Origin of the sequence: Leclercia sp. 29361 (assembly GCF_011290365.1) — a bacterium.
Lineage (GTDB): Bacteria > Pseudomonadota > Gammaproteobacteria > Enterobacterales > Enterobacteriaceae > Enterobacter > Enterobacter tamurae.
Genome location: NZ_CP049786.1, coordinates 2,978,713 through 3,091,771, shown reverse-complemented (window position 1 = coordinate 3,091,771; position 113,059 = coordinate 2,978,713). Strand labels below are relative to the sequence as shown.

Sequence of the window (113,059 nt, the reverse complement as noted above, 5' to 3'; positions counted from 1 at the left end):
CTGCACTTTCGGTTTACGGCAGTCGCAGTTGTCGGCAGGCAGGTGCGGGCAAATCAGTACCTCATCAAACACCACGCCCTGAGAGGTGAGGATCTGCATCATCAGGTCGTGTGGGCCGTCGAAATCAGCCTGCGGGAAGCTGTCCGTGCCGAGGCCGTCCTGATTGGTGATCATCACCAGCTTAAACCCGGCTTTCTGCAGCTTAAGCAGCACCGGAATGACGTCGGCTTCAAAGGCCAGTTTGTCGAAACGATCGACCTGATAATCACTGGGTGGTTCCGAAATGATAGTGCCGTCACGATCGATAAAGAGGTACTTCTGGCTCATACTTTCTCCGCATTCAGGGCGTCGATAACGCGCTGGCTCTCTTCTCGGGTACCCACGGTAATGCGTAAGCAGCCACTCAAAGAGGGTTGTTTGTTCTGGTCTCGTAAGATAATGCCCTGATCCCACAAAGATTTAAATACTGCACTCGAGGCGGTGAAACGCGCCAGAATATAGTTGGTTTCCGAGTCGAAAACCTGCTCCACGCAGGGGATGGTTTTCAGCTGGCTGACGAGATACGCCCGCTCATCGACGATCTGCGCCACGCGGCTCCGCATGGCCGCAATGCCCTCTGGCGACAGCGCCTGGGCGGCGATATCCGCTACCGGCGTCGAAAGTGGATAAGGCGCAATCACCTTCATCAGCAGGTCGATCACCTCTTTATTCGCCAGCGTAAAGCCGCAGCGCAGCCCGGCGAGGGCAAAGGCTTTTGACAGGGTGCGCAGGATCACCAGGTGCGGATATTCTGCTAACCAGCCGGTCAGCGTCGCCTGCGGGCAAAACTCAATATAGGCTTCATCGGCCACCACCAGGGCTTTGCCGCGGGTCATCTCCAGCAGCGAGCGGATATCCTGAGGGTTAATCAGCTGCCCGGTCGGGTTATTCGGGCTGCAGACAAACACCACCTTCACGCCGTCGAGGTTATCGGCAATAGCCTGCAAATCGAGCTGCCAGTTTTCCAGGGCAGGCACTTTACGCAGTTCAACGTTGAAGGTTTCGGTGCTGACGCTGTACATCCCGTAGGTTGGCGGACAGTAGAGTACCGCGTCTTTGCCTGGCTCGCAGAAGGCGCGGATCAACAGTTCAATGCCTTCATCCGCGCCGCGGCTGACCAGCACCTGCTCCGGTTGGATACCGGCATAGGCGGCATAGTTTTCAATCACCGCTTTCGGCTGACACTCCGGATAGCGGTTCAGCGACTGCTGGGTCAGCTCGAAGCTGACGGCGGTAGGGAATTCATTGGCGTTCAGCCAGACGTCGCCATTACCACCCAGACGACGGGCAGACTGATACGGGGTCAGGGCGCGAACGTTGTCGCGAGCTAACTCTTCAATACTCATGCTTGCTCCTTGAGGGCGGCAACGCGCAGCGTTACGGCATTTTTGTGGGCGGTCAGCCGTTCAGCGGCGGCCAGCGTTTCGATGGTGGCGGCGAGCGACGCAAAACCTTCGCGGGAGAGTTCCTGTACGGTCATGCGCTTCTGGAAATCTGCCAGCCCCAGGCTGGAACAGGTTGAGGTATAGCCGTAGGTCGGCAGCACGTGGTTGGTGCCCGAGGCGTAATCGCCAGCGGACTCCGGCGACCAGTCACCGAGGAACACCGAACCGGCGCTGGTGATGCTGTCAACCAGCTCACGGGCATTGCGGGTCTGAATGATCAGGTGCTCCGGGCCGTAGAGGTTGGAAATGGCGATGCACTGGTCCAGATCCCGGGCCACAATCAGGCGGCTGGCGGAGAGCGCCTGGCGGGCGGTATCGGCCCGCGGCAGATCGGCCAGCTGACGGTCAACCGCTTCGCCGACCCGTTGTGCCATACCGGCATCCGGGGTCAGCAGGATCACCTGCGAATCCGGGCCGTGCTCTGCCTGGGACAGCAGATCGGAGGCCACGAAATCCGGCGTCGCGCCGCTGTCGGCAATCACCAGCACTTCCGACGGGCCAGCCGGCATGTCGATGGCCGCACCGTCCAGACGCTGGCTGACCTGACGTTTGGCTTCGGTCACAAACGCATTGCCCGGGCCAAAGATTTTATCCACCTTCGCGATGGACTCGGTGCCCAGCGCCAGAGCGGCAATCGCCTGCGCACCGCCTACCTTGAAGATCTCCTGCACGCCGCACAGTTGCGCCGCATAAATAATTTCATCGGCAATCGGTGGTGGCGAGCAGAGCACTACCTTACGGCAACCGGCGATACGTGCCGGGGTGGCCAGCATCAGCACCGTGGAGAACAGCGGGGCGGAACCACCCGGAATATACAAACCCACAGAGTCAACCGGGCGGGTCACCTGCTGGCAGCGCACGCCAGGCATGGTCTCAACGTCAATGACCGGCAGTGCTTGCGCGCGGTGGAAGTTGTCGATGTTTTTGACCGCCACCGCCATCGCCTGCTTGATGTCTTCACCCAGGCGGTTACAGGCGTCAGTCATTTCCTGCTCGCTCACCTTCAGCGCACCCACTTCGGTTTTGTCGAATTTTGCGCTGTACTCCCGCAGGGCATCGTCGCCACGGGTTTTCACATTGTCCAGAATCTCCGCCACGGTACGGGTAATGCTTTCCGAGGCCGAGATCGCCGGGCGCATCAGCAGGTCGCGCTGCTGTTCGGTGCTACAGGTGTTCCAGTCGATAACGGTGTTAAAGGTCATGGTTGTTACTCCATCATCTTCTCAATCGGTAACACCAGGATCGAACTGGCGCCCAGCGCTTTCAGTTTTTCCATGGTTTCCCAGAACAGGGTTTCGCTGCTGACCATATGCATCGCCACGCGCTGCTGATCCCCTGCCAGCGGCAGAATGGTTGGACGTTCAGCGCCCGGCAGCAGGGCAATCACTTCATCCAGACGCTCAGTTGGGGCATGCATCATGATGTATTTCGATTCGCGGGCCTGGATAACGCCCTGAATACGGGTCAGCAGGCGGTCAATCAACTGCTGTTTGGCTTCCGGCATTTCGCCGTCGCGTTGGATCAGGCAGGCTTTAGAGCGGTAGATCACTTCCACTTCGCGCAGGCCGTTTGCTTCCAGGGTGGCGCCGGTGGAGACCAGGTCGCAAATCGCATCGGCCAGACCCGCTCGCGGTGCCACTTCGACAGAGCCATTCAGCAGGCAGGATTTAAACTGCACCCCTTTCTGATCGAGGTAACGCTTCAGCAGGTGAGGGTAGGAGGTGGCGATACGCTTGCCGTTCAGCCCGGCCGGGCCGTCCCAGGCTTCGTCAGCCGCGGTTGCCAGCGACAGGCGGCAGCCGCCAAAGTCCAGACGGCGCAGGGTGAAATAGCGCGGGTCTTCGCCCTGCGCACGGCGGGTCAGGAGCTCTTCTTCCAGCACGTTTTCGCCAATGATGCCCAGATCAACTACGCCGTCCATCACCAGACCTGGAATGTCATCGTCACGCACGCGCAGAATATCAATCGGCATATTCTCTGCCAGCGCGATCAGGCGCTGTGTGTGCAGGTTGATTTTAATGCCGCAGCGCGCCAGCAGTTCGCGTGAATCGTCGCTAAGACGACCTGATTTCTGCATAGCTATGCGTAAACGTGAATTATCTAACATTGTCGGTTCCTCATGATCCTGTTGTAACTTGCCTGAACACGGTCCAAAAAAAAGCCCCCGGAAGATGATCTTCCGGGGGCTTTTTCTTGCGTTCATGCACCGCTGGAAGATCTAACTGTCTTCCAGCACACATCGCCTGAAAGACTAGTCAGGATGATGGTGATGATGGTGGTGTTTAAATTGAACGCGTGTCATAAAATTCTCGATGAATGCTTATTCATGTGATGTCGTTTAACCTAAACCACTTGCGCTATATAAAGCAAGGGCTTTTTTTTATCATTAAATGATTTCATATTGGCGCTATCAATTGTCAGTTGCGCATGGCTGGCGTAGCCTTAAAGCAGAGGCGTAAACGTCAGGAGAAAATGCATGAAAAAGGTCGCAATTGTCGGTCTGGGATGGCTTGGAATGCCGCTGGCCATGTCGCTACTGGGGCGGGGCTGGGAGGTCACCGGCAGTAAAACCACCGTGGATGGGGTCGAGGCGGCGCGGATGTGCGGTATCGAAAGCGTTGAATTGCGCCTGGAGCCAGAGCTGGTGTGCGACACCGACGATCTGGATACGCTGATGAGTGATGTGGATGCGCTGGTGATCACCCTGCCAGCGCGTCGCACCGGACCGGGCGAGAGCTATTATCTGCAGGCAGTACAGGAAATTGTCGATAGCGCTCTCGCGTACCATATTCCACGCATTATTTTCACCAGCTCCACCTCGGTATATGGCGATGTGGAAGGCGCCGTAAAAGAGAATATGCCGCGCCAGCCGGTGACCGCCAGCGGGCGGGTATTAAAAGAGCTGGAAGACTGGCTGCATAATTTACCCGGCACCCAGGTCGATATATTACGCCTTGCGGGGCTGGTGGGGCCCGGTCGTCATCCTGGCCGTTTTTTTGCCGGGAAATCAGCGCCTGACGGCCAACATGGCGTCAATCTGGTGCATCTTGAAGACGTGATCGGCGCAATTACCCTGCTATTACAGGCCCCGAAGGGCGGGCACATCTATAATATATGTGCGCCCTCTCATCCAACACGCAGTACATTCTATCCGGTGATGTCGCGTCAGCTTGGCCTGGCAGCGCCGCACTTCCACGATGCCCCCGGAGCGGGGAAGGGCAAATTGATTGATGGGAACCGCATCTGTCATGAACTGGGATTTGAGTATCTCTTTCCCGATCCGCTGGTTATGCCAATGGAGTAACGCCGCTGGCGGAGCGTAAGCGCACCACAAGGGGGTGAGCATGAAACCGCTGCTGGATGTCCTTATTATCCTTGATGCACTGGAAAAAGAGGGGAGCTTTGCTGCGGCGTCGGCAAAGCTGTTCAAGACCCCCTCTGCGCTCAGCTACACCGTTCACAAACTCGAAAGCGATCTGAATATTCAGATCCTGGACCGTTCCGGCCACCGGGCGCGCTTTACCCGCACCGGGCAGATGCTGCTGGAAAAAGGGCGGGACGTGCTGCATTCGGTGCGTGAGCTGGAAAAACAGGCCGTCAAGCTGCATCAGGGCTGGGAAAACGAGCTGGTTATCGGCGTGGATGATACCTTCCCGTTTTCCCTGCTGGCACCGCTCATCGAGGCCTTTTACGCGCGACACAGCGTCACCCGTCTCAAATTTATCAATGGCGTGTTAGCCGGTTCCTGGGAGTCGCTGGTGCAGGGCCGGGCGGATATCGTCGTTGGCGCGCTGCATGAACCGCCCCGGCTTAGCGATTTTGGCTTTGCCTGTCTCGGGCAACTGGAGCAGGTGTTCGTCATCGCCCCACACCATCCGCTGGCCCAGGAGCCGGAGCCGATCAACCGGCGGGTCATCAAAAGTTATCGCGCAATTGTAGTGGGTGATAATTCATTACCGGGCTGTACGGCCTCCTCCCAGCTACTGGACGATCAGGAAGCCATTACCGTATTTGATTTTAAAACCAAGCTGGAGCTGCAAATTAGCGGCTTAGGCTGTGGTTATCTGCCGCGATATTTAGCCCAGCGTTTTATAGAAAGCGGTGCGCTGGTCGAGAAACAGGTCATCGCTCAATCCAGTTATGATTCCGTATGGATAGGCTGGAATGAGCAGACTGCCGGGCTTGCCAGCGCATGGTGGCGGCAAGAAATTTTAGCAAATAGTGCTATCGCTGCCGTTTATGCGCAGGGCGCAGCTGAGAAATCAGCGGATTAATAAAAAATTTAACTTTAGGATGCCTTTCGATCTCTTGCATTTTTACTATCATTTAGGGAAAATGCGCCGCAGCAAACATGGAATAATCGACGATATAAAAGGCGTCGATTATTTTTTTTTGCATGTAAGAAAACCATTAAATCCAAGAGGCCGGGCTTCGTACCGGATAGATATTTACTAAAATCCGACAGTTGTTGTCGCTGAGGAAGAAAGAAATGGGGCAATCATTCGCTTACGTGGCGGTATTCACCGTAAAGGAGAATAACCATGTCGCATAACGCAACTCCAAAAACCTCTCGCGTGGAATTACGTAAAACGCTTACGTTGATTCCGGTTGTTATGATGGGCCTTGCCTATATGCAGCCGATGACGCTGTTCGATACGTTTGGTATCGTTTCAGGCCTCACTGACGGTCACGTAGCAACGGCGTATGCCTTTGCGCTGATCGCGATCCTCTTTACCGCGCTGAGCTACGGCAAGCTGGTTCGCCGCTTCCCGTCCGCAGGTTCTGCGTACACCTATGCACAGAAGTCCATTAGCCCGGCTGTTGGCTTTATGGTGGGCTGGTCATCCCTGCTTGACTACCTGTTCATGCCGATGATCAACATTCTGCTGGCAAAAATTTACTTCGAAGCGCTGGTGCCTTCCGTACCTTCGTGGATCTTTGTTGTGGCGCTGGTGGCCTTTATGACCATCTCTAACCTGCGCAGCATCAAGACCGTGGCCAACTTCAACACCCTGATTGTTATTCTGCAGATGGGTATTGTGGCGGTCATCGTGGGTCTGATCATTTACGGCGTTTCTCACGGTGAAGGCGCAGGTACGCTGACCAGCACCCGTCCGTTCTGGTCTGAAGGCGCGCATGTAGTGCCGATGATCACCGGTGCGACGATCCTGTGCTTCTCGTTCCTCGGCTTTGACGGCATCTCTTCTCTGTCTGAAGAAACCAAAGACGCTGAGCGTGTGATCCCGCGCGCTATCTTCCTGACGGCGTTGCTGGGCGGCATCATCTTTATCGGTGCCTCTTACTTCCTGCAGCTGTATTTCCCGGATATCTCTCGCTTCAAGGATCCGGACGCATCACAGCCAGAAATCATGCTGTATGTAGCAGGCAAAACCTTCCAGTGGGGCGTGCTGATCTTCTCCAGCGTCACCGTTCTGGCATCCGGTATGGCGGCACACGCGGGCGTTTCCCGTCTGATGTACGTGATGGGGCGTGATGGCGTGTTCCCGACTCGCTTCTTCGGTTATGTTCATCCGAAATGGCGTACCCCGGCATGGAACGTGCTGCTGGTGGGTGTGATTGCTCTGATGGCAATTAAATTTGACCTGGTTACTGCTACGGCGCTGATTAACTTCGGTGCGCTGGTTGCCTTTACCTTTGTTAACCTCTCCGTGATCTCTCAGTTCTGGATCCGTGAGAAGCGCAACAAAACGCTGAAAGACCACTTCAACTACCTGCTGATGCCGGTATGTGGCGCGCTGACTGTGGGTGCGCTGTGGATCAACCTGGAAGAGAGCTCAATGGTTCTGGGTCTGATCTGGGGTGGTATCGGTCTGATTTACCTGGCATGCGTAACCAAAAGCTTCCGCAACCCGGTTCCTCAGTACGAAGATGTAGCATAATTAATTGACTGCAAAGCCGTAGGCCCGCGCAAGCGTAGCGCCGCCGGGCAAAAAAAAGCCGGAGACATCGCCTCCGGCTTTTTTGTTTTCTCAGGTTACACAATTTCCTGCGCATACTGATACAGCGCTTTTAACAGCGCCTGCTTTTCAGCATTCCCTTCATACTCACCGTACAGCATCTCCAGCTCCTGGGCGTAAGCCTGCAAATACTCCGGCGTAAACACGTTGCGGCGATGCTGTAACCACCGTTCCTGCTCGGCCTCATCCAGGGTGCCGGGAAAATTACGCGCCCGGTAGTTAAAGATCAGCTTGTTAATGCGCCGATCGGCAAAAGTGATATCCAGGGCGGGCAGGTTACGGGGATCGGTCTGCAACACGATATTCATGGCAGAGCGGTCAGCGTCGCTGAAAAAGCCGTTATAGAGCTGGGCATCGACGTTCTCTGACGGAACGAACGGCTCCGCTTCGGCAAAAATCGCCACTACCTTCTCGCGCACCTGCGGGTTATCCCGCAGCAGTTTCAGGTTGTCGAGGCAGTGCTGACGGTTGATTCCCAGCCGTTCCGCATCGTCCGGGCGCAGGGTGTTGGCGGGAGCCAGCACCGGGCACTTGTTGATATGCACCAGCTTCACCGGCACCGCAGCATCATCGCCCAGCGCCTCTTTTGGGGTGTACAGCCGCTCGCGCAGGGTGTCGCTATCCAGCGTCAGCAGGGGGGTAATATCCCCGGCTAAATCCACCATAATCACCGCGTTGCGGTTGTCCGGGTGCCAGGCCAGCGGGGCCACCCAGCTGGTATTCCCGCGCCAGGCGCCGAACATCCCGGAGATATGCATCAGCGGCTTCATCTGCGGCACGTCAATCAGGGTGGTGAGTTTCTGCTTACTGCGATGGCTGAGCAGGTACTCAAACAGCTTCGGCTGCCGGGTCTTCACCAGCTTCGCCATGGCGATAGTGGCGTAGACATCGGCCATCGCGTCATGAGCGTTGCTGTGTTCAATGCCGTTCGCGCGGGTCAGATGTTCAAGGCGGAAGCTGGGGAGTCCGTCTTCGTTGTCTGGCCAGTTAATCCCTTCAGGACGCAGGGCATAGCAGGCGCGCATCACATCCAGCAGATCCCAGCGCGAGTTCTTGTTTTGCCAGCTCCAGGCGTAGGGATCGTAGAAGTTGCGGTAAAAAATATGCCGGGTCACTTCGTCATCGAAACGCACGTTGTTGTAGCCCACCACGCAGGTGTTAGGCACGGTAAACAGGTCATGAATGCGACGGGCAAACTCTGCCTCATTTACCCCTTTTTCCCTGGCCTCCTGCGGCGTGATGCCGGTGACCATCACCGCGCCGGGCTGGGGCAAATAGTCATCGGCGGGTTTGCAAAAGAACACTTCCGGCTCGCCGATGATATTGAAATCGGCATCGGTGCGGATGGCGGCAAACTGGGAAGGGCGATCCAGCGAGGGGCTGGTGCCAAAGGTTTCGTAGTCGTGAAATAAAAATGTAGGCAGCGCGGCGGAGTCAGACACCAGTAATACCATCCTGTTTATGAGTGACACCACTATGGTAAACCATCCCGCCTGGCACGCCGAAGGAAAAGCGCCGTCAGCCTGCAAATTTGCGAAGCATCGTCCGGAAAAAACCTGCGTGCTGTCACATTTTTTTGCAATTATTCCAGGTATCCAGCGGAAAACTTACGTAAAAAGGGCAACGATTTTAAATGACCTGAGGATATACCGTTGAAACGCCGTCTGTTTATTGCTGTTTCTTTACTCACTTTGAGCATTTCTTCCGCGCTGGCTGCCGACCCGATTAATTATGCGCCGCAGCCGCCAGCTATCCAGGCCGGTTCCTGGGTACTGATGGATTACACGACGGGGCAGATTTTAACGGCGGGCAACGAACATCAGCAGCGCAATCCGGCCAGCCTGACCAAGCTGATGACCGGCTATGTGGTGGATCGCGCCATCGACAGCCATCGCATCACCCCGGACGATATGGTCACGGTTGGTCAGGATGCCTGGGCCAAGGGCAATCCGGTATTTGACGGCTCCTCGCTGATGTTCCTGAAGGCGGGGGAGCAGGTTTCGGTGCGTGACCTCAGCCGGGGCCTGATTGTTGACTCCGGTAACGATGCCTGCGTGGCGCTGGCCGATTACGTGGCGGGTGGGCAGCCGCAGTTCGTCACCATGATGAATGATTACGTCAAAAAGCTGAATCTGCGCGATACCCATTTTGAAACGGTGCACGGTCTGGACGCGCCGGGCCAGCACAGCTCGGCATTCGATCTGGCGGTGCTTTCCCGGGCCATTATCCACGGTGAACCGGCGTTTTATCACATGTACAGCGAGAAGAGCCTGACCTGGAACGGCATCACCCAGCAGAACCGTAACGGCCTGCTGTGGGATAAGTCCCTCAACGTCGATGGCCTGAAAACCGGGCACACCTCCGGTGCCGGTTTTAACCTGATTGCCTCAGCCGTGGACGGTCAGCGCCGACTGATTGCCGTCATCATGGGGGCCGAGAGCCCGAAAGGCCGCGAGGATCAGGCGCGCAAGCTTCTGCACTGGGGACAGCAGAACTTCGATACCGTGCAGATCCTGCGTAACGGTAAGCAGGTCGGCATCGAGCGCATCTGGTATGGCGATAAAGAGCAGATTTCGCTGGGCACCGATCAGGACTTCTGGCTGGCGCTGCCGAAAGCGGAGCTGCCGAACATCAAAGCCAAATATGTGCTGGATAAAAAAGAGCTGGAAGCGCCTATCGCCGCGCATCAGCGGGTGGGTGAGATCGAGCTGTACGACCGCGATAAGGTGGTCGCCCACTGGCCGCTGGTGACCCTGGAAAGCGTCGGTAAAGGCGGGATGTTCTCACGCCTGAGCGACTATCTGCACCACAAAGCCTGACGGCAGAATGAGCAGGCTGGCGACTGTGCGAGCCTGCTCGCATAATAGACAGGTCATCATTGTTAAACCGCTTTTCTCTGCATTAGAGTGTATGTATATACAGTAACCAATCGGAGGTAGCATGGACTACAGCATCAAGCACCAGAATAAACGCAAAATCGCCGGTTTTCATATGGTTGGCCCCTGGGAGCAGACCGTTAAGCAAGGTTTTGAGCAACTGGTGATGTGGGTAGATGGCCGACATATTCAGCCGCTGGAGTGGGTGGCGGTCTATTACGATAATCCTGATGAAGTCCCGGCGGAAAAATTACGCTGCGACACGGTTGTCACCGTGCCGGACGATTTTGTCATCCCCGCCAACAGTGAAGGGGTGATCCTCACCGAAGTGGCCGAGGGCGATTACGCGGTAGCCAGCGCCCGCGTTGAGAATCACGACTTCGCCACGCCGTGGAACCTGTTCTTCGACAGCCTGCTCGAAGATGTCGATTACCAGATCGCGCCGAAACCCTGCTTCGAACGTTACCTGAATGACGGTAACGCCGACGGCTACTGGGATATCGAGATGTTTATTCCGGTCCAAAACCGGGTGGCGTAACGCTGCACGTATGCTTACGCTTCACAGGGTTTTTCTGCCGGATGCCACCGCTCCGGCAGAAAACGCAGTACAATCAGGGTTTGCCGTAATGCTGGAGAGCGTGTGCGCCCCGACAAAACTCTGACGCCCTTTGAAATCCGACTGTATCGCCACTACCGCACCGTGCACGGATGCCGTATCGCGCTGGCGTTTATCCTCACCTTTTTACTGGTGCGTCTGCTGGACGTGCCGGAAGGCACCTGGCCGCTGATTACGCTGGTGGTTATCATGGGGCCCATCTCCTTCTGGGGTAACGTGGTACCACGCGCCTTTGAGCGTATTGGCGGCACCATTCTGGGCTCGGCGCTGGGGCTGATTGCCCTGAAGCTGGAGCTGTTCTCCCTGCCGCTGATGCTGCTGTGGTGCGCAGTAGCGATGTTCCTCTGCGGCTGGCTGGCGCTCGGCAAGCGGCCCTATCAGGCGCTGCTGATTGGTATCACCCTTGCGGTGGTGATTGGCGCGCCGCAAGGGGATATGCACACCGCGCTGTGGCGAAGCGGCGACGTGATTCTCGGTTCCCTGCTGGCAATGCTGTTTACCGGAATCTGGCCGCAGCGGGCATTCCTGCACTGGCGTATCCAGATGGCGAACTACGTCACCGCCTTTAACCGGGTTTATCAGGCGGGCTTTTCTCCCAACCTTGTTGAGCGTCCGCGGCTGGAAAAACATCTGCAAACCATCCTTAACGACGTAGTAAAAATGCGCGGCCTGATTACGCCAGCCAGTAAAGAGACCCATATTCAGAAAGCTATCTTCGAAGCGATCCAGACCGTCAGCCGCAACCTGGTCTGCATGCTGGAGCTACAGATCAACGCCCACTGGGCTTCCCGGGCCAGTCACTTTGTGATGCTGAATGCCCGGACCTTAAAAGAGACGCAGCAGATGACGCAGCAGACGCTGCTCACCATCGCCCACGCGCTCTATGAAGGCAATCCGCAGCCGATCCTGGCCAATACCGAGCGGCTGAACGAAATCGTTGCCGAGCTGCGGCAGCTGATAAACGATCAACGCAGTGAAAACGTGGCGGAAACGCCCATTCATGGCTATGTATGGTTGAGCATGGAACTTGCGCGCCAGCTGGAGCTGTTGTCACATCTTATCTGCCGGGCATTGCGCAAATAAAAAGCGGCTATGCACGGTTGTGATGGCTGCTGCTTCGATTCAGCAGAAATTGAGGTTATGATAGGGACAAAGGAAAAATTATTGTCATCAGCAATCGCTGTCAGTAAGGTTAACGGCATCGCGGTTGTTTAAACGAATCCGAATCTCACATTATCAGGGGTGTAAAAATGGAAACTACCAAGCCTTCGTTCCAGGATGTTCTGGAATTCGTCCGCCTGTTCCGCCGCAAGAACAAACTGCAACGTGAAATCCAGGACGTTGAGAAGAAGATCCGTGACAACCAGAAGCGTGTTCTGCTGCTGGACAACCTGAGCGATTACATCAAGCCAGGCATGAGCGTTGAAGCCATCCAGGGCATCATCGCCAGCATGAAAAGCGACTACGAAGACCGCGTCGACGACTACATCATCAAAAATGCTGAGATCTCTAAAGAACGTCGTGAAATCTCGAAAAAGCTGAAAGTCATGGGCGAGATGAAGCACGCTGAAGCCAAAGGCGAATAAGCGCCGATGAACATGCTAAGCCTTCCGACCTGTCGGAGGGCTTTTTTTTTTTGCTGCGGTTTACCGAATCCGAAAAAGCAAAAAGCCTGCTCGAAAGCAGGCTTCTTAAATGTGGCTCCTCTGACTGGACTCGAACCAGTGACATACGGATTAACAGTCCGCCGTTCTACCGACTGAACTACAGAGGAATCGTTGTGGAGCGTTATCTTAGCGGCGAAAAAACTTTTGTCAAACCTGATCTTACCCGCTTTCGATCAACTGCTGATTCTGTCGTCAGTTTGACGTAATTACCAACATATTTTTGTGGGAAATACTTTGCAGGATCTGCATTTCTCCCTCATCATTTGAAATGGAGTTTCAACTTTTCTCGCTAAGGTCCATTTTGAACGTCACCTCCGCTTTACGCCAGGCCGTGATGCGCACGCCCTGGTATGCCAAACGTAAGAGTTACAAGGTTCTCTTCTGGCGTGAAATCACCCCCCTTGCCGTGCCTATCTTTCTGGAAAACACCTGCGTCCTGCTGATGGGGGTGCTCAGCACCTTCCTGGTCAGCTGGCTCGGCAAAGAAGCAATGGCAGGCGTTGGGCTGGCCGACAGCTTCAACATGGTGATCATTTCGTTCTTTGCGGCCATCGATCTCGGGACCACGGTGGTGGTGGCCTTTAGCCTGGGGAAACGCGATCCCCGACGCGCGCGCGCTGCCGCCCGGCAGTCGCTGGTGATCATGACCCTGTTCTCCATTGTGCTGGCGGCGGTGATCCACTATTTCGGGGAAGAGATCATCAACGTGGTGGCCGGCGAGGCGACCGGCGAGGTGAAAGCTCTGGCGCTGTCGTATCTCGAGATGACGGTGCTCAGCTACCCGGCTGCAGCGATTGCGCTGATTGGCAGCGGGGCGCTGCGCGGGGCAGGGAACACCAAAATTCCGCTGCTGATTAACGGCGGGATGAATATCCTCAACATTATGATCAGTAGCGTGCTGATTTACGGCCTCTTCTCCTGGGACGGGCTCGGCTTTGTCGGGGCCGGCCTCGGGCTGACGATCTCGCGCTATATCGGCGCTGTCGCCATTATCGTGGTGCTGGCGGTCGGTTTTAACCCGTCGCTGCGCATCAGCATCAAGAGCTATTTCAAGCCGCTTAACTTCGCCATTATCTGGGAAGTGATGGGCATCGGCGTGCCCGCCAGTATTGAGTCGGTGCTGTTCAACGGCGGCAAACTCCTGACCCAGATGTTCGTGGCCGGGATGGGCACCGACGTGATTGCCGGGAACTTTATCGCCTTTTCCGTCGCGGCACTGATCAACCTGCCGGGCAACGCCCTCGGTTCCGCCTCCACCATTATCACCGGAAAACGGCTCGGTAAGGGGCAGATCGGCCAGGCGGAACGTCAGCTACGCCACGTATTCTGGCTCTCGACGATTGGCCTGACCGCTATTGCCTGGGGGACCGCGCCCTTCGCCGGGCTGCTGGCGTCATTCTATACCCATGAGCAGGATGTTAAAGACGTGGTAGTGATCCTGCTCTGGCTGAACGCTGCCTTTATGCCGATCTGGGCTGCCTCGTGGGTGTTACCTGCCGGGCTGAAAGGGGCGCGCGATGCCCGTTTCGCGATGTGGGTCTCGATGCTCGGCATGTGGGGCTGCCGTGTGGTCGCGGGCTATACGCTGGGGATCATGCTGGGGATGGGCGTGGTGGGGGTCTGGCTGGGGATGTTCCTCGACTGGGCGGTTCGCGGGGCGCTGTTCTACTGGCGAATGATCAGTGGACGCTGGTTGCAGAAATACCCGCGGCCACAGCGTAATAATGTGGTAGTTGCCGCCTCAGAACGGGTAGTGAATGTGCAAAGTGGGGAATAAATCGGCAAACGATGCAAAATCTGCAATCTGCCTTTGACAACGCCAGGTGGCATCGCTAATATTCGCCCCGTTCACACGATTCCTCTGTAGTTCAGTCGGTAGAACGGCGGACTGTTAATCCGTATGTCACTGGTTCGAGTCCAGTCAGAGGAGCCACATTTAAGAAGCCCGCTTAAGGAAACTTAAGCGGGCTTTTTGCTTTTGTTAGTTCAAACATCACATCAAAACTCGATTCAAGATGGGTTGCTATCTGACCAGCACTTCATTCGCAATAGCAGTCGATATACATACCAGACGCTTATACCCTCAAGGTTTCCTGAGCTTCATACAGCGGATAATGGCCACTTTCTTCGTTCTTACACCATCAGCGAAACGGTAAATCCTGCTGAGCGGGCAAAATTTACTTTGTTCGTAATGAGAATAACAACGAGTACAAGGGCAATTGATGAATGTTGTCGCAATTATCAAATCGCAGCAAGAAAAGGGCTATTGAAGCAGATTCCAGTGAATAAAAATTTCGTAGACAAAACCTCTTTAACATGAAAGGTTTCATACACTGCTCACTTACAGAACGTTATTGCGAAATGTGATAAACATCAATAAGTTGTATAACACATCCTGTAAATGATAAAACATTCTCCCAAGAAAGAAGAAATGCCGTACTATCTCTGATATAAGCAAGAAAACTCAAGCTCAAGTTTCCTTTTTGCTGGAATGCTTGGGCTATTAAACACGAAGAATTTTGTGACGATGAATACAACCTTCTATCTTGAGCGTAATTTTACATACGGTGACAGAACATATACAGAGACAGATTTGCTGGCTGCATCAACCCATATTGTCGTATTAGCCGAACCCGGCGGCGGGAAAACGGAGCTGATGAAGAGCCTTGCTCAGAAATTGAATACTTCTGTCTTAAATGCCAGTGTATTTGCCTATATAGGAGCAGATAAAGAAAATAGCCCGCTGATAATTGACGCCGTTGATGAAGTTGCCAGGATCGATCAATCAGGTATTCATAAACTTCTTGCTCTCGTCAGAACATCAACCCCGACTCGCGTAATCATGTCGAGCAGATCAAGCGAATGGGGACAGGCTTCTACCAGTATTTTTGAAAAATTTCTTGGTTTCTCCCCGATGGTTGTGAGGCTGAGAGAGTTCGATCAAGACGAACAACACGCCATTTTTAAGCACCATGCGCCACAAGAAGACTTCTTTGCGTTCCAGACCGAAGTAACACGGTTTAGTTTAGACATGTTGTTACCAAACCCTCAGTTTCTGAAAATGTTCATCGATGCCTATTTAGAAAGTAACAGGCGATTTGCTGACAAACGTTCAATCTTTGCTTTAGCGGTCGAACGACTGGCTAAGGAAGCCAACCCAAATATCCCGAAAGCCTCTGTATCTCTTTCAGTTGCGCAGAAGATTTCATTTTCCGCCGAGGTTTATGCCAAACTTCTGTTGTCGGGCGCAGAGGGTGTCTGTACCACCGATGCGACTGCAAGCCGGATGTATCCCATGCTGCCAGCATTGTTTAGCGGCAGTACTGCCTGTTACGACATATTGTCAACGCAGCTTTTCAAGCCCGGCGATAAGGAAGACCAGCACCGCCCGGTCCACAAGATCGTTGCTGAATATTGCGCAGCGGATTATCTCATTAAACGAATAGCAGATCCTGTGGATGCCCTCACTTTAGCAAAGTGCTTGCCTGTTATTGCACCGAATGGTATTGCCAGAGATGAGTTGAGAGGTCTGCTCGGATGGATGGCGGCATTAGGCAACCGGTCGGTACAGGAATCCATTATTGAGCTTGATGCCTATGCGGTGCTCGCAAACGGCGATCCATCGCAACTTGAACGCTCATCGAAACGACAGCTCCTTCATCGACTTAAAGAGATTGAAGCCGCAGATCCTTACTTTCGTCGAAGCGATTTCTGGCGTCGGTTCAGCGCGGCTGGTTTTTTCACACAAGACGTTGTTGAAGAAATAAAGCCCCTTTTAACAATGGGCAATAATGGTCATTTACGTGATTTAATTTTAGAACTTCTGGCAGACTCTCCGATTAACAGTCAGTTGGTGTATGAATTGAGCCAGCTTACATTAAACCCAAACGAGTCTGAACATATCCGTACCTTGGCAAGCATATGCTTACTCAATGTAAAAGAATACGATTTCATTGACACTTTAGCCGTTTTGATTTTCGAAGCCAGTCATATTTCACTCAATATTGCAGCGAAAGTCATCGAAGTCACAGGACCAGAAAAATTTAACCACACATATCTCTCTGGATTCTTACGAGTCTGTGCGAATCTCTATCCCGATCACAAAGCACAATTTGAAAGAGTGGTAGGCACTCGTTATTTTATTAAGAAGCTAATCTCCTGTTTTCCACAGCAGACTCTTGAACTTCTTCTGGACGAATTAACCCATAATCTTCATTGCCACTGTGGGAAAAAATCCTATGAGTGTGATTGTCGTAATGGAATAAGCAAGATCGTCGGTTCAATGGTCGATCGCTATTTTGAACTGGCTCAAGCACCATTTGACCCTGTGAGGATCTGGCAATGGATAGGTAATCTCAATTTTCATCGCCAATGCCAACCCGGTCAAAGCAAATCGGTACAGGTGCTTCGGGAAAATGACACATTTCGTCAGGAGATCATTGCTTATGTATTCGGGCCATTAACGGACCGTAAAGAGATATTCAACATAAAAGTAGAGAAATTCGACGGACACCTGCACTCACACTCAGGCCTTCATCTTTGGAGGAATGACTATAAATTTATCCTCAATCTGGCCTTTGAAACAGATAACGTTGACCTGTGGGCGAGTTTTCTTGTCAACCATCAACGTTACAAAAATAGGGAAGAGCAAGGCCCGGATGATTTGCGGGCACAAATGCGTCAGCATACCCTTTCCAAACCCGCATTTATGCGCGAATGGGCCCGATTCAATAATGCGATGAAATTATCCGAACAGCAGCGTCCGGTTTGGAGATTAAGACATAGCCGAAGTATGAAACGTTATGACCGAAAGCAAAGGGAGATCCACGCCAGAAACATACAATTCGTTCATGAAAACAGAGAGATTGTAGAATGTGGCCGTCACTGGGGTTGTCTGGTGCGTTTTGCAGAACTTGTGCTCATGCATCCGGAAAGAATTGAATTAGAATTTGGTGACGAGAAACTAGTTCGGATAGCATTAAGAAATTGTCTGGATTTTATTGCTCCTGTGATTCCCACCCTGCCTGAACTGGCGGCCCTGCAATGTGAATCTAAGCACAGGTATTCTGAGATAGTTTTATATGCAGCCTGTCTGGAGATTTTACGCGCAGAAGGTAATCTAGAATGCGTCAATATTGCGTTGCTTACAGCATTAAGAACTAACATTCATATGGGATACAACTCAGTTTCTACGGAACAACGTAATGCCCTACAGGCGGAAGTTGACCGGCTTATTTTTCCTGACAGCGAAAGCGCTGAAAAGTATCTCCGACAGTACGTTGAACCCCAACTCGCTCAGCCATGCCCTTACCCTGAAATCTGGATGTTAAGTGGAGAAGAGGTATTTCGTCATTCACGCGCTAAACTTTCCATTGAATGGCTTCGTCGTTTTACTGATTTATCCCTTAACTCAATAGATACACTTTTTGAAATTGCTGCTCAATACGGCGATCGTGAGGATTTAAAAGAAATTATTGCAAAGCGTTGCTCGGATATGATGCTAGGCTGGCCTAATCCGACAGAAAATGAGGATATTGAACGCAAGCGAATATTTTGGATGGTACGTGAGTTCTACTTTTTTGAGGATATTACGAATACTTATTGGGCATGGCTAAAATCTGACAAAGATAATTTACTGCATTTTAATGAACGTTCCGGGCGCATGAGCCGAAGTGAGCACCGTGCCTGGCCGGTACTCACCTCAATTAAGGTTGAAGCCATTTTAGATGCTTTTATTGAACAATGGCTGCATGTTGATCTGCCTGATAGCTGGGGTAGTGATAGCCCTAAAGAAGAGAAAGCCTACCGCTTTTTGACTGATTTGATTTGGTCAATTAACTCGGACACTCCCGATGATGCAATACCGGTACTGAACCGTCTTCTTAATAATCCACGTTTCACCAATCTACATAAAGAGTTGCAAAGCATATACGCTGATCAGATAAGAAAAAAAGCACTCAGGGATTTTGAACCACCGAAGCCAGGCGAGATAGTCCAACGTCTAGATTGTGACTCAGTTGTTACTGTTGAGGGCCTGCGTCAGTTAGTTATTCAGGAACTTCATGATTTTCAGAAAGCGATTGCTGGCGGAGAGTTTAACTCGGCAGACCGCTTCTATGAGAAAAATGAACGCCTTGATGAGGTGAGGTCCACTGAGATTATTGCGGAACGCCTGAATTTAAGGCTTCAGCCTCAGAGCATTGCTATTACTCCTGAGCATCAGTTGAAAGGGAAAAACAGAAGTGATTTCACAGCATCTAAATTGATTGGCGGAAAAAGACGACTGCTCGTTACGGAAGTCAAAGGCCAGTGGCACAGAGAACTATATACTGCCGCTTCAGCCCAACTCTATGACCGCTACTCCATTCATCCTGATGCCGAACAGCAGGGTATCTTTCTTGTTATATGGTACGGAGAAAGCGAAACCGTTGCTGGCCGCAAAACACACGGAATTAAAGCCGCTCAGGAACTTAAAGTTAGTATTGAAGCAGTATTACCAGTTGATTTACGTGGTTTAGTTGATGTTTTCGTTTTAGATGTTTCGCGGTACAGTAAACATTAGCAACATTAATCCTACTTTAAATTTAACCTCATATTTCCAAGAATATGGCTAACTTAAAGTTAAATTGAGTATGATTACTCACTTGCTGGCTAAGGCAATGCCAGCAAGTGGAGTTAAATTTGAAAAGCCTGCTTTAAAAGCAGGCTTTCGCTTTTAGACGCAAGGCAAAGGCATCAGCCCCTACTCTCAGTGCACACGCACCGGAGCCGTCGCCGCAACCAGCCATGCACGTGCATCGCTGTTTACATGTGGCGAAAGTACTTCCCGCACCTGCTGGTGATACGCATCCAGCCACTGGATATCCTTTTCGCTGAGCAGATGCAGCTCCACCTGACTCAGGTCGATCGGGGCCAGCGTCAGCGAGGCGAAGCGGCAGAAGCCCGGCTGGCTCTCCACAATCTCCACCTGATTTTCAATGCGGATCCCATACTCATCGGCCAGATAGTAGCCCGGCTCGATGGTGATGATATTGCCTGCCACCAGCGGCCACGGGTTGACCTTCTTCGCGATACGTTGCGGGTTCTCATGGATCAGCAGCTGGTGGCCCACGCCGTGCCCGGTGCCGTGATCAAAATCGAGCCCCAGCTCCCACAGCCCGCGCCGGGCGAAGGCGTCAATCTGATGCCCGCAGGTGCCGGACGGGAACTGCAGGGAGATAAGCGATAAAAAGCCTTTCAGCACCGCGGTGTAGTGCAGACGACACTGGGCGCTCAGGGGGCCGAAGGCCAGGGTACGCGTGGCGTCGGTGGTGCCGTTATGGTACTGACCGCCGGAATCGTTCAGATAAAAATGGGCGCGGGTAATGGCCGCATTGGTCTGCTCGCTGGAGTGGTAATGGCACATCGCCGCATTGCTGGCCGAGGCGGAAATGGTGGCAAAACTCTGCTCGATAAAGCCCGGTCGCTGCTGGCGGAACATCAGCTGCTGCGCCTGCGCTTCCAGCTCGGTGAGCGGATTACCCGCAGCCTCCCGGCGAGGCACCTCGTGCACCAGCCAGGCAAGGAAGTTAACCCACGCCACGCCATCCTGCAGGTGGCTGTCGCGGTAGCCCGCCAGCTCGGTCGGGTTTTTATGCGCTTTCATGGCGGTGATCGGGTCGGCGCGCCAGAGGATCTCTCCCTGCGGCTCAACGGCAAAGCGCAGGGCGACAGGAGCAGAATCGGCATCCACCATCACCCGCTGCCCGGCGCACAGCTGCTGGCTGCGCGGCAGAAAATCGGCTTCAGAGGCCAGCGTCAGGCTCTCCAGCAGTGAGGCGGAAAGCCCCTGCGTTTTCTCAGGGGTGACAAACCACTCCACCGCGCCGTCGCGGCTCAGCAGGGCAAACGAGTTCGGCACCGGGCTCATGGGAATATCGCTCCCGCGCACGTTCAGCAGCCAGGCAATGTTGTCCGGTTGGGTGATAGCCAGATAATCGGCATTGCGCTCTGCCAGGAGAGCAGCCACGCGCTGGCGCTTATCGGCGCTGCTTTCACCGCTGATCTCGACCGGCATCTCGCGGATCGCGCCCACGGGCGGGGCCGGGCGATCCTGCCACAGGCTGTCGAACGGCGAATCCTTCAGGGCGACAAGTTCGCAATGGCTGGCGTTCAGCGCCTCGTACTGAGCGTTGGTCATCAGCAGGGCTTCAAAGGCAATCCTGGAGCCCGCTCCGACATGCCGATCCAGCCAGTCCGCCAGCGGATCGTTGTGCAGATGCAGGATCTCAATCTCCGCCAGGTCAACCTGTTCACGGGCCTGCACCTGATAGCGTCCGTCGACAAACAGCAGAGCGCGATCGCGCAGGATCAGGGCGTGGCCCGCTGAGCCATCAAAGCCGGTCAGCCAGGCGAGAACATCGTCATGCGGGTGGCAGTACTCGCTCTGAAAGGCATCGGTACGCGGGACGATGATGCCGTCCAGCGCCTGGGTTTCCAGCCACTGGCGCAGGGCAGAGAGCGGTGATGTGGTTTGCATAACTTTCCTTTTTTATGATTAGCGGAACGGCGGCTCGTTAAAGGTACGCAGTTTGCGCGAGTGCAGCTTATCCCCCTCGGCACGCAGCAGGTCGATGGCGCGAATGCCAATCTGCAGGTGCTCGGAGATCGCCCCCTCGTAAAAACGGTTCGCCTGGCCAGGGAGCTTAATTTCGCCGTGCAGCGGCTTATCGGAGACGCACAGCAGGGTGCCGTAAGGGACGCGGAAGCGATAACCCTGGGCGGCGATAGTGGCGCTCTCCATATCGATAGCCACCGCGCGGCTTAAGTTGAAGCGCAGCGCCGACGCCGAGTAGCGCAGCTCCCAGTTACGATCGTCGGTGGTGACCACCGTCCCGGTACGCAGACGCTGTTTAACCTCTTCGCCCGGCATGCCGCTCACCTCTTTGGTGGCGTCGTACAGCGCCCGCTGCACTTCGGCAATGCTCGGGATCGGAATGTCCGGCGGCAGCACCGCATCCAGGACGTGATCGTCACGCAGGTAAGCGTGGGCCAGCACGTAATCGCCAATCAGCTGGCTCTCACGCAGCCCGCCGCAGTGGCCAATCATCAGCCAGACGTCCGGACGCAGCACCGCGAGGTGATCGCAGATGGTTTTGGCGTTCGATGGGCCCACACCGATGTTGATCAGAGTGATACCCTGGCCGTCGGCGGTGACCAGGTGCCAGGCTGGCATCTGATGCTTCTTCCACGCCAGATCGGAGATGGCCTGCTCCGGGGCTTCGGTTTCGGCGGTGATCCAGATCCCGCCCGCGCAGGAGAGGGCGATGTACGGGCTGTCCGGATCGAGGATCTGGCTGCAACCCCAGCGCACAAACTCATCCACATAGCGGGTGTAGTTGGTGAACAGTACGAACGGCTGGAAATGTTCCGCCGGAGTGCCGGTGTAGTGACGCAGGCGCGCCAGCGAAAAATCAACCCGGCGGGCGTCAAAGTGCGACAGCGGGGAAAACTCCGCCGGATGGTAGATCCCGTCTGCGGTCTCATCCCCAATCTGCGACAGTTCGGTGGTCGGGAAGTGGCGCGTCAGGCCCGCGCTCATGGAGCGGTCCAGCGTCAGTTCGGAACCGTCGATAACATACGGATAGGGGATCTCATGCCGCGACGGCTCGACGGTGATGTGGGCGCCGTAATCCTGATACAGCAGCGTCAGCTGCTCTTCCAGATACGGGCGAAACAGCGTCGGCCGGGTAATGGTGGTGGAGTAGCAGCCAGCGTGGGTGAATCGCGCATAGGCGCGGGTCTTCGGCGTATTGGTGGCGCTACCATCCCAGGTCACGGAAAGCGAAGGATAAACAAAGAGGCCATTCATTCTGGCCTCTGCATCCGGGAGCGTTCCGTCTTTAATATACTCGCTGATGGCGCTGCGTAAGGCGTTGACCGCCTGGTCGTACAGCGCATCCAGCGTTTCCAGTGCCTGAGCCGGGGTCAGGCTGGAGCCCTTATTATTCATCTCTGTCTCCTTGTTCCACAGGTGTACGGCGTTCACCGATAGTATGTCACCTGGATGTGAAACTAAAGTATCAGGATGAAGCCGGTTTCATCAGCAGAGCCGTGGCGGCAGAGAGCAAACATCCGGCCAGCAGATAGATGGCCACGCTGTGCCAGTCCCCGCCGGAAAAGGTCACCAGCGCAGCGGCAATAAACGGCGTAAACCCGCCGCCCACCACGCTCGCCACCTGGTAGCCCACACCCGCGCCGCTGTAGCGGTAGCTCGCGCCAAACATTTCGGTAAACATCGGCTGCTGAACGCACACCACCATGTCATGGGCGATATTCGCCAGCAGGATAGCGAACACCACAATCCAGAACACCGACTGGGCTTCAAGCGCCATAAAGAACGGGAAGGTGCTAAGGGCCCCGGTTAGCGCGCCGGTGATATAGACACGACGGCGACCAAAGCGGTCTGCCAGCCACGCAAAGCAGGGAATGGTCAGGCAGCTGATACCGCCCACCAGCAGGCCAATATTGAGAAACAGCTCGCGGGGCAGGCCGAGGTTCTGGGTGGAGTAGCTCAGAGCAAAAGCCGTGACGATGTACATCGTCAGCAGTTCGCACAGGCGCAGGGCGATGATTTTCAGAAACGCCCCCGGATGGCGGATCAACGCATCCATCACCGGCAGACGGCGTTTTTCGGCGGGTTGCTGACGCTGCTGCTCGAATTCGGCGGACTCATCCATCCCTTTACGCACCCACAGGGCCGCCAGCACCAGCACGATGCTGAACAGGAATGGGATTCGCCAGCCCCAGCTCAGGAACTGCTCGTCGGTGGTAAGCGTGCTGATCAGCGAGACCAGCCCGGTGGAGAGCAGCAGGCCAACGCCATAACCCACCTGGACCCCGCTGCTGTAGAAGGCTTTTTTACGCGCCGGGGCGCTCTCTACCGACAGTAGCGCCGCGCCTCCCCATTCGCCGCCGACGGCGAAGCCCTGAACGGCGCGCAGGGTAACCAGCAGCACCGGTGCCCACCAGCCAATCGCGGTAAAGGAGGGCAGAATACCAATCAGCGCGGTGGCGATGCCCATCATCCACACCGTCAGCATCAGCATCCGTTTGCGGCCCAGTTTGTCACCAAAGTGGCCGAAGATCACCCCGCCGAGCGGGCGGAACAGAAAGCCGACGCCAAAGGTGGCAAAGGCGGCGAGCGTGCCCATCGCCGGGCTTATCTGCGGAAAAAATTCGCGGTTAAAGACCAGCGCGGCGGTAATGCCGTACAGCAGAAAATCGTACCAGTCGACAACCGCACCGGCAAAACTGCCGAGGGCCGCGCGGCGCGCGCGATGAAGCGATGGTGCTGTCCCATCGGGGGACGGGGATGCGAGGGTGGTGTCCATAGTGGTCCTGTCTGACGTTATTTTCTTATAGGTATAGGGAGAAGATCACTCACATTGCGGCCGCCTGAAAATAGCGACGGGTATGAGACTACCCCGACAGCAGGCAGGTGAAAACGTTTTTATCCTGGCGTGAGCTAAACGGGTGATATTTATCGACATGATGCGTGGTTATCTGGCGATAAACGCAGCAACAAGGCTATGCTTATCTGATACGTGGAGCGACAGAGGAAGGGAATGATGCGCCGTAGTACTATTTTGGGCTGTTATGCCGCATTACTGGTCAGTCAGAGTGCGCTGGCGGTGAGTTACCCGTTGCCGCCGGAAGGAAGTCGTCTGGTGGGGAGCCCCCAGGTGATCACCGTTCCGGCTGACAATAAGTTGCCGCTCGAGGCCTTTGCGGCGCAGTACGGGCAGGGGCTGAGCAATATGCTGGAGGCCAACCCGGGAGCCGATCCGTTTTTACCTAAATCTGGCTCGCAGCTGGTGGTGCCCCAGCAGCTTATCTTACCGCCCACGGTGCGGGAGGGGATTGTGGTGAACGTGGCGGAAATGCGTCTGTACTATTATCCGCCGGGAAGCAACACCGTGGAGATCTTCCCTATCGGCATTGGTGAAGCCGGACGGGAGACGCCGCGTAATTGGGTGACCGCTGTCGAGCGCAAGCAGGACGGGCCAACCTGGTCACCAACGCCAAACACCCGTCGCGCCTACGCCAAAGAGGGCAAAACCCTGCCCGCGTTTGTTCCCGCTGGTCCGGACAACCCGATGGGGCTGTATGCCCTCTATATTGGCAGGCTGTACGCCATTCACGGCACCAACGCTAACTTTGGTATCGGGCTGCGCGTCAGCCAGGGCTGTATACGTCTGCGTAACGACGATATTAAGTACCTGTTCGATAATGTCCCGGTGGGGACGCGGGTGCAGCTGATCGATCAGCCGGTGAAAGTCACCACCGAGCCGGACGGCAGCCGCTGGGTGGAAGTCCACGAACCGCTGTCGCGTAATCGCGCGGAGTTTGAATCCACCAATAAAGTGCCGCTGCCAATGACGCCTGCGCTACGCGCGCAGCTTAACGGGGCGGATGTGGATGCCGTACGGGTGAGCGGGGCGCTAGAGCGTCGGTCGGGGATGCCGGTGAATATCGGCTTCGGGGCGCAAAGCACGCCGCTGATGATGACCTCCAGCCAGTAAGCCAGACAGTTAAAGCACAAAGCCCGCAGAAGGAGACTTCAGCGGGCTTTGTGCTTTTCAGGCAGGTAAAGCATCCGTTAGCGTAAAATTACGCTGAGCTTGAATTGTTGGTTTTAATAAAAAGATAAATACTCTGCCGACTTATTAATCAGCTTATTAAAACCACCGATGTTTATGAAACATTTCAGGAGTGCCTTTCTTCCAGGTTTGCTGGCGCTATTTTACGTATCGTCAGTCTATGCGGGCGTGAATATCGGCGGAACGCGCGTGATTTACGACGGCGGGAAAAAGGAAGCGGCCATAGGCGTGTCTAATCCGGATAACGTTCCTTATCTTATTCAGTCATGGTTTGATAACCTGGACAATAGCCCCGGGAAAATCCCCTTTATTATTACACCGCCTTTGTACCGGCTGGATCGCGGTCAGGAGAATGTGATGCGGATAGTTCGGGCGGGGAATGTGCCGGACAATAAAGAATCCATGTACTGGTTAAATATCAAGGCCATTCCTGCGGCAGAAAAAAAGGCCAACTCACTGCAGATTGCGGTGAAAACGCGCATCAAATTAATTTATCGCCCAGCTTCATTAAAAAGAAAAGATCCTGAGGACTTTGCTCAGCAACTGCTATGGAAAATATCCGCGAATCATATTTCAGTGAGTAATCCGGGAAATTACTACATGAATTTTAATGAGATTACCGTTGCGGGAAAAAAGGTGCCTGAGCCGACCTATGTTGCGCCGGGGGCATCGGCCACATTTTCACTGCCGACTGGGGTCAGTTCCGGGCCTGTCACATTCAAACTGATTAATGACTTTGGTGGCGTCGGAGCGACCCATCACGTCACTATTTAACGCGTTTATCCTCCAGGGGCTGTAGATAAAAACTCATCATGCGCACGATATTATACTCCTGGTTATCACCCACGCGTCTGGCGGTTTTGATTGCACTGGCGTTGCCCTGTGTCATTCGAAGCGCCTGCGCCGGGGAGTATTTTAATCCGGCTCTGCTGGAGGTGGATAATCCCGCCATGAAAGGCGTTGATCTCTCATCCTTTGCTCGCGGTGCGCAGGTGCCGGGTCGATATCGCGTTGAGGTCGTTGTGAACGATCAACCGGTGGATACCCGGGAAATTGAATTCACATCGGTTGTCACGACGCAGGGCGACAAGAGCCTCCAGCCTTGCCTGTCGACAGGGTTGCTGCAAAGTTATGGTGTCAAAACCGATCGCTTTCCCGATCTCGATAAAGACCACGAATGCGTTAATTTGGCCGCTATTCCTCAGGCGGCTGCTGATTTTATCTTTGGGGCGCAAAAACTGTTGTTGAGTTTTCCGCAGGCGGCGCTTACTTCGCAGGCCCGCGGCTATGTTGCGCCAGACATGTGGGACGAAGGGATTAACGCCTTGCTGCTGAACTACAGCATCAGCGGGGATAATACCTGGGGCATAAATAGCACGACGAATAACAGCCAGAGCCAGTACGCTAACCTGCGACCGGGGATCAATATCGGTCCCTGGCGCCTGCGTAATTACACCACCTGGCGCCGCGATACCGACGGCAACGCGCAGTGGGATTCGGTTTACACCTATGCCCAGCGCAACATTGTCCCTCTGAAAAGCCAGCTGACGCTCGGTGACAGTTCATCGCCTTCCGACGTCTTTGACAGTATCCCTTTTCGTGGGGGGCAGTTAGCCTCCGATGATGAGATGCTGCCCGATAGCCAGAAAGGCTATGCGCCCGTGGTTCGCGGCATTGCGCGCACCAGTGCCCAGGTGGTTATCCGCCAGAATGGCTACATCATCTACCAGAGCTATGTTGCGCCGGGCGCATTTGAAATTACCGATATGTATCCGACCGGGGGAGCCGGTGATTTAAGCGTTTCCGTTAAAGAAGCGGACGGCAGCGTGCATGATTTTGTCGTGCCCTACGCCTCTGTGCCCGTTCTGCAGCGAGAAGGACGACTGAAATACAGCCTGACGGGCGGTCAGTATCGTCCCAGTGACAGCCAGGTTGAAAAGCGCCCGCTGATGCAGGGAACCGCCATTTATGGTCTGCCGAAGGGCTTCACCCTGTATGGGGGAATACAGGCGTCCAGCCCGTATCAGTCATATGCGATCGGCGTGGGTAAGAATATGGGGGAGTTCGGCGCGTTATCTGTGGATGCCACCCAAGCGTGGTCTCGTCCTGAGATGACGAGCCAAACGAGCGGGCAGGCCTGGCGCGTACGTTATAGCAAAAATTTTACCGATACCGGGACCAATTTCTCGGCGACCAGCTATCGCTACTCTACCGCAGGTTACTACGGTATGCAGGAAGTGCTGGACGCCGACAGCGAGAGCCAGTCGTTACAGGATCATCGGCGTAATCGCGCTGAAATGATGCTGAGTCAGACGCTCGGCCCTGCCTTCGGCTCGCTCACCGGCAGCGCCATCCGGGAGGCGTACTGGAATGCTGACAAGACGATGAGCTCGTACAGCGTCAGCTATAACAACGCATGGAACGGTATCACCTGGGGGCTGAGTTATACCTACAGCAATAATGCGAGCGGCGGGGACAAGACTTACGATAAAGATCAGATCCTGGCGTTAAATATCAGTATTCCTTTAGATCGATTCCTGAGTAATACCTGGGCCAGCTACAGTCTCAATACCAGTAGGAAAGGCGATACCACCCATACGCTGGGTCTGAGCGGCACGGCGCTGCAGGAAAATGCCCTGAGCTGGAATGTGCAGCAAGGATATGGCAATGACGGCACAGGCCATACCGGCAATCTTAGCGCTGATTATCACGGTACCTATGGCGAAGTCACCGGTGGCTACAGCGCCGACGAAAATATGCAGCGCATGAACTACGGCCTAAATGGTGGGATTCTGGTTCATGCCAACGGTGTGACGCTGGCGCAACCCTTTGGTGAAACCATCGCCCTGATTAAAGCCCCGGGGGCATCGGGCGTGGGGGTAACGGGCCAGACCGGTGTGAAAACTGATTTCCGGGGGTATACCGTCGCCAGCAATGTGTCGCCGTATTGCAAGAATAGCTTGAGTCTGGACACGGAAACGCTACCTGATGATGTGGAACTGCACTTAACGACCCAGACTGTCATTCCCACTCGCGGGGCAGTGGTCAGCGCGAAATACATCGCCAACGTGGGAAACCGCGTCTTAATGACCCTGACCCGGGGAAATGGGCAACCCGTCCCCTTCGGGGCCACCGTGACTCTCGCTACGAACAACGACTCTGGCGGATTTATTGTGGGGGATGAGGGCCAGGTCTACCTTACCGGCCTCGAAAACCGCGGTGAGCTGCTTGCACGTTGGGGTCTGGAAGCGAATGAACAGTGCCGAATTAATTATGTGCTTCATGACTCTGAAGCGGATACCGGAGTGGTGTTAAGCAATGAAATATGCAAATAAAATTATCGGCGCTAAAACCTTTGGCGCATTTCTGCTCATGGTATTTTGGTGTGCCAGCTTTAATGTGTTTGCTGACTGCGTATTTGCCGACGGGCAAGGCCCCCAGACCCTGAACTTTTCGCCCAACACTGTTATTGCCCAAAAAGATTTGCCCGTTGGCGCAGTGATATATTCAGGTTCAACCGGGTTGGGGCAAAAGCTGCTGGAATGTGACGGTAGTACTAACACTAACTATTATAAAATGACCTATCTTGGTGGCGTAATGACAGCCATTACCCATGCCTATGCAACCAATATTCCTGGGGTGGCTATTGCGGTAAATCTTTCGTGGGGATATCTGGACAACCCGCCGTCCACCGATAATACGGGAACAGGCGCCGTGCACATCCCTCCAATTAGCTATACCTTGTATAAAACGGGCGATATTCAGTCGGGGCAATTTACTGCCGGACAAATTGGCACCTGGTCGGTATCAGGCATTACGCCCGTGACCATTAACATGAGCGGTGGGGGCGTTACCCAGGTGGCCTGTTCAGTTACTACGCCTAATTTAACGTTCCCGATAGGTAATGTTTCAAAGGCAGATTTCGGTACAGAGCCAGGATTTACGCCTGAAAAAACCAGCACCCAGAATCTCGGATTAGATTGCGATCAATCTGCCAATATTAATGTCACGTTAAACGGACAACAAAATCCGGATGTCAGCGATCCCAGCGTAATGGCGTTAAATAATCAAGGTGGCGCAAATACCGCGCGAGGGATTGGGGTGCAATTATTGTATGACGGTAAGCCACTTATTATTAATACCAGACTTGCATTAAAAACATCCAGCGGCGGGAGAGAATCCTTTCCCATTACGGCCCGTTATTATCAAACAAGAAATTCTGTCACCGTTGGTGAAGCGAATAGTTCCGCTACGCTGACGCTGACATATCAATGACATTGTGTAATGTCTTAACATCATGCCAAGGTGGGCTAAAATGAAAAAATGTTTATGTTATTTGACTGCATCCATTTCTGCTGTTCTTTTTGCTGGCAATATTTATGCGGCAGAGAGCGTGAGTATTAATGTCACCGGGAAAGTGATTGCTTCTCCTTGTAAAACGCTGAATGGTGGCTCCGATGCGTTAAACGTCGACTTAGGACAGTCCCTTCAGGCGGATTCCTTGAAAGCAGCAGGTTCGGGTTCGGCAATGACGACCTTTGATTTACCGATTACCGGTTGTCCGGCAAGTACCTCTAACGTAAAAGTGACCTTTACCGGTACCCCGGATGCAACAGAGGCCACGATGTGGGCAAATAACGCGGCACAACCTGCAGCCAATACGGCCGTTGAGCTATCTCAGCAAACCACGGGTACCATTTTGAGCAATAACAGCTCATTGATCGGTGCAGTTGAAGGGGGCGGAACAACCTTTAAACTTCAGGCGCGTGTCTATTCAAAGACGGGAGCAGTGATGCCGGGCGACGTCTCTTCAGCGATCGTGGCCTCTTTCGAATATCAGTAAACCCGGCGGTGCCGATGCTATCGGCATCAGATCCAGAAAGCAAAAAGCCCGCTTAAGTTTCCTTAAGCGGGCTTCCGGAGATACCCGTACGAATATGAAAATTAATATTCTGGTTTCGGTTCTACGCTTTTAATGTTAAACCGAAACACTATCCAGACTTAATCTCTCCCGAAGTTCCTTCACCAGCGACACATCATCAAGTTCCGCACTAATCTCATGACGAATGGCATTACTGAACTTTTCACTGCGCTCGCAGCTATCATGATAGCCATGAGACAGCCAGTTCCAGCTTCCGAGAACAATGTAGCGGCCATCGATCAACAGCACCTTTTCATGCGTTCCTTCGGTCAGGCGGATAATATTGTCTTTTCCCAGTTGTTCCCGGTACTCAGCAACCAGAGATTCATCATTATCATCCGCACGATCCAGGCGCTGATGATAATAACCGTAATAGACTTTAACCTTGATGCCGCGCCGCTGTGTTGCTACCAGTTGCGCGAGTTCTGGCCGCTGATACCTATTCCCTACCCGGCGGATCCACGGGGTGATGATAACCAACTCTTGTTCACACCTGGACGCCAGTGCGTTAAATGCGGCGATATGTTCACAGTCACGATAGTAACGCTGTAAACGCGGTGTCTGGCTCAGGCTGGCGAAATTCGGATGCTGACTGCCCTGTTCAAGAAGGAAATCTTCAGCGACGCTGTCTGCAAGGACTTTCAGATAGCCACCTGCCTGGCGCAATCTGTGATGGTTACCTACCACGATAAACTGCTGTTTCGCTCGGGAAACAACAACATTCAACATGTTCGGGGCATCGTTTTGAAAGTTTGGATTATCCTGAGGATGAAAAATGACCGGGCTGTAAATGATAACTTCAAAGCCCACGCCCTGAAACTGATGCACAGTTCCAATGCAGTTTTTCTGCCAGTGATTCATGCGCTGGGCAAGACGCTTAATCAACAATGACTTCTGATTGCTGTAGGGCGTGACAATGCCAACATCGGCGGTCAGATCATAACCCGCTTCTTCCAGCTTATTCAGCAGCAGTTCAATCGCATCAACTTCATCCAGATTGGTGTTAACCATATCGCCTTTCTGGCCCTCGACGCTGTAGAACATCAAATGATGGCCACCTGATTTCTCAAAGGCGCTGGCAATGCGTTCGGAAGGGGAGGCGGTTTCCACGCTAACGCCATGATAGCCCGCCAACCTGATAAAGAGATCGGCAATGGGTTTCTGACACCGGCGATGCTCATCAAGAATTATGCCGTTGCCGGTATCATCTACCCGCCCGGAAAGTGTCCCTGCCGCACGGTGCCAGCCCGTAACGCTTGCTGGTGAGACCCGCTCATATAAAGTATTGTTGCTGGCGAAATGACGCTCACGTAGCTGTGTTTGCAGATTTTCCGATAGGTTTCTGATGGGTTCGATTTGCAGGGGATCGCCCACAATCATTGCTTTCTCGCTGCGACTTAATAGCGGTACCAGAGATTCAAGTGAAATCATGCCGGCTTCATCGCACAGCGCCAGGTGCCAGGGTTTGTGCCCCTTAAGTTCATCAAGCTTAGGATAACCAGCGACTTTCCATGCGGAGACCAGCGTGGTTGCCATCACCGGATATACCAGCGACAGCGCGCGATAAAATTCATCCAGCTTATCCAGCCAGCGATAATAGCCCGCACTGCGACGCTTACTTATCAACGCCCGCCAGTGAGTCAGAACTTCTTCAAGTTCACTTTTCCGTTTCAGTTGCTCCTGCCAGAGATAACCAATAGCAGCTTCAAACATCTCCCGGTGTTGTCTGATAAAGCGTTTTCGCAAAATGTCACACCAGTTACCTTCCGGATAATGCTGTTGAAATTGTGCGCTAAGCTGTTGCGCCCGGGCGACATAACGCCATTGCGCCTGCATTTCTGCTACCTCAGCACTGAGGGCCATAAGGTCATCTTCATGTTGAGCCTCAGGTTCAGAATGCAGGAGCATCTTCAGTAACGCTAAGTTATCTGGCTGATGCGATAGCCTTTCGCCTGCATCAGCCAGAGCTGCTAACTGCTGATGGGGTAGGGAGGAGAGAGTGAAATACTGAAAGTCCTCCGGTGCGGCAAAGCTCATTTGTTGCAGCCGTGCCGGGTATTTTCCTTCGAACAGGCGCGCCAGATGACGTTTTATCCCTTTACGTGGATAGTCGCGGTAATGCACTTCCAGTGCCGGACGTAGTGGTGAATCCATCCAGCGCAGAATTTGCTCCAGATTATGTTGTTGCGGCCATGTCGCCTGCAACGTCTGGTAAATTCTGCTGGCCTGCAGATGCTGTGTTTTTTGCTCGCGAAGTTCCTGAAGCCGCAGTTCCAGCTGACAGTCCAGGTTGTTCAGATCGTCGGGATGGCGTAGCGAAACGTCAATGCCAAGTACCTGTGCATGAGCGGCGAGTGAGGGGAGTTTATCAATGAAACGAGCCGGGAGCTCTTCCGCTTTTATGGTGTCCAGATCACAATCTACAACAGACTGTAACGCGGCTGCTTTTTCATTCAGATACGTGCGATAACAGCCGTTCAGTTCATCACGATGCCTGAGTAAAACAGCCAAAAAATCGCGCTGGCTTTGTTCGTTGTAATTTTCCTGTCGCCAGCGGTTTATGAGTTGCTCAAGCCGGGTAAGCTCGTGCTGCACCTGTTCGTTCGAGCCGCTATGAAACCACAGCCAGTCAAGATCCCGGGTAGCAGGATCGCTGCGCAAATCGTCAATGATATTTTCCACCGCTTTTATTGCTGTGGAAGTTACCAGCATGCCGAAGTTTTGATCCTTGCCATCCGCAATGGCCAGTGCTCTGGCCACCAGTTGTTGTGCGATGAGTGACTTAAACAGCGTGGTTTTACCCGTACCTGGCGCACCCTGCACGGCAATCAGGCGCTCATCCTGATTGATGGCCTGTATTGCAGCCATCTGTCCATGGCCCAGAGGGTAATGCGTTTCAAACAGACCTCCGGTCACCACGTCGTATATGTCCGGGGCATTCTCGTCATTATGGATATGGTTGAGGTACTGCTCCAGCAGAGGGAAGTCACCGACCGGGTTATTGCACAACCAGGTGAAATCTTCCGCATCACGCTTGAGGTTGTAATCTTCATTATGCAGCGGCGCGACCATGGCGTTAAACGCGGTTTCCAGGCCCTGATATTTATGTTTGGATTGTCGGGTCACCCATACCTGAAGAGCATTAAACGCCTCAAGGAAAGTGTCATATTTACAGCCGGTGAGAGCGCTGACGATACTCATCATATGGCGGTTTTCACCTAGCTCATTCAGCTGGATGCCAAACATTTCACGAAAAGCGAAGGGAAAAGCGCTGACCAACTGTCCATCTTTAACAGGAACTATTAGCGAGGTTCCGTCCTGTTCAAAGAATGATTTTGGGAGTGGAAAAGAGAATAGCGGTAGGTATTTTACGTTGGCCTTGCCACGTTCATTTTCGATACAACGTAGTACCGGAAACAGCAGATTGACAGGTTCAATATGGGTAATCTCACCCTTTTCACCATATTTGACGAAACGCCTGCGCCAGTTTTCGCGCATTTCAGACGTAACGCGGAGCGCTATACCGCTCTGGTTTTCTTCACAGTTGTCTTTACCGAGCATGAGTTGATGGTGCTCATGCACCTGGCTGGCCGGTATTTTACTTTTTTCCGCGCCACCGAGTTTCAGATAATCGTGCCACGCTGAAAGGATATCCTTAGACGATTTTTGCATTATGCTACAGAGCCTTAATCTGAGTATCTCCATGAAATTAATAACTTGAGATTAACACAGGTCCGGATGTTTTAACTCTGCTGACAGGTTTTATCTGTATGCAACTGTTGGCACCAAAGCAAAAAGCCCGCTTAAGTTTCCTTAAGCGGGCTTCTTTAATTTGGCTCCTCTGACTGGACTCGAACCAGTGACATACGGATTAACAGTCCGCCGTTCTACCGACTGAACTACAGAGGAATCGTGTGAACGGGGCGAATATTAGCGGCGTCGCCTGCACTTGTCAAAGGGTGATCCCACCTGTGTGAATCGTTTGCTGACAAAATCAGCAAAGTGGCGGTTTCAGCAACGGATTGCACGTTTTTGGTGCGCATATACCCCGAATGGGGCAGATCATAAACCGCTGTTTCATGTTTAAAAGCGTGGGCAATGATTAGATTTCCTTATTTTCCGCCGCTTAGCGGACTTATCGGACCTCTTTTAAAAACTGGCAAGCATCTTGCAAAACCCTCAGTACATTCGCGCCGGAACCGGCAACGCATTTCGTACAGGGGGCAAAATGAACTTAAGACGACTGAAATACTTCGTAAAAATCGTCGATATCGGTAGCCTGACCCAGGCCGCTGAAGTGTTGCATATCGCACAGCCGGCACTGAGCCAGCAGGTGGCCACTCTGGAAGGTGAGCTGGATCAACAGCTGTTGATCCGCACGAAACGCGGCGTAACGCCAACCGAAGCGGGCAAGATCCTCTACACCCACGCCCGCACTATTCTGCGCCAGTGCGAACAGGCCCAGCTGGCAGTGGGCAATGTTGGACAGACGCTGAGCGGCCAGGTGTCGATCGGCCTGGCGCCGGGCACGGCGGCCTCGTCAGTCACCATGCCGCTGCTGCAGGCGGTGCGCGCGGAGCTGCCAGAGGTACTGGTCTACCTGCACGAGAACAGCGGTTCGGCGCTCAATGATAAATTGCTCGGCGGACAACTGGATATGGCGGTGCTTTACGATCGCTCACCCGTGGCGGGCATCACCAGCCAGCCGCTGCTGAAAGAAGATCTCTTCCTGGTGGGAACGCGCGACTGTCCGGGACAGAGCGTGGATTTAACCGCGGTAGCCGAGATGAATCTGTTCTTACCTCGCGACTACAGCGCCGTGCGTTTGCGCGTCGATGAGGCTTTCTCCCTGCGTCGTCTGACGGCCAAAATCATTGGCGAGATCGACTCTATCTCCACGCTGACTGCCGCCATTGCCAGCGGAATGGGCGTAACGGTACTGCCTGAATCGGCAGCCCGCTCGCTCTCCAGCGCCGCCAACGGCTGGATGGCGCGAATTTCCTCGCCGTCAATGAGCCTGCCGCTGTCGCTGAACGTCTCAGCGCGCGGCGCACTGACACCACAGGCACAGGCGGTGAAGGAGATCCTGATGTCGCTGGTGAGCCGTCCATCGCTGGAGAATCGCGAGCTGCAGCTGGTCAGCTGATATTCCATAAAGGTATAAGTTGCGGGTTTTTATTATTTGTTCTCACGTCGGGCACGCTCTAACAATAGCGCTATGTCAGATCCGCCGGAGTGAACCGTGAATTTCCAGCAACTTAAAATCATCCGTGAGGCGGCCCGTCGGGATTACAACCTGACCGAGGTCGCCAACATGCTCTATACCTCCCAGTCGGGCGTCAGCCGTCATATTCGCGAGCTGGAGGAGGAGCTGGGCATTGAAATCTTCATTCGTCGCGGCAAGCGTCTGCTGGGAATGACCGAGCCCGGCAAGGCGCTGTTGACCATCGCTGAGCGCATTCTGAATGAAGCCAGCAACGTGCGCCGCCTGGCCGATCTTTTTACCAACGATGCCTCCGGCGTATTGACCATCGCCACTACCCATACTCAGGCCCGATACAGCCTGCCGCCGGTGATTAAGGCCTTCCGTGAGCTGTTCCCTGACGTACGTCTGGAGCTGATCCAGGGCACGCCGCAGGAGATAGAAGTCCTGCTGCAAAACGGCGGGGCGGATATCGGTATCGCCAGTGAGCGCTTAAGCAACGACCCGCTGCTGGCCGCATTCCCGTGGTTCCGCTGGCATCATAGTCTGCTGCTGCCGGTCGATCACCCGCTGACGCAGGTCTCTCCGTTGACCCTGGACGCTATCGCCAAATGGCCGCTGATTACCTACCGTCAGGGCATTACCGGACGCTCGCGTATTGACGAGGCCTTTAACCGCAAAGGCCTGACCCCGGATGTGGTGCTCAGCGCTCAGGATTCTGATGTGATCCGCACCTACGTTGAACTGGGATTGGGGATTGGGCTGGTGGCGGAACAGTCTGGCGGCGAGCTCGAGCAGAGTAACCTGGTGCGTCTCGATACCCGTCACCTGTTTGATGCCAACACCGTCTGGCTCGGGCTTAAGCGCGGCCAGCTGCAGCGCAACTATGTCTGGCGCTTTATCGAACTCTGCAACGCGGGACTCTCGGTGGATGAGATCAAACGCCAGGTCATGGAGTCCGAAGAAGTGGTCATTGACTATCAGATATAGCCCAACCGACCCCGCATCGCGGGGTTTTTTCTACCCCGGTTCCGACGCTGAACGCAGTTACATTGCATGATGAAGTTTCTTGCGAAGCCTCGTCCAGTTTCCCTCAGCCACACTTTCTTCCTCCCGTAAAAAAGATAATTTCTATATAGGCTTTAACCTATATAGATTTTAACCTATATTATCGGGGAGGACTTGTGTGGAAGATTGAAACGACGGACACGTTTGATCGTTGGTTAAGTTCGCTGGATGACCGGGAACGTAGCGCTATGCTGGCGGCGTTAATCGTATTGCAGACGAAGGGCCCGCTACTGCCGCGACCCTGGGCGGACACCATCAAGCGTTCCCGCTATCACAATATGAAAGAGTTACGGGTGCAGTGTGGTGGTCAGCCCTTGCGGGCATTCTTCGCATTCGATCCGTTCCGGACAGGGATCATCCTTTGTGCGGGTAACAAAGCCGGAAACGAAAAACGCTTCTATGAGGAGATGATCCCGCTGGCGGATCGTGAATTAACGGCTTATCTGAACAATAAAGAAGGAAAGGAGTGAGGTATGGGCAGAACGCTGGAACAGCTGCTTGCTGAGGAAAAACCTGAAGTAGTAGAGGCCGCCAAAGCTATAGCGGAGGAGATGCTCCTTAACATCCATCTGGCCGAACTGCGTGAGAAAGTGAACAAAACGCAGAACGAAATGGCCCAGGCGCTGGGCTTAAAGCAGCCGACGGTGGCAGGGATGGAAAAGGCCGGGCGTGACATCAAGCTTTCCACCCTGAAACGCTATGTTGAAGCGGCTGGAGGCAAACTGCGCGTCGAGGTCGATCTGCCGGATGGCTCCCATTACGGCTTTGCGCTTTAAATCTGCCTCAACCATTACACTAAGGAGAGCGTAATGATTCTGCCTGGAAAATGTACATCATTAAACCCTAATGTTATATTTAAATATAATATCTGGAGGGATTCTATGTACACAACACGTCTGAAGAAAGTGGGGGGCTCCGTCATGCTGGCAGTGCCTCCCGCGGTCTTGAAAACTCTGGGACTGCAACCAGACAGCGAGGTCGGCGTGACTATTAATAAGGGCTGTCTGATCGTTGAACCGCAAAAACGCCCGCATTATTCCCTGGCTGAACTGCTGGCACAGTGCGATCCGCAGGCAGAACTCAGTGAAGAAGATCGGGAATGGATCGATGGGCCTGCTGCAGGAAAGGAGATCCTGTAAATGGAGAGAGGGGAAATCTGGCTCGTTTCACTTGATCCCACCACCGGACATGAGCAAAGCGGAAAACGCCCGGTGCTTATCGTTTCTCCCGCTGCGTTCAATCATCTCACCCGCGTGCCTGTTGCGGTCCCGATCACCACTGGCGGAAAGTTCGCTCGTACCGCCGGTTTTGCGGTGTCTCTGGATGAAGTGGGCTTAAAAACAACGGGTGTGATTCGCTGCGATCAGCCTCGGACGATAGACATGGGCGCGCGACATGGCGTAAAGCTGGAGCGTGTGCCGGATAGCGTCATGAATGAGGTACTCGCGAGGCTCGGTACATTGTTAACATGACGAGAATCCAGGAAAGCAAAAAGCCCGCTTAAGTTTCCTTAAGCGGGCTTCTTAAATATGGCTCCTCTGACTGGACTCGAACCAGTGACATACGGATTAACAGTCCGCCGTTCTACCGACTGAACTACAGAGGAATCGTGTGAACGAGGCGCATGTTAATGGCCCCGCCATTTTGTGTCAACACTAAATTCAACGCGCTGATTCAATTGATTAATTAAGCCTCAGAGTGCTGGTTTAGTGTACTTGTGCTGCGGGATCGCCGCTCTGGCCGTCATTTTCACGTAACCGTTGCAGCGGGTCCTGTTGGTAAAACTGGCAAAAACGCTGCCACAGCGCCGGGAAGCGGGGGGCGAAAAGCTCGGGTGCGCTGAAGAAATATTCCGATAACACTGCAAAGCACTCAGCCGGATCGGTGGCGGCGTAGGCATCAATACTGGCTGCGCTTTCGCCCACCAGATCGATCTCATCCTGAATATTGTTCATCGCGGCGTGCAGATCGTGTTCCCAGCCAGCCACTTCACGCAGCGGGATAAAGGGAACGCCGCTGGCGCGATCGCCATTGCGGGTGTCCAGCTTGTGCGCCACTTCATGAATGATGAGGTTAAAACCGGATGCGTCGAACGAGTCCTGAATGTCCAGCCAGTTGAGGATAATTGGCCCTTGCTGCCAGCTTTGGCCAGACTGCACCATCCGCTGACTGTGCACCAGCCCGATATCGTCCTCCCATTCGTCGTCCACCACAAACGGCGCCGGGTAGATCAGCACTTCATGGAAACCATCCAGCCACTCGATACCCAATTCCAGTACCGGCAGGCAAAAGAGCAGGGCGATGCGGGTACTCTTACGATCGTCGAGATCAAAACCCTGGAGCGGGACCAGACGTTTTTGCTGTAAGAATCGCATGGCAAGCTGCACCAGACGCGATTTATCCTCATCCGATAAAGTGGACAGGACGGGGATCGCCAGCGCCTCTTCCCACGGCAATGCCGCGCTTCGGGCGGATTCATTCGATTTCCAGGGCCACTTAATCATCGCTTTGCTCGCAAACTCGTCACTTGAACAAAATTGAACGGTTATGGTCTGTTAAAATGCCAAATTACGCGGCATCATGGCAACCATCAAAACGGAGAGATGCCGGAGCGGCTGAACGGACCGGTCTCGAAAACCGGAGTAGGGGCAACTCTACCGGGGGTTCAAATCCCCCTCTCTCCGCCACTCTATCTCTTCAGTCAGTCTTTCCGCTAGCTTTCTCGTCAGACATCCTGTGCGCCGGGTACATTATCATTCCAGTTAAGGGAAGTAACAGCCCTTTACCGCTGCAAAACAATATATGTGAAGTAAATCAGGATGTTTACCCGAAGCGGTTGTATTGCGGGTGTTACTCCTGGTGACAATATTGTCTGAGCAGGGCAACCTGCTCGGGACGCAGACGATAGCGATACACGGGCCGACCAGTGGCACCATAGTGAATACTGGTGTGCAGAATGTTGATCTGAGCCAGCCAAATCAGATACTTGCGACAGGAAACCCGGGAGATATTAACAGCGTGCGCCAGATCGTCGGTCGAAAACTCGGTTCCCGGATGGGCATCAATCCACAGGCACAGCGTGCGCAGCGTCTGCGGGGTTAGCCCTTTTGGCAGACGTCGGCTGTCCGCCAGCCCTGGCGCGCCGCCGCGCAACAGCCGATCGACATCGGCCTGGTCATGATACTGCTGTGACGCCATCAGGGCTTTTTTCTCGCGCCAGCCGTTTAACGCCTCTTCGAAGCGCGGAAACTGAAACGGTTTGATCAGATAGTCCACCACGCCGTAGTGCATGGCGGTCTGAATGGTGGCGGCATCGGACGCTGAGGTGATCATAATGACATCGGTGTTGCGCCCCGATGCCCGGATAACCGGCAGCAGGCTCAGCCCATTTTCGCGTTGCATGTAGACATCCAGCAGGATCAGGTCGACCTGCCGGGCAGGGGCGTTCAGCACCGCCCCGGCTTCCGCCAGCGAGGTGGCTACGCCGCAGCAGCAAAAACCGTCCACCCGGTTAACGTACTGGCGGTTGAGATCGGCCACCATGGCATCATCATCGACAATCAAAACATGTATCACGTGCTTTTCCTTTCACTGTCCCAGGGAAGCTGAACAAAAAACTGGGTAAACACGCCCGGTTCAGATTCGACGGCGATCTCCCCGCCCAGGTTTTCAATATGCTGACGGGCGAGAAACAGCCCCACACCTCGGTTTTCCCCTTTGGTGGAAAACCCTTTGTTAAAAATGGCCTGCAGATGGTCGGGGGCAATGCCCGGCCCATCGTCACTGACCTCTGCGCTGAGCCAGCCCTGCTGATAGTGCAGCAGCAGGCCGATCTCCCCCTCGGGCTGCGCAGCCATCGCATCCAGCGCATTCTCGATCAGATTACCGAGTACGGTGATCAGCCCCGCCACCTGCTGTTCATTCGGGTTATCCGGCACCTGACTGGCGTCGGAGAGGATAAGGCTATACCCCAGCTCTCTGGCGCGGTTGATTTTGCCCAGCAGAAACCCCGCCACCACAGGTGATTTTACGTTGCGCTGCAGCGTGCCGACATCCATCTGCCAGGCATTGGCGGTCATCAGGACGTACTCTTCCAGTTTGGCATAGTGCTTCATATGCAGCAGGCCGAGGATCACATGCAGCTTGTTCATAAACTCATGGGAGTGGCTGCGCAGCACATCAAGATAGCTCACCATTCCGTCCAGTCGCTGTAGCAGCTGGCTGATCTCGGTCTTATCGCGGAAGGTGGTGATGGCGCCCATCAGCTGATTATCGCTTTTGACGGGCAGGGTGTTGCAGAGCAATAGCCGACCGTGGCAGTTGATCTCCTGATCCTGACGCGGCAGCCCGGTCTGCAATACCTCCCGCAGGTTCGCCAGCAGCGGCGTCTCGTGCAGGGCATGGCTGCTGGCGCTGGCATTCAGGATCTGCCGGGCGGCATGGTTGATCATCGTCACACGCCCCTGCTGATCCACCGCGATCACCCCCTCGCGCAAGGACTGCAGCATCGCCTGACGCTGTTCCAGCAGGGCGGAAATCTGATACGGCTCGAGGCCAAACAGCACGCGTTTCAGCATCCGCACCAGGCCCCATGCGCCGAGTGCACCCAGCAGGGCGCTGAACAGAACCAGCCAGATGGCATCCCAGCGGTTGCGGGCGATCTGCTGTTCGACTTTATTCAGCGAGATCCCCACCGCCACCACCCCGATCTGCTGATGCTGAGCGTCATAAACCGGGGTAAACACCCGCAGCGCCTCGTCGAGCACCCCGTGGTTGATGGCAACGTTCTCTTTGTCTTCCAGCGCAGGCTGAAGATCCTCCCCAATGAAGGTTTTACCGAGCAGGGCACCGTTAGGATGTGAATAGCGGATCCCACGCATGTCGGTGACGACGGCAAACAGCAGGTTATTACGCTGCATCACTGCCAGGGCCACAGGTTGAATAATGTTGCTGTCCGGAGGCAAGGATAAGCCGCGGATCACCTCCGGGCTGTCGGCCAGGGTTCTGGCAACCGCCAGGGCGGTATCCCGAACGCCATCCCGCGTGGCACGGGTAATTTGCGCAAAATAGAGCACAAAAATCACCAGCAGGATCGCGCCCGTTACGCTGTAGACCATCAGCGTGACCAGGGTGTTCAGTTTCATTGGGCGCTTGTGCGTAGGAGGAAGGGGCGGCAAATCGCGCATTGAAACTCCAGGAGATGCAGAAAGCGGGCATTATGGCTGATGGCGCTAATTTGTTAAAGCTATGTAAATCTGGTGGCGGTCAAAAAGCAAAAAGCCCGCTGCGTAGCGGGCTTAACAGAGGTTTGCCTGAAAATCAGAACTGGTAAACGATACCCAGCGCGAACTGGTCGTCAGAGTGACCGCCGGCTCGGGCTGCGTCGTCTTCATCCAGCAGGTTAAATTTGTATGCGGTGTAGACGTTCATGTTCTTGTTGAAGTAGTACCAGGTACCCAGTTCAACATAGTTCACGAGGTCGGCGTTAAATCCGCCACGACCGTTGCGTTCACCCAGATCTTTGCCTGTGGAATAGACGTAGCCCAGAGAAGGACGCAGGCCGAAGTCAAACTGGTACTGCACCACGGCTTCGACGTTCTGGGTTTTGTTGGCAAATCCGACATCGCCACCCGCCCAGGTCATGTTGCGGGTTTCACCGTACATCACCGCAGCGTAAAGGTTGTTGGCATCATACTTCGCTGCCAGAGACCAGACTTCAGCGGTATCGCCATAGCCGTCAGCAGACTGTTTGTTGGTGCGGTCAGACTTGCCATAGACACCCACGAAGCCAAAGCCGTCGAAGTTGTAGGCCAGCGAGGTGCTGTAACCGTCGCCATTAGCTTTTTTCACCTGGCTGTCGTGGTTTTTACCCTGATACTGCAGCGCAAAATCCAGGCCTTCAACCGCACCGAAGAAGTCCGTGTTGCGATAAGTCGCCACGCCGGTAGTACGGCCGGTCATAAAGTTGTCGGTGTGAACCCAGGAGTCGCCACCCCATTCCACCAGCATATCGGTATATGCACCGGCATCGTAGGCCACGCCGTAGTTACGGCCATAGTCAAATGAACCGTAGTCACCGAACTTCAGGCCAGCGAACGCCAGACGAGTGCTCTCATCCTGCTCGCCTTCCGGGGCGCTGGCGGTCATGTTGTACTCAAACTGGCCAAAACCGGTCAGGTCGTCACTGATTTGTGTTTCGCCTTTGATGCCGAAACGGGCGTAGGAGGTATCAACGTTTTCACTGTTGCTATCGTCGGTTTTGTCCCAGATATGCTCGCCGACCATCTTTCCGTACAGATCGAACTTATTGCCGTCCTTGTTGTAGATTTCAGCCGCGTTTACTGCGCCAGCGCTTAACAAAACAGGGACGAGAACTGCCAGAACTTTTCTTTTCATTATATATTCCCTTCAAAGTATTTTCTTAATGAATATACGTAACCCTCTCCGGGTTACGGGTTTAATACTATTTCAGGGCGGGATTTTACTGTTTAAAAATAAATGTAACCAAATCATTTGGACTATTTCAAAATATTAATAATAATTTCATTATATGTGATATTTATAGTTGCTGGATTTGTATATTTATTATCTATTAATATGTATATCAGTGGCTTATTGAATTTTTGGTTTCATTGGTTGTATTTATGCTTTTGCGATAAGGAGACGGTAAAAAAAAGCCCGATACAGTATCGGGCTAAGGATTAGGGGGAATTTGAGAGTTATTAATGGTGTAACGATAAAAAAAGCATATAACGTCGTTATCATTACACAGTTCTTCGTTTGAGAAAATGTCTTGTCCAGGATAAAAACAGTGCAATAAATCCTTTCTGTCCCTCCCGCCATGTCCGCTTAGAATATTTTTCAGTCAAATAAATACGACCGAATGATAAATGTGCTAAATATAATCTTGCGGAAGATGACCCTAACGCAAACTGGCGGCAGAAAATCTGCACCAGAGGGGTGCGTTCGATCGAAAAATGTGATTTATTTCACGGTTTGGATTGGCGATGTGAATGCGACGGCTATACTGTCGCGAAAAGGAAAGGACAATAACATGGAACAAAAACACAATCGCAGCCTGGGAGGCAAACTGGCCCTGTGGGTATTTTACGCCTTTTGCGGCTATTTCATCTGGGCGATGGCCCGCTATCTGTGGATCGTCAGTAAAGTCACCTCGGTATCGGGGCCGCTCATTGAGGACGATCTCGGCTCGACGTCGGGCAAATGGCTCAGCGCCCTGTGCGGTTTTCTGCTGTTAAGCGCGGTGGGATCGATCCTTGGGGCCATTGCCTGGTACACCCGGCCGCGTGATGTGTCAGAAGAGTAAATAATTGCTATTGTACGGCTTTTCACTTTATGGAAAGCACTATGGAACTCGTGCAATGGCAGCAACGTTTTGAAAGCTGGCTGAAGGCGCATCATGCCACCGATGATACCGCCCATGATATCTCTCATTTCCGTCGGGTCTGGAACACCTCACAGCGGCTGATGAAAGATCGGGCGGTTGATGCGCTGGTCATCCTGACGGCCTGCTATTTTCACGATATCGTCAGCCTGCCAAAAAATCATCCGCAGCGGGGCCGCTCGTCGCAGCTGGCCGCCGCGAGAACCACCGCCATCCTGCGCGAAGACTTTGCCGATTTCCCTGCCCATCACTATGCCGCTATCCAGCATGCCATCGAGGCGCACAGCTTCAGCGCGGGCATTACGCCGCTTACGGAGGAAGCGAAAATTGTGCAGGATGCCGATCGGCTGGAAGCCCTCGGTGCGATTGGCCTTGCACGCGTCTTTGCCGTGTCCGGCGCGCTGGGGGTACCGCTCTTCGACCCGGAAGATCCCTTTGCCGATGCGCGTGAGCTGAACGACCGGGCGTTTGCGCTGGACCATTTCCAGACCAAACTGCTGCGCCTGCCCGAGACGATGCAGACCGCCGCCGGACGACAGCTGGCACGCCAGAGTGCCGATGTGTTGATTCAGTTTATGGCCCGGCTCAGTGCTGAGCTACGCGGTGATTACGAGGGTATCGACGCCGCAGTGCTGCAGCGTTTCCGCGACAGTCTGTGATGCCTTTATGTGTTACTCTCTCCTCAGTCCCTTTTGGCCCGGTTAAATCTATGCAGGAAAATGTATCAGTGATGGAGTCCGCGCTTGTGCTGGCAGAGAAATCAACGGCTTCCGTTCAGGCGTTATTGAGCCAGCTCCTGGAAATATACGATGCCAGAACGCTGGCTCATCTTCTGAAGACTCAGGGCGACAGTCACTGGAGCCCGGCGATCCTCAAGCGTCTGGTAACCAGCGAGCGGGCAGGCCATCGCCTCAGCGACGGTGAATATAGCCTGCTGCAAAACCTGCTCCCACGCCCTCCGGCCTGTCATCCTCACTATGCTTTCCGCTTTGTCGATCTGTTTGCCGGGATCGGCGGCATCCGCCATGGTTTTGAGGCGATCGGCGGCCAGTGCGTGTTTACCAGCGAGTGGAACAAACATGCGGTGCGCACCTACAAGGCCAACTGGTATTGCGATCCGGATGCGCACCAGTTCAACGATGACATCCGCGAAGTCACCCTCAGCCACCAGAGCGGCGTCACGGACGACGAGGCAGCGCAGCACATTCGCAACGCCATTCCGGAGCATGACGTGCTGCTGGCGGGCTTCCCCTGTCAGCCGTTTTCGCTGGCCGGGGTATCAAAGAAGAATGCCCTGGGCCGCGCGCACGGTTTTGCCTGCGACACGCAGGGAACGCTGTTCTTCGACGTGGCGCGCATTATTGACGCTCGCCGCCCGGCCATCTTCGTCCTTGAGAACGTGAAGAACCTGAAGAGCCACGACGGAGGTAAAACCTTCCGCATCATCATGCAGACCCTCGACGACCTGGGATATGACGTAGCGGATGCCGCGGAGAGCGGGCCTGACGATCCGAAGATTATCGATGGTAAACACTTCCTGCCCCAGCACCGCGAGCGCATTGTGCTGGTGGGTTTTCGTCGCGATCTTAACCTGCGGGGCAACTTCACGCTGCGCGATCTTCCCGGTCTGTGGCCGGCACGCCGACCCACCATTGCCGATCTGCTTGAGCCCGTAGTGGACGCAAAATTCATTCTCACCCCGGTGCTGTGGAAATATCTGTATCGCTATGCGCAGAAGCATCAGGCGAAGGGCAACGGGTTTGGCTTCGGGATGGTCGATCCCACCAACCCGAACAGCGTTGCCCGTACTCTCTCGGCGCGCTATTACAAAGACGGGGCCGAGATCCTCATTGACCGGGGCTGGGATAAAGCCCTCGGTGAGCGGGATTTCGACGATCCGCAAAACCAGCGCCACCGTCCTCGCCGCCTGACGCCGCGCGAGTGTGCCCGTCTGATGGGCTTTGAAACCCCTCAGGGCTACCAGTTCCGCATTCCGGTGTCTGACACCCAGGCTTACCGTCAGTTTGGTAACTCGGTGGTAGTCCCGGCGTTTGCCGCCGTCGCCCGACTGCTGGAGTCGCGCATTCTGCAGGCGGTAGCGCAACGCAAGGCTGAGACTGTCGATGGCGGACGTTCATAATAAGGCCACCCGCAGTAAAAACATGCGCGCTATCGGCACGCGGGATACGGCCATCGAAAAACGGCTGGCTGGCCTGCTGACGGAGGTCGGTTTTGCGTTCCGCGTGCAGGACGCCAGCCTTGCCGGCCGGCCTGATTTTGTGATTGATAGCCACCAGTGCGTCATCTTTACCCACGGCTGTTTCTGGCATCGTCACGACTGCTATCTGTTTAAGGTCCCGGCGACCCGCACCGACTTCTGGCTGGACAAGATTGGCAAAAACGTTATTCGTGACAATCGCGATATTGCCTTGCTTCAGCAGCAGGGCTGGCGGGTACTGGTTGTGTGGGAGTGCGCGCTGCGCGGCAGGTTAAAGCTGGATGACAGGGCGCTCACCGAGCGGCTGGAGGAGTGGATCTGCGGCGGTGGAGAGACCGCGCAGATCGACACTCAGGGCATTCGCCCGCTTAAGGTTTCTCCGCCTGACACGGCGTAACCACCGGTTTGGCCGGTAACAGATACTTGCCCAACGTCACCAGCACCACCGCCATAATGATGATCCCCAGCGCCATCCACTCAACCGGGGAAAGCGATTCCCCGCCAAGACCCGTACCCAGCAGCACGGCCACCACCGGATTCACATACGCATAGCTGGTGGCGACTGCCGGAGAGACATTGCGGATCAGGAACATATAGGCATTAATCGCAATTACCGAGCCGAAAATGGCCAGATAACCCACCGCCAGGAAGCCGGACAGGTCGGGCAGGGTAGTCAGCTTTTCGCCAGAGATCATCGACGCCACCAGCAGCACGATCCCGGCGGTGACCATCTCAATAGCCCCGGCCATCATCCCGGTGGGTAATTCGATGCGTGAGCCGTACACCGAGCCGAACGCCCAGCTCATCGAGCCGATCAGGATCAGCACCGCGCCCCACGGATTGCCGCTCAGATTACCGCCGCTGTTGAGCAGAATAATACCCACCATCCCGATAGCGATCCCCAGCCACTCCAGCTTGCGCGTTTTGATGCCAAACAGGCGGCTAAAGCAGAGGGTGAACAGGGGAACGGTCGCGACCACCACCGCCGCGATTCCCGAAGGAACATTCTGGTGTTCCGCCACGGTGACAAAGCCATTTCCGACCGCCAGCAGCAGGACGCCGATCAGGGCGGCATTGAGCAGCGGGCGCAGCGGCGGCAACCTGTGACCGCGCAGGAATAAAAACGCCAGCAGCAGGACACCCGCAGAGAGGAAGCGCACGCCCGCCATCATCAGAGGCGGCCAGCTCTCCACGCCGATGCGGATCACGAAGTAGGTGGATCCCCAGATGATATAGAGCGCAAACAGCGCGCCCGCTAATGGTAAGACTTGCCTGAAACGCATACTCCCTCACAATGCAATAATTTGGTCGCATAGAGTTAACGTGAAAACTATCACGCTGGCGAGTTCTTTAATTGTGGTGATTCTGAATTATTTGTTGACTTAAACGGGAAAGTTTCGGGGTTGCGGGTTTTACTCCATACTGTTCAGGTTATTAACAAAAAAGAAGGAACGTAATTTTGGCGGGAAGTAGCTTATTAACACTGCTGGATGATATTGCCACCTTGCTGGACGATATTTCGCTGATGGGAAAACTGGCGGCCAAGAAGACCGCGGGCGTGCTGGGAGACGATCTCTCCCTCAATGCCCAGCAGGTCTCGGGCGTGCGCGCCAATCGGGAGTTGCCGGTGGTCTGGGCCGTGGCGAAGGGGTCATTGCTCAATAAAGTGATCCTCGTGCCGCTGGCGTTGCTGATCAGCGCCTTTATCCCCTGGGCCATCACGCCGCTGTTGATGGTAGGCGGGGCGTTTCTCTGCTTTGAAGGGGCAGAGAAAATATTGCATTCGCTCGAATCACGTAAGAATAAAGGAAAGGAGAGTCCGGAGGCGCGGCAACAGCGTCTGGAAGCGCTGGCCTCGCAGGATCCCGTCACCTTTGAGAAAGATAAGATAAAGGGCGCGATCCGCACCGACTTTATCCTGTCGGCTGAAATTGTGGCCATCACCCTGGGTATTGTGGCGGATGCGCCGCTGCTGAACCAGGTGTTGGTGCTGTCCGGGATTGCCATTGTGGTCACAATCGGGGTCTACGGCCTGGTGGGAGTCATCGTTAAACTCGACGACGTCGGCTACTGGCTGAGTGATAAAACCAGCGCCCTGGCGAAGATGATCGGTAAAGCCCTGCTGGTGATTGCCCCCTGGCTGATGAAGTCCCTGTCGGTGATTGGTACCCTGGCCATGTTCCTGGTCGGCGGCGGGATCGTGGTGCATGGCATCGCGCCGCTGCATCATGCCATTGAACACTTTGCCGAAGGACAAGCTGCTGTTATTGCAACCGTTTTACCTACCTTACTGAATCTGGTAATCGGGTTGATCATTGGTCTTATCGTGGTCGCTGTAGTAAAATTCGTCGGAAAAATGCGAGGTAGTTCACATTAATAGCTTGTGGCTATACCAGGCATAACTGCTATTTGTCGACTAAATTGATACAGTTTCACACTGATAAAGGAGGCGGTTATGGTCTTTCTGGTCAGCGATGAAGTTAAGCCAAAAAACGGCGGTCCACGAATGGTCGTTACCGGCTATGCAAGCGGAATGGTGGAGTGTCGCTGGTACGACGGTTACGGCATCAAGCAGGAAGCGTTTCGTGAAGATGAGCTTCAGCATGGTGACGGCATCCGGCGACAGGACAAGGCTTGAGTCACGCTACGCCCGGCAATGCCGGGCGTTTTTGTGCGCTATAATCGCTAACAGACAGTAATATTACCGTCCCCGCACATGCGGATGGCGCAGGTGGCTTTCAGGGAGTGTGTGTGCAGCCCGACGATATTGTAAGAAAAGAGGTTTTTGCGGCACCTCATCGTTTTCATCCGGGCCGGGTTGTCAATATCTGCTTTATTACCGTCCTCATCTTCTCCACGCTGCTGACCTGGCGCGAGGCTGTGGTGCTTGAAGACGCCTATGCCGCTACGCAGCACACGCATCTTGAGAATGTGGTTAACTCACTGGATCGCCAGCTGCAGTTCAGCGTGGAAAAACTGCTCTTCTTTCGCAACGGCATGCAGGATGCCCTTGAAACCCCGCTGGCCTCTACGGTGTTGCATGATACCGTCTCCCGCGTTAGTGACCTGCGGACAAAATCCTTCTGGCAACTCACCTTCGACGAGCGGCGCACCTTACCCTTAAATGGCGTTTCCGATGCCTTTGTCGAGCAGACCAACAGCCTGATACGCGACGACGAACGGCTCGAACAGGAGATGAGTGCCGCCTTCGAAATGGGCTATCTGCTGCGTATTAATGCTCCTCCTGCGCACGCAAAGCGCATCGTTTACGTCTCCCGGGCGGGGTTTTACATCTCTACCGAACCCAACAATGGGGAGCGGGACATAACCACCCGTTACTATCAGCTGGCGATCACCCCGTGGTTCACCCGGCAATCGGAGCGCGATAATCGCGCCCGCAGCGTGCGCTGGTTTACGCAGGCGGCTGAACGCGATCGCATCGTTACGGTCAGCGTCCCGGTCGACTATCAACGTTACTGGTACGGCGTGCTGGCGATTGATTTTACCCTGCAGGGGATCAAGAAGCTGTTGCAGGATGCGGTAGACGGTAATGGGGAAGGGGAGTTCCAGCTCTACGACAACAGCTTTACGCTGCTCGCCACGTCGGAGAGCGTCGCCCGAAACGCCAGCCAGTTTGATGAGCGCGAACGCGCGCAGATTGCCAGCGCGATGGAGAAGGATACCGAAGGGGAGATCCGGCTGGGGAGTCGGTACGTTAACTGGCAGCATCTGGACCACTTCGACGGGGTCCTGCTGCGCATCCACACCTTCAGGGAAGGGGCGCAAGGCGACTTTGGCAGCATTACCATTGCCCTGACGCTGCTCTGGCTGCTGTTCACCGGGATGCTGGTGGTCTCATGGTTCGTCATCCGTCGGATGGTCAGCAACATGTACCGGCTGCAACACTCGCTCCAGTGGCAGGCCTGGCACGATCCCCTCACACGGATCAATAACCGCGGCGCGCTGTTTGAGCGGGCAAAAGCGCTGGCGAAGCGATGCGAGCAACAGCAGCAGCCTTTCTCGGTGATGCAGATGGATCTCGACCATTTTAAAAACATCAACGACAGATACGGCCACCAGGCGGGCGATAAGGTACTGACCCATGCGGCAAGGTTAATTACCAGCACGATACGGGAGGCCGATGTCGCCGGGCGCGTGGGCGGGGAAGAGTTTTGCGTGGTCCTGCCAGGGGCCGGGCCTGAGGAGGCGATGCAGATTGCAGAGCGGATACGGGCGCGGATTAACGGCCGCGAAATTCTGGTGAAAAAGAGCCAGACGGCCCGCATCAGCGTGTCGATCGGCGTCAGCAGCGCCCGGGAAAACGGTAATTATGACTTTGAACAGTTGCAGTCCATCGCTGACGCCCGTCTCTATCAGGCGAAGCAGCGAGGACGCAATCAGGTCGTTGGTCAGGAAGAGAAGAAGTGATCCAGCCCTTCACGCCAGCCCGCAGGACCTGGCTGTTGGGTATGGTAAACCCGCTGCGGATCGTCGTTTTTTAGCTGTATGCCCTGGCGGTTAATACCTTTGATCACCACCGCCAGGTCCACGCTGTCCAGCAGCGGTGCGTCGTTTGGCCCGTCCCCCAGCCCTAAGGTGGTGGGCAGCATGCCGTCGCGCTGCAGGTACTGCTCGTTGAGCCAGCTGATGGCCTGGTCTTTGCCGCCCCGGGCGTCAAGGATATGCCAGAAGCGCGCGCCCTGAACAAACTTCAGCCCCAGCGCTTCCAGGGCCGTTTCAAACGCCGCCATCTCCTCGTCGCTGTCACGCCAGATCAGCGTAACCGAGGCTTCGTGCAGCCGCGCCAGGGCCGCTCTTTCGCGACTGAGGCCTGTCCACTCGCTAATCACCCGCTCGTCCACCTCATCGAAGGTGGTGAACTTGTATCCCGCGTCGGTACGCAGCTGGTTAATCACCTGGACAATATCGGCATGGGGAACCCCGCTGATCAGCCGGGGGGCGTCAGGGTGATCGTTCCAGCGCACATCCAGCTGGATCACCGCGCCGTTCTCCGCAATAAAGGGCAGACCGTCCAGGCCGAGATCGCGCTGTATCGCCTGCATCTCCGCCGCGGTTTTGCTGCTACAGAGAACGATCGGGATTTGATGGTCCTGTAAGGTCTCCAGCCAGCCAGCGGCGGGTTGCCAGTCGTAGGTGTGAATGTCCAGCAGCGTGCCATCCAGATCGCTATAGATGAGCAGCGGGTCCTCAAGTGAAGGCATAGCATCTCCCGTAACGGATAAAGGTCGTTTATAGGAATTTTCTTAAAAAAATAACGCGGGAAAAGTTCCACTTATGGAAACGATCCCGCTCAGGCCGCGTCCCAGGCTCGTTGGCAATCATATCTAAAAATTTAATTTCGCGTGGTAACTATACATGTGAAAAATATATCCTTGTCTTGCAAAATTTTTGCAGATAATGTCTACCCCACATCAGATTTCCTGGTGTAACGAATTTACAAGTGCTTCTTGCATAAGCAAGTTTCATCCCGGTCACCCCATGACCGGGATTTTTTTCGCCTCAGCGATTCACTTCCGTCACGCTAAAATCATGGATATCGAGCTCGAAGGCCTCAGCCAGCTCGCGCCAGGTGTGGTAATCCCGGTCATTCACTCTTACCCGTGCGGGGTCATCCTCGATGCGTTTTACCTCACTCTCGCTGATCTCATTGATTGCGGCGAGCAGGGCATCGACGTCAACATTCACTTCCCGTTTTGCCGTTTCGCTGTACTCTTTGACGGTCTTCATCACTCACTCCTCATTACAGGCTGTCCACCTGTAAGTATAGACCGTCGATAAAAACGTCAGTCACGCGGCAACACGCTGCCAGTTTTCACGTTTTGTTCTACACTGGCTCAAAACCAGAGGAGGATTTTATGAAGGTTAACGATCGGGTGACAGTCAAAACGGATGGCGGGCCGCGCCGCCCGGGTGTGGTACTGGCGGTTGAGCAGTTTAATGAAGGCACGATGTACCTGGTCTCGCTGGAAGATTACCCGCTCGGGATCTGGTTCTTTAACGAGACGGGTCACCCTGACGGCATTTTCGTCGAAAGCCAGGAGTAACGCGTGTGTCGGGTAGCGCGGGCTGGCCCGACCCGAATAGCGCACAGGAAAAATCTCTGGCATAGCCAGAGATCGGGGAGCAATAAAAAAGGGGAGGGGCGATTAACGCAGGTTAACGTAAATTCCGTTGGTCACATTATCTGTCAGACGCACAACATGATAGATCACTTGCTTATTATGCGTTTTTATCTTCCTTTTAATATTTCCTTTATGTGACGAAACCGTCTTGGCCTTGATATTCATCTGATCGGATATTTGAATCGTTCCCTGTCCGGCCATCCACATTCGCAGCATACTTGATTCAGTCCGGCTTAATGATAAAGTCGGAAAATTAAATTCTGCTACATTCTTTATCTCTTTGCTTAAATAATCCCCCACCAGGTCATCCAGTGACTCCGGCTTAATGGATTTAGAGCTAATCAGAAGATTCTGACGTACCCGCAAATATTCGTCGAAATGAAGATTGGCAATTGCCATAAATACAATAAACAGAGTGCCGGGATGCTGATTAATGATCTGCTTTATTTGCTGACTGTTGCCAGGATCGTGAATGAAACAGTCCTCATTAATAAACACCACACCAGGCGTCAAGGCCTCACATGCGGCGGCAAGTTCGTCAACGTTATGAACGTCGTTGATGTCTTTTTTCTTTACCCCTCTGCTGGCCAAATACCCGGTTAACCCTAGCCGGGTGTAACTGCATAAATCCATAATGATCGTTGACATGGTATACCCTCACTCAATGCATAACGATAATTTACCATCTGCCTGAGAGCTCTATAACCGCCATACGGGATGGAATAACATAATTACCTGTGAGCATTACAAGGACTTTCAGGCGAACTCACTATCCCGTAAAGTTACGTATAATTTGCCAGGAAACTTCTTAAAGTAAAGTAAATGTTGAATAATGTGAGGAGGATAAAAACATTCAGGCCGCACCAGATATACCCTGGTAGATGTTCCTTATCTTTGACTTTAGGATTATCCTCAAAGAAACAATATAAAACCCAGGGGTTATTATTTCGCTGAAAGTTCACTCACGATATTACTCAGCAGATTAAATACGTCACTGAATAAGCGTTCGCAGAAAGGGGCAATAAGGGGCATTAACAGAGAAATAAGCACCATGCCGACGGTCAGGGTGATCGGGAAACCGATGACAAACACCGAAAGCTGCGGTGCCATACGGTTCAGTAAACCCAGCGACAGGTTGAGGATCAGCAGCAGGGTAATCAGTGGCAGCGCAAGCATCAGGCCGTTGAGGAAGATCAGTCCTGCGGCACGGGTCAGGGCCATAAAGGCGTTACTGTTTACCGCTTCACCGCCAATCGGCAGCGTGTGGAAGGTATCCACCAGCATTGAAATCAGCCACAGATGACCATCAAAGGCCAGAAACAGCAGCATCGCCAGCAGGTCGATAATACGGGCGATAATCGGCATGTTGAGTCGGCTGCCCGGGTCGAAGAAGGTGGCAAACGACAGACCCATCTGTAAACCAATCAGCTCCCCGGCCATACGCACCGCGGCAAAGGCAAACTGCATTGTAAAACCGATCGCCACGCCAATCAGGATCTGCTGTAACCCAACCCACAGAGCCGGACCCGAAAATATCGGCACGTTCACCGGCGGCAGCGTCGGGGCAACGATAATAGTGATAAGAATACCGAGGCCGATTTTCACCCGCTTGGGGATCGACCGCTCACTGAGGATCGGCGCGGTGGAGATCAGGGCCAGAATGCGCAGTAGGGGCCAGAAGTAGAGGCCGAGCCACTCAAGCCATTGATCGCTGGTGAAGTGGATCATGCCCGGGCTTAACCGATGATGTACGGCAGGTTGGTAAACAGATTACGTATGTAATCCAGCAGCAGGTTCAGCATCCACGGCCCGGCAATAATCATCGCCACGAACACGGCGATAATTTTCGGGATAAATGACAGGGTCATTTCGTTAATCTGGGTGGCGGCCTGCAGGATACTGATAATCAGACCGGTGACCAGGGCCACCAGCAGCAGGGGAGCGGCAACGGAGATGGCGACTTTCATCGCTTCCGTGCCCATCATCATGACCGATTCTGGCGTCATTGCGCGCTCCTTAACTGTAGAAACTTTGCGCCAGCGAGCCGACCAGCAGCTGCCAGCCATCCACCAGCACAAACAGCATCAGCTTGAAGGGCAGGGCAATGGTTGCCGGCGGCACCATCATCATCCCCAACGCCATCAGCACGCTGGCGATCACCAGGTCGATAATCAAAAACGGAATGAAGATCGTAAACCCAATCTGGAAGGCGGTTTTCAGCTCGCTGGTGACGTAGGCGGGCAGCAGAATGCGCATCGGCACCGCTTCCGGCCCCTGGATCGGCCCGGCGTTGGCCAGACGGGCAAACAGCGCCAGGTCGGCTTCACGGGTCTGACGCAGCATAAATTCGCGCAGCGGCTGAGCCCCTTTCTCCATCGCCTCCTGCATTGAGATCTTGTCTTCGCTGAACGGCTGATAGGCATCGACATAAATCTTGTCGATCACCGGCGACATAATGAAGAAGGTCAAAAACAGGGACAGACCGAGCAGAACCTGGTTCGGCGGCGCCGAAGGGGTACCCAGCGCATTTCGCAGCAGACCGAAGACGATGATGATGCGGGTGAAGCTGGTCATCATCAGCAGGATTGCCGGGATAAAGGTCAGCGAGGTGATAAACACCAGCGTCTGAACCGACAGGGTCCAGCTCTGGCCACCCCCGGCCATCGGCGTGGAGATTATGCCTGGCAACTGAGCGTACACGGCGGGAGCAAACAGGCCAAGGCCTGCAAGCGCAAGGGATAAAACACGGCGCATCACGATCTCCCGGAACGCTTAAGCAAACTCTTCATCATGGCCTGGAAATCGGCCGGAACTTCTTTGCCTGTCTCTTCAGAGACCGGCGCAGGCGGTAAGGTATGCAGGATGTTAATTTGCGAGGCGGTGACACCCAGCACCAGCCGGGCATCTTCCACTTCGATAATCACCACGCGCTCGCGTGGCCCCAGCGAGGTGCTGGCCGCAAGCTTGAGCCCGCGCGCGCCGGCGGTTTTACCCGCCAGGCCAACGCGTTTTGCCAGCCAGGCGACAATCAAAATAAAGGCAATAATACCCAGCAGCGCACCGCTGACCTGCAGCAGCGGCGAACCGGTCACTGCAGAGGGTTGTGAGACGATGGCCTGGGTTTTCATCATTAACGGCTCAGACGACGCATACGTTCAGACGGGGTAATAATGTCGGTGATACGCACGCCGTACTTATCGGCGACAACCACTACTTCACCCTGGGCAATAAGGTAGCCGTTGATCAGAATATCCAGCGGCTCACCGGCCAGACCGTCCAGCGCCACTACGGAACCCTGGGTCAGGCGCAGCAGCTCTTTAATGGTCATCCGGGTACGGCCCAGCTCCACGGTCAGCTTGACCGGGATATCCATAATCAGATCGATATCCTGCAGCGTACCGCTGACGTCACCGCCGCCCAGCTGCTGGAACACCGCATCGGCCACGCTTTTGCTGGCCGGTGCTTGTTGTTCGTTTAACGCCTCAGCCCACAGATCGTCCAGTGCTCCGTTGTTGTCATCGGACGGATTGTTCATATCACTCATTTGGGCTGTTCCTCATTCAGAGAATTCAAAATCGGGTTAATCAGGTGCTCAACGCGTAACGCGTATTGATTGTTCACGGTGCCATACTGGCTGGTCAGCACGGGTACGCCATCCACATGGGCAATGATGCGATCGGGTTTTTCGATCGGCAGCACATCACCGGGTTTTAATTTTAAGATCTGCGACAACCGCAGTGGGACGTCGGCAAAGTTCGCCACCAGCTCCAGCTGGGAGTGCTGAACCTGGCGCACCAGGTTTTCGCGCCAGTTCTGGTCTTCGTGACGGGAGTTTTCCAGCGGCGGGTTCACCAGCACTTCGCGCAGCGGTTCAATCATGCTGAACGGCAGGCAGATGTTGAACTCACCGGTCAGGTTGCCGATCTCCACGTGGAACGGGGTGTTCACCACAATGTCGTTTGGCGAGGTGGTGATGTTGGTGAACTTCACCTGCATCTCGGAACGGACATACTCCACTTCCAGCGGGTGAATCGCTTTCCACGCGTCGCTGTAGCCTTCAAGAGCCAGCTTCAGCATGCGGTTGATGACGCGCTGTTCGGTATGGGTGAACTCGCGGCCTTCCACTTTAGTCGGGAAACGTCCGTCGCCGCCGAACAGGTTATCCACGGCGATAAACACCAGGCTTGGCGAGAAGACGAACAGGCCCGTGCCGCGCAGCGGTTTCAGATGGATCAGGTTGAGGTTCGTCGGCACCGGCAGGTTGCGGGCGAACTCATGATAGGGCTGAATGCGGATCGCGCCGACGGTGATATCCGGACTACGACGCAGCAGGTTAAACAGCCCCATACGGAACTGACGGGCAAAACGTTCGTTGATGATCTCCAGCGCCTGCAGACGCTCGCGCACCACGCGACGCTGGGTATTAGGATCGTAGGGACGAATGTCACTTTCGCCCGGTTTGCCCGGTTTTGGATCGTCGGTTTTATCGCTGTCGCCGTTGAGCAGCGCATCGATTTCCGCCTGAGAAAGAATACTGTCGCCCATGTCGTTACCGCAGAATGAAAGCTGTATACAGAACGTCAGTGACTTCCTGCTTAGGTTGACCGCTTACCAGAGGCGCAGCCAGCGTTTGCTTAATGTCCGCCACCAGTTTTTGTTTACCTTCATCGGTAGACAACTGCGTGGGATCCTGACGCGAGAACAGCAGCAGCAGACGGCTGCGCACTTCCGGCAGGTATTCGCTCAGACGGGTGCGGGTGGCATCATCTTTCAGACGCAGCGTAATGCCCACGTAAAACACGTGCTCGGCATCGCCCAGGTTAACGGTAAAGGTATCCAGCGCGAAAAAGACCGGGGCCGCGGGTGGCGGTGGCTCTGCTTTGGCTGCGGCTGACGGTGCTTTATTCATGCGCCAGTAGCTGTAACCTGCGGTCGCGCAGGCAGCGAGCGTAATTAACACCAGAAGCGGGATCCAGATGGAACGCTTACTTTTCTTGGTGATGGCGGAGTCAGTCATCTGATTCGTGCTTCCTGTTTCGGGACTGCTAATGAGGTGATTATCCCGTGTCCGCTCGCCGTCAAAGGGCCGAAAAGACGGAGATAATCACGCTACCTCTGACGTTTAGGTTTAGGCGAAGATATCGACAGCGTTGTTTCCACGTGCCGCGGACTGCAGGGAGGCAGGTACTGCCAGCAGCTCATCGCTCTCTTCATCGAATGTGCTTGCATTGCCGGAACGGGAAGTCTGCTGCTGATGCTGGGAAGAAGCCTGCTGCTGCCCGTTAAAGTTTTCACTGCTGATGCTGCTTTGCGTCAGTTCAATACCGTTTTCCGCCAGCTGGGTACGCAGCACCGGCAGGGCCGCTTCCAGCGCCGCACGGACGTGGCTATGGCCTGAGACCATCTGCAGCTGCGCCTGGTTATCATCCAGCTTAAGCGTAATCTGCACCTGACCCAGATCTTCCGGGTGCAGACGCAGCTCGGCGCTCTGCTGGCCCTGACGGGTGAAGAGGGTGATGTGCTGGCTGATGGTCTGCTGCCATTCGTTGCTGCCCAACTGGGCGCTGACCACCGGCGCGGCGGCAAAGGTCGGCTGCACTGAGGCCGGGGTGCTGACAATCGGCCCCATGGTGATGGTCGGCCCGGTCGGGGACGGGGTGCTCTCTGCCGCCTGCTTTGTCGTCGCGGCGGCAACGGCTGGCGTCAGTTGGGTGTTGGAGGCGAGCGTCGCCTCTTTATCCTGGGCTACGGCTTTGGCGGTGCGCAGGGCATCAGTATCCAGCGCAGGCTGACGGCCACGATCGCTGGTCAGAGAGGCCTTAACCTCCAGGCCCCCGGTGCTCACCGGCTGAGGTGGTGCGGCTGTGGTGGTCTGCTGGTGGGGCAGCATCGCCATCAGGGCGCTTAATCCCGCCAGCTCTTCATCGCTGAGTTCGGTTTTGCTGTCAGCCTCTTTCGCCGCCTGGGTCAGGCTTTTCAGCACCTCGCCTTTGACTGCGGGCAGCAGGCCGGAGGTCAGGCCCGGCTGGGTGACACTCTCGTCGGCGACGATGAGATCCTGATGCGCCAGCAGATCGGCCAGTTTCCCGGCGTCGGTGTCGGCATCAATATCGCTGGCGTCGGCTTTCAGATCCACGACGGCCCGCTTACCGCCTGCGGTCTGCAGATCGTTCAGCGTGAGACCGACCTCGTTGCCCTGGCCTTTGGCATCGGTTAACGCGCCCGCCAGCAGGGAAAGAAAGTCCTGCGCGCCGTCGGCCGCTTTTCCGCCCCGAACGCCCGCCGCAAGGTCGGTGTCGCTCGAAAGCAGTTGTTGAAGGGTGATCATTCCGGTCTCCTCATCGTTGCTCGCTGGGCAAATTCATCCATTTTTTTCTGATCGAGACGGCTTTCCGCCAGGGTTGCTGCGGCAACCTGCCGATCCTGCAAGGTTTGCCAGGCCTGTAAACGCTGTTTCTTCTCTCGCCAGAAGTTCAGGGCCCGGTCAACCTTCTCGGTCCACTGAAGCACCTGCTGGCGATGCTGATCTATGGCTTTCTCCAGGGTCTGGATGAACTGTTGATAGTTGATCCAGCGCTGGCTGCCGATGCCCTGGGCCATATCCGTGTTGAGGTTGGTGCGATACTCATGCTGGTAGTCAATCAACATCTTCAGCTGCTCTTCCGCCTGCTGATACCCGCGGCGCATTGCGCCAAGCTGCTGCGCGGCAGTATCAACGTCTTTTTCGGCCAGATCTTTCAGCGTGGATAATGCGCCGTGTTGTGCCATGACATTCGCCCTCTACTCGGTTACACCTGCGGGAAAATCATTTCCAGAGCCTGGATCGAGCTTTCCCAGTCGGCTTTCTCAAAAATACCCTGCTGCAGATAAGCTTCCAGATGCGGCCACAGGGCGATCGCCTTGTCGAGCATCGGGTCGCTGCCTTTGGCATAGGCCCCGACGCTGACCAGATCGCGGTTGCGCTGGAAACTGGAGAGTAGCTGCTTGAAGTTACGCACCCGGGCGTAATGCTTCTCGGTAATCAGGGACGTCATCGCACGGCTGATCGAGGCTTCGATATCAATGGCCGGATAGTGACCCGCTTCGGCCAGACGGCGCGACAGGACAATATGACCGTCGAGGATCGCACGTGCCGAGTCGGCAATCGGGTCCTGCTGGTCATCGCCTTCGGTCAGCACCGTGTAAAACGCGGTGATCGACCCGCCGCCGCTGATGCCGTTACCGGCGCGTTCCACCAGCGCCGGTAATTTGGCGAATACCGAAGGCGGATAGCCTTTGGTTGCCGGAGGCTCACCGATCGCCAGAGCGATTTCACGCTGGGCCATCGCGTAACGGGTCAGGGAGTCCATAATCAGCAGCACGTGCTGGCCGCGATCGCGGAAATCCTCAGCGATGCGCGTGGCATAGGCCGCACCCTGCATACGCAGCAGGGGAGAGACGTCCGCCGGGGCGGCAATCACCACCGACCGGGCGCGCCCTTCGGCACCCAAAATGTTCTCGATAAAATCTTTAACTTCACGGCCACGCTCGCCAATCAGCCCCACCACGATGACGTCGGCCTGGGTGTAGCGGGCCATCATCCCGAGCAGCACCGATTTGCCGACGCCGGAGCCGGCAAACAGCCCCATACGCTGGCCGCGACCGACGGTCAGCAGGGCGTTGATCGGGCGTACGCCGGTATCCAGCACGTGCTCGATCGGCGTACGTTGTAACGGGTTAAACGGTTGAGTGATCAGCGCCCCGGTTTCGGTGGTGTCGGGGGAGGGCAGGCCATCCAGCGGTTTACCGGCACCGTCCAGCACGCGTCCGAGCAGCGCCGGGCCGAGCGGCAACTGCTTGCCGCTGTGCAGTCCGTCGCCGGATAAATTTTTGGCATACACGCGCGCGCCGGGCAGGACACCTTCGACCTCTTCCAGCGGCATCAGGAACAGACGCTGGCCGTTAAAGCCAACCACTTCGCTCTCGACTTCGCGGATCTCGTTCCCATCCTGGCGTTCGATAATGCAGGTGGCCCCCAGGGGCAGCTGCAGGCCGGTCGCTTCCAGCACCAGGCCGGTGGCGCGGGTTAAGCGGCCATAACGGCGAACCGCAGGCAGTTGCGCCATTTTGGTTTCAAAATTGTCGAGGGTGTTGAGCCAGCGGGTCAGGCGTGCGGTCATCAGATGACTCCCGGTGCTGCCAGGCGGCACAGTTCCTGCCAGCGAGTGGCCACGCTGGCATCCAGATCGCCTTCATCGGCAGAGACTTTGCACCCGCCGTGATGGAGGGTCGGATCGCCACGCAGACGCCAGCCGTGCAGGCTCAGGGTCGCGCCGAGCATCTCTTCCACCCGCTGCAGATCGTCCGGGTGGACGCGCAGCTGTGGTTTGCCGCTGAACAGCGGCTCCTGCTGCAGCAGACCCTGGATCTGTTTGATCAGCGAGGAGTTATCCACCGGCGGGGTGTGGCCGATCACCTGACGGGCGGCTTCCAGCGCCATCTGCATCAGGCGCGAGGCGATAACGCTGTCCAGCGCGTCCAGAGTGTTCTGGAACTCGCTGACCAGCTGCTGCATCCGGGCATGGATTGGCGCCTGCTGGGCACGCGCCTGCTCAAGGCCTTGCGCCAGCCCCTGGGCCAGCCCTTCCTGATAACCTTGCTCCTGGCCTTTCTGCCGGCCTTCGTTCATGCCGGCCGTGTAGCCCTGATCGTGGGCCTGCATCTGGATCTGCGCCAGCTGCTGGGCACGCTGCTCCTCTTCGCTCAGCTCAGGCTCGTCGTTATCCTCACCTGCCTCGGCAGGTGCGATGGACGCAGGCACAAATTCCGCGCGAGGAGGGGAGAGATCGTCCGGAGTCCAGATCTTCCACGGCAGTTCATCAGACATAGGTATCCTCGCCGCTGCCGACTACCATCTCGCCGGTTTCGGCCAGACGACGCACAATAAGGAGGATCGCTTTCTGTTCGTTTTCCACCTGAGACAGACGCACCGGACCACGGTTGGCAAGGTCGTCGCGCAGGATATCTGCCGCACGCTGGGACATGTTGCGCAGGAACTTCTCGCGCAGCGGCTGTTCGGCGCCTTTGAGGGCGATAAGCAGCGATTCGGAGTCCACTTCCTGCAGCAGGCGCTGGATACTGCGGTCGTCCACGTCGACCAGGTTTTCGAACAGGAACATCTCGTCGATGATTTTCTGTGCCAGCTCGCCGTCGAATTCGCGTACCGCGGTAATAACCGCCTCTTCCTGCTGGGTTTTCATCAGGTTGATAATTTCGGCCGCCGTTCTCACGCCGCCCATTTTGCTGCGCTTGAGGTTCTGGCCGTCGAGCAGGCCGTTCAGCACTTCGGTCAGCTCCGCCAGCGCCGCCGGCTGGACGCCGCCGAAGGTGGCGATACGCAGCATTACATCGTGACGCAGACGCTCGTCGAACAGCGCCAGAATATCTGCCGCCTGGCCACGCTTGAGGTGGACCAGGATGGTGGCGATGATCTGCGGATGCTCGTCGCGAATAAGGTCGGCGGCGGTCTGCGGCTCCATAAAGTTGAGCGTTTCGATGCCGCTGGCGGTATCGCGGGTCTCGAGAATATCCTCCAGCAGGCTGGCGGCGCGCTCTTCTCCGAGCGCCTTGACCAGCACCGAACGCAGGTATTCGTTAGCGTTGACGTTGAGCGCCGCAAACTGTTCGGCCTCCTGCTCAAACTCCGCCAGCACGTCGGTCAGCTGCTTGTTGGAGATCTGGCGTACGTTGGCCATCGCCGCACTGAGAACCTGTACTTCGCGCTGGGAGAGGTGTTTGAACACCTCTGCCGCCCGGTCCTCGCCAATGGTCATCAGCAGGATGACGCTTTTATCCGTTCCGGTAAGGTTACTCATTTTCTGTACTCATCCACTGGCGAATGACCAGCGCCACGACGCGCGGATCGTTGTCTGACATTTCGCGAATACGCTGGCTCATCACCTCAGCACCCATGCGCTGGTTAGCACGGCGCTGCTGCATTTGTTCGTCTTTGCTGAGGCGCACTTCCACGGCTTCCTGCGTCTCTTCGCGCAGCATGGACTGCTCTTTCAACGCTTTGGCCTCGTCGGCGCGGCGGACAAGCTGCGGACGTACGGCTTTACGCCACAGCAGCCAGGCAACAATCACCACCAGCAGCCAGCGACCGGCTTCAATCAACTGATCGATAAACGACTGGGTTTTCCAGAACGGCAGTTCACCGCTGGTATCGTCCACGGCGCTGAACGGCGAGTTCACGACGTTGAGGGTATCGCCACGTTTCTCTGAATAACCCATGGCTTCACGGGTCAGGTTTTCGATCTGCTTCATCTGCTCGGCGGTCAGCGGCAGGGGCTTACCGTCCGCCAGAGCTTTGTAGTTGACGACTACGGCCACGGAGAGACGCTGCACTTCACCGGTGTTCATTTTGGTATGGCGAATGGTGCGGTCGACTTCGTAGTTAGTGGTTTCGTTACGGCTGCTGGTGCGCGGACCGGCGTTGGCGGCGGCAGTGGTTTGCTGCTGCTGCGCACCCTGCTGACCATTCTGCTGATTCTGCGCCGGAGCGTTAATCGGCGCGGTATTGGCCGGGGCAGGCTGGTTGGAGAGCGCACCCGGCACACCGCCAGGGTTTGGTCCGCCGACCTGCAGGTTTTCATTGACCTGACGCGAGCGCATCACGGCCTGGGCGGCATCGCCGTTCGGACGATACTGCTCTTCGGTCTGCTCTTTATCGGCAAAATCGATCTGCGCGGTGACCTGGGCATGAACGTTACTGGTCCCGACGATCGGGCCAAGAATGGCTTCGATGCGGCTCTGCAGGCGGGTTTCCACATCGGTGGCATATTTCAGCTGGGCGTCATTCAGATCGCGACCGCTGGTGTTGGATTTGGTTAACAGGCGACCCATCTGATCCACCAGGGTCACGTTGCCCGGCGGTAAACCTGCTACAGCGCTGGAGACCAGATGCACCACCGCGCTAATCTGCCCTTCATCCAGCGCACGGCCAGGCTGCAAATTGACGGTGACGGAGGCGGAAGGCGCTTTCTGTTCCCGGACAAACAGCGTCGGTTTTGGCATCGCCAGGTGCACGCGGGCGCTTTTCAGCGGACCGAGGGTTTCGATGGTGCGGGCCAGTTCGCCTTCCAGCGCGCGCTGATAGTTAACCTGCTCGCTGAACTGGCTGATACCGAATTTTTCCTGATCCAGCAGTTCAAAGCCCACTGCGCCGCCTTTCGGCAGACCTTGCTGGGCAAGACGTAAGCGGAGCTCATGAACTTTATCTGCTGGGACTTCCAGGGCGCCGCCATTATCCGAGAAGCGGTAAGGGACGTTCATCTGGGTTAACTGGGTGACGATTGCGCCGCCATCCTGATCCGAGAGGTTGCTGAACAGCGTGCGGTAGTCAGGTTGTTTGGCCCATAAAACCATCGCGACAACGATAGCGATAGCGGCGGCACCTGCCACGATCAATGGCACTTTAGGGTTCGCGCGCAGGCGGCTCATCCATTCGAGAGATTTAGTTTGAGGAGCGGATGTTGCTGACGCACTCATAGCGTACCTCGTGACTCATCGTGGATTTCATTATTCGTGTGGAGAAACAAAACAGACTCCCGGGTCGGCAAACACAACAAAAATTCCATAATCATGGCTGTGCCATTATTTGATGTTTCGGGATTTTCTATGCGTCAAATAACCTGGTTTTTTAACGCTATTTAACGCCTTTATCTCATTGACAGGCTGCTACTCTTGAGCGCGTAAAAATCCATCAGGGGAAAGTCATGGCAATACAGGGGATTGAAAGCGTCATCAGCCAGTTGCAGGCAACGGCAATGACCGCCCGTCATCAGAACGTGGCTGACGTGCAGTCAACCGTCAGCTTCGCGGGCCAGCTGCATGCGGCGCTGGACCGGATCAGCGATACGCAAACCGCCGCGCGCGTGCAGGGCGAAAAGTTCACCATGGGTGCGCCGGGTATTGGTCTGAACGATGTGATGACCGATTTGCAAAAAGCGTCAGTCTCCATGCAGATGGGCATTCAGGTGCGTAATAAACTGATGCAGGCGTATCAGGACGTTATGTCCATGCAGGTTTAGTCCTTCTGGTGCTGGCGACCCGACCGCTTTAATGCCACACTCTTTTTTTTCGACATAGACGGAACAATGATGAAAAAAATAGCAATGATGGCGGGGCTGCTGGCGTTAACCGGCTGTGTGCAGGTGGACCGATACGAGGACGTGATTAAACATCCCGTCCCGGCTGAACTGGCAGGGTACTGGCAGTCGAAAGGGCCGCAAAGCGCAATGGTCAGCCCGGAAGCGATCGCCACGCTGGTGGTGACGCAAGAAGGGGACACCCTGGACTGCCGGCAGTGGCAGCGCGTGGTGGCGGTACCGGGGAAAATGATGCTGCGTTCGGATGATTTTTATAATGTCACCCGCAAGCTGGATATCTACCCGTTGGATCGCGAAGGCAGCGCCATTGAGTATGACGGGATGAGCCTGCAGCGCGTGGATCGTCCGACCACCGAATGTGCGACTTACCTCAGCAAAAATCCGCTCGGCAGTAAGCTGCCGTAAGTGATTTGCAGGCCGGGCAAGCGTAGCGCCGCCCGGCTTTCCACCCTTTACAATACCTCTTCCAGTACCCACACGCTGACGCTGCCGCCGTTGCAGGTAAACACGCCGGTGCCGGTTTCGTCGGTCGTTACACACTCTTCGCAGTTGCCGAGGAAATCTTTCCAGTTTTTATTACCGTAGTTCTCCCCCAGCGTAATGGTCTTTTCACCCTCATCGCCGTTAGAAAGCACTACCACGCAGCCCGGCTCTTCCTCGGTGCCGCTGCGGCTGAAGGCGATGCAGTTAGGATGATCGAACCACAGGGTCTGTACGCCGTGGGCAAAACGCTGGCGGGCGAGGATCAGCTGGTCGAGCTGCTCGATCACCGGCATCTCAATATGGTACGTCTCGCCGTCACCGCCGGTGTCGTCATAGCTGGCCCCGTACAGATCGGGATAGAAGACGCTCGGCACTCCGTTCTCACGCAGCAAAATCAACGCGTAGGCCAGGGGTTTAAACCAGGCCTCGACCGGAGCCTCCAGGGCCTGTAACGGCTGGGTGTCGTGGTTTGCCACCAGCGTCACCGCGTGGAAGGGATCGGCCTCTACCAGGGTGCCGGTAAAGATCTGGCTCATGTCGTAATCACGTCCCTGCAGCGAGGCTTCATGAAACTTCATGTGCAGCGGGGCGTCGAACAGCATGGTTTTCCCGTCCACCTGATCGATGTAGTGCTGCAGTTTACCGACATCTGGCGACCAGTATTCCGCCACGATAAACAGCGGTTTCGGCGCAACCTCCTGCACATGCTCGATCCACTCTTTATAGAACCATGCCGGAATATGTTTCACCGCATCCAGACGGAAGCCGTCGCACTGGGTCTGTTCCATTGCCCAGCGCGCCCAGTATTTAATCTCCTCGGTCACCGCCCGGTTACGAAAATCGATGTTCTCGCCCATCAGGTAATCAAAGTTCCCCATCTCGTTATCGACCTGGTCGTTCCAGCCATCGCCGGTATAGTCATTGACGATCTTGAAGATGCCGTCTTCATCGGGGTTTTCGATATGATCGATGCCGCTAAAGCATTTGTAGTCCCAGACGAACGCCGAGTACTGTCCGGCCCGCACCGGGAAGGTGTAGCGGGTCCAGGCTTCACATTCGATAATCTCGTCATCGATCTGATTACGATCGTCCGCATTGACCCGCTGAACGCGGATAGCCTCTTTCTCATCGGCGCCCATCTTGTGGTTCACCACCACGTCCATCAGCACCGCAATGTCGTTGCGTTTTAACGCCCCGATAGCCGCCAGCAGCTGGTTTTTATCCCCGTATTTAGTGGGAATAGAGCCTTTTTGATCGAACTCACCGAGGTCGAAGAGATCGTAGCAGTCGTACCCGACGGAGTATCCACCGGACGCCCCTTTATAGGCCGGGGGCAGCCAGACCATGTTGATACCGATATCGTTTAAAAGGTCGGCGCGCTCGGCGACTTCCGGCCAGAGTTGGCCGCCATCAGGGTAATACCAATGAAAAAACTGTAAAAGGGTGGGGTTTTTCATCTTCCGTGCTCCAGTTTAAGAACACAGACAGTATGAGCGAGGCGGAGAAAGTTAGCGGGTGATATAACGAAATATAATCACCCGCTTGTCATCATCACCGGATTAAAGATCGGCGGGGAAAAGAATATTGCCAGAAAGACGTCCATAAGTTGCATTCAGATTATGTTGTCGGGAGGAGTGCCCAACCAAAGTTCTCAGCTCATCCATACGCTGCTGAAGCAAGGCCTTAAGCTCAATTTCGTTATCGATGATCTGTCTCAGCATGGGGCGAATTTGCGCCTGCACGTGCGGCGCAATCTCATTCGCATCCTGGAACTGGGTCAGCTTTTCAACGGCGCTCAGGTATTTCACTTCGAAGGTAATAAGTTCATCCCAACGCCCTGATTTTGACATAGCCAGCATCGCGGCGCTGGTGGTTAACAGCTGCTGATAGTGTTGGAGCAATCCCAGATTGGCTTCCATTAGTCATTGTCCCGCATATGTTGAGAATTGGGCCCTATCTCTTTCCAGGCATCCGCGATGTTGTTCAGCAACTCCATCACTTCATTAATGGCATCAATATCGTTATGGATATTGGCCTGTAAAAGACGCCGCGTCATATAGTCGTAGAGGCTGTCGAGATTGGTGGTCAACTCGCCACCCACCTCGTGATTCAGCCCTGACTGCAGACCGTTACTGATAATATTGATGGCTTTTCCCAGCGCCTGCCCTTTACCGGGAATGTCCCCTTGCTCAATCAATATCATGGCCTTTTTCATGGCGCTTAACGCGCCATCAAAAAGTAAAACCACCAGTTGATGCGGGCTGGCACTCAGGACGGCACTCTCAACGCTTACCTGCGCATAGGCCTGAATTCCCGATTTTGTATACATCTTAGAACCTCAACTCATCATTCATTAACTGTTCATAGCATTAAACTGCTGGGTCAGATAGCTTCCGGTTTGATCCATAGAGGAAACAAGCTGACTTAAGCTGGTAAATTGCGTTTTATACCGCGCCATAGTGGCGGTAATTTGTTCGTTAACACGGTCATACTGATCGGACAGGTTTTTTAACGTCTTGTTAATGCCGTCGGTGGCGCTTTTAACAGAACCTTCATTGCCTAACATGTCTTTTAAGAGGTTGCTGGTTTGCGTCGCCATGCCGGTGGTTTTACCGTCGCCTGACAGAAACGCGAGCACGTCGGTAGACTTATCCGTTAGGGCCTTACCTAACTTGGTGCTGTCTACAGTAAGCTTGCCATTGATATCCTGAGTTATGCCAAGTTGAGACAGCGTCGCCAGTTCGCCAGTACCTTGCGCAGACGAGACCATAGAGCGCACGCGTGTCTGGATATTACGCAGGGTGCCATCGCCCAACAGGTCACCGTTGCTGGAATCCTGAGAACCATCGCCCTGTTTCACCGCAGTATATTTCGTCTGGTTGCTGATGGTGGTCTGCAACGAGTTATACGCATCGACAAACGTCTGAATCGCATCGGTCATCGGCTTATTGTCTTTCACAATTGACAGCGTTTCCGGGCTACCGACGTTGGTCTTGGTAAGATTGAGCGTTACGCCTTCCGGGGCGTCGGTAATAGCGTTACTGCTACGGATAATCTTGATACCGTTAATGTTGACGATGGCATCCGCGGCCGGGACCTGAACCTTCATTCCTGTCGATGTATCGAGCGGATCGTGGCTAATGTATTTCGCCAGCTCGCTGTCGTCGGTGGTGATCGTCATTTCATTGGCGACACCGCTGTCACGGGAAGTCAGTGACAAATAATAACTGTTATCATCCGCCTTGATAATGCTGGCGGTAACGCTGCCCTGCTTGGTGTTAATCGCATCACGCACATCGGCAAGGCTGGTTTTGTCGCTGGCCAGCGTCACCGTCAACGGATCTTTCTGACCCGGCTGCTTGATGGTGATAGTGCGTGAATTCATGCTGCTATCGCCCAGATCGGTATCTTTGCTCGCCACTTTCGGGCTCAGCAGCGTCTGCGCGGCCGCCAACTGCGTTACTTCTACCGAGTACGAACCGGCTGAAGCACTGCTCGCCAGGGTCGCACTGAATGCGGTATTGGTACTGGTTACTTTTGACTGCGCAATCGCAGAGGTGTTTTTCAGCGCGTCTGAAGCAGTTTGAAACTTGGTTAGTGCAGTCTGAACTACGCCCCATGCAGTCAGTTTCGCTTTATAAGAGGTCTGCTGCTGCGTAATCGGCGTGAGTTTGGTCTGCTCCGCTGTCTGTAAATTGTCATACAACGTATTGAGATTCAGACTGGTGCCTGCGCCGAGTGAACTTACACTTGCCATTTTTTTCATCCTTTATTGAGACAATCGCTGGATGCTCTATCGGCAGAAATTGCGAAAAGATTAGCGTTTTTTACATTTATCAATGCGGAAATTAAGCGGAGAAAGATCGGGCAGTTTGTCCTTTTAAAAAAATGATTTTTTTCCTAAAGGTTAGGAAGGGGAGGTCGATAATCAGGTTAGCGGTGAGAAAGCCGTAGGCAGAAGCCTAAATCTGAAACTTTTTTTGAAGGAATACATCATGGCTGTTATCAATACTAACACCCTGTCTCTGACGACTCAGAACAACCTGACTAAATCTCAGTCCTCTCTGGGCACTGCTATCGAGCGCCTCTCTTCCGGTCTGCGTATCAACAGCGCGAAAGATGACGCTGCGGGTCAGGCGATCGCTAACCGCTTCACCTCCAACATCAACGGTCTGAACGTTGCTGCACGTAACGCCAACGACGGTATCTCTCTGGCACAGACCGCTGAAGGCGCGCTGTCCGAGATCAACAATAACCTGCAGCGTGTCCGTGACCTGACCGTGCAGGCGCAGAACAGCTCTAACTCTGCTTCCGACATCGACTCCATTCAGTCTGAAGTTAACCAGCGTTTGGCTGAAATCAATCGTGTCACCAAAGAAACTGATTTTAACGGTATCAAAATCCTTGACAACACCACCAGCCAAGACTTCTCCTTCCAGGTCGGCTCTCGTGATGGTGAAAAAATTGCTATCACCATGGATTCAAGCGCTGGCTGGAACCTCTACTCTAAGGATTCCGTTAAAGTACCCGCAGACGCAACTGATGTGCAGACCGGTGAACTGGCTCTGGTGAATGGCGAAGCACGTAAAGTTAACGCTGACGGCTTTGACGTTCGTGCCGCGGTAACTGCTGCAACTGCCGGTACTCCCGCTGTTGCTGGTAACGACGGTCCAGATGGCATCGCGGGTAACGGTGATGATGTCGCAGCTACACCTGCAGTTGCAGCCACACCTGCTTCCGGTCCACTGACCGATATTGATACAGCTATCAAAGCAGTTGACTCCCAGCGCAGCTCCCTGGGTGCCTCCCAGAACCGTTTCGAATCTACCATCACTAACCTGAACAACACCGTGAGCAACCTGACCGCTGCCCGCAGCCGTATCCAAGACTCCGACTACGCGACCGAAGTGTCCAACATGTCCCGTGCGCAGATCCTGCAGCAGGCTGGTTCTTCCGTACTGGCGCAGGCCAACCAGGTTCCGCAGACCATGCTGTCCCTGTTGCGTTAATTCGCACCGCTTGCCTAAACCCCGCTCCGGCGGGGTTTTTTATGCCTGTTTACCTATAACCCTAAATAACCCCCCATTTGCCCCCCTTTTCACACGATTAAAAACCCTGCAGAAACGGATAATCATGCCGATAACTCAACTAACGCAGGGCTGTTTATCGTGAATTCACTCTATACCGCTGAAGGTGTAATGGATAAACACTCGCTGTGGCAGCGTTATGTTCCGCTGGTGCGACATGAAGCATTGCGGCTTCAGGTGCGGCTACCGGCGAGTGTGGAACTGGACGATCTGCTACAAGCGGGCGGTATCGGGTTATTGAATGCAGTTGACCGGTACGACGCTCTGCAAGGAACGGCATTTACGACTTACGCAGTACAGCGTATTCGTGGTGCGATGCTGGACGAACTGCGCAGCCGGGATTGGGTGCCGCGCAGCGTCCGACGCAATGCACGCGAAGTAGCGCAAGCAATGGGGCAGCTGGAGCAAGAGCTCGGACGTAACGCGACGGAAACTGAGGTTTCGGAGCGTCTGGGGATCTCCACAGCTGACTATCGCCAGATGTTGCTCGATACCAATAATAGCCAACTCTTCTCTTATGATGAGTGGCGCGAAGAGCATGGCGATAGCATCGAACTGGTGACGGACGATCATCAGCAGGAAAACCCATTGCACCAGTTAATGGAAGGCAATGTACGCCAGCGCGTGATGGAAGCTATCGAAGCTTTACCGGAACGCGAGCAGCTGGTGTTGACACTCTATTACCAGGAGGAGCTCAATCTCAAGGAGATTGGCGCTGTACTGGAAGTAGGGGAGTCGCGGGTTAGCCAGCTGCACAGCCAGGCCATTAAACGCTTACGTACCAAGCTGGGTAAGTTATAGGTGATCCTTATCACCCGTTAAGTGCCGCACAACGTATTGACAACCAGGAGTTATCATGACGGTGCAGCAATCTAAAAGACGGCCATTAAGCCGCTACCTGAAAGACTTTAAACACAGCCAGACGCATTGCGCCCATTGCCATAAGCTGCTCGATCGCATCACGCTGGTTCGTCGCGGCGAAATCGTCAATAAAATTGCGATTTCCCGCCTCGATACTTTGCTGGATGAAGCCGGATGGCTGGAAGAGCAGAAGGAGTGGGTGGCGTTATGTCGTTTTTGTGGCGATCTGCACTGCAAGGAGCAGAGCGACTTTTTCGATATCATCGGCTTTAAGCAATTCCTGTTTGAGCAAACAGAGATGAGCCATGGCACGGTGCGCGAATATGTCGTGCGTCTGCGTCGCCTGGGCCAGCATCTGACCACGCAGCGTATCTCCCGTGACTTACTGACCAACGGCTATCTGGATGAAAATCTGGAGCCATGGCTGCCTGCAACCAGCACCAATAACTACCGGATTGCGCTGCGCAAGTACGCACAATTTAAAACGCAAATGCCGGTGTCGCCGAAGCAGAAAGTCCACCGCGAAACAACTTCTGATATATATTAAAAATGAATAACATGTAGCGCAGTCGTGTTTGACCTTGCGGCCGAACGCCCTACACTACACTCAAAATTCCAATGATATCGGGGTAAGTATGAAATTTGCACTTCTGGGTCGTCAGGCGCTGATGGGTGTAATGGCCGTTGCGCTGGTTGCCGGTATGAGCGTGAAAACGTTCGCGGCAGAAGGTCTGTTAAATAAAGTAAAAGAGCGCGGCACGCTGCTGGTTGGGCTGGAAGGCACCTATCCTCCGTTCAGCTATCAGGGTGACGACGGCAAACTGACCGGTTTTGAAGTGGAGTTCGCTGAAGAGTTGGCGAAACACCTCGGCGTGAAAGCGTCGCTGAAGCCGACCAAATGGGACGGCATGCTGGCCTCGCTGGACTCCAAACGTATTGATGTGGTGATTAACCAGGTCACCATCTCTGACGAACGTAAGAAAAAATATGACTTCTCCACCCCGTATACCGTCTCCGGTATCCAGGCGCTGGTGAAGAAAGGCAACGAAGGCGCGATTAAATCTGCCGCCGATCTGAAAGGCAAAAAAGTCGGTGTTGGTCTGGGGACCAACTACGAAGAGTGGCTGCGTCAGAACGTGCAGGGCGTCGATATTCGTACCTATGATGATGACCCGACCAAATACCAGGATCTGCGCGTAGGCCGTATCGATGCCATTCTGGTTGACCGTCTGGCGGCGCTGGATCTGGTCAAGAAAACCAAAGACACCCTGGCCGTTGCCGGTGATGCCTTCTCCCGTCAGGAAGCTGGCGTGGCGATCCGCAAAGACAACGACGATCTGGTGAAAGCGGTCGACGGGGCCATTGCTGAGATGCAGAAAGATGGCACCCTGAAGGCGCTCTCCGAGAAATGGTTCGGGGCAGACGTCACAAAGTAAGCAGTTGAATGCAAAAAAAGGCGCTTATCAAAGCGCCTTTTTTATTTCCTCGCCAGCAACGTGCATAATAAAAAAAGAGAGACTTAGACAGGGTTACGGAGGTTTTCATGTCATTACAGAATCTAACGCGTTTTCCGCGCCTCGAATTTATTGGCGCCCCGACGCCACTGGAGTATTTGCCGCGCTTATCGGACTACCTCGGGCGCGACATCCTCATCAAACGTGATGACGTGACGCCCATGGCGATGGGTGGCAATAAACTGCGCAAGCTGGAGTTCCTTGCGGCAGATGCCCTGCGCGAAGGGGCCGACACGCTGATTACCGCAGGGGCGATCCAGTCCAACCACGTGCGCCAGACCGCGGCCGTGGCGGCAAAGCTGGGCCTGCACTGCATCGCCTTGCTGGAAAACCCGATTGGCACCCAGGCAGAAAACTACCTCAGCAACGGCAACCGTCTGCTGCTGGACCTGTTCAATGTGCAGATAGAAATGTGTGATGCGCTGATCGACCCTGTGGCGCAGCTGCATGAGCTGGCCACCCGCGTCGAAGCTCAGGGCTTCCGTCCTTATGTGATCCCGGTGGGCGGCTCGAACGCGCTGGGTGCCCTGGGGTACGTTGAAAGCGCGCTGGAGATCGCCCAGCAGTGTGAAGGGGCGGCGGACATCTCCTCGGTGGTGGTGGCCTCCGGCAGCGCCGGCACCCATGCCGGACTGGCGGTCGGGCTGGAGCAGTTAATGCCGGACGTCGAGCTGATTGGCGTCACCGTCTCGCGCAGTGTTGCCGAGCAAAAACCGAAGGTTGTCACCCTGCAACAGGCTGTGGCCCAGCAGCTGGAAGTGAGCGCCAGTGCCGATATTATCCTGTGGGATGACTACTTCGCGCCGGGCTACGGCACCCCAAATGAGGAAGGCACCGAGGCGGTGAAACTGCTGGCGCGTCTGGAAGGTATCCTGCTGGACCCGGTCTATACCGGGAAAGCGATGGCTGGCCTTATCGACGGCATCAGCCAGAAGCGCTTCAAAGATGAAGGGCCGATCCTGTTTATTCATACTGGCGGGGCACCGGCTCTCTTTGCCTACCATCCTCACGTCTAAATCACAGGCAGAAAAATCATAATGCAAGAAAGTATTCAACTGGTGATGGATTCGCTGCCTTACCTGCTGAAAGGTGCGGTGTTTACGCTGCAACTGAGTATTGGCGGCATGTTCTTTGGTCTGGTGCTGGGCTTTATCCTGGCTCTGATGCGCATGTCAACGCTGCTGCCGGTGCGCTGGCTGGCACGTTTTTATATCTCCGTGTTTCGCGGTACGCCGCTGATTGCCCAGCTGTTTATGATCTATTACGGCCTGCCGCAGTTTGGTATCGAGCTCGATCCGATCCCGGCGGCGATGATCGGCCTGTCGCTTAACACTGCGGCTTATACTTCGGAAACCCTGCGTGCGGCGATCTCCTCCATTGAAAAAGGGCAGTGGGAAGCCGCCGCCAGTATCGGTATGACCCCGTGGCAAACCCTGCGCCGGGCCATTCTGCCCCAGGCCGCACGGGTAGCCCTGCCGCCGCTGAGCAACAGCTTTATTAGCCTGGTGAAAGACACCTCGCTGGCGGCTACCATTCAGGTACCGGAGCTGTTCCGCCAGGCGCAGCTGATTACCTCGCGCACGCTGGAGGTCTTCACCATGTATCTGGCCGCCTCGCTGATCTACTGGGTGATGGCGACGGTGCTGTCGGCGCTGCAGAACTATTTTGAAAACCAGCTTAATCGCCAGGAGCGTGATCCGAAATGAGTGCTATCGACGTTAAAAACCTGGTGAAGAAGTTTCATGGCCAGACGGTGCTGCACGGCATCGACCTGGAAGTGCAGGAGGGCGAAGTGGTGGCCATCATCGGGCCGAGCGGTTCCGGTAAAACCACGCTGCTGCGCAGTATTAACCTGCTGGAACATCCGGAAGGCGGAACTATCCGCGTGGGTGAGATCACCATTGATACCGGCAAGTCCCTGAGCCAGCAAAAGAGTTTGATTCGCCGTCTGCGTCAGCATGTCGGCTTTGTCTTCCAGAGCTTTAATCTGTTTCCCCATCGTACGGTGCTGGAAAACATCATTGAAGGGCCGGTGATCGTCAAAGGCGAACCGAAAGAGGAAGCCACTGCCCGCGCCCGTGAATTGCTGGCGAAGGTGGGGCTTTCCGGCAAGGAGACCAGCTATCCGCGTCGTCTCTCCGGCGGGCAGCAGCAGCGTGTGGCCATTGCCCGGGCGCTGGCGATGCGTCCTGACGTTATTCTGTTTGATGAGCCGACGTCGGCGCTGGATCCGGAGCTGGTGGGGGAGGTGCTGAACACCATTCGTCAGCTGGCGCAGGAAAAACGCACCCTGGTGATTGTCACCCATGAGATGAGCTTTGCCCGCGATGTGGCGGACCGGGCTATTTTTATGGATCAGGGACGGATCGTGGAACAGGGTCCGGCAAAATCACTTTTTGCCGACCCTCAGCAGCCCCGTACCCGGCAATTCCTCGAAAAATTCCTGATGCAATAGCATATTTGTTCTTAATTGCTCCGGAAATATTCACCGGAGCAATATATTCACCCCATATATGAATGCTCCCCTGATTTTATCCGGTTATTACCGCCCTAAGTACATAAAATGTGTAGATAATTATCCTTGAGACGATATTTTATACATATAAATAAGATTTATGTGTTAGTTTAAGAATCCATAATAATGATTATCTTTTACAGGGGCTTAATTCAGTCAGTATGAAGGATTTAGATTTTTTCACATGGCGGCGGGACTGCTTCCTACGTTTTCAGGAGATGACTTCTGCCGACGAGGTATATCCCGAACTTCAACGACAAACACAGAACCTGGGCTATGATTTCTTCTCCCTCTGCGTTCGTCATCCGGTGCCTTTCACGCGGCCTAAAGTCTCGGTACATTCCACCTATCCGCACCAGTGGATGGCCCAGTATCAGGCAGAAAATTATTTCGTCATCGATCCGGTGCTGAAACCTGAGAATTTCGTTCACGGGCATTTACCCTGGAATGATGCGTTATTCGCTGAAGCGCAACCCTTATGGGACGGTGCACGCGACCACGGGCTACGTAAAGGGATCACGCAATGCCTGATGCTACCTAATCATGCGATGGGCTTCCTTTCGGTCTCCAGCACCAGTCTGCCAGTGAATATCCTGGCGAATGAAGTGGTTGAATTACGTCTGCAAATTCTGGTGCAACTGGCGTTGACCACGCTGCTACGGCTGCAACATGAAATGGTGATGCCACCTGAGATGAAATTCAGCAAGCGCGAGAAAGAGATTCTTAAATGGACAGCGGAAGGGAAGACCTCTGCAGAAATAGCGATCATTCTTTCTATTTCTGAAAATACGGTTAACTTCCATCAGAAAAATATGCAGAAGAAATTCAATGCGCCGAACAAGACGCAGATTGCATGCTACGCGGCAGCGACGGGGATTATCTGACTACACTTCTGTTCTGCGTGGCAGGCGAGTAAACGGCTGAATGCACTGCGTTCAGCCGTTTTTGTTTTATTGACGGTAAGCTTGTTTGATCTGCTTAACGGTGCCGGAAAATACCGCGGCCTGAGCCTGGTCTTCCATCTCAGCAATCTGGCGTTCCATCTTAATGATCACACGGCCAGCGTCCGCTTGGCCCATCGCCTGCAGCATCAGAGTCAGCAGGGATTTCAGGCAGGAGACTTCCTGTGCCAGTTCTTGATTATTCTCCGCAGTGGCGAAATCAGGTGTGCTCATTTATTTTCCTCATGATAAAAACAGCGCTTTTGCGCATAGATCAAAGTTAAGGCGGCGGAGTATATCACAAGCCGTCAGGAAAAACGCAGTGCTTGTTTTTTGTACTTTCTCGCGTTTAGTTTATTCAATTGAACAAACATTAACTCTGATTTTTCTAAGACTTTAGTGTGGGTTAATTGTTTGGAGAAGGTAGACAAGAGGTTAATTATTGTTACAAATTTAAAAGGTGGATTTTAACAGCATTATATGCGCATTAAACTTTGTAAGTTTTTGAAAACATCCGCCTGAAAAAAGAGACCGAAGCCGCATTGCACAAGGCTTTAGTTTCCAGTTGATGTACAAGTTAATTTCCAAAAAAGGGAGCAATATCGGCGATATGCATTTTTTAACGTTTTCAGTTTCGGATAAAAACCGTTAATATATGCCGAATTAACTGTCTGTAGCCGTTATCCCTATTCTGGAGAATTTCCTTTGATCAACGTCCTTCTTGTTGATGACCACGAACTGGTGCGCGCAGGGATACGACGCATTCTTGAAGATATTAAAGGTATTAAAGTGGCTGGTGAGGCCTGCTGCGGTGAAGACGCCGTGAAATGGTGCCGGTCAAATACCGCGGATGTTGTCCTGATGGACATGAACATGCCTGGGATTGGCGGCCTGGAAGCGACGCGTAAAATCGCGCGTACCTGGGTTGATACCAAAGTCATCATGCTGACAGTTCATACTGAAAATCCCCTTCCTGCAAAAGTAATGCAGGCGGGCGCAGCCGGTTATTTAAGCAAAGGCGCAGCCCCTCAGGAGATGGTTAATGCGATCCGCTCCGTGTTTTCCGGGCAGCGCTATATCGCATCCGATATTGCGCAGCAGATGGCCCTCAGCCAGATTGAGCCAGAAAAGACCGAATCACCCTTTGCAAGTTTGTCTGAGCGCGAATTGCAGATTATGCTGATGATTACCAAAGGCCAAAAGGTGAATGAGATCTCCGAGCAGCTTAATCTCAGCCCGAAAACGGTGAATAGCTACCGCTATCGTATGTTCAGTAAACTGAACATCCATGGCGATGTTGAACTCACTCACCTGGCCATCCGTCATGGTCTGTGCAATGCCGAGACCCTAATTAGTCAGTGAGTGATGTGTTTGAATCCAGTGCTTTCCTGAAAACCGTTACCAGCCAGCCAGGCGTCTACCGGATGTATGACGCCGGCGGGACGGTTATCTACGTCGGAAAAGCGAAAGATCTCAAAAAGCGACTTTCCAGCTATTTCCGCAGCAATCTTGCTTCCCGCAAAACAGAGGCGCTGGTCGCCCAGATCCAGCAGATCGATGTCACTGTGACCCACACAGAGACCGAAGCGCTGTTGCTGGAACATAACTATATCAAGCTCTATCAGCCGCGTTACAACGTGCTGCTGCGCGATGACAAATCCTATCCGTTTATTTTTCTCAGCAGCGATACTCATCCGCGTCTGGCGACCCATCGTGGCGCCAAACATGCGAAAGGCGAGTACTTCGGCCCATTCCCTAACGGTTATGCCGTACGGGAGACCCTGGCCCTGCTGCAAAAGATTTTCCCGATTCGCCAGTGCGAAAACAGCGTCTATCGCAACCGCTCCCGCCCCTGTCTGCAGTATCAGATTGGTCGCTGCCTCGGGCCCTGCGTGGAAGGGCTGGTCAGCGAAGAGGAGTATGCGCAGCAGGTGGACTATGTGCGCCTGTTCCTCGCCGGGAAAGACGATCAGGTCCTGACCCAGCTGATTGCTCGTATGGAGAAGGCCAGCCAGGCGCTGAACTTTGAAGAGGCGGCGCGGATCCGCGATCAGATTCAGGCCGTGCGTCGGGTCACGGAAAAACAGTTTGTCTCCAACAATGGTGATGACCTGGACGTGATTGGCGTGTCGTTTGATGCGGGCATGGCCTGCGTCCATGTGCTGTTTATCCGCCAGGGCAAGGTGCTGGGCAGCCGCAGCTACTTCCCGAAAGTGCCGGGCGGCACCGAGCTGGGCGAAGTGGTGGAGACCTTTGTCGGCCAGTTCTATCTCCAGGGTAGCCAGATGCGCACCCTGCCGTCGGAAATTTTGCTCGATTTTAATCTGAGCGATAAGACGCTGCTGGCCGATTCGCTGTCGGAACTGGCGGGGCGTAAGGTGAATGTCCAGACCAAACCGCGCGGCGATCGTGCCCGCTACCTGAAGCTGGCGCGTACCAATGCGGCGACGGCCCTGAGCACCAAACTGTCCCAGCAGTCGACCATTCATCAGCGTCTTGCCGCGCTGGCGACGACGCTGCAGCTGCCGGAAGTGAAACGGATGGAGTGTTTCGACATCAGCCACACGATGGGGGAGCAGACCGTGGCCTCCTGCGTGGTGTTCGATGCCAACGGGCCGGTGCGTGCGGAATATCGCCGCTACAATATCACCGGCATTACCCCTGGCGATGACTATGCCGCCATGAACCAGGTATTACGCCGTCGCTACGGTAAAGCCATCGAAGAGAGCAAGATCCCGGACGTCATCATCATAGACGGGGGGAAAGGGCAGCTCGGCCAGGCTAAATCGGTATTCGCCGAACTGGACGTTCCCTGGGATAAGCATCATCCGCTGTTACTGGGCGTGGCAAAAGGTACCGACCGTAAAGCCGGGCTGGAAACCCTGTTCCTGGAGCCGGAAGGGGAGGGCTTTAGCCTGCCGCCGGATGCACCTGCGCTGCATGTTATCCAGCATATTCGCGATGAGTCGCACGATCACGCGATCGGCGGCCACCGTAAAAAACGCGCGAAAGTGAAAAACACCAGTACGCTGGAAACGATCGAAGGGGTCGGGCCAAAGCGTCGCCAGATGCTGCTGAAATACATGGGCGGTTTGCAAGGATTACTCAACGCCAGCGTGGAGGAAATCGCAAAAGTGCCGGGTATTTCGCAAGGGCTGGCAGAAAAAATCTACTACTCGTTGAAACATTGAGGGCTCTGTAGCAACATAGGGCTAATAATTACTGACAACAAACAGTTACCGTCACTATGCGATTAAACATCCCTACGTTGTTAACGCTTTTCCGCGTCGTCCTTATCCCTTTCTTTGTGCTGGCGTTTTATCTGCCCTTCGTCTGGGCACCTTTCGCCTGTGCATTGATCTTTTTCATTGCAGCAGTGACCGACTGGTTTGATGGCTATCTGGCGCGTCGCTGGAACCAGAGCACCCGTTTCGGCGCCTTCCTCGACCCGGTCGCGGACAAGGTGATGGTTGCCATCGCCATGGTGCTGGTGGTGGAGCACTACCACAGCTGGTGGGTGACACTGCCTGCCGCGACCATGATTGCCCGCGAAATTATTATCTCGGCCCTGCGCGAGTGGATGGCTGAACTGGGTAAACGCAGCAGCGTGGCGGTCTCCTGGATCGGCAAGGTGAAAACTACCGCGCAGATGGCGGCGCTGGTGTGGATGCTGTGGCGTCCAAACGAGTGGGTAGAATGGGCGGGTATCGGCCTGTTTATGGTCGCTGCGGTGCTGACGCTCTGGTCAATGCTGCAATATTTGAACGCTGCACGCGGCGATTTGCTTGATCAGTGATCGTTTCGCCGTAATTTTCAGCAAACGATCTTGAGTTAAGAAAAATAACGTTGACTCAAAGCGTCAGGTAAGTAGAATGCAACGCATCGAACGACGGCACGGTTCGTTAGTCGATAACAAAATCAAGTGATTAGCATAATGACTTGATGATTGCGGGAATAGCTCAGTTGGTAGAGCACGACCTTGCCAAGGTCGGGGTCGCGAGTTCGAGTCTCGTTTCCCGCTCCAAATTTAAGACAGTCGCATTTGCGGGTGTCAGTCGAAAGACAAAAGATTTAAGGCGCGTTAGCAAAGCGGTTATGTAGCGGATTGCAAATCCGTCTAGTCCGGTTCGACTCCGGAACGCGCCTCCACTTTCTTCCCGAGGCCGGATGGTGGAATCGGTAGACACAAGGGATTTAAAATCCCTCGGCGTTCGCGCTGTGTGGGTTCAAGTCCCACTCCGGCTACCATGGGAAAAAGAAGAATAATCAAAGCAATAAGCAGTGTCGTGAAACCACCGAAAGGTGGTTTTTTTGTGCCTCAAATCTGCTTCCCTCATTTCATGTCGTGATTATTGACCGCCTTCCGACGCTCTCCGCTGATCATCAGGACCTGCTGAACAGGTGCGAGAGGTTAGCCCCTTTCAGGAAAATAAACGCCAGCAGCAGGCCGCCCCACAGGGCCATGGTGATATAGCTGCTCACCCCGAGAATGTTCAGCCCGCTCTCCAGCATCTGCAGCAGGATCAGCGCCATCACCATGCCAAAGACTTTGCCAAAGCCGCCGTCAGGATTTACCCCGCCCAGCACCGCCGCCAGAATCGACACCAGCAGATAAGACTCACCATAAGAAGCTTTGGCCGAGTTCAGCTTGGACATCATCAGCAGGGCGGCAATCACGCACAGTACCGATGAAAGTATATAAACCCAGATAAGGGTTTTACGGGTGTTGATCCCGGAGTAGTGGGTCGCCTGTTCATTGGAGCCAATCAGGTAAAGGGTGCGTCCAAAGGCGGATTTTTCGAGGATCACCCACAGCACCGCCACCACGGCCAGAAAAACCAGTAGGGGTAGCGGAATGCCAAGGACGTTGGTGCTGTTGATGACCAGCACGTAATCCGGGAAGTTCGAGATAGACGAGCCTTTGGAGATCAGAATATTGATCCCCTTCAGCAGGGTCATGATCCCGAGCGTGGCTAAAATCGGCGAAACCCGCACCACGGCAATTAAAAATCCAATCACCGAACCTATCACTATCGCCATGGCTAATCCGGCAGCCAGTACCAGCAGCATGCTGCTGAGGGTTGGGGGATAGTGCGTGGCGACCCAGGCCATTACCAGCCCGCAGGCATTCATGGTGGCAATGATAGAAAGGTTTATCCCTCCGGTAAGAATGGTCACCGCCATGGCTAACGCCAGCACACCGAGGATCGGCATTTGCGAGGCGATGGACTGGAAGTTAGCTGAAGACCAGAAGACAGACGGGATGAGGAAGCTAAACGCGATCACGACGATGGCGATTAACAGACTGAGGTAAATCTCAACGCGATCCTGGGTTTTTCTGGCGCTCATGCTAATGCTCCCTGACCTTTGCGCTGACTCCAGGCCGTCATGCTGATGCTGGTGACAATCACCACACCGGTCACGACCGTATGCCAGTAAGAGGAGATCCCTAAAAGATTGAGACCGTTTTGGATAACGGCCAGTAAAATGACCCCCAGCAGGGTGCCGAGTAAGGTGCCGCGCCCGCCGACGATGCTGGTTCCGCCTAACACGACCGCCGCGAGCACCGTCAGCTCATAGCCGAGCAGGGAGTCGGGGGCGACGGTTAATACGGTCGCGGATTGCACCACACCAGCGACGCCGGACATCAGGCCCATATAGCCGTAGACAAACAGCTGTATTTTAAAGATGCCGAATCCCATCCGGGAGGCTGCCTCGCGGTTGCCACCCATGGCGTAAATCATCCGGCCGATGCTGGTTTTATTCATGATAAAACCGGTTAGCGCCACCACCACCAGCAGGGTGAGGATCGGCAGGCTCAAACCATAGTCGTAGCCATCGGCGGCAGTGAATTTAAACAGCATCACCCCCTCTTCAAACCACTCCGGATAGCTGTAGAGCCACACCCCTTTGGTCAGGTACAGCAGCAGGCCGTAAAAAATATTCAGGGTGGAAATGGTAATGATGATCGAGGGAACCTTAAGCCGGTTAACCAGCGTGGCGTTGACCAGGCCGAGGAGTAAACCCAGCCCGCCGGACAGCGCAAACGCGAGAGCAAAGTTGCCGCTGGTGCCCTGAATCAGGGTGACCATCACGTACTGGGAGATGATGGTCATCGCCGGGAAGGAGATATCGATCCCGCCGGAGATCAGGACGATGAACAGACCGCAGGCCAGGATGGTTAACATGGCGTAGTTGTTGATCAGGTCGTAGATATTGCCCAGCGTCATAAAGTCGGCGCTGGCAAACGACAGATAGCCGCCAATCACGATAATGGTCAGGCCGAGGAACAGCTCGTGAGTTTTCACCCCAATTTTATTAACCATTGACGACCTCTGCCAGCGCGGCCTCGGTGGTTTTTTCCGGGAGGATTTCCGCGACGATCGCCCCCTTGCGCATGACTAAAATCCGGTGGCTGTTAAAGTACGCCTCGTCGATCTCATCGGTGATCATCAGCACTGCGATCCCCTTGCGCGACAGGGCGGAGATGATCTGGTAGATCCCCGCTTTATTGGCAATGTCGACCCCGACGGTGGGGGAGTCGAGGATCAGCACTTTGGGGTTGATGGCCAGCCATTTGGCAATTGCCACGCGCTGGGCATTGCCGCCGGAGAGGGTATTCACCGGCAGGTTCACGCTGCCAATCTTAATGCTCAGTTGCTCGATAAGATCCGTGACGATGCGGTCCGATTTCGACCTGTCCAGCAGGCGGAAGGGGGTTTTCAGCCGCTGCAGCACGGTCGAGATAATGTTGTCGTTAATCGACTGATCCATCACCAGACCGGTGCTCATCCGATCTTCAGAGACGTAGCCTATTCCGGCTTTCACCGCATCCCGGTTGCTGGCGAACTGCACCGTCTTACCCTCCAGCACTATCTCGCCGGAATCCGGCTTTGTCAGCCCGAACAGGCTCAGGCACAGCTCCGTGCGCCCGGCGCCCAGCAGCCCGGTAATGGCCAGGATCTCCCCCTGATGGATCCGGAAGGAGATGTCTTGATACTGCTGATGTTTAGTCAGGTTTTTTACCGTTAGCGCCACCTCGCCAATCTTCTCAATCGGCGGCAGGACCGCATAAGAGAACTCCTTCCCGGTCATCAGGAAGGCGAGTTTTTTATTATTGATATCGCTGGCGGGATAAGTGCCGACCAGGCTGCCGTTTTTCAGCACGGTGATACGGTCAGAGATCTCCAGCACCTCATCCAGCCGGTGGCTGACAAATACCACGCAGATATCTCTTTTCTTGAGATCGCCGATCACCCGCAACAGCCCCTTCACCTCCTGCATGGTCAGCGAGGCGGTGGGCTCATCCATAATGATCAGCCTGGCTTCCTGGGCCAGCGCCCGACAGATGGCGACGATCTGACGTTGGGCGATGGGCAGGGAGTCGACGTTCGCATCCAGATCTAATCTCGCATCGATACTCTTCATCGTCAGCTCGGCGATGCGGCGGATCTCCCGCTTGTTGACCAGCAGATTGTGGTGGTGCTGGTGGATACCGATGTTTTCCGCAACGGTTAAATTGGGGAATAAAGAGAGATCCTGATAGATAACCTGAATCCCGGCTTTAACGGAGTCGATGGGCGAAAGATGGGTGTAAGGTTTGCCGGCAATGGCAATCTCAAATCCGGGATCGGGTTTGTAGACGCCGGAGATAATTTTAATCAGCGTCGATTTGCCGCAGCCGTTCTGCCCGGCCAGACAGTGAACTTCTCCCGGAAACAGCGTCAGGTTGATGTTATCCAGCGCTTTCACACCGTAGAAGGTCTTGCTGATCTTACCCAGTGAAATAAAGGGCTCCATGTCTACCTCTCAGGGGCGCATGCCGCACGCCCTGTCAGGGCGTGCGGGTTCAACGGATCAATACAGGCTATCGATATTCTCTTTGGTGACGCGCAGGACTTTGTGGAATTTGATGATGCGTTTTTCGCTATCCACATCAGCTTTACCGAGGTTAGGGATCTCCAGGCCCTGGGTGATCTCTTCGCCTTTCAGCACCTTGTCGGCAATGGCGGTGATGGCATAACCCGCAGAAGCCGGATCGTAGGTGATGCCCATGGCAATATCACCGCTTTTAATCAGCGAGGCGGCCTGGGATGGGATCATCATGCCGTAGACAAACACTTTGCCTTTCGCCCGTTTCTCTTTCACCGCGCGGCCTGCACCGATCGGGCCCTGAGAGCCAAATGAGACAATCCCTTTCATGTCAGGATGGGCTTTCATCAGATCGATGGTGGTACGGCGGGCGTCGTCGATATTCTCGGCCACCGGCATCCGGTTGGTGACTTCGTGCATATCCGGGTAGTGCTCTTTCTGGTATTTCACGAACAAATCCGCCCACAGGTTATGCTGCGGCACGGTCAGGCTGCCGACATAAATGACATAACCGCCTTTGCCGCCCATGGCTTTCGCCATCTCTTCCACGTTGTCGGCGGCAAATTTCTGGTTATCGATAATTTCCACATCCCAGTTAGCGCTGGGCTGCCCCGGGGATTCGTTGGTTAATACTACGATGCCCGCCTCACGCGCTTTTTTGAATACCGGCTCGAGAACATCGGCGTCATTGGGGACGATGCCGATGGCGGAGACTTTTTTAGCGATTAAATCCTCAATGATTTTGACCTGCTGCGGGGCATCGGTGCTGGACGGTCCCACCTGAGACGCTTTTATTCCGAGATCGCTGCCCGCTTTCGTTACGCCTTCTCCCATGCGATTAAACCAGGGCATGCCATCTATCTTTGAAATATTAACCACTTCAATTTCTTTCGCCATTGCAGAGGTCGAGAAAACCATCAACCCGAGCAAGCTCGCAGACAATAATTTTGTTAAGCACATTTTACTCATCTCATACCTCTGTAGGGTGGTAAAAAAAGTAAAGTAAAAATCTGGAAGTGTTGTTTGAGATAGCGGTGTTCATTTTTAATATTAGGTGAAATCACATGCAGCATCCCCATTAATTTAATGGGGAATAGCGTGCCAAATCTTATCCTTAAAGAATTAACAGTAAGGTTTTAAATTTATAATGTTATGGAGCCACCGGCTTATAGCATGGACTATTATGCCAATACTCTGTTTTGAGATTGTTATCACAAATATCCGTTGCTGAATTAAATAAATGGCACAGACGATCCCCTCGCCCCTGCGGGGAAAGGATGAGGGAACGCAGGCCGCACACTATTTAGCCGCTTTTGCCCCCCAGCCCTGCAATGTGACACGGCCGTGAAATGTGTCGGGTGCCAGCCGCTGTGCAAACAGCTAAGCAGGACGTTGCAGTATGCGCTGGTGGCTGATAACACCGCGCCAAGGATGGCGCCTCCCGCCGTCTGACGGGTACGAGATAAAAACCATCACGCATAAGCACTTTGGCCCGGATCTGGTGAAAGTCTTCGCGGTAAAAATCACTCTCTGAACCATCTAGCCCACACCAGCGGGCTTTTTTATGCGCCGCTTCGGTTGACGGACCGCCTTCAGCAAAATTTTGTATACGTATACAGTATTAATTTTAAGGGAGGGGGTTATGGGCAAAGATGGCAACTACAACATCATCTATCGCGGTGAACAACGAGACTACATTGCGCTGGGCAGGCGGATATTCGTTCAGCGCGCTAAAGAGGTGGGCGGTGGCTTCTGGCTTGCCGGATGTGGCCAGATTATTTTTGAGCTTGGCCTGGAGCAACCGAAGTCGCTATCAAACGGACTGGCGTTCCTGAACGATGCCGGTAGGGTTGCAGCCCTTCCTGATTGGGATGACGATTTTAAGCTGGAGGGATAAATGGCCTTCCCGCCCCCCGCGACCGACTATGTAGGGGTCGGTTTGGGAAACGGGAATTATTGTATGTCAGGAGCGCTTTTTAACCTATACGGGTAAGTGACGACACCCTATAGCGATAGCATAAGCCTTATCAAAAAACAGGCTTGCGTTCGACTGAACATCAGCCCCCTTATGCTATTGCGCGGTGATTCCATGCATCAGTAAACACGATATTGCCGTCGCAATGCTTCCATGTGATTTTTTCATATTGAATCTCGATTGACTCCGTGTGTGTGCCTGTTTGATTGCCCGGATACAAATTAGGAGTAATTGATACGACCTTTATATTTTCAAGAATGATATTGAAATATTCCGTTTCCACTCCAGAATCAAGAACTCGATACATTTTTAACGTTGCTGATTTCAATGTCATATTCTGGCTAATAGCTCGATAGAGGTAAGGTGTAGTCTTATCAAACTCTTTTTGCATTATCATTGGGGTATGAATACGTGTTCCCGTTAAGCGTCCAGTATTTGGGCATGACGGAATATTCATATTATGCGTAAGTGCTTTTATCTCAATGGCTCCTAGTCTCCCAGGAATTAAACAGGATCCTATAATTGGCGAGCCGTTTTCGTCAGTTAACCATAAATAAGCAGGATTTGACATTTTATTTATTCCTTGTCTTTAAATTTATAAAAGCGGTCTGCTAGTTTTGCTAATAGCAGCCCAGTTACAATTGTAATAATGATGAAAAACAGCGTTACAGGCCATGAATCAAAATAAGAAAGATAGAATATGCAAAGGCAGGTTATAACCCACGAGACCATATCCGCAAGCCATCCGACCACGCCATCAACGATTCTTTTAATATCCATTTATTTTTTTATTTGCCAAATCAATTAATTGATCAAACGTCGGTTCTCCTAGCTCGCGCCGCACTTGCAAAGCCTGAGCAAATGGAGTAATTGACGATTCAAAAAGGAAATATAACAAATCATAATCACGAGGACGTAAAACTTCGTATATTTCAGGATTGTCAATAGCAAGTTGTTGCGATGTTCTTATGCTGCGTTCCGCCATTCCTCCAAGGAGTAATAAGTTTCCTAAAAAAATACTATTCCGCATTTTTACGAAGAAGGTTACTCGCTCAATAATGGCTGCTGTTATTTTTGTAGTAATATATGAATTGGCGGAGGCTCGCCCGATAAGTGAAAATACTGTTTTACTATAGGTGCCATCCTTTTTCCTTTTGGTCAGGCGCTTTTCAAATTCTATAAGCGCTAACGCGATAGCTTCTTTTAATTGTTCATAATTTAGGAGCCCTCGCCGAACAGCAGCAAGTAGTCTTATTCGTTCTGTTTCACGGTGATAGCGAGAATCAGTATCAAACACCCCCCAAACCAGGTAACCAAAATCCAGAGGGACAGATAAAGCCCCCTCTGCAAAACCGATAGCTGAGTTTGGGTTTATTATTATGTCGGCTAAACGTTCAGCTATTTCCTTGATGCTATTCATTTCTGTGATATTTCCCATTCCTTCTCCCTCTGCAAAACCATCCCTTTCTCATGGTTTTATCATGCAATGCTCAACTGAGCAACGGTATGGAAAACAAACAACTTTGCTTGCTTCTGTTTAACAGAAAAATACTATGCCTCCGGCGAAAAGCCGGAGGAGCTAACTTAGAGGCGCGAAGCGACGACTATTACCTTATGTTGCGGTTATTGTGGTTTTTTGACTTCACGCCTGTACAACCCCGCCAGAATGCCGCCTAATAATGGCGCTTATTTTTTCATTCACAGTTAACAGGTCTGTTATTGATGAATCATCTCTATCACTCCGCGCCAGCTCCTGTCTGCTGTGATGACCATTCATTTTCAAGGGACAGGTAGCCATGCAGCGTCGACAATTTCTTAAAAACAGCGTACTTCTCTCTGCCGCAGGCTTAGTAGGCCCGGCCGTCGCCAGCCAGACTGTGGTACATAACAGCGCGCCGCTCGCCGCGCCGGTGATGCGCCGCCGTTTCGTCTTATCGCAAACCTATAAGCTGGCACCGCCCCAGGGCTCCAGCGGGGTGGTCAAACTCTGGATCCCACTGCCGGTGGATACCGCCTTTCAGCAGATGACCGGCCTGTCGTTCAGCGGCAACTATCAGCAGGCCTATATCACCACCAATAATAGCTACGGCGCGAAAACGCTGTTTGCGACCTGGCCGAAATCAGAAGGCGATCTACTCCTGCAGCTCGATCTGGAGATCGAAACGGCAGACTGGGAGCCGCTGAAACAGGACGCCCTGAAAAACTGGCAGGCGCCGGAGCAGATTGTCTACCCGCTGGCGGTGAAGCCGTACCTGCTGCCAACGACGCATACTCCGGTTGATGGCCTGGTGCGCGAAACGGCGCAAAAAATCACGGCCGGCGAAACCGATCCGCTGAAAAAAGCGCGCCTGATCTACGAGTGGGTCAGCAGTCATATGGAGCGCGATAACGACGTGATTGGCTGTGGCACCGGCGATGTGGCAACTATTCTGCAAAGCGGCAAGCTCAGCGGCAAATGTACCGACATCAGCTCGGTGTTTGTCGCCCTGGCGCGCGCCAGTGGTATCCCGGCGCGGGAGCTGTTCGGCATCCGTCTGGGCAAGGCCAACAAGCTGGAACGCTACTCGAAAAGCGCCTTCGGCAAGGCCGACAGCGCGGGCGTGTCCGACGTTAGCGGCGGACAGCACTGCCGGGCAGAATTTTATCTGGCAGGATATGGCTGGCTGCCGTGCGATCCGGCTGACGTCACCAAAATGCGTCTGGCGGAGAAAAAAGCCCATCAGGACCCCGATGTGCAGGCGGTAAATGCTTACCTGTTCGGCAACTGGGAGATGAACTGGGTGGGCTTCAACTACGGGCGCGATTTTGAACTCTATCCGGCGACGGAGCAGGGGGCAGTGAATAACTTTGGTTACCCCTATGCCGAAGTGGACGGCGACCCGCTCAATTTTTACGATCCAAAGGTGTTTACCTACCACTATGTCTCAACAGAACAACGCTAAAGGGGCGGGGCTGACCCTGCTGACGGCGGCTGCGGCGGCCGTCACCGCCGGGCTGTGCTGCGTCGGACCGCTGCTCTATTTGCTGTTTGGTATATCGGCTGCCGGTTTTGCCGGGCTCAGCCAGCTCGAATTCCTGCGGGTGCCGATGATCCTGCTCTCGACAGGGCTGATGCTGCGGGTATTCTGGCGGCTCTATTTTTCAACGCGGCCGTGGTGTACCGGGCGGATGACGCTGGGGCAGATGCGTCTGCTGTTCTGGCTCTCGCTGCCGGTGCTGTTGCTGGTGCTGTTCTACCCCACGGTGGTGGCCTGGTATTATGAGGTGATGGAATGAAACGACTGCTGATAACCGCGAGTCTGTTGCTGCCCCTGTGCGCACAGGCTGCAAACGAAAAAGTGGTGCTGGATGTGCAGGGCATGACCTGCTCGCTGTGCGTGATTTCGGTTAACCAGGCCCTGCGTGAAACGGAAGGGGTGGTGAAAGCGAAAGCGTCGTTGAAGACGCGCCAAACCGACGTTATCGTTCCGGAAGGTTTCCCGACCGGGACGTTATTAGAGGCGGTGGCGAAAACAGGCTATACGGCAACCGTGAACCGCATTGAAAAACCGTAAATATAATAATAATGCCTGATGGCTTAATTATTATTATCGTATTCACGTCTTTCTCAAATTTTGGGAAAGACGTGCTACCACGCAATTATTAATAAATTATGATGATATTGCTTCCGTTTGCGTAATATCTGGTTACACAGCGTTGACCTTCCCGCCTGCGCGCTCTATCTTTGGATTAGTTTCTCCATAAAACGCTCCATTTTTATCCCTATATCGCCGTCCCCGGCGGTTTGTTGATCCCTGGTGTCTGCATTTTATTGCGGCTTAGTGTGGATTAAGGTCAATATGAATATTACAGCGAGTAAATATACCCTCTGGATGCGCGATATTACCCTTAATCCGTGGGCAGCGTTTTATTTTCTCCAGTCGGTGCTGATTAATTACTCGTTTGGATATTCATTTAGCCTGCTCTATTCGGTAGCATTTTGCTGCGTCTTGTTTGTCCTCTGGCGGTTTGCCCCTCAGGTGCAGAAAGGGGTCATTCTCCTCTGCAGCCTGCTGGCGGCCATGTACTACCCCTTTCAACAGGCCTATGGCGCACCGAATTTCAATACCCTGCTGGCGCTCCACGCCACCAACGTCAATGAATCCGTCGAGATCCTGACGATATTCCCGTGGCACAGCTATCTGGTCTCTTTAGTCATTCTGGCGTTAGGCGGGGTGGCGCTGGCGCGTAAAATTGGGCCAAAACAGCCCTGGCGCCGCCTGGATATGTTGTGTCTGGCCTTCAGCGTGGCCTGTTTCTTTATGACCCCGGCGAAAAACCTCGTCTACTGGGGAAACTTCACCCTGCTGGATGTGGGTTATCCGGTGTTCCGCTTTGTGAAGGATGTGGTGATCAACAACCAGGAAGTGGTGCAGGAAAAGGCCCATATGCTGGAGCTGGCGAAGATGAAGGACAACTGGACCGTACTGGCGGTGAAGCCCCGCTACCACAATTACGTGATGGTGATCGGCGAAAGCGCACGGCGGGATGCCCTGGGTGCCTTTGGCGGACAGTGGAATAACACGCCCTTTGCCAGCGCTGTTAATGGCACGTTATTCACGGATTTTATCTCCGCCAGCGCCTCCACCCAAACCTCTCTGGGCCACTCCCTGAGCCGGGTGAGCGGAGGGAGCCCGGAATACCAGAATAACGTCGTCACCCTGGCGAACCGCGCCGGGTTCCGCACCTGGTGGTTCTCTAATCAGGGGCAAATTGGCGAGTACGATACCGCCATCGCCAGCATTGCGAAGCGTGCGGATGAGGTACAGTTTCTGCGCAAAGGCTATTACGAAGATGAAAATAACCCACGGGATGAAGCCCTGCTGCAGATGACGCAGCAGGTATTGTCCGCTCCGCGTACCGAGCCGCGGCTGATCGTCCTGCATCTGATGGGCTCACACCCGCAAGCCTGCGAGCGCACTCAGGGGAAATACCTCGAGTTTGTGCAGTCGAAAGAGACCTCCTGCTACATCTACAGCATCACCCAGACCGATACCCTGTTAAAAAAGCTTTATGAGCAGCTGCAAAATAGCGGTGACAGTTTCTCGATGGTCTATTTCTCTGACCACGGGCTGACCTATAAAGCCCGTCTGACTGGCGGGCAATATATGGCCCATGGCGATGCCTTCCAGCAAAACTATCAGGTGCCCTTTATGATCATGTCCAGCGACGACAAAGCACATCGCCTGATTAAAGCCCGGCGTTCTGCCAACGATTTTCTCGATTTCTTCTCGGTCTGGACCGGGATCGAGGCGAAAGAGATAACCCCGAAATACCCCTTTGTCTCGGAGCAGGATGCCGGCACGCCCTGGGTGATGAACTTTAAGCTGCAAAAAGTGGATTATGCGCAGCTTCCTGACGATCTCCACTGATCTTGCCCCCGGTCAGGCGCCCCCCAGATAGGCTTTTCTGACCTCCTGATTGCCCAGCAGCTCCTCGCCGCTGCCGCTCAGGCGGATCTGGCCGTTGACCATCACATACCCGCGGTCGGAGAGCTTCAGCGCATGGTGCGCGTTCTGCTCGACGAGGAAAATCGTCATCCCGTTACGCGCCAGCTCCCGCAGGGTCTGGAAGATCTGCTTCACCACAATCGGCGCTAACCCCAGGCTCGGCTCATCCAGCAGCAACAGTTTTGGCCGACTCATCAACGCCCGGGCGATGGCCAGCATCTGCTGCTCGCCGCCGGACATGGTCATTGCCCGCTGTTTGCGCCGCTCCTTCAGGCGTGGAAAGAGATCAAACATGCTCTGCAGATCCTCTGCCGCAAACTGATTGCCAATGGGGATGGTACCCATCAGCAGGTTCTCTTCGACGGTCATATCGGGGAAGATGCGCCGCCCCTCCGGGGCCTGGGCTATGCCCCCTGAGGCGACGTAGTGGGTCGATTTGTGGCTAATGTCCTCCCCGCAAAACAGAATTTGCCCGTTGCGCACCCGCGGCTGGCCGAAAATGGACATCAGCAGGGTCGATTTTCCCGCCCCGTTAGCGCCGATCAGCGCCACGGTTTCACCGGCGTTGACCTGCAACGACACCTGCTTCAGCGCCTGGATCACACCGTAATAGACATCCACCTGACGAAACTCCAGCATTGCCTCACTCATACACTGACCTCGCTCTCATCGGTGCCCAGATAGGCGGCAATGACTTTTTCATCGTGCTGGATCTGTGCCGGTTTGCCCTGGGCAATCACATCCCCGTGGTCGAGCACGATAATGTGATCCGATATCTCCATCACCATCCCCATATCATGTTCGATCAGCAGCACCGTAATGTCGTGGCGATCGCGCAGGAAACGGATGATGTTACTCAGCGTGTGGGTCTCCACCGGGTTGAGCCCGGCGGCCGGTTCATCAAGACAGATCATCTCCGGCCCGGTACACATGGCCCGGGCAATCTCGAGCCGCCGCTGCTGGCCGTAGGACATCTCCCCCGCCAGCCGGTTGGCGCAATCCACCAGATCCACCACTTCCAGCCAGTAAAAGGCCCGGTCCAGGGCATCGCTTTCCGCGCGACGGTAGGCAGGAGTGTTCAGCACCCCGGCCAGCAGGTTGCGGTTGACCCGCATGTGCTGCGCCACCAGCAGGTTCTCCACCACCGACATCTCGCGGAACAGGCGGATATTCTGGAAGGTGCGCGCCAGTCCGGCGCGGTTCACCAGGTGGGTGCCGCCAAACATCTTGTAGAACAGACGCTGGCCGAACTGCGCCGGGTTGATCCAGTCTCCCGGCTGGAATTTCTGCCCCAGGATCTGGATCACGTTGGTGGTTTTGCTCCGGGTGTTGAACAGGATATTGCCCCCGGAGGCCTTATAAAACCCGGTCAGACAGTTGAACACCGTGGTTTTTCCCGCACCGTTGGGGCCGATCAGGGCGGTGATGGACCCGCGCTGCACCTCGAGATTGACGTCGTTGAGCGCCTTGATGCCGCCAAAGTGCATCATCAGATGCTCGACGCTTAAGATGGTCCCGTTCATGGCGCCACTCCTTTGCGTACCGCAAAGCCGCTGCGGTTGATGCGGATCAGCCCGCGCGGCCGCCAGATCATCATCACCACCATTAATACGCCAAACAGCAGCACCCGATACTCTGCGAAGGTACGCAGCAGCTCCGGGGTAACGGTGAGCACGAAGGCCGCCAGCACCACCCCGAGGGTAGATCCCATCCCGCCTAACACCACGATGGCGAGGATCAGAGCCGACTCAAAGAAGGTGAACGAGGTGGGGTTAACAAACCCCTGATAGGTGGCGAAGAATACCCCGGCAATGCCCGCGGTAGAGGCTCCGAGGGTAAAGGCCGACAGCTTGACCAGGACATGGTTGAGGCCCATGGAGCGGCAGGCGATTTCATCTTCGCGCAGCGCCTCCCAGGCGCGGCCAATCGGCATCCGCGTCAGGCGGTGCTTGATGTAGAGCACCAGCAGGACCACCAGCAGCAGAATGGCGTAGATGAAGATGAACTTCAGGTTAGGGTTAAAGGTCAGGTTGAAGAACTCGTGGAACGGCACGCCGCCATCTTTCGCCCGTCGACCAAACTCCAGCCCGAAGAGGGTCGGAGGCGGGGCGGAGATGCCGTTCGGCCCGCCGGTAAAGGTCAGCCAGTTGTTCAGCACCAGGCGGATGATCTCCCCGAAGCCGAGGGTCACAATCGCCAGATAGTCGCCGTGCATGCGCAGTACCGGAAAGCCGAGCAAGGCCCCGGCCGCGGCGGCCATCAGCGCCGCCAGAGGCAGCATGGACCAGAAGCCGAGCCCCAGATACTGATAGCCCAGTGCCAGGCCATAGGCACCGATGGCGTAAAAGGCGACATAGCCGAGGTCCAGCAGCCCCGCGAGCCCGACCACGATGTTCAGCCCGAGGCCGAGCAGGACGTAGATCAGGCCGAGGATCGCCACCGTCAGCACGTACTTGGTGGCGACGAACGGAAAGCAGACCGCCAGGGCGATAATCAGGGGCAGGATCCAGCGCATCCGGCTTTTGTACTCCGGCGGCCGAACGTAAACCCCGGTATTATCGTTGTCGAAGCGGGCCATCCCCCGTCGTCCCGGCGCGGTGGTTAAAAAGGCACTCAGTAAAAAACGCCCGGTCATCACCGTGGCGATGATCCACGCCAGCCGCTGTCCTTCGAAGTTAAAGCTGTAGCCATCCAGCACCACCCCCACCACCGGACCAAAAATCACCAGCGCCACCATGCCCGCAAAAATGGCGTCGAGAATGCAGCGTTTTAGGGAAAAACCGTCGTGGGCAACGGGTTGCGAAACGAGTTGTGCAGTCATCTTTTTTCCCTCACACCTTGGCCACGACAGGGCGACCAAGCAGTCCCTGAGGACGGAAAATCAGGATTACTACCAGCAATCCAAACGAGAACACGTCTTTATAATCGGAGTTCACCATCCCGGAGAATTGCGCCTCGGCAATGCCGAGGATCAGGCCTCCCAGCATCGCGCCGGGCAGGGAGCCGATCCCGCCAAGGACGGCGGCGGTAAAGGCTTTGATCCCGATGATAAACCCGGCGTAAAAATCAAAGGTGCCGTAGTTCATGGTGATCAGCACCCCGGCCAGGCCAGCCATTGCCGCACCAATCACAAACACCAGGGAGATGATCCGGTCGGTATTGATGCCCAGAATCGACGCCATCTTGCGATCCTGCTGCACGGCGCGGCACATTCGCCCGAGCCGGGTGTTGCTGATTATCCAGGTGAGCAGCAGCATCCCGGTGAACGAGGCGATCAGAATGAAGACTTTGGTGTAGGTGATCTGTACAAAGCCTTCGCCAATATGAAAGCGCAGCACGCCGTCGAGCATGGTAGGCACCCCCTGCTGACGCGGCCCCTGGCTGATTTGGGCGTAGTTTTGCAGGATCAGCGACATGCCGATGGCAGAGATCAGCGGGGCCAGGCGCGTGGAGTTACGCAGCGGTTTATAGGCGATGCGCTCGATGGTCCAGCCGTACACCCCGGTCACCACGATGGTGAAGACCAGCGTGCCGAGGATCAGCAGCGGAAACGATTCCAGCCCGAAGAAGGAGAGAAGCGCCAGGCCGATGGCGCAGAGATAGGCGGAGATCATATAGACTTCGCCGTGGGCGAAGTTAATCATGCCGATAATGCCGTAGACCATGGTGTAGCCAATGGCGATCAATCCGTAGACCGACCCCAGCGTCAGGCCATTGATTAACTGCTGCAGAAAGAACGTTTCCATCATCGCGCGCTCGTGTTTTAGACCGCAGGTTGCGCTGCGGTCCTCGGGTTATAGTGCGTCGGTATGTCGCCATACCGACGTTGAGCGTGATTCCGTCCGCTTACTGCACTTCCTTATATTTACCCTTGTCGTCCCACTCATACACCACGTAGTCAGAGACTTTCAGGTCACCCTTGCTGTCCCAGGATTTTTTGCCCATCACGGTATCCACCGAATTGGCCTTCAGCCATTCGCTGGCTTTGGCCGGATCGGCCCCACCGGTGGCTTTAAAGGCCGCAGCAATGGCCTGGATGGAGGCGTAGGAGTAGAGGGTGTAGCCTTCCGGCTCGAATTTACTGGCGCGGAATTTGTCGATCACCGCTTTGCCTTCCGGGATCAGACGCGGGTCTTTGCCGAAGGTCATATAGATGCCGTTGGTGTACTGCGCGCCCCCGGCGGCGGTGACCATCTCTTCGTTGACGATACAGTCGCCGGAGAAGAATTTGGCCTGCACCCCTTGCTCACGCATCTGGCGCACCAGCGGGCCCGCTTCCGGGTGACAGCCGCCAAAGAAGACCACGTCCGGTTTCTGGGCACCGATTTTGGTCACCAGCGCGTTAAAGTCTTTTTCGCCGCGGGACAGGCCTTCGTACATCACGTCTTTGACATCACGTTTCGCCAGCGCCGCTTTGGTGGCATCCGCCAGCCCCTGGCCGTAAGTGTCTTTATCGTGAATGATCACCACCCGTTTGGCTTTCAGCTTATCAATAATGAAATCAGCGGCGACCTGGCCCTGCTGGTCATCACGGCCGCACATGCGGAACATGTCGCTCATGCCGCGCTCGGTGATCAGCGGGTTGGTGGAGCCGGGGGTGATAGCCAGTACGCCCGCGTCGTTATAGACCTCGGAAGCCGGCATGGTGGAGGAGGAGCAGAAGTGGCCGACCACCGCTTTGACCTTATCCTGGTCAACCAGACGGTTAGCGACCGAGACGGCCTGTTTCGGTTCACAGGCGTCATCGCCCTGCACCAGTTTGATCTTCTCGCCATTAATGCCGCCCGCGGCGTTAATGTCTTCCGCGGCCTGGGTCGCGCCGTGCCAGTACTGGTCCCCATAGGTGGCGTTCGGTCCGGTGAAGGGACCCGCCACGCCAATCACGATATCAGCCTGGGCGGAAAACGCCGTCACCAGACACCCTGCCAGCACAAGAGAGAGAGGACTTCTGATCAATTTCAGCGACATTATTATGTACCTTTTCTGAGTGTTTTTTGGCACAACCCTGTGTAGTCGAACGCCGGAGGCGTACCCAATCCAAAACGTGTTCAAAACGTAATGCACTAAACGGACGACATACCGCAGAAACAGGCGAGATTGCCTGAGGGTGATAACCCTCAGCACAACAGTAAGCAAAATGGTTGCCAGAACGGCAGCGTATTGCCTGTGTTTCGACAATTTTCAGTATAGAGCGCCGTTTTAAGCGGCCCGGCGGCATGAAGTGAAATTACAGCGGGGATCACATCTCATTAACAACAAAGCACATAAGTTGTGCAATGGTCACGATTTAGACGGAATTGCACCAGTAACGCGCCCCGGAACAACAGGGGAAGGGGACCGTTGAGCCTGCTTTCTGTGTTACCCTGCACGCAATTCTATTCTGCAGGAGATTTACCATGAGCGAAGGTCCATTAAACGAAACCGAAATGGAGTGGCTGGAAGAGACCTTAATGACCTACGGTCATGACGGCGAGTCCGTAATGGACGTCTCGGAGCTCGACGGGATGCTGACCGCGGTGCTGTCTGGCCCGGTGGTGGTTGAGCCGGATCGCTGGCTGGTGGCGGTGTGGGGCGGCGAGAAAAACATTCCGCGCTGGAAGAACGATCGCGAGATGAACCGCTTTATCGATCTCTGCTTTAAGCACCTGAACGATATTGCCGAGCGCCTTAGTGACTACCCGGAGCAGTTTGAGCCGATGTTCGGCATGAACGATGTTGAGGGTGAAACCTTTACCGTGGTGGAAGAGTGGTGCTTCGGTTATATGCGCGGCGTGGCGCTGACCGACTGGTCATCCCTGCCAGAGTCCCTGCGTGAGGATCTGGATCTTATCGCCCTGCACGGCTCCGAAGAGAACTTTGAGCGTCTGGATACCTTCAGTGAAGAGGAGTTCCAGCAGAGCATCGAGGGCATTCGTCCGGCGGCGCTGCGGCTGTATAATCACTGGATTGCCAACCCGCAAGAGCCAGTTGCCCAGCAGCCGGTGATCAACGGCACCAAAGTCGGTCGCAACGATCCCTGCCCGTGCGGCAGCGGCAAAAAATTCAAGAACTGCTGTCTGCATTAATAGTGCGCATTTCTGCCGGGTGGCGCTTCGCTTACCCGGCCTACAAAACCCTCTCGTAGGCCCGTGCAAGCGAAGCGCCGCCGGGCATTAATGCACGTTATCCCACTTCCGGAAGCAGCCCTGCCGCAATGCCAAACTGCACGAGGATTATCGCGATCCCGCAGGCGAAGACCAGACACAGCGCCGGTTTCCCGCCCGGCACCCGGTAATCACCGGCTGGATGATGCTTCCGGCTCTGCCACACCAGCAGCGACGGCAGCAGCAGCGCCAGCACCGCCAGCGCGACGCCTGCATACCCCAGCGCCATCACAAACCCACGCGGATAGAACAGGGCGAAGGCCAGCGGCGGCAGGAAGGTGATCGCCCCGGTCTGTAAACGCCCGCCCACAGTGCGGCTGCGCTGGAACAGGTCGGCAAGGTAATCGAACAGGCCCAGCGCCACTCCGAGGAACGAGGTCGCCAGGGCGAGGTCGGCAAACAGGTGTACCGCCAGCTCCACGTGCGGCGACGCCACCACTTCACGCAGGGCCTGCAGCAGCCCGTTCAGGCCGGTATGGCTCGCCAGCATCCCCATAAAGGTCGACGAGTTAATGCTGCCGAGGGTTACCAGCTGCCAGAAGATATAGGCCACCAGTGGAATGGCGCTGCCGGTGATAAAGATCCAGCGCAGCTTGCGCACGTTGCCATTCATATAGCTGACGATGCTCGGCACGCTGCCGTGGAAACCAAACGAGGTAAAAATCACCGGGATAGCCGACAGCGCCAGCCCTTTCTCCAGCGGCAGGGTCAGAAGATTGACCTTATGAATGTGCGGCGCCAGCAGCGCCAGCATCACCACCAGGAAGATGATTTTGGCCGAGAAGAGGAAACGGTTGAACAGATCCACCAGCGAGGTGCCCACGCAGACCACGCCGCCGCCGATCAGGGTAAAGAAGATCACCCCGGTGGTCGGGGTGATATCGGCGTTGAACCAGTCGTTGACGCTGGAGGCGATTAGCTCACCCGCACCGCTGATGTAGGCCGCGGTCAGGGCATACATCAGGAACATCATGCTGAAACCGGTGATCCACTGGCCGAAACGGCCCAGATAACGCCCGGCCAGCGACCCGAGTCCGGTATCGGCGGGAACGTGCTGATACACTTCCAGCAGCAGCAGGGCGGTATAACACATCAGCGCCCAGAGTGTGCCCAGTAACACCAGCGTGACGCCAAACCCGACCCCCGCCGCCGCCAGCGGCATCGCCAGCATACCTGCGCCAATCGTGGTTCCGGCGACGATAAAAATACTTCCCAGCGTTCTGTTCTTCACGTTTTCCTCTACAGCCTTGCACTATCGCGACAAAATCTGCGGCGCAGCGTAAGGGAAAAACGCAGGTTCGTCAAACCGCCGTTACAGGTGCTGTAAATGTAGCTTTACGATATTCATCGGAAGCCATCAAGAGGGGGAATTGAAAGCTATTTCTGCGCCAGCGCAAGGTGGGCAGGGGAGGAAGTAAAATATGCCGTCATTAAAAATAACGCGGCGCCAGAGGCGCCGCAGTAATATTAATTTTGAGCGTCAAGCGTCGACAGCTCTTTATCAATAAAGTACAACCCTTCACCAGATTTACCCGCCAGCGACAGTTTATCGAGAACGGATTTAAACAGCTTCTCTTCTTCGTGTTGCTCTGCCACATACCATTGCAGGAAATTAAAGGTGCCATAATCCTGGCTTATCATCGCCGCATGGACCAGGTCGTTAATTTTCTGGGTGATCAGCTGCTCGTGCTCATAGGTGGCGCGGAACAGCTCGTCCAGCGAGGCGTACTCAGCAAACGGCGACGCCACCGGGTTGATGCGCGGCAGGCTGCCAGTATCGGTAAGATAATCAAAGAGACGCTGCATGTGAGTCATCTCTTCCTGCGCGTGACGACGCATAAATGCCGCCGCGCCTTCAAAACTGTGATAGCTACACCAGGCGCTCATCTGCTGATAGAGCAGGGAGGAGTAAAGCTCCAGATTCATTTGCTCATTGAGCTTGTCGATCATTTCGGTTTTAAGCATGGTGTCGCTCCGTATTATTATTCACTGGTCAACGTGAGCGTCACTATAATTTGTTATTTATTTATTTGCAAAAAGTAAAATAAATATTTAAACGATCATAATACGAATGGGAATAAAACGCATTGCGGGTAACGTAAATAAATTAATGAGAATTATTCTGTTTCGTGTTTAATACTATTATTGCCAGCGGGATCGCTGGCAACGGAATTAATAATAGGTGACGACGACGGGCCGCGGGGTATAGCCATGACACTGATACTGAATGGTCATGGTTTCATTCAGGCACAGCGAGCCGCTGATGAGGCTACAGGTTTTGATCGGCTGCCCGTAGGCCATGGCCGTACTGTATCCCATCGCCTGGCATTCACGGGTCGCGGTACCGCTGGTGACGTAGTCGTCATAGCGGGCGTTCTGCAACATGGCCTGATCGTAATTGAGCATGACAACACCTGACGTGACGTCGACGCTGCTGACTTCTGCTTGCCGGGTAACGCCACAGCCTGCCAGTAACAGGAGCAGGCCGCCAGTGCATAATCTCTTCATAGAACACTCTGGATGCATGGAAATAACCTATACTAGCGGCTGATGTGTGCCGCAATGCCAGGATTAAACGCCTGTTCTGCCCCTTCTCTTTGCCACGAGCCCTTGCTCCTTCAATCTTAAGCCATCCGTTTATCAGGCGGCGGCAAAAACCTCTCAGGCACAAAATTGTGAGCGCATCTTTGTTTTTTGAAACTATTTTTCACTTAATTTGAAAGTGCGTTTGCTAAGTAGTAAGGTTGGACAGGTAAGCTATCCACAGCGGGACGCCCCGCATCGCATTCAGGAGACGAAGAATGAAAATTGCACTGATGATGGAAAACAGCCAGGCGCCAAAAAACGCCATCATCCTCAAGGAATTGAACGCCGTTGCTGAAGAGAAAGGTTTCCCGGTCTACAACGTTGGGATGAGCGACGAAAACGATCACCACCTGACCTACATCCACCTGGGGATCATGGCGAGCATTCTGCTGAACTCGAAAGCGGTTGATTTCGTGGTGACCGGTTGCGGTACCGGCCAGGGTGCGCTGATGTCCCTGAACATCCACCCGGGTGTGGTGTGCGGCTACTGCATCGATCCGGCTGACGCCTTTCTGTTCGCCCAGATCAACAACGGTAACGCGCTCTCTCTGCCATTTGCTAAAGGCTTCGGCTGGGGCGCAGAGCTGAACGTTCGCTTTATCTTTGAAAAAGCCTTCACCGGCCGTAATGGCGAAGGTTATCCGCCAGAGCGTAAAGAACCTCAGGTTCGCAACGCTGGCATCCTGAACCAGGTGAAAGCCGCGGTGGTTAAAGAGAACTATCTCGACACCCTGCGTGCTATCGATCCAGAGCTGGTCAAAACTGCAGTAACCGGTCAGCGTTTCCAGCAGTGCTTCTTCGAGAACTGCCAGGATAAAGAGATCGAAGCCTTTGTCCGCGGTATTATCGGCTAAGTTGCCAACGCCAGTGATAAAGCCAGCTTACGCTGGCTTTTTTTATGCCCGCTTGCTGGATACCGCACTGCCGGCATCTTTCACCAGCCGCAGGGTATCGACCATCCCCAACAGACAGACCAGCGCAATCGCCACAAACGCCAGCCGGAAGCTGATCCCCGGCAGCGCGTCCATCCCCAGCATTTCGCTACTCAGCTCCCCGAGACGGATCCCGATCGCACCGAGGGTGATCCCCAGCCCCACTGCCAGCTGAGTGGCGGTTGAGAACAGGGTGTTGGCATAGCTCATCTGCGGGGAAGGGACATCAGCAAAGGCGAGGGTGCTGATGGCAGTAAACTGAATGGAACGGAATACGCCGCCCAGATAGAGCACCAGCATAATGACCCACACCGGGGTTTGCGGGGTCAGGAATGCACAAGCCAGCAGGGCCAGTACGTTCAGCGCCCCGTTAATCAGCAGCAGCTTTTTAAACCCCAGCCCACGGATCAGCGGCGTGGTCGCCGGTTTGATGGTCAGGTTACCGACAAATACCGCCAGCACCAGCAGACCGGAGTGGAACGCATCCATGCCGAATCCCACCTGAAACAGCAGCGGCAGCAAAAACGGCACGGCGCTGATGGAGGCGCGAAACAGCGACCCGCCGTACATCGTCACGCGAAAGGTGGACACCTGCAGGGCGTCGAGGCGGATCATCGGCCATTCAGCGCGTCTGAAATGCCGCAGGGCATAGATCAACGTCACTACTCCGATGGCCAGCAGTGCAAGGGTGATCGCCGTATTCACGTCGTGCGCCCCCATCATCTCCATGGCGCAAACCAGGCTAACCATTGCCACCGAAGTAGCGATAAAGCCCGGGGTGTCGAACGGACGGCGCGTCTCCTCACAGATATCCGGGATAATGCGCAGCGCCAGCGCGATGGCAATCAGCCCCAGCGGGACGTTAATAAAGAAGATCCAGCGCCAGTTGGCATAGCTGGTGATAAACCCGCCCAGCGGCGGGCCGATAATCGGCGCCACCAGCGCGGGCCAGGTCAGGGTGGCGATGGCGGTAATCAACAGATGTTTCGGGGTGGTGCGCAGCACTGCCAGCCGCCCGACCGGGACCATCAGCGCGCCACCCATCCCCTGCAGGACGCGCATGGCAACGAACTGATCGACGCTGGTGGCGAGGCCGCACAGCACTGAGGCGAGGGTAAAGATGGCCAGCGCGAGGGTGAAGACTTTGCGCGCGCCAAACCGGTCGGCAATCCAGCCGCTGGCCGGGATCAGCACCGCCAGGGTGATAAGATAGGCGCTGATGCCGATGTTGAGATCCACCGCCTGTACGCCAAAGCTTTTCGCCATATCGGGTAGGGCGGTGGCGATCACCGTCCCGTCGAGAAACTCCATAAAGAATGCGCCAGCCACCAACAGCGCAGCGGGAGAGACCCCGCTGGCCGCGTTGCCGGAGATTTTTTCGCTCATTTTTCCTCTGCCACTTAAACTTTTTTTTTAAAAATTTACAGGAACATGCAGGGTGCTAATTGCCTGATTTGTATTAATTTTTAACAGGAACGCTGTTTTATTTTAAATAAACTGCCGTGATGAATATCACAAAATGATTGATTTTTGTGATGGCGGTCATATTATAGGCGCATCAACGATAACACCTGCATAACAATTAGCCGGAGCAAAACAATGAAATTGCGCAAAATCCTGAAAAGCATGTTCGAATCCTATTGCAAGACCTTCAAGGACGTACCGCCAGGCGCGATGTTCTGATAAAAAAACCTGCTTCGGCAGGTTTTTTTGTGCCTGCAGGCCGCAACAGGCCGGGCGTTTTGCTACTATGGCGGCCTTTCAAACAGGAGAAGCCTATGTCTCAAAACCTGAGTGCCGATCAGGAACTGATCTCTGACGTTGTTGCATGCCAGCTGGTTATCAAACAAATCCTTGATGTGATTGAAATCATCGCCCCGGCTGAGGTGCGCGAGAAGATGTCCAGCCAGCTCAGAAACATCGATTTTGCCAGCAATCCTGCCTCGGCCGACCCCGTCACGCTGCGTGCGGTTCAGAAAGCCATTGCACTGATTGAACTGAAATTCACCCCGCAGGGTGAGTCTCACTAAAATAAACCGACGTTTTGAATTTACAAATGGTTTTGTGAGAAGAATGTGAACGGGCGACCCCGGGTCGCCCGGAATGCAGGTTACATAAAGGTCTGCACCAGCAGATAGCTCACCGCACAGGCGCAGCTCACCCCAATAAGGCCCGGCAGAATAAAGCTGTGGTTGATAATAAACTTGCCGATGCGCGTGGTGCCCGAGCGGTCAAAGCCTATACAGGCGAGGTCGCTGGGGTAGGTCGGCAGAACAAAATAGCCGTACGACGCCGGGAAGAAAGCAATCAGCATCTTCGGATCGATTCCCAGCATTAATCCCATCGGCGCCACCGCCGTCAGGGCTGCCGCCTGGCTGTTGACCAGCTTCGAGACCAGGAACAGCACGATGGCGTAGGTCCAGGGGTGACTTTTCACTACCCCCTCCAGGGCCATCTTCAGTTCATCCAGATGCGCCTGGAAAAAGGTGTCGCTCATCCATGCTACGCCAAAGACCGAGAAAATCGCCACCATCCCGGCCTTGAAGACCGCACCGTTTGAGATGGACGCGGCATTCACTTTGCACACCATCAGCATCACCGCCCCGGCAATCAACATCATCATCTGGATCACCAGGTTCATCGACAGGGCCGTCATTTTGCCTTTCACCTCGAAGGCTGGACGCAGCTCGGGGAGGGCACCCAGCAGCACCACGACGGCAATCCCGGCGAAGAAGATCCAGGTGGACCAGTAGGCCTGCTTCGGGAAACGTTGATCCATTAAGGTGTCGGTACTGCCGTAGATGAACTTGCGCTGCTCAGGATCCTGCAGCCGGGCCTGAAACTCCTCGTCATCGGCCAGATCCTTGCCGCGTCGCAGACTCCAGAGGGCGGCAATCGCTACTCCCGCCAGCGAGGCCGGGACCGAAATGGCGAGGATCTGCAGAATGCCAAACGCCTGACCCACGCCGTGCTGTGCGGCAAGAATCGATACCAGCGAGACGACGGCAACCGACACCGGAGAAGCGGTAATCGCCATCTGCGAGGCAATAGACGCCACCGCCATCGGCCGTTCCGGGCGGATGCCTTTTTTCAGCGCGATATCGGCGATGATCGGGAACATGGTATAGACCACATGGCCGGTGCCGCACAGGAAGGTCAGCATCCAGGTGGTAAAGGGGGCGAGCAGGGTGATGTGTTGCGGATGTCGCCGCAGCAGCCTTTCGGCAAACTGCATCATCACGTTCAGTCCCCCGGCGGTTTGCAGCGTGGCGGCACAGCCGATAACGGCCAGGATCGTCAGCATCACGTCTACCGGAGGCTTACCGGGCTGAAGCCCAAAGACAAAGCTGAGAATAAAAAGGCCAATGCCGCTGATCAGCCCCAGTCCCATACCACCGAACCGGGTGCCGACTAACAGGCACAGAATAATGACAACAAATTCAACGGTAATCATACGTTTCCCTCGTCTGTGAAAATGAAATTTTCGCAAATCATTACACGGAGTAGGGTTATTCGGTGGGAGCCAGATCGGATTTGTTAAAGATTAATAAAAGCAAAGGGTTGGTGGTTCTGAAACAAAATTACCCGGCACAGGCCGGGTAAGTCATGTAAAGCGCAGGATCAGTGATGCTGGCAGTTGACGACGTTCAGCAGGTGACGATCGGTCTGTTCCAGCCCCATGCCGGTGCTCCGGGCCTGGCGAACTTCATCGAGGACGGTCTTCAGTAACACCCCATCCAGCTGTTGCTCTTTTTCAATATCATGCAGGAAGTTGAGCGTAGAGATATCTTCCATTTTTCGCGCTTCATCCGTTAATTGATTCAGCGTCAGGCAGCGTTGCTCATACTCCTCCAGCGTGCGCTGGAAAACCGCTTCCAGGCAGCTACAGTCTTCATCACTCATATCCACCGGTTTCAGAACCGGCATCGCGCCAGAGGCTTTCAGAAAATCGAAAACGCGCATCATCTGGGTGACGTTGCTCTGCGCCTGAGTGCGCAGGAAGGTCGCGGAACCGGTAAATTGATGTTCTGAACACCACTCGCTGAGGTGCAAAGAGAGGTTTGACGCGTGAAACTCCAGGTTCATCTGCGTATTGAGCTTGTTGATCATATCCGAGGCAGCCATATCCATTCCCTTTTCTTCGTAATGTAACCTAAAAAATAATCATCATTAACGATAGTTCACTTCAGAATAAAAGCATTCTGTTTTCCCTGTATGTGATCCCTTATTCACTTCAGTCATCGGGTAAAAATAATAATAACAGCGGATGGTTTATAAGAAAATCCTTATAAATATATTCTTACTAAACCTTACCTCCCATCAGCAATTAAAAATTGCGAAGAGATCAGAGCGACCTGTCTGGAAAGTAAAAATAGTTAACTGTTTGTAATTTATATAAATTTATAAAAGCGATACGATCTGATCGATTGCGGCATTTAATGTTTTACCGGATAACCGTGAGACGGGTGTTTAGCACATAAATTGATAATAATTTCCGCCAGGCGGAATAGAGATAATTCTTATATTTAAACATTTTTTACACCTGGTGAAAATTGCGCCAGATCATTTTTGCGGGAAAGCGTGGGATATGTGATCCAACAGGAAGTTTGCCGTCCCGCACTCTGAGAAAATGAAACATTGTTTTAATATGAAGGAGTTTTTTTATGGCAAAGGTTGCGGTGCTGCTGGCACCCGGATTTGAAGAGGCGGAAGCGATCATTACCATCGACATTCTGCGCCGTCTCAATATTGAGGTAGAGACCCTGGCCTGCGACGGGTCGCGCGCGGTGGTGAGCTACCATAATATCCCGATGGTCGCAGACCACACCCTGAGCGACAAAATCGATACGTACTACGACGCCGTGGTTTTACCGGGCGGCCCGCAGGGCAGCGTTAACCTCGCCGCCAGCGCAGAGGTGGTGCGTTTTGTCGCTGCGCATGACGAAGCGGGCAAGATTATCGCCCCGATCTGTTCCGCCGCCGCGCGCGTGCTGGGCGGGAACGGCTTGCTCAAAGGCCGTCGCTATGTCTGCTCGGGGGATCTCTGGCAGGCGGTTCAGGACGGCGTCTATGTCGATGCCCCGGTAGTGGAAGAGGGCAACCTCATCAGCGGCAAAGGCCTGGGTCATGCCTTCGACTTCGCCCTGACCCTCGCCGCGCGCCTGTTGGGCGATGATGCCCCGGTTCGCGAGCACGCCGAACACATCTACTATCCCTGGTAAGATCGCCGGGCGCGCGTGCGCCCGTCTAACAAGGATATCCTGGCTGAACTTATGGACTAATCTGCTTTAACCCTTTCTAATTGTCTGACAAATACCTCCGCATTTATGTCATTTCTCGCTGAATGTATGTACGCAATTACTGTAATTCTGCGGTGTGATGGCGCTCTCTTATGGATGATTAATTTCCCGCTAAAACTATCTCAAGCAAATGCGCTTTTAACACCTTTGGCGCTAATGCGTTGTTTTACGTCCGATTAAAAAAAATTGAGAAGTTGTTTCCCTACAAATTAGAACGCTAAAGCTGGAGTTAACCATGCACAAATTTACTAAAGCGCTGGCGGCCATCGGTCTGGCTGCCGTTATGTCACAATCCGCTATGGCGGAGAACTTAAAGCTCGGTTTCCTGGTCAAGCAGCCGGAAGAGCCGTGGTTCCAGACGGAGTGGAAATTCGCTGATAAAGCCGGGAAAGATTTGGGCTTCGAAGTGATTAAAATTGCCGTACCGGACGGTGAAAAAACGCTGAACGCCATCGACAGCCTGGCGGCCAGCGGCGCGAAAGGGTTTGTCATCTGTACGCCGGATCCAAAACTGGGCGCCGCCATCGTGGCGAAAGCGCGCGGCTACGACATGAAGGTTATCGCGGTGGACGATCAGTTCGTCAACGCCAAAGGCGCGCCGATGGATACCGTTCCTCTGGTGATGATGGCGGCGACCAAAATCGGCGAGCGTCAGGGCCAGGAGCTGTATAAAGAGATGCAAAAACGCGGCTGGGATGTGAAAGACACCGCGGTGATGGCCATTACGGCTGACGAGCTGGATACCGCGCGCCGTCGTACCACCGGTTCGATGGATGCCCTGAAAGCGGCCGGCTTCCCGGAAAAACAGATCTACAAAGTGCCAACCAAATCTAACGACATCCCGGGTGCCTTCGATGCGGCCAACTCCATGCTGGTTCAGCACTCTGAAGTGAAACACTGGCTGGTGGTCGGGATGAACGACAATACCGTGCTCGGCGGCGTGCGCGCCACTGAAGGCCAGGGCTTCAAAGCGGCAGACGTGATCGGTATCGGCATCAACGGTGTGGATGCGGTGAGCGAACTCTCTAAAGGGCAGGCCACCGGCTTCTACGGCTCCCTGCTGCCAAGCCCGGACGTTCACGGCTACAAATCCAGCGAAATGCTCTACAACTGGGTGACCAAAGGGGCAGAGCCAGCGAAATTTACTGAAGTGACCGACGTGGTACTGATCACCCGTGACAACTTCAAAGCCGAGCTGGAGAAAAAAGGACTGGGCGGTAAGTAATTTACTGTGATTGCGCCCCCCGGCATTAACGGGGGGCCAGACGTTCACTACTCGTTCCCTGGAGATGTTATGCACCAGTCTGAACCCTATCTCTCATTTCGCGGCATCGGTAAAACCTTTCCCGGTGTCAACGCGCTGACCGACATCAGCTTTGACTGCTACCCGGGTCAGGTTCATGCCCTGATGGGGGAGAACGGCGCCGGAAAATCTACGCTGCTGAAGATCCTCAGCGGTAACTACGCCCCCACGACGGGAACCCTGGCGTTACAGGGCAAAGAGGTCGCCTTTGCGGACACCACCGCCGCGCTGAACGCCGGCGTCGCCATCATCTACCAGGAGCTGCATCTGGTCCCTGAGATGACCGTCGCAGAAAATATTTATCTCGGTCAGCTTCCCCATAAGGGCGGCTTCGTTAACCGTTCGCTGCTCAACTATGAAGCCGGGCTGCAGCTGAAACACCTCGGGCTGGATATCGATCCCCAGACCCCGCTCAAGTATCTCTCCATCGGCCAGTGGCAGATGGTGGAGATCGCCAAAGCGCTGGCGCGCAATGCCAAAGTGATTGCTTTTGATGAACCAACCAGCTCGCTCTCAGCACGCGAGATCGAAAACCTGTTCCGGGTGATCCGCGAGCTGCGTAAAGAGGGGCGCATCATTCTGTACGTGTCGCACCGTATGGAAGAGATTTTTGCCCTCAGCGATGCCATCACCGTGTTTAAGGATGGCCGTTATGTTCGTACCTTCACTGACATGCAGCAGGTCAATCACGACCAGCTGGTGCAGGCGATGGTGGGCCGCGAGCTGGGCGATATCTATCACTGGGAGTCGCGCCAGTACGGCGGCGAGCTGCTGCGTCTGCAGGAGGTGAAAGCTCCGGGGGTACGCACGCCGATCAGCCTCACCGTGCGCAGCGGTGAAATCGTCGGCCTGTTCGGGCTGGTGGGCGCAGGGCGCAGCGAGCTGATGAAAGGGCTGTTTGGCGGCACCCGCATTACTGGCGGTCAGGTGTTTATCGACGGGCAACCGGTGGATATTCAGAAACCGGCGCACGCCATTCGCGCAGGAATGATGCTCTGCCCGGAAGACCGTAAAGCTGAGGGGATCATCCCGGTGCACTCGGTGCGGGACAACATCAATATCTCGGCGCGTCGTAAGACCATTCGTGCCGGGTGTCTGATTAATGATACGTGGGAGGTCAGCAATGCCGAACACCACATTCGCTCGCTCAATATCAAAACCCCGGGCGCTGAGCAGCTGATCATGAACCTCTCCGGCGGCAACCAGCAGAAGGCCATCCTGGGCCGCTGGCTGTCGGAAGAGATGAAGGTGATCCTGCTGGATGAGCCGACCCGCGGTATCGACGTGGGGGCGAAGCACGAAATTTATAACGTGATTTACGCTCTGGCAAAACGCGGCGTGGCGGTGCTCTTCGCCTCCAGCGATCTGCCGGAAGTGCTGGGTGTGGCCGACCGTATCGTGGTAATGCGCGAAGGGGCCATTGCCGGTGAATTGCTTCATGAACAGGCGAATGAACAGCAGGCCTTAAGCCTCGCCATGCCTAAAGTCAGCCAGGCTGTCGCCTGAGTAAGGAGAATAAGATGTCCTCTGTAACTACATCCGGAGCGCCGAAATCGGCCTTCAGCTTCGGGCGCATCTGGGATCAATACGGCATGCTGGTGGTTTTTGCCGCGCTGTTCCTCGGCTGCGCCATCTTTGTGCCTAATTTCGCCACCTTCATTAATATGAAGGGGCTGGGTCTGGCGATATCCATGTCCGGGATGGTCGCCTGCGGGATGCTGTTCTGTCTGGCATCCGGCGACTTCGACCTGTCGGTGGCCTCGGTCATCGCCTGCGCCGGGGTTACTACCGCGGTAGTCATCAATATGACTGAAAGCCTGTGGATTGGCGTAGCGGCGGGGCTACTGCTCGGCATGCTCAGCGGCCTGGTCAACGGCTTCGTTATTGCCCGGCTGAAAATCAACGCCCTGATCACTACCCTCGCTACCATGCAGATCGTGCGCGGGCTGGCCTATATCATCTCTGACGGTAAAGCGGTGGGGATTGAAGACGAGCGCTTCTTCACCCTTGGCTACGCCAACTGGCTGGGTCTGCCGGCGCCTATCTGGCTGACGGTAGGGTGTCTGATTATCTTTGGTTTCCTGCTGAACAGAACCACCTTTGGCCGTAACACCCTGGCGATTGGTGGTAATGAAGAGGCGGCGCGTCTGGCCGGTGTCCCGGTGGTGCGCACCAAGATTATTATCTTCGTGCTCTCCGGTCTGGTATCGGCGGCGGCGGGGATTATTCTGGCCTCGCGTATGACCAGCGGCCAGCCGATGACCTCTATCGGTTATGAGCTGATCGTCATCTCAGCCTGCGTTTTGGGTGGCGTATCGCTCAAAGGCGGCATCGGAAAAATCTCATATGTGGTGGCGGGGATCCTGATACTCGGGACGGTGGAGAACGCCATGAACCTGTTGAACATCTCTCCGTTCTCGCAGTATGTGGTACGTGGCCTAATCCTGCTTGCAGCGGTGATCTTCGACCGTTACAAACAAAAAGCGAAGCGTACGGTTTAACCCGTTTTTTTCCCTTCCGCGACCTAACTTTTAAGTGTAGTCGCGACCTTAACCCCCTTTCCAGCCGCAGCGGGAAGGGGGTTGTCAAATGGCGAGCCTCGTCACACTGTCTATACTTACACTGCTACTGAGATGTTAACAGTTTTTCATCTCGCCAACTGTAAGGAGGATCAGGGTGGCCGATACGTTAACTTCACCGCCGTTACTAACTGAAAACTATGCGTACTTTTTTGACCTCGACGGGACTCTGGCAACAATCAAGCCCCACCCCGATGAGGTGGCAGTTCCCGTAGAAGTGTTAGAGGCGCTGAATCAGCTCGCGCAGCTGAACCAGGGGGCACTGGCATTGATATCAGGGCGTTCAATCGCCGAGCTGGATCAGCTCGCCGGACCCTACCGTTTTCCGCTTGCCGGTGTACACGGGGCGGAGCGCCGCGACATCCATGGTCATCTGCAAACCGTTTCCCTTCCTCCTGATCTGGTCCAGACGCTGCATGCGCAGTTGACGACGGCGCTTTTATATCTGCCTGGTACCGAGCTTGAGGCTAAAGGGATGGCGTTTGCGCTCCACTATCGCCAGGCGCCCCAGTATGAGCAGGAAGTGTTTAACCTGGCGGAGCAGGTGGTGCGTGACAATCCGCAGCTGTCACTGCAGCCGGGTAAATGCGTCGTTGAAATTAAACCGAGGGGCATCCACAAAGGCGAAGCCATTTCTGCCTTTATGCATGAAGCGCCTTTCCTCGGCAGAACGCCGGTGTTCTTTGGCGATGACCTGACCGATGAGCATGGCTTTGAGGTGGTCAACCAGCTTAAAGGGGTATCAGTAAAAGTCGGCGCGGGCGATACCAAAGCCAGCTGGCGGCTGGCGACGGTGCCCGATGTCTGGCAATGGGTAATAAAAGCCGCTAACCATCAACAAGAAAAAGAAATAGCGCAAATTAACAGGAGAAAACCTTATGGGTCGCTTGATCGTAGTTTCTAATCGCATCGCTCCCCCGGACGACAAAAAAGCCAGCGCAGGTGGACTGGCTGTAGGGGTGCTGGGGGCGTTAAAAAGTACGGGGGGGCTCTGGTTTGGCTGGAGTGGAGAGATTGGTAACGAGGATAAACCGCTAAAAAAGGTGACCCGAGGGAACATCACCTGGGCCTCGTTTAATCTCAGTGAACAGAATTACGATGAATATTACAGCCAGTTCTCTAACGCTGTGCTGTGGCCAGCCTTCCACTATCGCCTCGACCTGGTGAAGTTTAAGCGCGAGGCCTGGGAAGGGTATTCGCGAGTAAATAACCTGCTGGCCGATAAACTGCAGCCGTTAGTCCAGCAGGACGACACGGTGTGGGTACACGATTACCATCTGCTGCCGTTTGCCAGCGAGCTGCGTAAGCGCGGCATTAACAACCGCATCGGCTTCTTCCTGCATATCCCGTTCCCGACTCCGGAGATTTTCAACGCGCTGCCGCCCAGCGACGAGCTGCTCGAAGCGCTCTGCGATTACGATCTGCTGGGCTTCCAGACCGAAAACGACCGACTGGCCTTCCTCGACAGCGTAGCCAGCAAAACGCGGCTGACGGCCCATGACGATGATTCGCACTCCGCCTGGGGCAAGCGCTTCCGCACCGAGGTCTATCCGATTGGTATTGAGCCGGACGAGATTGCTGGTCAGGCCTCCGGACCGCTGCCGCCGAAGCTTGCGCAGCTGAAAGAAGAGCTTAAGAACGTAAAAAACATCTTCTCCGTTGAGCGTCTCGATTACTCTAAAGGGTTGCCGGAACGCTTCCAGGCTTACGAGACCCTGCTGGAGAAATATCCCGAGCACCACGGTAAGATCCGCTACACCCAAATCGCACCGACCTCGCGCGGTGAGGTGCAGGCTTATCAGGACATTCGTCATCAGCTTGAAAACGAAGCCGGGCGAATCAACGGTCGCTACGGCCAGCTGGGCTGGACCCCGCTGTTCTATCTCAACCAGCATTTTGAACGCAAGATCCTGATGAAGGTGTTCCGCTATGCCGATGTCGGGCTGGTAACACCGCTGCGTGATGGCATGAACCTGGTGGCGAAAGAGTACGTCGCCGCGCAGGACCCGGCCGATCCGGGTGTGCTGGTGCTGTCGCAGTTTGCCGGTGCGGCCAATGAGCTGACTTCGGCGCTGATCGTCAATCCTTACGATCGGGATGATGTCGCCAACGCCCTGCACCGGGCGCTGGATATGCCGCTTACGGAGCGTATTTCACGCCACGCGGAGATGATGAAAGTGATTCGTGAGAACGATATCGATCGCTGGCAGGCGCGTTTCATCGAGGACCTGAACCAGATCACCCCCCGCAGCGTGGAGAGCAACCTGCAAAAAAAGGTCGCAACCTTCCCTAAACTTGCCTGAAAATAAATTCACTCAGCGCATTACACTGCGCTGAGTGGAATTAACAGCACATCAACTTTACTGTTGCTAACGATTGTCTTTGCGCAACAGGCTGCCCGCGAAAAAAAACTGTGATTATGATTACCACAAATCACCAGGTCGACCTCCTGATTTTGACATATATCAAGTATCCTCGCGCTTAATTCGCCTGACGCACAAAGTGTCTGGGCAATGGGATATTCTGCACGCGCAATAAGTTCGTTCAGAAATTGCTGGCTTTCCTCCTGAATAACGCCACGAATATCTTCCAGCATCGGTGCGGCCAGTTGATTGTACATCTCGGGATCGGCGGAAAGCGTGACGAGGGTGATGCGGGCCTGGGTCGGTCGGGCGATGGCGACCGCTTTGGCAACCAGTTGATGGCTCTCGGGAGAAACAGAAACAGAAACAAGGATATGGGAGTAACTCATAGTACCCTCCGGACCTGGCTGTACATTAGCGATTCCTCACCTTTAGCGCGCTTTTTTTACTTACGCAAGGGGGTGAGATGACATTCATGTGATGTTTATCATAATTATTCATTAAATATTCTTATGTAATGAATAGCGCTAAACCCTGCTTAGGGGGGTAAAACGGCTAACTTAACGGAAATCATACAAATAAAACCCCCTCAAAAACAAGGGGATTAACCCCTTTGCAACATTTATCCAGCCGTAAACGTAAGAAAATACTTACGTATTGACGCTGGTTTAATTCCTTTATTATCAATATCTTAATTCACTGTTTCTATCTTAGATATGTTAGGGGGTTTAGGAGATTTGTAATTTG

Annotated in this window: 110 protein-coding genes, 8 tRNA genes, 3 pseudogenes and 1 other annotated feature (1 of these 122 cut by a window edge); of the genes and pseudogenes, 64 read left to right on the top strand and 57 right to left on the bottom strand. The window is 54.6% G+C overall.

Going from position 1 to position 113,059, the window contains the following annotated elements:
* From hisB to hisL, 5 genes are all read right to left on the bottom strand, one after another.
* Positions 1-327: the start of a bifunctional histidinol-phosphatase/imidazoleglycerol-phosphate dehydratase HisB gene (gene hisB, locus G7090_RS14885; RefSeq protein ID WP_166182920.1), read on the bottom strand. The gene continues 741 nt to the left of window position 1, outside the view; only the first 327 of its 1,068 coding nucleotides appear in the window; its start codon is at positions 325-327; its stop codon lies beyond the left edge, outside the window.
* On the bottom strand, positions 324-1,385 hold the full coding sequence (gene hisC, locus G7090_RS14880) for a histidinol-phosphate transaminase (RefSeq protein ID WP_166182919.1): 1,062 nt from the start codon (positions 1,383-1,385) through the stop codon (positions 324-326). The genes hisB and hisC overlap by 4 nt, the downstream gene beginning before the upstream one ends.
* The gene (gene hisD / locus G7090_RS14875; RefSeq protein ID WP_166182918.1) at positions 1,382-2,686 is read right to left on the bottom strand and encodes a histidinol dehydrogenase; all 1,305 of its coding nucleotides are present in this window, start codon (positions 2,684-2,686) and stop codon (positions 1,382-1,384) included. The genes hisC and hisD overlap by 4 nt, the downstream gene beginning before the upstream one ends.
* Positions 2,687-2,691: 5 nt before the next feature.
* Entirely contained in the window at positions 2,692-3,591 is a 900-nt protein-coding gene (gene hisG / locus G7090_RS14870; RefSeq protein WP_106993465.1) for an ATP phosphoribosyltransferase, read from the bottom strand.
* Between the two features lie 45 nt (positions 3,592-3,636).
* Positions 3,637-3,760 (bottom strand) — a sequence feature (His leader region).
* The gene (hisL, locus tag G7090_RS14865; RefSeq protein ID WP_001364200.1) at positions 3,736-3,786 is read right to left on the bottom strand and encodes a his operon leader peptide; all 51 of its coding nucleotides are present in this window, start codon (positions 3,784-3,786) and stop codon (positions 3,736-3,738) included. Its footprint overlaps the feature before it by 25 nt.
* Before the next feature lie 174 nt (positions 3,787-3,960).
* On the opposite strand from hisL, the gene G7090_RS14860 reads away from it, so the two are divergent.
* The 4 genes and pseudogenes from G7090_RS14860 to G7090_RS14845 all read left to right on the top strand — a co-directional run bounded on the left by G7090_RS14860 (position 3,961) and on the right by G7090_RS14845 (position 7,384).
* On the top strand, positions 3,961-4,788 hold the full coding sequence (locus G7090_RS14860; protein ID WP_166182917.1) for an SDR family oxidoreductase: 828 nt from the start codon (positions 3,961-3,963) through the stop codon (positions 4,786-4,788).
* Positions 4,789-4,828: 40 nt separating this feature from the next.
* Positions 4,829-5,814 (top strand): annotated as a pseudogene (locus G7090_RS14855) (LysR family transcriptional regulator).
* 159 nt (positions 5,815-5,973) lie between these two features.
* Positions 5,974-6,036, top strand: a complete 63-nt coding sequence (yoeI, locus tag G7090_RS23965) for a membrane protein YoeI (protein ID WP_100780850.1) — start codon at positions 5,974-5,976, stop codon at positions 6,034-6,036.
* The gene (locus G7090_RS14845) at positions 6,026-7,384 is read left to right on the top strand and encodes an APC family permease (protein ID WP_166182915.1); all 1,359 of its coding nucleotides are present in this window, start codon (positions 6,026-6,028) and stop codon (positions 7,382-7,384) included. The genes yoeI and G7090_RS14845 overlap by 11 nt, the downstream gene beginning before the upstream one ends.
* Positions 7,385-7,479: 95 nt before the next feature.
* Here the strand turns inward: G7090_RS14845 and sbcB are convergent, their stop codons facing one another.
* On the bottom strand, positions 7,480-8,916 hold the full coding sequence (sbcB, locus tag G7090_RS14840) for an exodeoxyribonuclease I (protein ID WP_207630074.1): 1,437 nt from the start codon (positions 8,914-8,916) through the stop codon (positions 7,480-7,482).
* Between the two features lie 192 nt (positions 8,917-9,108).
* Between sbcB and dacD the strand changes: the two genes are divergently transcribed.
* From dacD to G7090_RS14820, 4 genes are all read left to right on the top strand, one after another.
* A complete protein-coding gene (dacD, locus tag G7090_RS14835) occupies positions 9,109-10,281 on the top strand; it encodes a serine-type D-Ala-D-Ala carboxypeptidase DacD (protein WP_166185370.1) in 1,173 nt (390 codons plus the stop codon).
* A gap of 121 nt (positions 10,282-10,402) precedes the next feature.
* Positions 10,403-10,876, top strand: a complete 474-nt coding sequence (gene sbmC / locus G7090_RS14830; protein WP_106993459.1) for a DNA gyrase inhibitor SbmC — start codon at positions 10,403-10,405, stop codon at positions 10,874-10,876.
* 102 nt (positions 10,877-10,978) lie between these two features.
* A complete protein-coding gene (locus G7090_RS14825; protein ID WP_166182913.1) occupies positions 10,979-12,037 on the top strand; it encodes an FUSC family protein in 1,059 nt (352 codons plus the stop codon).
* Between the two features lie 167 nt (positions 12,038-12,204).
* Positions 12,205-12,540 carry a DUF496 family protein gene (locus tag G7090_RS14820; protein WP_103180181.1) on the top strand — a complete coding sequence of 112 codons (336 nt, stop codon included), beginning with the start codon at positions 12,205-12,207 and terminating at the stop codon, positions 12,538-12,540.
* A gap of 112 nt (positions 12,541-12,652) precedes the next feature.
* Here the strand turns inward: G7090_RS14820 and G7090_RS14815 are convergent.
* Positions 12,653-12,728: transfer RNA gene (locus G7090_RS14815), tRNA-Asn, on the bottom strand.
* Positions 12,729-12,889: 161 nt separating this feature from the next.
* Here G7090_RS14815 and G7090_RS14810 point away from each other — a divergent pair.
* From G7090_RS14810 to G7090_RS14800, 3 genes are all read left to right on the top strand, one after another.
* Positions 12,890-14,398: an EmmdR/YeeO family multidrug/toxin efflux MATE transporter gene (locus G7090_RS14810; RefSeq protein ID WP_166182912.1), complete on the top strand. Its 1,509-nt coding sequence runs from the start codon at positions 12,890-12,892 to the stop codon at positions 14,396-14,398.
* An 80-nt stretch (positions 14,399-14,478) separates the two neighbouring features.
* Positions 14,479-14,554 (top strand) — tRNA-Asn (locus G7090_RS14805).
* 594 nt (positions 14,555-15,148) lie between these two features.
* Entirely contained in the window at positions 15,149-19,183 is a 4,035-nt protein-coding gene (locus G7090_RS14800; protein WP_166182911.1) for an NACHT domain-containing NTPase, read from the top strand.
* A gap of 186 nt (positions 19,184-19,369) precedes the next feature.
* Here G7090_RS14800 and G7090_RS14795 read toward each other — a convergent pair whose 3' ends face one another.
* The 3 genes from G7090_RS14795 to shiA form a co-directional block, all read right to left on the bottom strand.
* Entirely contained in the window at positions 19,370-21,139 is a 1,770-nt protein-coding gene (locus tag G7090_RS14795) for an aminopeptidase P family protein (RefSeq protein WP_166182910.1), read from the bottom strand.
* 18 nt (positions 21,140-21,157) lie between these two features.
* Positions 21,158-22,612, bottom strand: a complete 1,455-nt coding sequence (locus tag G7090_RS14790) for an AMP nucleosidase (RefSeq protein ID WP_106993451.1) — start codon at positions 22,610-22,612, stop codon at positions 21,158-21,160.
* 70 nt (positions 22,613-22,682) lie between these two features.
* Positions 22,683-23,993 (bottom strand): shikimate transporter, encoded by a 1,311-nt coding sequence (gene shiA / locus G7090_RS14785; protein WP_106993450.1) that lies wholly within the window; start codon positions 23,991-23,993, stop codon positions 22,683-22,685.
* A gap of 234 nt (positions 23,994-24,227) precedes the next feature.
* On the opposite strand from shiA, the gene ldtA reads away from it, so the two are divergent.
* The 5 genes from ldtA to G7090_RS14760 all read left to right on the top strand — a co-directional run bounded on the left by ldtA (position 24,228) and on the right by G7090_RS14760 (position 30,105).
* On the top strand, positions 24,228-25,184 hold the full coding sequence (gene ldtA / locus G7090_RS14780; RefSeq protein ID WP_166182909.1) for a L,D-transpeptidase: 957 nt from the start codon (positions 24,228-24,230) through the stop codon (positions 25,182-25,184).
* A gap of 174 nt (positions 25,185-25,358) precedes the next feature.
* A complete protein-coding gene (locus tag G7090_RS14775) occupies positions 25,359-26,036 on the top strand; it encodes a molecular chaperone (RefSeq protein ID WP_166185367.1) in 678 nt (225 codons plus the stop codon).
* Positions 26,037-26,074: 38 nt separating this feature from the next.
* On the top strand, positions 26,075-28,597 hold the full coding sequence (locus tag G7090_RS14770) for a fimbria/pilus outer membrane usher protein (protein ID WP_166182908.1): 2,523 nt from the start codon (positions 26,075-26,077) through the stop codon (positions 28,595-28,597).
* Positions 28,581-29,537 (top strand): fimbrial protein, encoded by a 957-nt coding sequence (locus G7090_RS14765; RefSeq protein ID WP_166182907.1) that lies wholly within the window; start codon positions 28,581-28,583, stop codon positions 29,535-29,537. Before G7090_RS14770 ends, G7090_RS14765 begins: the two co-directional genes overlap by 17 nt.
* Before the next feature lie 40 nt (positions 29,538-29,577).
* Complete coding sequence (locus tag G7090_RS14760) at positions 29,578-30,105, top strand: fimbrial protein (protein ID WP_166182906.1); 528 nt, start codon at positions 29,578-29,580, stop codon at positions 30,103-30,105.
* Positions 30,106-30,240: 135 nt separating this feature from the next.
* Here the strand turns inward: G7090_RS14760 and G7090_RS14755 are convergent, their stop codons facing one another.
* Both G7090_RS14755 and G7090_RS14750 read right to left on the bottom strand, forming a co-directional pair.
* Entirely contained in the window at positions 30,241-33,855 is a 3,615-nt protein-coding gene (locus tag G7090_RS14755) for an AAA domain-containing protein (protein WP_166182905.1), read from the bottom strand.
* Between the two features lie 161 nt (positions 33,856-34,016).
* Positions 34,017-34,092: transfer RNA gene (locus tag G7090_RS14750), tRNA-Asn, on the bottom strand.
* A 319-nt stretch (positions 34,093-34,411) separates the two neighbouring features.
* On the opposite strand from G7090_RS14750, the gene nac reads away from it, so the two are divergent.
* The 6 genes from nac (at position 34,412) to G7090_RS14720 (ending at position 37,926) form a co-directional block, all read left to right on the top strand.
* On the top strand, positions 34,412-35,329 hold the full coding sequence (nac, locus tag G7090_RS14745; protein WP_106993448.1) for a nitrogen assimilation transcriptional regulator NAC: 918 nt from the start codon (positions 34,412-34,414) through the stop codon (positions 35,327-35,329).
* Positions 35,330-35,425: 96 nt separating this feature from the next.
* Positions 35,426-36,376 carry an HTH-type transcriptional regulator Cbl gene (cbl, locus tag G7090_RS14740; RefSeq protein WP_166182904.1) on the top strand — a complete coding sequence of 317 codons (951 nt, stop codon included), beginning with the start codon at positions 35,426-35,428 and terminating at the stop codon, positions 36,374-36,376.
* A gap of 194 nt (positions 36,377-36,570) precedes the next feature.
* Positions 36,571-36,924: a type II toxin-antitoxin system RelE/ParE family toxin gene (locus G7090_RS14735; RefSeq protein ID WP_166182903.1), complete on the top strand. Its 354-nt coding sequence runs from the start codon at positions 36,571-36,573 to the stop codon at positions 36,922-36,924.
* Positions 36,925-36,927: 3 nt separating this feature from the next.
* On the top strand, positions 36,928-37,230 hold the full coding sequence (locus G7090_RS14730; RefSeq protein ID WP_106993446.1) for a helix-turn-helix domain-containing protein: 303 nt from the start codon (positions 36,928-36,930) through the stop codon (positions 37,228-37,230).
* A 105-nt stretch (positions 37,231-37,335) separates the two neighbouring features.
* Positions 37,336-37,593, top strand: coding sequence for an AbrB/MazE/SpoVT family DNA-binding domain-containing protein (locus G7090_RS14725; RefSeq protein WP_166182902.1), 258 nt, complete (start codon positions 37,336-37,338; stop codon positions 37,591-37,593).
* Positions 37,594-37,926, top strand: coding sequence for a type II toxin-antitoxin system PemK/MazF family toxin (locus G7090_RS14720; protein ID WP_166182901.1), 333 nt, complete (start codon positions 37,594-37,596; stop codon positions 37,924-37,926). It abuts the gene before it with no gap.
* 58 nt (positions 37,927-37,984) lie between these two features.
* On the opposite strand, the gene G7090_RS14715 is transcribed toward G7090_RS14720, so the two are convergent.
* Positions 37,985-38,060 (bottom strand) — tRNA-Asn (locus G7090_RS14715).
* A 100-nt stretch (positions 38,061-38,160) separates the two neighbouring features.
* On the bottom strand, positions 38,161-38,958 hold the full coding sequence (mtfA, locus tag G7090_RS14710; protein ID WP_106993445.1) for a DgsA anti-repressor MtfA: 798 nt from the start codon (positions 38,956-38,958) through the stop codon (positions 38,161-38,163).
* 93 nt (positions 38,959-39,051) lie between these two features.
* On the opposite strand from mtfA, the gene G7090_RS14705 reads away from it, so the two are divergent.
* Positions 39,052-39,141: transfer RNA gene (locus G7090_RS14705), tRNA-Ser, on the top strand.
* A gap of 163 nt (positions 39,142-39,304) precedes the next feature.
* On the opposite strand, the gene dcuR is transcribed toward G7090_RS14705, so the two are convergent.
* Positions 39,305-40,030 (bottom strand): two-component system response regulator DcuR, encoded by a 726-nt coding sequence (gene dcuR, locus G7090_RS14700; RefSeq protein ID WP_106993444.1) that lies wholly within the window; start codon positions 40,028-40,030, stop codon positions 39,305-39,307.
* Positions 40,027-41,640: a sensor histidine kinase gene (locus G7090_RS14695; protein ID WP_166182900.1), complete on the bottom strand. Its 1,614-nt coding sequence runs from the start codon at positions 41,638-41,640 to the stop codon at positions 40,027-40,029. The genes dcuR and G7090_RS14695 overlap by 4 nt, the downstream gene beginning before the upstream one ends.
* A gap of 14 nt (positions 41,641-41,654) precedes the next feature.
* Between G7090_RS14695 and G7090_RS23890 the strand changes: the two genes are divergently transcribed.
* On the top strand, positions 41,655-41,786 hold the full coding sequence (locus tag G7090_RS23890; RefSeq protein ID WP_256367575.1) for a hypothetical protein: 132 nt from the start codon (positions 41,655-41,657) through the stop codon (positions 41,784-41,786).
* On the opposite strand, the gene G7090_RS14690 is transcribed toward G7090_RS23890, so the two are convergent.
* Positions 41,774-42,850 (bottom strand): porin, encoded by a 1,077-nt coding sequence (locus tag G7090_RS14690; protein ID WP_166182899.1) that lies wholly within the window; start codon positions 42,848-42,850, stop codon positions 41,774-41,776. The two genes, G7090_RS23890 and G7090_RS14690, sit on opposite strands and share 13 nt — an antisense overlap.
* Before the next feature lie 658 nt (positions 42,851-43,508).
* Here G7090_RS14690 and drpB point away from each other — a divergent pair.
* Genes drpB through G7090_RS14670 form a run of 4 tightly spaced genes read left to right on the top strand, consistent with a single transcriptional unit; the run spans position 43,509 to position 46,474 of the window.
* Positions 43,509-43,781, top strand: a complete 273-nt coding sequence (gene drpB / locus G7090_RS14685; RefSeq protein WP_106993441.1) for a cell division protein DrpB — start codon at positions 43,509-43,511, stop codon at positions 43,779-43,781.
* Between the two features lie 41 nt (positions 43,782-43,822).
* On the top strand, positions 43,823-44,518 hold the full coding sequence (locus tag G7090_RS14680; protein WP_166182898.1) for a phosphohydrolase: 696 nt from the start codon (positions 43,823-43,825) through the stop codon (positions 44,516-44,518).
* Positions 44,519-44,568: 50 nt separating this feature from the next.
* A complete protein-coding gene (locus G7090_RS14675; protein ID WP_166182897.1) occupies positions 44,569-45,999 on the top strand; it encodes a DNA cytosine methyltransferase in 1,431 nt (476 codons plus the stop codon).
* Positions 45,983-46,474 carry a very short patch repair endonuclease gene (locus G7090_RS14670; protein ID WP_166182896.1) on the top strand — a complete coding sequence of 164 codons (492 nt, stop codon included), beginning with the start codon at positions 45,983-45,985 and terminating at the stop codon, positions 46,472-46,474. Before G7090_RS14675 ends, G7090_RS14670 begins: the two co-directional genes overlap by 17 nt.
* Here G7090_RS14670 and yedA read toward each other — a convergent pair.
* Positions 46,446-47,360, bottom strand: coding sequence for a drug/metabolite exporter YedA (yedA, locus tag G7090_RS14665; protein ID WP_166182895.1), 915 nt, complete (start codon positions 47,358-47,360; stop codon positions 46,446-46,448). The two genes, G7090_RS14670 and yedA, sit on opposite strands and share 29 nt — an antisense overlap.
* A gap of 176 nt (positions 47,361-47,536) precedes the next feature.
* Here yedA and G7090_RS14660 point away from each other — a divergent pair, with 176 nt between their 5' ends.
* The 3 genes from G7090_RS14660 to dgcQ all read left to right on the top strand — a co-directional run bounded on the left by G7090_RS14660 (position 47,537) and on the right by dgcQ (position 50,505).
* A complete protein-coding gene (locus G7090_RS14660; RefSeq protein ID WP_166182894.1) occupies positions 47,537-48,454 on the top strand; it encodes a DUF808 domain-containing protein in 918 nt (305 codons plus the stop codon).
* Between the two features lie 78 nt (positions 48,455-48,532).
* Positions 48,533-48,715 carry a YodC family protein gene (locus G7090_RS14655; protein ID WP_166182893.1) on the top strand — a complete coding sequence of 61 codons (183 nt, stop codon included), beginning with the start codon at positions 48,533-48,535 and terminating at the stop codon, positions 48,713-48,715.
* Between the two features lie 113 nt (positions 48,716-48,828).
* Positions 48,829-50,505: a cellulose biosynthesis regulator diguanylate cyclase DgcQ gene (gene dgcQ / locus G7090_RS14650; protein WP_242685327.1), complete on the top strand. Its 1,677-nt coding sequence runs from the start codon at positions 48,829-48,831 to the stop codon at positions 50,503-50,505.
* On the opposite strand, the gene G7090_RS14645 is transcribed toward dgcQ, so the two are convergent.
* Together G7090_RS14645 and yodD are read right to left on the bottom strand one after the other, a co-directional pair.
* Positions 50,487-51,299 carry a mannosyl-3-phosphoglycerate phosphatase-related protein gene (locus tag G7090_RS14645; protein ID WP_166182891.1) on the bottom strand — a complete coding sequence of 271 codons (813 nt, stop codon included), beginning with the start codon at positions 51,297-51,299 and terminating at the stop codon, positions 50,487-50,489. The two genes, dgcQ and G7090_RS14645, sit on opposite strands and share 19 nt — an antisense overlap.
* A 298-nt stretch (positions 51,300-51,597) precedes the next feature.
* On the bottom strand, positions 51,598-51,825 hold the full coding sequence (gene yodD / locus G7090_RS14640) for a YodD family peroxide/acid resistance protein (RefSeq protein ID WP_106993432.1): 228 nt from the start codon (positions 51,823-51,825) through the stop codon (positions 51,598-51,600).
* Between the two features lie 128 nt (positions 51,826-51,953).
* On the opposite strand from yodD, the gene dsrB reads away from it, so the two are divergent.
* Complete coding sequence (dsrB, locus tag G7090_RS14635) at positions 51,954-52,142, top strand: protein DsrB (RefSeq protein ID WP_207630073.1); 189 nt, start codon at positions 51,954-51,956, stop codon at positions 52,140-52,142.
* A gap of 102 nt (positions 52,143-52,244) precedes the next feature.
* Here the strand turns inward: dsrB and rcsA are convergent, their stop codons facing one another.
* From rcsA to fliF, 14 genes and pseudogenes are all read right to left on the bottom strand, one after another.
* A complete protein-coding gene (gene rcsA / locus G7090_RS14630; RefSeq protein WP_106993430.1) occupies positions 52,245-52,868 on the bottom strand; it encodes a transcriptional regulator RcsA in 624 nt (207 codons plus the stop codon).
* Between the two features lie 287 nt (positions 52,869-53,155).
* Positions 53,156-53,948: pseudogene (gene fliR / locus G7090_RS14625) on the bottom strand (flagellar biosynthetic protein FliR); the annotation flags it as partial.
* Between the two features lie 8 nt (positions 53,949-53,956).
* Positions 53,957-54,226 carry a flagellar biosynthesis protein FliQ gene (gene fliQ, locus G7090_RS14620; RefSeq protein WP_166182889.1) on the bottom strand — a complete coding sequence of 90 codons (270 nt, stop codon included), beginning with the start codon at positions 54,224-54,226 and terminating at the stop codon, positions 53,957-53,959.
* A 10-nt stretch (positions 54,227-54,236) separates the two neighbouring features.
* Positions 54,237-54,974, bottom strand: a complete 738-nt coding sequence (gene fliP / locus G7090_RS14615) for a flagellar type III secretion system pore protein FliP (protein ID WP_106993427.1) — start codon at positions 54,972-54,974, stop codon at positions 54,237-54,239.
* Positions 54,974-55,348, bottom strand: a complete 375-nt coding sequence (gene fliO, locus G7090_RS14610; protein ID WP_106993426.1) for a flagellar biosynthetic protein FliO — start codon at positions 55,346-55,348, stop codon at positions 54,974-54,976. The genes fliP and fliO overlap by 1 nt, the downstream gene beginning before the upstream one ends.
* A gap of 2 nt (positions 55,349-55,350) precedes the next feature.
* A complete protein-coding gene (gene fliN, locus G7090_RS14605; RefSeq protein ID WP_106993425.1) occupies positions 55,351-55,764 on the bottom strand; it encodes a flagellar motor switch protein FliN in 414 nt (137 codons plus the stop codon).
* The gene (fliM, locus tag G7090_RS14600; RefSeq protein ID WP_166182888.1) at positions 55,761-56,765 is read right to left on the bottom strand and encodes a flagellar motor switch protein FliM; all 1,005 of its coding nucleotides are present in this window, start codon (positions 56,763-56,765) and stop codon (positions 55,761-55,763) included. The genes fliN and fliM overlap by 4 nt, the downstream gene beginning before the upstream one ends.
* Before the next feature lie 4 nt (positions 56,766-56,769).
* Positions 56,770-57,237 (bottom strand): flagellar basal body-associated protein FliL, encoded by a 468-nt coding sequence (fliL, locus tag G7090_RS14595; RefSeq protein ID WP_106993423.1) that lies wholly within the window; start codon positions 57,235-57,237, stop codon positions 56,770-56,772.
* Positions 57,238-57,348: 111 nt separating this feature from the next.
* Positions 57,349-58,548, bottom strand: a complete 1,200-nt coding sequence (gene fliK, locus G7090_RS14590) for a flagellar hook length control protein FliK (protein ID WP_166182887.1) — start codon at positions 58,546-58,548, stop codon at positions 57,349-57,351.
* Positions 58,545-58,988: a flagellar export protein FliJ gene (gene fliJ / locus G7090_RS14585; protein WP_166182886.1), complete on the bottom strand. Its 444-nt coding sequence runs from the start codon at positions 58,986-58,988 to the stop codon at positions 58,545-58,547. The genes fliK and fliJ overlap by 4 nt, the downstream gene beginning before the upstream one ends.
* A 20-nt stretch (positions 58,989-59,008) precedes the next feature.
* Positions 59,009-60,379, bottom strand: a complete 1,371-nt coding sequence (gene fliI, locus G7090_RS14580; protein ID WP_106993420.1) for a flagellar protein export ATPase FliI — start codon at positions 60,377-60,379, stop codon at positions 59,009-59,011.
* Entirely contained in the window at positions 60,379-61,086 is a 708-nt protein-coding gene (gene fliH / locus G7090_RS14575) for a flagellar assembly protein FliH (protein WP_166182885.1), read from the bottom strand. Before fliH ends, fliI begins: the two co-directional genes overlap by 1 nt.
* Positions 61,079-62,074, bottom strand: coding sequence for a flagellar motor switch protein FliG (fliG, locus tag G7090_RS14570; RefSeq protein ID WP_032612254.1), 996 nt, complete (start codon positions 62,072-62,074; stop codon positions 61,079-61,081). The genes fliH and fliG overlap by 8 nt, the downstream gene beginning before the upstream one ends.
* Positions 62,067-63,749 carry a flagellar basal-body MS-ring/collar protein FliF gene (gene fliF, locus G7090_RS14565; protein WP_106993418.1) on the bottom strand — a complete coding sequence of 561 codons (1,683 nt, stop codon included), beginning with the start codon at positions 63,747-63,749 and terminating at the stop codon, positions 62,067-62,069. Before fliF ends, fliG begins: the two co-directional genes overlap by 8 nt.
* Before the next feature lie 227 nt (positions 63,750-63,976).
* Here fliF and fliE point away from each other — a divergent pair, with 227 nt between their 5' ends.
* A complete protein-coding gene (gene fliE, locus G7090_RS14560; RefSeq protein ID WP_106993417.1) occupies positions 63,977-64,291 on the top strand; it encodes a flagellar hook-basal body complex protein FliE in 315 nt (104 codons plus the stop codon).
* 69 nt (positions 64,292-64,360) lie between these two features.
* Positions 64,361-64,774: a lipoprotein YedD gene (yedD, locus tag G7090_RS14555; protein ID WP_166182884.1), complete on the top strand. Its 414-nt coding sequence runs from the start codon at positions 64,361-64,363 to the stop codon at positions 64,772-64,774.
* Between the two features lie 47 nt (positions 64,775-64,821).
* Here the strand turns inward: yedD and amyA are convergent, their stop codons facing one another.
* The 4 genes from amyA to fliD all read right to left on the bottom strand — a co-directional run bounded on the left by amyA (position 64,822) and on the right by fliD (position 68,609).
* Positions 64,822-66,309 carry an alpha-amylase gene (gene amyA, locus G7090_RS14550; protein ID WP_166182883.1) on the bottom strand — a complete coding sequence of 496 codons (1,488 nt, stop codon included), beginning with the start codon at positions 66,307-66,309 and terminating at the stop codon, positions 64,822-64,824.
* A gap of 102 nt (positions 66,310-66,411) precedes the next feature.
* Entirely contained in the window at positions 66,412-66,771 is a 360-nt protein-coding gene (fliT, locus tag G7090_RS14545; RefSeq protein WP_166182882.1) for a flagella biosynthesis regulatory protein FliT, read from the bottom strand.
* Positions 66,771-67,181: a flagellar export chaperone FliS gene (gene fliS / locus G7090_RS14540; protein ID WP_166182881.1), complete on the bottom strand. Its 411-nt coding sequence runs from the start codon at positions 67,179-67,181 to the stop codon at positions 66,771-66,773. Before fliS ends, fliT begins: the two co-directional genes overlap by 1 nt.
* Before the next feature lie 24 nt (positions 67,182-67,205).
* On the bottom strand, positions 67,206-68,609 hold the full coding sequence (fliD, locus tag G7090_RS14535) for a flagellar filament capping protein FliD (RefSeq protein WP_166182880.1): 1,404 nt from the start codon (positions 68,607-68,609) through the stop codon (positions 67,206-67,208).
* A gap of 238 nt (positions 68,610-68,847) precedes the next feature.
* Here fliD and G7090_RS14530 point away from each other — a divergent pair, with 238 nt between their 5' ends.
* From G7090_RS14530 to sdiA, 8 genes are all read left to right on the top strand, one after another.
* Positions 68,848-69,861 carry a flagellin gene (locus G7090_RS14530; RefSeq protein ID WP_166182879.1) on the top strand — a complete coding sequence of 338 codons (1,014 nt, stop codon included), beginning with the start codon at positions 68,848-68,850 and terminating at the stop codon, positions 69,859-69,861.
* Between the two features lie 159 nt (positions 69,862-70,020).
* Complete coding sequence (fliA, locus tag G7090_RS14525; protein ID WP_032612078.1) at positions 70,021-70,740, top strand: RNA polymerase sigma factor FliA; 720 nt, start codon at positions 70,021-70,023, stop codon at positions 70,738-70,740.
* Positions 70,741-70,795: 55 nt separating this feature from the next.
* On the top strand, positions 70,796-71,347 hold the full coding sequence (fliZ, locus tag G7090_RS14520; protein ID WP_106993397.1) for a flagella biosynthesis regulatory protein FliZ: 552 nt from the start codon (positions 70,796-70,798) through the stop codon (positions 71,345-71,347).
* Positions 71,348-71,435: 88 nt separating this feature from the next.
* A complete protein-coding gene (tcyJ, locus tag G7090_RS14515; protein WP_166182878.1) occupies positions 71,436-72,236 on the top strand; it encodes a cystine ABC transporter substrate-binding protein in 801 nt (266 codons plus the stop codon).
* Positions 72,237-72,343: 107 nt separating this feature from the next.
* On the top strand, positions 72,344-73,330 hold the full coding sequence (gene dcyD / locus G7090_RS14510; RefSeq protein WP_166182877.1) for a D-cysteine desulfhydrase: 987 nt from the start codon (positions 72,344-72,346) through the stop codon (positions 73,328-73,330).
* Between the two features lie 21 nt (positions 73,331-73,351).
* Complete coding sequence (gene tcyL, locus G7090_RS14505; protein WP_106993394.1) at positions 73,352-74,020, top strand: cystine ABC transporter permease; 669 nt, start codon at positions 73,352-73,354, stop codon at positions 74,018-74,020.
* The gene (gene tcyN, locus G7090_RS14500; protein ID WP_166182876.1) at positions 74,017-74,769 is read left to right on the top strand and encodes an L-cystine ABC transporter ATP-binding protein TcyN; all 753 of its coding nucleotides are present in this window, start codon (positions 74,017-74,019) and stop codon (positions 74,767-74,769) included. Before tcyL ends, tcyN begins: the two co-directional genes overlap by 4 nt.
* A gap of 221 nt (positions 74,770-74,990) precedes the next feature.
* Complete coding sequence (gene sdiA, locus G7090_RS14495) at positions 74,991-75,713, top strand: transcriptional regulator SdiA (RefSeq protein WP_106993392.1); 723 nt, start codon at positions 74,991-74,993, stop codon at positions 75,711-75,713.
* Positions 75,714-75,779: 66 nt separating this feature from the next.
* Here the strand turns inward: sdiA and G7090_RS14490 are convergent, their stop codons facing one another.
* The gene (locus G7090_RS14490; RefSeq protein ID WP_106993391.1) at positions 75,780-76,004 is read right to left on the bottom strand and encodes a DUF2594 family protein; all 225 of its coding nucleotides are present in this window, start codon (positions 76,002-76,004) and stop codon (positions 75,780-75,782) included.
* Between the two features lie 471 nt (positions 76,005-76,475).
* Between G7090_RS14490 and uvrY the strand changes: the two genes are divergently transcribed.
* From uvrY to G7090_RS14460, 6 genes are all read left to right on the top strand, one after another.
* A complete protein-coding gene (gene uvrY / locus G7090_RS14485; protein WP_106993390.1) occupies positions 76,476-77,132 on the top strand; it encodes a UvrY/SirA/GacA family response regulator transcription factor in 657 nt (218 codons plus the stop codon).
* Positions 77,129-78,961 carry an excinuclease ABC subunit UvrC gene (gene uvrC, locus G7090_RS14480; RefSeq protein ID WP_106993389.1) on the top strand — a complete coding sequence of 611 codons (1,833 nt, stop codon included), beginning with the start codon at positions 77,129-77,131 and terminating at the stop codon, positions 78,959-78,961. Before uvrY ends, uvrC begins: the two co-directional genes overlap by 4 nt.
* Before the next feature lie 56 nt (positions 78,962-79,017).
* Complete coding sequence (pgsA, locus tag G7090_RS14475) at positions 79,018-79,566, top strand: CDP-diacylglycerol--glycerol-3-phosphate 3-phosphatidyltransferase (RefSeq protein WP_138369386.1); 549 nt, start codon at positions 79,018-79,020, stop codon at positions 79,564-79,566.
* A gap of 152 nt (positions 79,567-79,718) precedes the next feature.
* Positions 79,719-79,794, top strand: a tRNA-Gly gene (locus tag G7090_RS14470).
* Positions 79,795-79,845: 51 nt separating this feature from the next.
* Positions 79,846-79,919 (top strand) — tRNA-Cys (locus tag G7090_RS14465).
* Positions 79,920-79,931: 12 nt separating this feature from the next.
* A tRNA-Leu gene (locus tag G7090_RS14460) sits at positions 79,932-80,018 on the top strand.
* A gap of 135 nt (positions 80,019-80,153) precedes the next feature.
* Here the strand turns inward: G7090_RS14460 and G7090_RS14455 are convergent.
* From G7090_RS14455 to G7090_RS14440, 4 genes are read right to left on the bottom strand one after another with little or no spacing between them, the layout of a single operon-like run.
* Positions 80,154-81,119 carry an ABC transporter permease gene (locus G7090_RS14455; protein ID WP_106993387.1) on the bottom strand — a complete coding sequence of 322 codons (966 nt, stop codon included), beginning with the start codon at positions 81,117-81,119 and terminating at the stop codon, positions 80,154-80,156.
* Positions 81,116-82,096 (bottom strand): ABC transporter permease, encoded by a 981-nt coding sequence (locus G7090_RS14450; protein ID WP_166182875.1) that lies wholly within the window; start codon positions 82,094-82,096, stop codon positions 81,116-81,118. Before G7090_RS14450 ends, G7090_RS14455 begins: the two co-directional genes overlap by 4 nt.
* Positions 82,089-83,570, bottom strand: a complete 1,482-nt coding sequence (locus tag G7090_RS14445; RefSeq protein ID WP_166182874.1) for a sugar ABC transporter ATP-binding protein — start codon at positions 83,568-83,570, stop codon at positions 82,089-82,091. The genes G7090_RS14450 and G7090_RS14445 overlap by 8 nt, the downstream gene beginning before the upstream one ends.
* Before the next feature lie 57 nt (positions 83,571-83,627).
* Positions 83,628-84,611, bottom strand: a complete 984-nt coding sequence (locus tag G7090_RS14440; RefSeq protein ID WP_106993384.1) for an autoinducer 2 ABC transporter substrate-binding protein — start codon at positions 84,609-84,611, stop codon at positions 83,628-83,630.
* A 475-nt stretch (positions 84,612-85,086) separates the two neighbouring features.
* Here G7090_RS14440 and G7090_RS23960 point away from each other — a divergent pair.
* Together G7090_RS23960 and G7090_RS14435 are read left to right on the top strand one after the other, a co-directional pair.
* Positions 85,087-85,176, top strand: a pseudogene (locus G7090_RS23960) (ASCH domain-containing protein); the annotation flags it as partial.
* Positions 85,177-85,284: 108 nt separating this feature from the next.
* The gene (locus tag G7090_RS14435) at positions 85,285-85,539 is read left to right on the top strand and encodes a lF-82 (protein WP_166182873.1); all 255 of its coding nucleotides are present in this window, start codon (positions 85,285-85,287) and stop codon (positions 85,537-85,539) included.
* 169 nt (positions 85,540-85,708) lie between these two features.
* Here G7090_RS14435 and G7090_RS14430 read toward each other — a convergent pair whose 3' ends face one another.
* Positions 85,709-86,188: a type VI secretion system tube protein TssD gene (locus tag G7090_RS14430; RefSeq protein ID WP_166182872.1), complete on the bottom strand. Its 480-nt coding sequence runs from the start codon at positions 86,186-86,188 to the stop codon at positions 85,709-85,711.
* Positions 86,189-86,386: 198 nt separating this feature from the next.
* On the bottom strand, positions 86,387-87,055 hold the full coding sequence (locus G7090_RS14425; protein ID WP_242685326.1) for a hypothetical protein: 669 nt from the start codon (positions 87,053-87,055) through the stop codon (positions 86,387-86,389).
* Positions 87,056-87,413: 358 nt separating this feature from the next.
* Between G7090_RS14425 and G7090_RS14420 the strand changes: the two genes are divergently transcribed.
* The 4 genes from G7090_RS14420 to G7090_RS14405 all read left to right on the top strand — a co-directional run bounded on the left by G7090_RS14420 (position 87,414) and on the right by G7090_RS14405 (position 91,028).
* On the top strand, positions 87,414-88,559 hold the full coding sequence (locus tag G7090_RS14420; protein WP_166182871.1) for a transglutaminase-like domain-containing protein: 1,146 nt from the start codon (positions 87,414-87,416) through the stop codon (positions 88,557-88,559).
* Positions 88,537-88,893 (top strand): mercuric transporter MerT family protein, encoded by a 357-nt coding sequence (locus tag G7090_RS14415; protein WP_166182870.1) that lies wholly within the window; start codon positions 88,537-88,539, stop codon positions 88,891-88,893. The genes G7090_RS14420 and G7090_RS14415 overlap by 23 nt, the downstream gene beginning before the upstream one ends.
* Complete coding sequence (locus G7090_RS14410; protein WP_166182869.1) at positions 88,890-89,171, top strand: heavy-metal-associated domain-containing protein; 282 nt, start codon at positions 88,890-88,892, stop codon at positions 89,169-89,171. Before G7090_RS14415 ends, G7090_RS14410 begins: the two co-directional genes overlap by 4 nt.
* Positions 89,172-89,456: 285 nt before the next feature.
* Positions 89,457-91,028: a phosphoethanolamine transferase gene (locus G7090_RS14405; RefSeq protein ID WP_166182868.1), complete on the top strand. Its 1,572-nt coding sequence runs from the start codon at positions 89,457-89,459 to the stop codon at positions 91,026-91,028.
* A gap of 12 nt (positions 91,029-91,040) precedes the next feature.
* Here the strand turns inward: G7090_RS14405 and G7090_RS14400 are convergent, their stop codons facing one another.
* The 5 genes from G7090_RS14400 to G7090_RS14380 all read right to left on the bottom strand — a co-directional run bounded on the left by G7090_RS14400 (position 91,041) and on the right by G7090_RS14380 (position 96,074).
* Complete coding sequence (locus G7090_RS14400) at positions 91,041-91,757, bottom strand: ABC transporter ATP-binding protein (RefSeq protein ID WP_106993379.1); 717 nt, start codon at positions 91,755-91,757, stop codon at positions 91,041-91,043.
* Positions 91,754-92,629 carry an ABC transporter ATP-binding protein gene (locus tag G7090_RS14395; RefSeq protein WP_166182867.1) on the bottom strand — a complete coding sequence of 292 codons (876 nt, stop codon included), beginning with the start codon at positions 92,627-92,629 and terminating at the stop codon, positions 91,754-91,756. The genes G7090_RS14400 and G7090_RS14395 overlap by 4 nt, the downstream gene beginning before the upstream one ends.
* Positions 92,626-93,927: a high-affinity branched-chain amino acid ABC transporter permease LivM gene (gene livM, locus G7090_RS14390; protein WP_166182866.1), complete on the bottom strand. Its 1,302-nt coding sequence runs from the start codon at positions 93,925-93,927 to the stop codon at positions 92,626-92,628. The genes G7090_RS14395 and livM overlap by 4 nt, the downstream gene beginning before the upstream one ends.
* A gap of 10 nt (positions 93,928-93,937) precedes the next feature.
* Positions 93,938-94,852, bottom strand: a complete 915-nt coding sequence (locus G7090_RS14385) for a branched-chain amino acid ABC transporter permease (RefSeq protein WP_059309089.1) — start codon at positions 94,850-94,852, stop codon at positions 93,938-93,940.
* A gap of 100 nt (positions 94,853-94,952) precedes the next feature.
* A complete protein-coding gene (locus G7090_RS14380) occupies positions 94,953-96,074 on the bottom strand; it encodes a branched-chain amino acid ABC transporter substrate-binding protein (RefSeq protein WP_106993376.1) in 1,122 nt (373 codons plus the stop codon).
* A 428-nt stretch (positions 96,075-96,502) separates the two neighbouring features.
* Here G7090_RS14380 and G7090_RS14375 point away from each other — a divergent pair, with 428 nt between their 5' ends.
* Positions 96,503-97,171 (top strand): YecA family protein, encoded by a 669-nt coding sequence (locus G7090_RS14375; RefSeq protein ID WP_166182865.1) that lies wholly within the window; start codon positions 96,503-96,505, stop codon positions 97,169-97,171.
* 97 nt (positions 97,172-97,268) lie between these two features.
* Here G7090_RS14375 and tyrP read toward each other — a convergent pair whose 3' ends face one another.
* From tyrP to yecR, 3 genes are all read right to left on the bottom strand, one after another.
* The gene (gene tyrP / locus G7090_RS14370; RefSeq protein WP_166182864.1) at positions 97,269-98,480 is read right to left on the bottom strand and encodes a tyrosine transporter TyrP; all 1,212 of its coding nucleotides are present in this window, start codon (positions 98,478-98,480) and stop codon (positions 97,269-97,271) included.
* A 236-nt stretch (positions 98,481-98,716) separates the two neighbouring features.
* Positions 98,717-99,214 carry a non-heme ferritin gene (ftnA, locus tag G7090_RS14365; protein WP_106993373.1) on the bottom strand — a complete coding sequence of 166 codons (498 nt, stop codon included), beginning with the start codon at positions 99,212-99,214 and terminating at the stop codon, positions 98,717-98,719.
* 207 nt (positions 99,215-99,421) lie between these two features.
* Complete coding sequence (gene yecR / locus G7090_RS14360; protein WP_106993372.1) at positions 99,422-99,757, bottom strand: YecR family lipoprotein; 336 nt, start codon at positions 99,755-99,757, stop codon at positions 99,422-99,424.
* Between the two features lie 293 nt (positions 99,758-100,050).
* Between yecR and G7090_RS14355 the strand changes: the two genes are divergently transcribed.
* Complete coding sequence (locus tag G7090_RS14355; protein WP_032612023.1) at positions 100,051-100,689, top strand: RpiB/LacA/LacB family sugar-phosphate isomerase; 639 nt, start codon at positions 100,051-100,053, stop codon at positions 100,687-100,689.
* A gap of 42 nt (positions 100,690-100,731) precedes the next feature.
* Here G7090_RS14355 and G7090_RS14350 read toward each other — a convergent pair whose 3' ends face one another.
* Positions 100,732-102,153, bottom strand: coding sequence for an MFS transporter (locus G7090_RS14350; protein ID WP_166182863.1), 1,422 nt, complete (start codon positions 102,151-102,153; stop codon positions 100,732-100,734).
* A 213-nt stretch (positions 102,154-102,366) separates the two neighbouring features.
* Here G7090_RS14350 and azuC point away from each other — a divergent pair, with 213 nt between their 5' ends.
* Positions 102,367-102,450, top strand: coding sequence for a stress response protein AzuC (gene azuC, locus G7090_RS14345; protein ID WP_098946254.1), 84 nt, complete (start codon positions 102,367-102,369; stop codon positions 102,448-102,450).
* Between the two features lie 95 nt (positions 102,451-102,545).
* Positions 102,546-102,797, top strand: coding sequence for a DUF2766 family protein (locus G7090_RS14340; RefSeq protein WP_106993370.1), 252 nt, complete (start codon positions 102,546-102,548; stop codon positions 102,795-102,797).
* Positions 102,798-102,877: 80 nt separating this feature from the next.
* On the opposite strand, the gene G7090_RS14335 is transcribed toward G7090_RS14340, so the two are convergent.
* Both G7090_RS14335 and G7090_RS14330 read right to left on the bottom strand, forming a co-directional pair.
* Positions 102,878-104,221: an anaerobic C4-dicarboxylate transporter gene (locus tag G7090_RS14335; RefSeq protein ID WP_106993369.1), complete on the bottom strand. Its 1,344-nt coding sequence runs from the start codon at positions 104,219-104,221 to the stop codon at positions 102,878-102,880.
* 167 nt (positions 104,222-104,388) lie between these two features.
* Positions 104,389-104,892 carry a non-heme ferritin-like protein gene (locus G7090_RS14330; RefSeq protein ID WP_166182862.1) on the bottom strand — a complete coding sequence of 168 codons (504 nt, stop codon included), beginning with the start codon at positions 104,890-104,892 and terminating at the stop codon, positions 104,389-104,391.
* 539 nt (positions 104,893-105,431) lie between these two features.
* Here G7090_RS14330 and G7090_RS14325 point away from each other — a divergent pair.
* From G7090_RS14325 to otsA, 6 genes are all read left to right on the top strand, one after another.
* Entirely contained in the window at positions 105,432-105,989 is a 558-nt protein-coding gene (locus tag G7090_RS14325; protein ID WP_166182861.1) for a DJ-1 family glyoxalase III, read from the top strand.
* 313 nt (positions 105,990-106,302) lie between these two features.
* The gene (araF, locus tag G7090_RS14320) at positions 106,303-107,292 is read left to right on the top strand and encodes an arabinose ABC transporter substrate-binding protein AraF (RefSeq protein WP_106993367.1); all 990 of its coding nucleotides are present in this window, start codon (positions 106,303-106,305) and stop codon (positions 107,290-107,292) included.
* A gap of 69 nt (positions 107,293-107,361) precedes the next feature.
* Positions 107,362-108,876: an L-arabinose ABC transporter ATP-binding protein AraG gene (gene araG, locus G7090_RS14315; protein ID WP_166182860.1), complete on the top strand. Its 1,515-nt coding sequence runs from the start codon at positions 107,362-107,364 to the stop codon at positions 108,874-108,876.
* Positions 108,877-108,890: 14 nt separating this feature from the next.
* Positions 108,891-109,871 (top strand): arabinose ABC transporter permease AraH, encoded by a 981-nt coding sequence (gene araH, locus G7090_RS14310; protein ID WP_106993365.1) that lies wholly within the window; start codon positions 108,891-108,893, stop codon positions 109,869-109,871.
* Positions 109,872-110,046: 175 nt separating this feature from the next.
* Positions 110,047-110,853 carry a trehalose-phosphatase gene (gene otsB, locus G7090_RS14305; RefSeq protein ID WP_106993364.1) on the top strand — a complete coding sequence of 269 codons (807 nt, stop codon included), beginning with the start codon at positions 110,047-110,049 and terminating at the stop codon, positions 110,851-110,853.
* Complete coding sequence (gene otsA, locus G7090_RS14300; RefSeq protein WP_166182859.1) at positions 110,828-112,252, top strand: alpha,alpha-trehalose-phosphate synthase; 1,425 nt, start codon at positions 110,828-110,830, stop codon at positions 112,250-112,252. Before otsB ends, otsA begins: the two co-directional genes overlap by 26 nt.
* Positions 112,253-112,272: 20 nt before the next feature.
* On the opposite strand, the gene uspC is transcribed toward otsA, so the two are convergent.
* Positions 112,273-112,701 carry a universal stress protein UspC gene (uspC, locus tag G7090_RS14295; protein ID WP_166182858.1) on the bottom strand — a complete coding sequence of 143 codons (429 nt, stop codon included), beginning with the start codon at positions 112,699-112,701 and terminating at the stop codon, positions 112,273-112,275.
* Positions 112,702-113,059 lie beyond the last annotated feature (358 nt).

Excerpts from the sequence above, each read along its gene's own strand:
- hisC (WP_166182919.1), bottom strand. The coding sequence starts at position 1,385 with ATGAGTATTGAAGAGTTAGCTCGCGACAACGTTCGCGCCCTGACCCCG.
- hisD (WP_166182918.1), bottom strand. The coding sequence starts at position 2,686 with ATGACCTTTAACACCGTTATCGACTGGAACACCTGTAGCACCGAACAG.
- hisG (WP_106993465.1), bottom strand. The coding sequence starts at position 3,591 with ATGTTAGATAATTCACGTTTACGCATAGCTATGCAGAAATCAGGTCGT.
- G7090_RS14860 (WP_166182917.1), top strand. The coding sequence starts at position 3,961 with ATGAAAAAGGTCGCAATTGTCGGTCTGGGATGGCTTGGAATGCCGCTG.
- G7090_RS14845 (WP_166182915.1), top strand. The coding sequence starts at position 6,026 with ATGTCGCATAACGCAACTCCAAAAACCTCTCGCGTGGAATTACGTAAA.
- sbcB (WP_207630074.1), bottom strand. The coding sequence starts at position 8,916 with ATGGTATTACTGGTGTCTGACTCCGCCGCGCTGCCTACATTTTTATTT.
- sbmC (WP_106993459.1), top strand. The coding sequence starts at position 10,403 with ATGGACTACAGCATCAAGCACCAGAATAAACGCAAAATCGCCGGTTTT.
- G7090_RS14820 (WP_103180181.1), top strand. The coding sequence starts at position 12,205 with ATGGAAACTACCAAGCCTTCGTTCCAGGATGTTCTGGAATTCGTCCGC.
- G7090_RS14810 (WP_166182912.1), top strand. The coding sequence starts at position 12,890 with ATGGAGTTTCAACTTTTCTCGCTAAGGTCCATTTTGAACGTCACCTCC.
- G7090_RS14800 (WP_166182911.1), top strand. The coding sequence starts at position 15,149 with ATGAATACAACCTTCTATCTTGAGCGTAATTTTACATACGGTGACAGA.
- G7090_RS14795 (WP_166182910.1), bottom strand. The coding sequence starts at position 21,139 with ATGCAAACCACATCACCGCTCTCTGCCCTGCGCCAGTGGCTGGAAACC.
- G7090_RS14790 (WP_106993451.1), bottom strand. The coding sequence starts at position 22,612 with ATGAATAATAAGGGCTCCAGCCTGACCCCGGCTCAGGCACTGGAAACG.
- shiA (WP_106993450.1), bottom strand. The coding sequence starts at position 23,993 with ATGGACACCACCCTCGCATCCCCGTCCCCCGATGGGACAGCACCATCG.
- ldtA (WP_166182909.1), top strand. The coding sequence starts at position 24,228 with ATGATGCGCCGTAGTACTATTTTGGGCTGTTATGCCGCATTACTGGTC.
- G7090_RS14775 (WP_166185367.1), top strand. The coding sequence starts at position 25,359 with ATGAAACATTTCAGGAGTGCCTTTCTTCCAGGTTTGCTGGCGCTATTT.
- G7090_RS14770 (WP_166182908.1), top strand. The coding sequence starts at position 26,075 with ATGCGCACGATATTATACTCCTGGTTATCACCCACGCGTCTGGCGGTT.
- G7090_RS14765 (WP_166182907.1), top strand. The coding sequence starts at position 28,581 with ATGAAATATGCAAATAAAATTATCGGCGCTAAAACCTTTGGCGCATTT.
- G7090_RS14760 (WP_166182906.1), top strand. The coding sequence starts at position 29,578 with ATGAAAAAATGTTTATGTTATTTGACTGCATCCATTTCTGCTGTTCTT.
- G7090_RS14755 (WP_166182905.1), bottom strand. The coding sequence starts at position 33,855 with ATGCAAAAATCGTCTAAGGATATCCTTTCAGCGTGGCACGATTATCTG.
- nac (WP_106993448.1), top strand. The coding sequence starts at position 34,412 with ATGAACTTAAGACGACTGAAATACTTCGTAAAAATCGTCGATATCGGT.
- G7090_RS14730 (WP_106993446.1), top strand. The coding sequence starts at position 36,928 with ATGGGCAGAACGCTGGAACAGCTGCTTGCTGAGGAAAAACCTGAAGTA.
- G7090_RS14725 (WP_166182902.1), top strand. The coding sequence starts at position 37,336 with ATGTACACAACACGTCTGAAGAAAGTGGGGGGCTCCGTCATGCTGGCA.
- G7090_RS14720 (WP_166182901.1), top strand. The coding sequence starts at position 37,594 with ATGGAGAGAGGGGAAATCTGGCTCGTTTCACTTGATCCCACCACCGGA.
- mtfA (WP_106993445.1), bottom strand. The coding sequence starts at position 38,958 with ATGATTAAGTGGCCCTGGAAATCGAATGAATCCGCCCGAAGCGCGGCA.
- G7090_RS14695 (WP_166182900.1), bottom strand. The coding sequence starts at position 41,640 with ATGCGCGATTTGCCGCCCCTTCCTCCTACGCACAAGCGCCCAATGAAA.
- G7090_RS23890 (WP_256367575.1), top strand. The coding sequence starts at position 41,655 with ATGCAGAAAGCGGGCATTATGGCTGATGGCGCTAATTTGTTAAAGCTA.
- G7090_RS14690 (WP_166182899.1), bottom strand. The coding sequence starts at position 42,850 with ATGAAAAGAAAAGTTCTGGCAGTTCTCGTCCCTGTTTTGTTAAGCGCT.
- drpB (WP_106993441.1), top strand. The coding sequence starts at position 43,509 with ATGGAACAAAAACACAATCGCAGCCTGGGAGGCAAACTGGCCCTGTGG.
- G7090_RS14680 (WP_166182898.1), top strand. The coding sequence starts at position 43,823 with ATGGAACTCGTGCAATGGCAGCAACGTTTTGAAAGCTGGCTGAAGGCG.
- G7090_RS14675 (WP_166182897.1), top strand. The coding sequence starts at position 44,569 with ATGCAGGAAAATGTATCAGTGATGGAGTCCGCGCTTGTGCTGGCAGAG.
- G7090_RS14670 (WP_166182896.1), top strand. The coding sequence starts at position 45,983 with ATGGCGGACGTTCATAATAAGGCCACCCGCAGTAAAAACATGCGCGCT.
- yedA (WP_166182895.1), bottom strand. The coding sequence starts at position 47,360 with ATGCGTTTCAGGCAAGTCTTACCATTAGCGGGCGCGCTGTTTGCGCTC.
- G7090_RS14655 (WP_166182893.1), top strand. The coding sequence starts at position 48,533 with ATGGTCTTTCTGGTCAGCGATGAAGTTAAGCCAAAAAACGGCGGTCCA.
- G7090_RS14645 (WP_166182891.1), bottom strand. The coding sequence starts at position 51,299 with ATGCCTTCACTTGAGGACCCGCTGCTCATCTATAGCGATCTGGATGGC.
- yodD (WP_106993432.1), bottom strand. The coding sequence starts at position 51,825 with ATGAAGACCGTCAAAGAGTACAGCGAAACGGCAAAACGGGAAGTGAAT.
- dsrB (WP_207630073.1), top strand. The coding sequence starts at position 51,954 with ATGAAGGTTAACGATCGGGTGACAGTCAAAACGGATGGCGGGCCGCGC.
- rcsA (WP_106993430.1), bottom strand. The coding sequence starts at position 52,868 with ATGTCAACGATCATTATGGATTTATGCAGTTACACCCGGCTAGGGTTA.
- fliQ (WP_166182889.1), bottom strand. The coding sequence starts at position 54,226 with ATGACGCCAGAATCGGTCATGATGATGGGCACGGAAGCGATGAAAGTC.
- fliP (WP_106993427.1), bottom strand. The coding sequence starts at position 54,974 with ATGCGCCGTGTTTTATCCCTTGCGCTTGCAGGCCTTGGCCTGTTTGCT.
- fliO (WP_106993426.1), bottom strand. The coding sequence starts at position 55,348 with ATGAAAACCCAGGCCATCGTCTCACAACCCTCTGCAGTGACCGGTTCG.
- fliN (WP_106993425.1), bottom strand. The coding sequence starts at position 55,764 with ATGAGTGATATGAACAATCCGTCCGATGACAACAACGGAGCACTGGAC.
- fliM (WP_166182888.1), bottom strand. The coding sequence starts at position 56,765 with ATGGGCGACAGTATTCTTTCTCAGGCGGAAATCGATGCGCTGCTCAAC.
- fliL (WP_106993423.1), bottom strand. The coding sequence starts at position 57,237 with ATGACTGACTCCGCCATCACCAAGAAAAGTAAGCGTTCCATCTGGATC.
- fliK (WP_166182887.1), bottom strand. The coding sequence starts at position 58,548 with ATGATCACCCTTCAACAACTGCTTTCGAGCGACACCGACCTTGCGGCG.
- fliJ (WP_166182886.1), bottom strand. The coding sequence starts at position 58,988 with ATGGCACAACACGGCGCATTATCCACGCTGAAAGATCTGGCCGAAAAA.
- fliI (WP_106993420.1), bottom strand. The coding sequence starts at position 60,379 with ATGACCGCACGCCTGACCCGCTGGCTCAACACCCTCGACAATTTTGAA.
- fliH (WP_166182885.1), bottom strand. The coding sequence starts at position 61,086 with ATGTCTGATGAACTGCCGTGGAAGATCTGGACTCCGGACGATCTCTCC.
- fliG (WP_032612254.1), bottom strand. The coding sequence starts at position 62,074 with ATGAGTAACCTTACCGGAACGGATAAAAGCGTCATCCTGCTGATGACC.
- fliF (WP_106993418.1), bottom strand. The coding sequence starts at position 63,749 with ATGAGTGCGTCAGCAACATCCGCTCCTCAAACTAAATCTCTCGAATGG.
- fliE (WP_106993417.1), top strand. The coding sequence starts at position 63,977 with ATGGCAATACAGGGGATTGAAAGCGTCATCAGCCAGTTGCAGGCAACG.
- yedD (WP_166182884.1), top strand. The coding sequence starts at position 64,361 with ATGAAAAAAATAGCAATGATGGCGGGGCTGCTGGCGTTAACCGGCTGT.
- amyA (WP_166182883.1), bottom strand. The coding sequence starts at position 66,309 with ATGAAAAACCCCACCCTTTTACAGTTTTTTCATTGGTATTACCCTGAT.
- fliT (WP_166182882.1), bottom strand. The coding sequence starts at position 66,771 with ATGGAAGCCAATCTGGGATTGCTCCAACACTATCAGCAGCTGTTAACC.
- fliS (WP_166182881.1), bottom strand. The coding sequence starts at position 67,181 with ATGTATACAAAATCGGGAATTCAGGCCTATGCGCAGGTAAGCGTTGAG.
- fliD (WP_166182880.1), bottom strand. The coding sequence starts at position 68,609 with ATGGCAAGTGTAAGTTCACTCGGCGCAGGCACCAGTCTGAATCTCAAT.
- G7090_RS14530 (WP_166182879.1), top strand. The coding sequence starts at position 68,848 with ATGGCTGTTATCAATACTAACACCCTGTCTCTGACGACTCAGAACAAC.
- fliZ (WP_106993397.1), top strand. The coding sequence starts at position 70,796 with ATGACGGTGCAGCAATCTAAAAGACGGCCATTAAGCCGCTACCTGAAA.
- tcyJ (WP_166182878.1), top strand. The coding sequence starts at position 71,436 with ATGAAATTTGCACTTCTGGGTCGTCAGGCGCTGATGGGTGTAATGGCC.
- dcyD (WP_166182877.1), top strand. The coding sequence starts at position 72,344 with ATGTCATTACAGAATCTAACGCGTTTTCCGCGCCTCGAATTTATTGGC.
- tcyL (WP_106993394.1), top strand. The coding sequence starts at position 73,352 with ATGCAAGAAAGTATTCAACTGGTGATGGATTCGCTGCCTTACCTGCTG.
- tcyN (WP_166182876.1), top strand. The coding sequence starts at position 74,017 with ATGAGTGCTATCGACGTTAAAAACCTGGTGAAGAAGTTTCATGGCCAG.
- sdiA (WP_106993392.1), top strand. The coding sequence starts at position 74,991 with ATGAAGGATTTAGATTTTTTCACATGGCGGCGGGACTGCTTCCTACGT.
- G7090_RS14490 (WP_106993391.1), bottom strand. The coding sequence starts at position 76,004 with ATGAGCACACCTGATTTCGCCACTGCGGAGAATAATCAAGAACTGGCA.
- pgsA (WP_138369386.1), top strand. The coding sequence starts at position 79,018 with ATGCGATTAAACATCCCTACGTTGTTAACGCTTTTCCGCGTCGTCCTT.
- G7090_RS14455 (WP_106993387.1), bottom strand. The coding sequence starts at position 81,119 with ATGAGCGCCAGAAAAACCCAGGATCGCGTTGAGATTTACCTCAGTCTG.
- G7090_RS14450 (WP_166182875.1), bottom strand. The coding sequence starts at position 82,096 with ATGGTTAATAAAATTGGGGTGAAAACTCACGAGCTGTTCCTCGGCCTG.
- G7090_RS14445 (WP_166182874.1), bottom strand. The coding sequence starts at position 83,570 with ATGGAGCCCTTTATTTCACTGGGTAAGATCAGCAAGACCTTCTACGGT.
- G7090_RS14440 (WP_106993384.1), bottom strand. The coding sequence starts at position 84,611 with ATGAGTAAAATGTGCTTAACAAAATTATTGTCTGCGAGCTTGCTCGGG.
- G7090_RS14435 (WP_166182873.1), top strand. The coding sequence starts at position 85,285 with ATGGGCAAAGATGGCAACTACAACATCATCTATCGCGGTGAACAACGA.
- G7090_RS14430 (WP_166182872.1), bottom strand. The coding sequence starts at position 86,188 with ATGTCAAATCCTGCTTATTTATGGTTAACTGACGAAAACGGCTCGCCA.
- G7090_RS14425 (WP_242685326.1), bottom strand. The coding sequence starts at position 87,055 with ATGGGAAATATCACAGAAATGAATAGCATCAAGGAAATAGCTGAACGT.
- G7090_RS14420 (WP_166182871.1), top strand. The coding sequence starts at position 87,414 with ATGCAGCGTCGACAATTTCTTAAAAACAGCGTACTTCTCTCTGCCGCA.
- G7090_RS14415 (WP_166182870.1), top strand. The coding sequence starts at position 88,537 with ATGTCTCAACAGAACAACGCTAAAGGGGCGGGGCTGACCCTGCTGACG.
- G7090_RS14410 (WP_166182869.1), top strand. The coding sequence starts at position 88,890 with ATGAAACGACTGCTGATAACCGCGAGTCTGTTGCTGCCCCTGTGCGCA.
- G7090_RS14405 (WP_166182868.1), top strand. The coding sequence starts at position 89,457 with ATGAATATTACAGCGAGTAAATATACCCTCTGGATGCGCGATATTACC.
- G7090_RS14400 (WP_106993379.1), bottom strand. The coding sequence starts at position 91,757 with ATGAGTGAGGCAATGCTGGAGTTTCGTCAGGTGGATGTCTATTACGGT.
- G7090_RS14395 (WP_166182867.1), bottom strand. The coding sequence starts at position 92,629 with ATGAACGGGACCATCTTAAGCGTCGAGCATCTGATGATGCACTTTGGC.
- livM (WP_166182866.1), bottom strand. The coding sequence starts at position 93,927 with ATGACTGCACAACTCGTTTCGCAACCCGTTGCCCACGACGGTTTTTCC.
- G7090_RS14385 (WP_059309089.1), bottom strand. The coding sequence starts at position 94,852 with ATGGAAACGTTCTTTCTGCAGCAGTTAATCAATGGCCTGACGCTGGGG.
- G7090_RS14380 (WP_106993376.1), bottom strand. The coding sequence starts at position 96,074 with ATGTCGCTGAAATTGATCAGAAGTCCTCTCTCTCTTGTGCTGGCAGGG.
- G7090_RS14375 (WP_166182865.1), top strand. The coding sequence starts at position 96,503 with ATGAGCGAAGGTCCATTAAACGAAACCGAAATGGAGTGGCTGGAAGAG.
- ftnA (WP_106993373.1), bottom strand. The coding sequence starts at position 99,214 with ATGCTTAAAACCGAAATGATCGACAAGCTCAATGAGCAAATGAATCTG.
- yecR (WP_106993372.1), bottom strand. The coding sequence starts at position 99,757 with ATGAAGAGATTATGCACTGGCGGCCTGCTCCTGTTACTGGCAGGCTGT.
- G7090_RS14355 (WP_032612023.1), top strand. The coding sequence starts at position 100,051 with ATGAAAATTGCACTGATGATGGAAAACAGCCAGGCGCCAAAAAACGCC.
- G7090_RS14350 (WP_166182863.1), bottom strand. The coding sequence starts at position 102,153 with ATGAGCGAAAAAATCTCCGGCAACGCGGCCAGCGGGGTCTCTCCCGCT.
- azuC (WP_098946254.1), top strand. The coding sequence starts at position 102,367 with ATGAAATTGCGCAAAATCCTGAAAAGCATGTTCGAATCCTATTGCAAG.
- G7090_RS14340 (WP_106993370.1), top strand. The coding sequence starts at position 102,546 with ATGTCTCAAAACCTGAGTGCCGATCAGGAACTGATCTCTGACGTTGTT.
- G7090_RS14335 (WP_106993369.1), bottom strand. The coding sequence starts at position 104,221 with ATGATTACCGTTGAATTTGTTGTCATTATTCTGTGCCTGTTAGTCGGC.
- G7090_RS14330 (WP_166182862.1), bottom strand. The coding sequence starts at position 104,892 with ATGGCTGCCTCGGATATGATCAACAAGCTCAATACGCAGATGAACCTG.
- G7090_RS14325 (WP_166182861.1), top strand. The coding sequence starts at position 105,432 with ATGGCAAAGGTTGCGGTGCTGCTGGCACCCGGATTTGAAGAGGCGGAA.
- araF (WP_106993367.1), top strand. The coding sequence starts at position 106,303 with ATGCACAAATTTACTAAAGCGCTGGCGGCCATCGGTCTGGCTGCCGTT.
- araG (WP_166182860.1), top strand. The coding sequence starts at position 107,362 with ATGCACCAGTCTGAACCCTATCTCTCATTTCGCGGCATCGGTAAAACC.
- araH (WP_106993365.1), top strand. The coding sequence starts at position 108,891 with ATGTCCTCTGTAACTACATCCGGAGCGCCGAAATCGGCCTTCAGCTTC.
- otsA (WP_166182859.1), top strand. The coding sequence starts at position 110,828 with ATGGGTCGCTTGATCGTAGTTTCTAATCGCATCGCTCCCCCGGACGAC.
- uspC (WP_166182858.1), bottom strand. The coding sequence starts at position 112,701 with ATGAGTTACTCCCATATCCTTGTTTCTGTTTCTGTTTCTCCCGAGAGC.